Raw genomic sequence first — 115,343 nt, 5'->3', positions numbered from 1 at the left:
GTACGCGTCGATGGTGGCCTCGATGGCGTCGTGCATGGCGTAGACGGCGAACTGGTCGACGCCGAGCGAGCGGAGCTCCGCCAACCGGGCCCGGTGCGCCTCCGCCGGGCCGATCAGGCAGAAGCGGTCGATGATCTCGTCCGGGACGAAGGCCGTGTCCGGGTTCCCGGCCCGCCCGTGGTGGCTGTAGTCGTAGCCCTGCCGGTCCTTGATGTAGTCGGTGAGCGCCTCCGGCACCAGGTCGGAGTGCTCGCCGTAGTGGCTGACCAGGTCGGCCACGTGGTTGCCCACCATCCCGCCGAACCAGCGGCACTGCTCCCGGGCGTGGGCGAGCGCCTCGGGCGAGTCGTCGGCGGTGACGTAGGCCGGGGCGGCGACGCAGACGGTGACCGAGTCCGGATCCCGGCCGGCCTCGACGGCGGCGGCCCGTACCGCCTTGATCATGAACTCGGTCAGGTAAGGATCGGCCAGCTGCAGGATGAAACCATCGGCCTGACGACCCGTCAGGTTCAGTGCCTTCGGACCGTACGCCCCCATCCAGATCGGCAGCGACGCTCCGGAGCGGACCCACGGCAGGTGCATCTCGGTGCCGTCCACCTCGGCGGTGCGCCCCTCGGCCAACTCCTTGATGGCGTGCATGGCTTCGGAGAGCCGGGCGAGGGTGGCGGGGCGTCGTCCGGCGACCCGCATGGCGGAGTCGCCGCGGCCGATGCCGCAGACGGTCCGGTTGCCGTACATGTCGTTGAGCGTGGCGAAGGTGGAGGCGGTCACCTCCCAGGTGCGGGTTCCGGGGTTGGTGACCATCGGGCCGACGGTCATCCGCTCGGTCTCGGCGAGGATCCGGCTGTAGATGACGAAGGGCTCCTGCCACAGCACGCAGGAGTCGAAGGTCCAGCCGTGGCTGAAACCGGCCTGCTCGGCGCGGATCATCCGGTCGATGAGCAGCCGGGCGGGCGGGTCGGTCTGAAGGACGAGGCCGATGTCCATGGAGGGCTCCAGGTAAGGGTTCTGCCCGCCGCCGACCGGCCACCGACCGGATCGGAGCGGCGGGCGGACGGCGGTCGGACGGCGAGCGGTGGAACGGCGAGCAGGCGGCGCCAGGTGACGCCGAACGGCGGAAGGGGCGGGAAGCGGGAGAGGGCTCAGACCAGGTACTGGCAGGTGTCCCGGCGCAGGAAGGCGCCGTGGCCGGCCCGGCCGAGCCAGGCGCCGTCGTCCAGCACGACGGTGCCGCGCGACATCACCGTCCTTGCCCGGCCGGTGAGTCGGCGGCCCTCGTAGGCCGAGTAGTCCACGTTCATGTGGTGGGTCGCGGCGGAGACGGTCTGCACCGCGGTGGGGTCGTAGACCACCAGGTCGGCGTCGGCGCCCGGGGCGATCGTGCCCTTGCGCGGGTGCAGGCCGAACATCCGGGCCGGGGTGGTGCAGGCGATCTCGACCCAGCGGCGCCGGCTGATGTGCCCGTCCACCACGGCCTGGTGGAGCAGGTCCATCCGGTTCTCGACGCCGGGCAGGCCGTTGGGGATCTTCGAGAAGTCGCCCCGGCCCAGCTCCTTCTGCCCGACGAAGCAGAACGGGCAGTGGTCGGTGGAGACCACCTGGAGGTCGTTGGTGCGCAGCCCGCGCCAGAGCGCCTCCTGGTGCTCGCGCGGCCTGAGCGGCGTGCTGCACACGTACTTGGCGCCCTCGAAGCCGTCGGCGCCCTCCTCGGCGAGGTTGTCGGTGGAGAGGAAGAGGTACTGCGGGCAGGTCTCGCCGAAGACGTTGAGGCCGGTGTCCCTGGCCTGGGCGATTTCGGCGAGCGCGGCGGCGGCGGAGACGTGCACCACGTAGAGCGGGCTGCCGGCCACCTGGGCGAGCTTGATCGCCCGGTGGGTGGCCTCCGCCTCCAGCAGTTCGCGGCGGACCTCGCCGTGGTAGCGGGGGGCGGTCCTCCCGGCGGCGAGCGCCTGCTCGACCAGGACGTCGATGGCGATGCCGTTCTCCGCGTGCATCATGATCAGCCCGCCGTTGGCGGCGCCGCGCTGCATGGCGCGCAGGATGCGGCCGTCATCGCTGTAGAAGACGCCGGGGTAGGCCATGAAGAGCTTGAAGGAGGTGGACTCTCCGGAGTCCACGAGGGCGTCCATCTCCTTCAGCACGGCGTCGTTGACGTCGGAGACGATGGTGTGGAAGGCGTAGTCGATCGCGCAGTTGCCCTCGGCCTTGGCGTGCCAGGCGTCCAGGCCCTCGCGCAGCGAGCCGCCGACCGGCTGGACGGCGAAGTCCACGATGGTGGTGGTGCCGCCCCAGGCGGCGGCCCGGGTGCCGGTCTCGAAGGTGTCGGAGGCCGCGGTGCCGCCGAACGGCAGTTCCATGTGGGTGTGGGCGTCGACGCCGCCCGGGATGACGTAGTGGCCGGTGGCGTCGATGACGGTGTCGGCGGTCCAGGCCCCGGCGGCGGAGCTGCCGGTGGCGGCGAGGGCGGCGATGCGCTCGCCCTCGATCAGGACGTCGGCGTGGACCTCCTCGGTCGCGGTGATGACGAGGCCGCCGCGGACGACGGTGCGCTGGTGCGGGTCGCGGGCGGCCCACACGTCGTTGGTGGTCATCGCGCTGCTCCTCACGCCTCGGCGAGCGGTCCGTAGGCGTCGGGCCTGCGGTCGCGGTAGAACGCCCACTGCTGGCGGACCTGCTCGATCAGGCCGAGGTCGAGGTCGCGGACGACGAGTTCCTCCTCCTTGTCGGAGGCGACGTCGCCGACGAACTGGCCGCGCGGGTCCACGAAGTAGGAGGTGCCGTAGAAGTCGTTGTCGCCGTACTCCTCGGTGCCGACGCGGTTGATCGCGGCGACGAAGTACTCGTTGGCGACGGCGGCGGCGGGCTGTTCGAGCTGCCAGAGGTAGGCGGACAGGCCGCGGCTGGTGGCCGAGGGGTTGTAGACGATCTGCGCGCCGGCCAGGCCCAGGGCGCGCCAGCCCTCGGGGAAGTGGCGGTCGTAGCAGATGTACACGCCGACCTTGCCGACGGCGGTGTCGAACACGGGCCAGCCGAGGTTGCCGGGCTTGAAGTAGTACTTCTCCCAGAAGCCCTTGACCTGCGGGATGTGGTGCTTGCGGTACTTGCCGAGGTAACTGCCGTCGGCGTCGATGACGGCGGCGGTGTTGTAGTAGACGCCGGGCTGCTCCTCCTCGTAGACCGGGACGACCATCACCAGCCCGAGTTCGCGGGCGAGTTCCCGCATCCGGCGCACGGTGGGACCGTCGGGAACGGTCTCGGCCCAGCGGTAGTGCTCGGCCTCCTGGACCTGACAGAAGTACGGGGAGTTGAAGACCTCCTGGAAGCCGATGATCTTCGCGCCCTGGGCGGCGGCCTCGCGGGCGTACCGCTCGTGGAGCGCGATCATGCTCTCCTGGTCGCCGGTCCAGCGGGTCTGGACGAGCGCGGCACGGACGATCTGCGACATGGGTACCTCCGCAACTCCGCGGTCCGGCCGTGCGGTCGGGCCCGCGGTCTGAGGGTTGACGGGGCGGGTCTGACCCGCGGTTCCGCTCGGGGAACCACAGGGTCTACGTGCGTAGAAAGCGATCTGTAGACGGTAGGCCCGGCCTCGGTGGCCTGACAATACGTTGACGGAAACGCGTCTGGGGAGATCTTGTTGCGCGGACACGCGGGTGGTCCCGGGTGCGATGAAAAGACGATCTACCCCGAGAGTCGCCTCCTTACTCGTTCGAGTGAAACCGAACGCCCGGGGTGCGCACATGGCGATGGCCGGGTAAGAGCCGCGTGAACTTCGCTGTGGATCACGATGGACCGTCAGTCCTCGCTGCTTTCATACAAGTTCGACGGCTCGGTCACGGGGGATCGAGGCGACCGAGCGGGGGCGACGATGACGGTGGTGCGGAATTCCGCGGCGGAAGCGGCGGAAGCGGCGGAAACTGCGGGAGCAGCAGGCACGGCGGGAGGCGAGGCGGGAGGCGCGGTTCCGGCCGGTACGACGGCGGGCGGAAGCCCCGCGGCGCGGCCGCCCGCGCTGCCCGCCTGGGCCGGCCTGCTGCTCGCCCTCGGCGCACTGGTCCCGGTCGTCCTCGGCGGGCTGCTGTTCCGGCACCGGGCACCGCACGTACGGGACGTCGCCCTCCAACTGGCCGGTTCCCGTGCGGCCGCCGAGGCGGTGGTCGGGGGGCGCGTCGCGGACCACCTGGCCGCACTGCGAGCCGACGGCTGGCTGATCGGCGGCTACGCGCTGACGCTGCTCGCCACCGCACTGCTCGGTGGGTACCTGCTCGGACCGGCACGCCGACGGCTGCCGGCGCTCGCGGTCGGCGGCGGCGGACTGCTGGCGGCCTGCTGCGATCTCGGCGAGGACGCGTTGCTGCGCGTGGGGCTCGACGACCTCCGCCCCGGCACGGGCGGCTCCGACACCCCCTCCGACACCCCCTTCGCCGCCGCCACCGCGCTCGCCACCGTCAAATGGCTCCTGCTCCTGCCCGCCGGGGCGGTCGCGGCAGGGCTCCTGGTGGTGACCGCCACCCGCGCCGTACGCGGGCTCCGGCCGGCGCGGGCGAGCGCGAAGGCCCACGGCACCGACTCCCCCGAGCGCCCGGCGCTGATCCCGCCCTGGCCGATCGCCACCCGGCACGGCGCCACACCGGCCGCCGCCGCGTCTCCGGACGCCCACGGCCCGCCGGGCGCCCGGGACACCCCGGTCCGGCATGCCCGCTGGCACGACGCCGCCCGGGTGCCGCCCGGCCGCGAACCCGCCGAACTCGGCTTCTGCGCCTCCGGCGGCGGCATCCGCTCGGCCTGCGTCACCCTCGGCGCGCTCCAGTCGCTGCGGCCCTGGCTGAAACGGGCCCGCTACCTCGTCTCCGTCTCGGGCGGCGGCTACACCGTCGGCGCGCTCCAGCTCGCGCTCAGCGACTCGGCGCCCGGCAGTCCGGTGCACGCCGTCTCGGGCCTGACGGCCGACACCGTGATGGAACCCGGCTCCCCCGAGGAGGACCACCTCCGCCGCCACGGCAAGTACGTCGCCGACGGCGCCGGCGAGTGGCTGGTCGCCCTCGGGACGCTGCTGCGTGGCGTCCTGTCCGCGCTCACCCTGCTGCTGGCCGCCGTCCTGACGCTCGGCCTCGGGCTCAGCCGCTGCTACCGGGCCGTACCGCTCACCGACCTGAGCCACCTGGCGGCCGCCGGGCTGCGCCACACCGACGCCGTACCGGGCCCGTTGGAGTTCCGGGTGCCCGCGCTCGCCGCCCTCGGCGTGCTGCTGGCCACGGCCGCCGGGTGCTGGCTGCTCTGGCTGCTGGCCTTCCCGTCGCTCGGCTGGCAGGCGCTGCTGCCGCGCGCCCTGCGCCGGGCCAACCTCGGCCTCCTCGGGCTGGCCGCCCTGCTGGCCGTCGGGGTGCTGGCGGTGCCGGAGCTGGCCTGGGGCGCGGTGCGGCTGCAGCAGGCGCTGGCGGCCGGGCCGCAGCTGACCGGCGCGGGTCTCGGCCTGACCGTGGCGCTCAGCTACCTGGCGCTGCTGCTCGGCATACTCTGGCGCGACCGCCGGTCGCCCGGCCGGGGTGCCACCCCACTGGGCCCGGCGGGCACGGCGGACGGCGGCACCGGTCACGGCGCGGGCCGTCCCCGCGGCGGTCGTGCCGCCGGCCTGCCCCAGACCCTCGTGGTGTGGTCCGCCCTCCTGGCGCTGACGGCCGGTGCGCTGCTGGCCCTCGGCTGGGCGGTCGCCACCGGGTACGCCTGGCCGACCGCCGTCCAGGTGCTGCTGCCGCTGCTGCTCGGCGCGGTCGGGCTGAACCTCGACCAGACCTGGATGAGCCTGCACCCGTTCTACCGGCTGCGACTGGCCTCGGCGTTCGCGGTCCGGCGCGCCACCGAGGGCGGCCGGTCGGTGGCCCGCCCGTACCACTTCTTCCGGGAGCAGACCTGGCTGAGCCACTACGGCGCCCGGCGCCCCGACTTCCCCCAGGTGATCTTCTCGGCGGCGGCCAACCTGTCGGGCAACTCCCGTACGCCGCCGGGCCGTCCGGCGGTCTCCTTCTCGCTCTCGTACGACTACGTGGGCGGTCCGGACATCGGGTACGCGCGCACCGACCTGCTGGAGCGGCGCACCCGTCCGCACATCGCCCGGGACCTCACCGTGCAGTCGGCGATGGCCGTGTCCGGCGCGGCCTTCTCCTCCGCGATGGGGCGGGAATCCCGGGTCCACCAGCGGCTCTTCGCGGTGACCAACGCCCGCCTCGGCACATGGCTGCCCAACCCGGCGGTGCTCGGCCCGGACTGGTCCGGCCCACCGGACTGGCGCCGCCCCGCGCAGCCGGCCGTCCGCCGCCTCCCGTACCAACTGCGGGAGCTGATCGGGCGGTTCCCGGCCGACGACCGCTTCCTGCTCACCACCGACGGCGGCCACTACGAGAACCTCGGGCTGGTCGAGCTGCTGCGGCACCGGGTGGGCACGGCGGTCTGCATCGACGCCAGCGGGGACGCGGGCTACGCCGTCAAGCTGGCCGCCGCGATCACCCTGGCCCGCGAGGAGCTGGGCGTCGTCATCACCCTGCACGAGCCCGAACTGCTGATTCCCGGCAGCGCCGCCGACCGGCCCACCGACCGGCCCACCGGGGGCGGCGGTGCGGACGACGGCGCGGACCATGGTGCGGACGACGGCGCGAAGGACCGCACGAACGACCGCGCGAGCCGTCGGCCACCCTTGCGCGGGCTCGCGGCGCAGCTGTCCGCCCGGCTCTCGGCCCGGGCGGTGATCACCGGGGACATCCACTACCCGGACCTGGACGAGGGGCCAGGGGCAGTCCGGCACGGCCGGCTGGTCGTCCTCCAGGCGGTACTGACCCCCGACATGCCGTACGAGCTGCACGCCTACGCGATGGCGAACCGGGCCTTCCCGAACGACCGCACCAGCGACCAGTGGTTCGACCACCAGCAGTTCGACGCCTACCAGACACTCGGCCGCCACCTGGGCGAGCAGGCCGCGCCCCTGGTCGAACAGGCACTGGCCGACCAGGCACTGGTAGGACCGGCGCCGGGCGCCGGCGGGTCGGTGCCCGCGCAGCCGACGGGCGACACCGCGTCGGCGCCGCCCGCCACGAGTCCAGCGGTTCCGCGCCACCTGGTCGAGGAGTAGAGGTCGAGGAGTGGACGAGGGACGGTCGAGAAGGACGGTCGAGGAGTGCTCGAAGGGCGGTCCGACCGGCGGCCGACGGGTCCGCCCGGCACCGGCAACGGGCGGCGGCGGGCCGTCGGCTCGGCTTGACTTCGTCCGGTTCGCTCGGGAAAGATCCGGCGCATGGACTCCGGCGCCACTCTGGTCTGCCGCCTGCACGTCGATCTGCGACGCCAGGCGAGTTCCATCTGTGCCTGTTGACCTTGCTCTCCCCCGCCGGTCCCGCCCTGTGACGTCCGCCAGGTCCCGCGCCGCGCACCCGCACCCGCAGTTCTGACTCCTGCCCCGCCCCGGCGCACCCGTTCGTGCCGAGCCGCTCCGTCGGCCCGCGCCCGTCCGACGCCGCCGGACGCCGGGCGCTTCCCGCCGACGTTCCCGCCGCACCCGAGGACGCCCCATGAGCCCGAGCCCGAGCATCAGCCGCCACACCCGCCCGGCCACCGGCCCCGAAGCCGACATCGACACCGGCACCGGCACCGCCACCGACGCCAGTGCCGGTGCCATCACCACCGCCGACACCATCGGCACAACCGCCGCCGCCGGCTCCGCGAGCCCGGCGAGCGCCCCCGAGCCACCACCGCCGCCGCCCGCCGGGGACACCCCCGCGCCGCTCACCCCCAGCACCCTGCGGACCATCGTCCGCGAGCTGGCCGAGCGGCCCGACGAGTGGATCCACCACGTCCGCCTCTCCACCGAGGAGCGCTGGTACCGCCGCCTGGCGGCCGACGAGGACCACGAGGTGTGGCTGATCAGTTGGCTGCCCGGCCAGTCCACCGGCTTCCACGACCACGGCGGCTCACGCGGCGCCTTCACCGTCGCCCTCGGCGAGTTGGAGGAGCTGTCCCTCGGCGGCCCGGAGCAGGGCCTGCTGATCCGGCGGATCCCGGCCGGCACCGCCCGCGCCTTCGGCCCCGAGTACGTGCACGACGTGCGCAACACCGCCGTCGGCCCTGCCGTCACCCTGCACGCCTACTCGCCGCCGCTGAGCTCGATGGCGCACTACGACCTGCGGGCCGGCGGGCTCGTCCGCACCTCCGAGGAAGGACCGGAACAATGGTGACCACGATCGACGACCTGGTGGAGCGGGCCCGGCAGGGCGTGCACCGGCCGCGCGCCCGCGAGGCCTACCAGGCCCAGTTGGACGGCGCGCTGCTGGTGGACATCCGTCCGGCGGCGCAGCGGGCGGCCGAGGGGGAGATCCCCGGCTCGCTGATCATCGAGCGCAATGTGCTGGAGTGGCGACTCGATCCGACGGGCAGTCACCGGATCCCCGAGGCCTCGGGCTACGACGTCGAGGTGATCGTGGTCTGCTCCGAGGGCTACGCCTCCAGCCTGGCCGCCGCTTCCCTGCGCGAGCTGGGGCTGCACCGGGCGACCGACCTGGACGGCGGTTTCGTGGGCTGGGCGGCCTCCGGTCTGCCGACCCGTCAGGGCGGCTGAGGTCGCAGTCCCACCGCGTGCCGGGCGGTAAATCAAGGACAGGAGATGATGCAGGTCATAGTCTGATCAGAGTTTCCGCCGGTCCAAAGCTGGGCAGCCACGCGGGCGGAAGTACGCCCGGGCGCTTGAAACCGCCGTCACCGAACGACCCGACCGAACGACCGAACGACCCAGGCGCCGCCTCCCCGGGGCGCCCTGACGAGGAAACTCCCACGTGATCAGATTCGAGGGCGCCGGAAAGCGCCACCCCGACGGCACCGTCGCGGTCGAGGGCCTGGACCTGGAGGTCCCGACCGGTCGGATAACCGTCCTGGTCGGCCCGTCCGGCTGCGGAAAGACCACCCTGCTGCGCATGGTCAACCGAATGGTCGAGCCCACCTCGGGCCGGGTCCTGCTGGACGACACGGACGTCGCGAAGCTGGAACCCGCCAAGCTGCGCCGTGGCATCGGGTACGTGATCCAGCAGGCCGGGCTCTTCCCGCACCGCAAGGTGATCGACAACATCGCCACCGTCCCCTACCTGCTCGGCTGGGACCGCAAGAAGGCCCGCGCCCGCGCCGCCGAACTGCTCGAACTGGTCGGACTCGCACCGGAGACCGCCAAGCGGTACCCGTTCCAGCTGTCCGGCGGCCAGCAGCAGCGGGTCGGCGTGGCGCGGGCGCTGGCCGCCGACCCGCCGGTGCTGCTGATGGACGAACCGTTCAGCGCGGTCGACCCGGTGGTGCGGGCGGGGCTCCAGGAGGAGCTGCTGCGGCTCCAGTCCGAGCTGCACAAGACGGTGCTGTTCGTCACCCATGACATCGAGGAGGCCGTCCGGCTCGGTGACCAGGTGGTGGTGCTCCGCGAGCGCGGCCGGGTCGCCCAGCTGGCCGACCCGCACACCCTGCTCACCACCCCCGCCGACGAGGGCGTAGCCGCCTTCCTCGGGCGCGACCGGGGCCTGCGCGGCCTCGGCCTGCGCCCCGCCCGGGCCGTCGAGCTCCGCCCAGTGGGCGACGGACTCCGCTACGGGGGCTGGGAGTTGGCCCTGGACGACGAGCGCCGCCCGATCGGCTGGATCGACCGCGACGCCGTCGTCGCCGAACTCCAGCCGACGGCCGGCTTCCACCCGGACACCGATACCCTGCGCACCGCGCTGGACGCCGCCGTCCTCTCCCCCGCCGGGGTCGCCGTGGCGCTGGACGCCGACGGCCGGGTCACCGGCACCGCGAGCCGCGAGGCCGTCCTCGCCGCGCTGCGGCCCGACGCCTCCGGTCCGCCGGCCGCCGATGCCCCCGTCCGCATCGACAAGTCCCCGATCGCCGGGAGCCACGCGGACGACGCGAGCGACACGGGCGGCACCGGCCGCACCGCCGGCACGAGCGGCACCGGCCTCACGGACGGCACGGACGGCACGGACGGAGCCGATGGTGGACGATGAACCGATCGTCCGCTGGTACTGGATCGGCGATCACCTCGGCTACCTCGGCCACCTGCTCGCCGACCACGCCGTGATCGCCCTCGTCCCCGTGCTCATCGGCCTGCTGCTGGCCGTCCCGCTCGGCCTGGCCTGCGCCCGCTACCCCCGGCTGTACCAGCCGCTGTCCGCCGTGTTCAACATCGTCTACGCGCTGCCCTCGCTGGCTGTGTTCGTGGTGCTGATCCCGTACACCGGCCTCGCCACCCAGGCGACCGTGATGATCCCGCTCACCTTCTACGCCCTCGCCGTGCTGCTGCCGACCACCGTGGACGGACTGCGCGCCGTCCCGGACGCCGTCCGGCAGGCCGCGACCGCGATGGGGTACGGGCCGTGGCACCGGCTGACCGCGGTCGAGCTGCCCGCCGCCGTGCCGTACCTGATCGCCGGACTGCGGGTCGCCGCGGTGTCCAGCATCTCGCTGGCGAGCGTGGGTGCGCTGGTCGGCCGCGGCGGGCTCGGCTACCTGTTCGTCGACGGCTTCCAGCGCACCTTCCCGACCCCGATCGTGGCCGGCATCGCGCTGATCGCCGTCCTGGCACTGGCCGTCGACCTGCTGCTGGTCACCGCCCGGCGGCTGCTCGCACCCTGGGCCGTCCGGGAGAAGGGAGCCGGCTCGTGAACTGGCTGAACTGGCTGGGCGACTTCTTCACCGCCCCGGACCACCTCAGCGGGCCGGACTCGATCGCGCACCGGGTCGCCGAGCACCTGCTGCTCTCCGGCGAGGCCCTGCTGTGCGCGACGCTGCTCGCCGTCCCGCTCGGGCTGTTGATCGGCTACACCGGGCGCGGCGTCACCGTGGTGACCGCGTTCGCGGGCGCCGCCCGCGCCCTGCCCACCCTCGGCCTGGTGACGCTGGCCGTGCTGCTCGCCGGGGTCGGCGACACCGCCGTACTGATCCCGCTGGTCGCCCTGGCCGCGCCGCCGTTACTGGTGGCCGCCGTCGAGGGGGTGCGCGGCACCGACCCGGACGTCCGGGACGCCGCCCGCGGCATCGGGCTGACCCACCCCCAGGTGCTGCGGCAGGTCTGCCTGCCCTCGGCCGCGCCGACCCTGCTGGCCGGCTTCCGCACGGCGACCGTGCAGGTGATCGCGACCGCCACGGTGGCTGCCTACGTCGGTCTGGGCGGCCTCGGCCGCTACGTCATCGACGGGCTGGCGACCCGCAAGTACGCCGTGACCGTGGGCGGCGCGCTGCTGGTGGTGCTGCTCGCGGTCGCCGCCCAGCTGTTCTTCGCCCTGCTCGCCCGGTTCGCGCTCCCGCCCGGGGTGCGCGCCCAGCAGCGGCCCCACTGACGTCCGTCTCCCCTCACCTCCCGTTCCGGAAGGACATTTGTCATCATGTCGACAATCAACCGAAGCCGTCGCGCCGTCGTCCTCGGCACCCTCGCCGCGCTCGCCCTCGGAGCCACCGCCTGCGGATCCTCCGGCGGGGACCCGCTCGGCGGGGGGTCGAGCGCCTCGGCCCCGGCAGGCGGCTCGGGCGGCTCAGGCGGCTCAGGCGGCTCGGGGTCGACGGTCGTGGTCGGCTCGGCCAACTTCCCGGAGAACGTCCTGCTCGGGTCGATCTACTCGCAGGCTCTCAAGGCCAAGGGCGTCAAGGTCCAGGAGAAGTTCAACATCGGCAGCCGCGAGGTGCTCTACGGACAGCTGCAGAGCGGCAACCTGACCGTCCTGCCGGAGTACAACGGCTCACTGCTCGCCTACCTGGACCCCAAGTCCACCGCCGCCACCACCCAGGACGTCAACGCGGCGCTCGCCACGACGCTGCCCGCCTCGCTGGGCCTCCTCGAATCGTCCCCGGCCGAGGACAAGGACTCGCTCAGCGTCACCCAGGAGACGGCCGACAAGGACAACCTCAAGAGCATCGCCGACCTCGCCGCCAAGGCCGGAGAGTTCACCATCGGCGGGCCGCCGGAGTTCAAGAACCGTCGCGAGCAGCAGCTCAAGGACGTCTACGGACTGACCTTCAAGGAGTGGAAGCCCACCGCCGACACCACCGCGAACGCGGTCAAGGACGGCAACATCCAGGTCGGCAACGTGTTCACCACCGACCCGAAGATCGCTCAGTACAAGCTCGTCCCGCTGGCCGATCCGAAGAACATCTTCGGCGCGCAGAACGTCACCCCGCTGGTCTACAAGGCGGGCGTGGACGCGACCGCGACAGCGGCGCTCAACGCGGTGTCGGCCAAGCTCGACACCGCCGGCCTGGTGGCTCTGATGAAGCGCGTTTCGGTGGACAAGGAGGACCCGTCGGCGGTCGCCAAGGACTGGCTGAAGTCCAACGGGCTCGGCTGACGGCGGTCCGGCGCGGACGCCCCCGGACGCCCGTGGATACCTGCGGACGCCCGCGGACGCCCGCGGATCATGAACGCGGCGGCCCGGAGGAGTTTCCTCCGGGCCGCCGCCCGCCGTTCCGGCGATCCTCCTGAGCCACCGGAGACACCTTCCCTTCCATGCCGCGAACATGACACTCTGGGCGCCATGCGCACTCGTCTCCTCGCCGCCACCCTCACGGCACTCGCCGCGGTGAGCCTCGCAGCCTGCTCCAGCTCCGGATCGGGCTCGGGCTCGGGCTCGGGCTCGGACAAGGCCACCTCCGCGGCCGGCTCCCCCACCGCCTCCGCCGCATCGACCCCCGCGCCCTCCGACGCCACCACCACACCCGCGGCCCCCGCGCCCGGCTCGGCCGCCCCCACGGCCGACGGCGCCACCGGCGCTCCCGCCCCCGACGCCGGCACCTCGGGAGCCCCCGCACCGGCCAAGCCCGCCCCGCCCACCGACGCCGGACTGCCCGCCAAGCCGGGCACCGACCTGGCGACCAAGCTGGTGTCCGCGCTGGACGCGATCGACCCGGCGATCGTCGGCGGCAAGCCGGACCAGGCCGTGGACCGGGCGCGCAACCAGTGCCAGTCGATGTACCAGTTCCCCAAGGACAAGCAGAAGCTGGTCGACCTGGCCAACCAGCGTTTCACCTCCGCCGACCACCCGCAGGGCTTCGGCCCGGACACCGCCGCGAAGATCAACGAGGCGCTGCTCTCCACGCTCTGCCCGCCGTCCCGCTGACTCCGGCCACCGATCCAGGCCACCAATCCGGGCCGACAGGTCCACGGATCCGCGACACCATGAACCGCCCGGTGTCCTGAGCGCCGGGCTGCCGTGGCCGCGCCCCTTTCCGGGGTGCGCGGCCACGGCCTTCTCGTTTCGGGGCCTCTCGCGTCACCGGCACCGACTCCAGCACCGGCACCGCCCCCCTCCCACCCCCTTTCACCACGCGGACCGTGTGCTGACGAACTGTTAGGTCTCTTGACAGACCAGTGGTCTAGTCCAAACATAAGCATGTCGATCCGACCGGGATGCACTGTGGGGGTGTGACCACCGGCGGCTGAGGCACTGCCCTGCCATGCTCCACTCCACCCCCGCTCCGTACGGCGCGCATGCGCCCGCCGCCCGCGTCCGCGCGAGCCGGTGGGCGTTCGCACGCCCGCACGCCCGTACTCCCGATATCCGCACCGGTCCCGGGATCGCGGCCGACCTCACTCGGCCGCCCCGCCCGGACCGACCGCACCTCCCCAACGTCCTGCCCCACCAAGTCTGTTGGAGAATCCATGCGCCTTCGCAGAACAGTCCAGGCCGTGTTGACGGCCTGCGCCACACTGGCCGCCTCGGCCGGCCTGGTCGCCGCCGGGACGAGCTCCGCCCAGGCCGCCACCCCGCTGCCCAGCCGGGTCTTCGCCCCCTACTTCGAGTCCTGGACCGGCCAGAGCCCGGCCCAGCTGGCCGCGCAGTCCGGCGCCAAGCACCTGACCATGGCGTTCCTCCAGGCCGCCACCAAGGGCTCCTGCACGCCGTACTGGAACGGCGACACCTCCAAGCCGGTGTCCTCCTCCACCTTCGGCGCCGACATCGCGACCATCCGCGCCAACGGCGGGGACGTGATCCCGTCCTTCGGCGGCTACACCGCCGACAACACCGGCACCGAGCTGGCCGACAGCTGCACCGACGTCAACCAGATCGCGGCCGCTTTCGAGAACGTGATCACCACCTACGACGTCAGCCGGATCGACCTCGACATCGAGGACAACTCGCTCACCAACAGCGGCGGGATCGACCGCCGCAACAAGGCGATCAAGCTCGTCCAGGACTGGGCGGCCACCAAGGGCCGGACCATCCAGTTCTCCTACACGCTGCCGACCACCCCCTCCGGACTGGCCGACAGCGGCCTCGCGGTGCTGCGGAACGCGGTCAGCAACAACGCGCGGATCGACGTCGTCAACATGATGACCTTCGACTACTACGACAACGCCACCCACGACATGGCGGCCGACACCCAGACCTCCGCGCAGGGCCTCTACAACCAGCTCGCCAAGCTCTACCCGTCCAAGACCCCCGCCCAGCTGTGGGGTTCGATCGGGATCATCGAGATGATCGGTGTCGACGACTTCGGCCCGGCCGAGACGTTCACCCTGGCCAACGCCAACACCGTGTACAACTGGGCGGTCTCCAAGGGCATCAACACGCTGTCCTTCTGGGCGCTCCAGCGCGACAACGGCGGCTGCCCTGGCACGGCCGGGAACGACAACTGCTCCGGGATCACCCAGAACACCTGGGACTTCAGCCACATCTTCGCGCCGTTCACCAGCGGCTCGACGGTGAACAACGACTTCTCGGTGTCGGTCAGCCCGAACTCCGCCACCGTCGCCGCCGGTTCGTCCACCTCGGCGACCGTCGCGACGGCCGTGACGGCGGGCTCGGCGCAGAGCGTCAACCTCACGGTCAGCGGGGCCCCGGCCGGCGTCACCGCCACCGTCACCCCCGGCAGCGTCACCGCCGGCAACAGCGCCACGCTCAACATCAGCACCATATCCGGTGTGACGCCCGGGAGTTACCCGATCACGGTGACCGGATCGGCGGCCTCCGGCAGCCACACCGGCACCTTCACCCTGAACGTCACCGGCACCCAGCCCGGCAACGACTTCTCGGTCGCCGTGAACCCGAACTCCGGTACGGTCGCAGTCGGTTCGTCCACCTCCGCCACCATCACGACGGCGACCACCGCGGGCTCGGCACAGACCGTCAACTTCTCGGTCATCAGCGTCCCGACCATCGGCATCAACGCCACCGTCACTCCTGGCAGCGTCACCACCGGCAACAGCGCGACGCTCAACATCAGCACCACCTCGGCCGCGACTCCGGGCACCTACCAGCTCGGCGTCACCGCCACCGGCCCCTCCGGCAGCCACACCGCGGCCTACACCCTGACCATCACCGGAACCGGCCCGACGACCGGCCTGGTCAACGGTGACCTGGAGAGCGGCAGCCTGACCCCGTGGACCTGCCAGAGCGGCGGCGCCGTGGTCTCCACCCCGGTCCACTCCGGCACCAAGGCGCTCCAGGCGGCGGCCACCGCCGGCCAGACCGGCGAGTGCTCACAGACCGTCACCCTGAAGCCCAACACCAGCTACACCCTGAGCGGCTGGGTGCAGGGCAACTACGCCTACGTCGGCGTCAGCGGCGGCGCCACCGCCAGCGCCTGGACCAGTTCCTCCGGCTGGACCAAGCTGTCCGTCCCCTTCACCACCGGCGCCAACGGCACCGTCACCGTGTATCTGCACGGCTGGTACGGCCAGGGCAACGTGTACGGGGATGACTTCTCCATCGCCTGAGTCCGCTTCGGGTGACGAATGACGGATGACAGCTGACAGATTTCATTTTCTGTCAGCTGTCATCCGTCCTCTGTTCCCTGTTATCTGTTCGCTGTTCTCTGTTCCCTGTCGTCCGTTCGTCGGCGTCCGTTCGCCGCTGTTCGCCCGTCAGCCGCCCGCCGCCCGCATCCGCTCCGGCCGGCACAGCGCCAGGTACGCCACCGTCGCCAGCACCCCGCAGACCAGGACCACCAGCGCCAGCAGCACGGCGGACGGCCGACCGCCCAGGCTGCTCAGCGGTGCGACCACCGCACCGCACAGGAAGTTGCCCGTCCCCAGCAGCGCCGACGCCGTGCCCGCCACCTGCGGCTCGACCAGGCCGAGCGCCTGGGCGGCGGTGTTCGGCAGCAGTACCCCGAGGCTGCCCATCATCACGAACAGCGGCGGGCAGAACCCGGCCAGCCCGAAGTCCCACACCGTCGTCAGCAGCACCAGCGCCGCCCCGGCGGCGACCGCCGCCGCGAGGCTGCCCAGCATCAGCGCCCGCTGGGTGAAGCGCGGCGCCAGCACCCGTCCGTTCACCTGGGTCATCACCACGATCGAGAACGAGTTCAGCCCGAACAGCAGGCTGTAGGTCTGCGGCGAGACCTGGTACACGTCCTGGAGGACCGTCGACGACCCGCTGATGTAGCCGAAGAGCGCCCCGAAGGCGAGGGAGCTGGTCAGCGCCAGCCCGAGGAACGGCAGGTTGCGCAGCAGCCTCCCCATCGTCCGCAGGGCCGCACCGACCCCGCCGCGGTCCCGGGTCTCCGGCGGCAGCGTCTCGCGCAGCACGCCGAACGAGACCAGGGTGAGCAGCAGTCCGAGGGCCGTGAGCACGCCGAAGGTGCCGCGCCACGAGGTGAACCGCATCAGCTGCGCACCGATGATCGGGGCGAGGATCGGCGCCAGCCCGGAGATCAGGGCGATCGAGGCGAGGAAGCGCAGCAGTGCGACGCCCTGGAAGCGGTCCCGGGAGACGGCGCGCCCGATCACCAGCCCGGCGGAGCCGGCCGCGCCCTGGACGAAGCGGCCGACGATCAGCACCGTCAGGTTCGGCGCGAACACGCACGCCACGCTGGCCAGGGTGTAGAGGACGAGCCCCGCGAGCAGCGGCCGACGGCGCCCGTAGCGGTCGCTGAGCGGCCCGAAGAGCAGCTGACCGGCCGCGACCCCGAGCATCGAGAAGGTCAGGGTGAGCTGGACGGCGGCCGGCTGGGCGACCAGGTCGTCGGCGATCGCGGGCAGGCCCGGGAGGTAGAGGTCGGTGGTGAGCGGGCCGAGCGCGGCGATCCCGCCGAGGGCGGCGATCACGGCCCAGCCGGGCCGGGCCTGGCCGGTGGCGGTGGCGGGGGCCGGGGCCGGGGCCGGGGCGGCAAGGGACGCGGGGTCGGGAGTGGTGGCGGGTGCGGGAGCGGCAGCGGTCGACGTGTCGTCGGTGGGGCCGACGGTCGGGCCGGGCATGGTTCTCCTTACGGACGGGTGACGCGGGGTTCGTTCGCGCTCCGTCCTATCGCAGCCCGGGCCGGTTCCGACAGCGGGGGTGCACGCTGTTCGGCCGTGGGGGTGCGTCCGGCGGTCGCCCCGCTGCCCGGCCCGGCCCGCACACGACGACGGCCCGCCCGCACCTTCCGGTGCCCGGCGGGCCGTTCCGTTCCGTTCCGCTCCCGGGCCGAAGTGGCCGGGAGGAGTCCTCGGCAGTGGTCGGGGGGGCCGTCGCCCGGCCGGCGGGCGCCCCCGGGGCCGGTCGCCGGACTCAGCGCTTGGCGACGTGCTCGGCGCGCAGCGCCGCCTGCACCGCGGCGCCGTCCTGCCAGGCGTAGAGCTGGTTGCCGGTCAGGGCCACGTTGTAGTGCCCGCAGGTGCCGGTGGCCTTGGTCGCGACGCTCTCGGGGAACCAGCCGGCCTTGAGCGCCTGCGGAACCGGGTGCGCGCTCTTGCCCGGCAGCCCGGCGGTGCAACCGGCGGGCAGCCGGCCCTCCGGGAGGGTGGCGCGCAGCAGGCGGTCGTCGCCCGTGGTGGACATCAGGTACTTCACCCCGGAGGCGTCGTCGGGCAGCCAGGTCGGCATCGACCGGCGGTCCGCCTTGGCCTGGGTGCCGGTCTCGTACGCGCCCTGCTGCTGGTGGTGCTCGTCGTACCAGTCGGACACCCGCGGGCCGATTGCCACAGCCGCCACGGCGACAGCCATGCCGGTACCCGCGACTCCCAGCGCGACCTTGCTCACGATGCCCTTCATGCCCGACTGCCCTCTCCGTGTCGTGACCGATGCGGCCGTTGCCGCTCGTGCCGTTGCCGCTCGTCTTCGCTGTCGGCGGCCGCTCAGGTCCGCGTCACCGACCCGGTCGGCGTGCTCCGCCGTCCGGTGCAACCATCGTGGCCCGTCCGGACCCGTCGGATCGTCACCACCAGGTCGCGAACTTGTCTCCGACCCACGGGGTACCTTCTCCACCTTCAGGCGTATGTCCTCCGGCAGGGACCCTGAGGCCCGCGGATTCCGGACCTGCGGATCCCGGCCCCACGGATCCCTGAGCCACAGGCCCCGGCACCGCCGGTCGCCGGGTCCGTGCCGCTCCGGCGCTCAGGTTGGCACGCCCGGGTCGAGAACGGCCCGAGCCCCGATCGAGCCTTGCTCAAGCCCGGAGCCGCCGCAGCCCGGCCTGCTGCAGCCGGGTCACCGGCCGCCGCCGCTTCGGACCACCACCGCTTCGGACCACCACCGCTTCGGGCGACGCGGTTTCAGACCGCCGCCGGTACCGGACGGGCGACCGGGAACGGGCGGCCGTCGAGGGTCCAGTGCGGGTCGATCGGACGCAGCAGCGAGGCGTACACCTGCGCGGCGACGTCCGGATGACGGATCTCGCCGGTGGGCGGGCCGGCCAGGATGTCGTGCCCGGCGCAGGCCACCCAGGCCGTCCGCTCCTCGGCCGTACGGCCACCGTGGCCGCCGGCGTCCACGTGCCCGTGGTCGGTGACGACGATGACCGTCCACTGCTCCTCGGCGTGGGTCGCCCGGCCCCGGACGGCGTCGAGGAGGCGGCCGAGGCGCTTGTCGGCGGTGCGCATGGACGCGCGGTACTCGTCGCCGCAGCCCAGGAAGTGGGCGGTCTCGTCGACGGCGCCGAGGTACACGAAGGACGCCTCGGGGTCGGCGGTGCCGAGGACGTGGACGGCCTCCCGGGTGACCTCCTCGTCCACCGCCTCCCAGGCCTCGGGGGTGTCCTCGGCGGGGGCCACGTAGGAGAGCCGGCCGGGGGCGCGGAACAGCGGGCCGCCGGACTCGTTGATCATCAGCGGGTCCCAGCCGGCCGCGACGAAGGTGCGGCGGCGGTCGCCCCGGGCGAGGCGGGTGGCGAAGTCGGGGAACACGTCGAGCCGGTTGCCGCCCAGGTGGTTGCCCCACACCCCGTGCTTGGCGGGCTCGACGCCGGTCACGATGGTGGCCCAGCACGGCCCGGACATGGTGGGCGTGCTGTCCGCGACGGTGACCGGCACCAGGAACCCGGCCTCGGCGACCTCCTGCAGGCGGGGCATCGGCACCTGCGCCAGGAAGTCGTGGCGGACGCCGTCGATCCCGACGACGAGCACGCGGGGGCGGGGCCACTGGGCAGCGGACATGGGGGTTCCTTTCGGTCGTGCGCACCCGGCCGCGCCCGCCGAGGGCGCCGCCGACCGCGCCATGGTTCACCGACCGCCGTACCGGTCGGCGTCCCACCGCCGAACGTCAGGTGTCCACGAAGTGTCGGACGGGCGCCGGACGGCCCGGCCCGGGTTCGGAGGTCCGACACTCCAGTCACCCGCCGTGTCCCTTCACGGCACCGTCTACCCTGCTTACGCGGAAGCCGGAGAGCCACGGCGAGAGACCGCAGGGGACCAGGATGCAGGGGGACGACAGTGGTGATGCGCGAGGTCATCTATTTGTCAGAGGGAAAGCTCAAGCAGTTCCTGCCGCAACCGAGCCGGTTCTCACGGACCGGCACGATGCAGGTGACCACACCGATCGGAGGCGTCAGCCTCGACGCACCGACCGGCGACAGCGGCCGGGGCGGGCACCGCGAGAGGGTCCTGAAGCAGCTGCGGAAGACGGCCAGACCGTTCACCGCCCCGGACCTGTCCCCCGGCCAATGGGTTCACTTCGAGATGCGGCTGAACTGCGTCACCCTTCGGGACGAGTATCCCGACCTCGTGCTCTTCACGGCCCCGGCCTCCGATGAACAGGAGCACCGGACGGGGTCCGAACCGGCACCGGCCGCACGGCTCCTGCTGCATGGCTCGGTACGTCACTTGCTGGGCAGCGAACCGCAGGTGGTCAACGGTCCCGAGCTGACAGGGTTCGACGGCGGTGCCAGTTACGGAAGGGTCTTCCTCACCTCTGCCGGCCAGGCCGTCTCCGCCCTCGCCGCCGGCCGGCGCACCTCGGGCGCGCCGCACGTCGATCCCGTGAGCCTCCCGGCCGAAGGTGTCCGTCGTCTGCTCAGCAGGATCGACATCGAGAGCGGTGGGCTCGACACGTCCGTACCGATGACCGGCTACGCCCGGGTCACGGTGTCGCTCCCGGGCACCGCAACGGTCCCCGGCTGTCTCGTCGCCTCCCCACTCATCGTTCAGTACTCGGCGTGAGCCGCTCGACCGGACCGTCCGACAACGGCACCGATCAGACCGAACAGGAGACCTCGATGGACTCAGAAGCTACGCCGGGGGAATCCACGTCGATCCAGGTCAGGGTGATCCAGCAGGCGCTGACCCAGGAGTTCGGGCCGTACATCGACTTCGGCGATCCGCGCTCCGGCACGGCGCACCACCGGTCCGCCTTCCACTCCCGGGCACTGGCGGCGAAGGCTGTCGCGCTGCTGACCGAGTGCGGTCCCGAGGAGGCCGCGAAGTCCCTCATCGACGGTCCCGATGACCACGGGATTGACGCCGTCGCGCTCTCCCCGGCCGGACAGGAGGTGTGGCTGGTTCAGGCCAAGTGGAGCGACCACGGCCGGGCCCTGCCGTCCGAGGAGAACGTCCTGAAGCTCCTATCCGGTCTCGAACTCATCGTCAACCGTGCGTACGGGAGGTTCAACGCGCGGTTCCAGCAACTGGCCGACCGTGTCGACGAGGTCCTCGCTTCACCGTACGGCCGGATCCACCTGGTCCTCGCGTTCACGGGGGAGGAACGACAGCTGGCGACGGCGAAGGAGCTCCTGTCGTCCGCGGTCGAGAGGTTCGGACTCCTCGGCGACGTCCTGGACATCCACACTCTGAATCTGGCCGACTTCCACATGGCGGCCCGGAACACCATCACCCCACCCATCACTCTGACCGTCACCCTCTCCGACCGGTGGCACCAGGCGGCCGGCGCCTACCCCGCGATCGCCGGCACCGTGGCCGCCGATGAGCTGGCGCGCTGGTACCAGGCCCATGGCCTGCGGCTGTTCGAGCGCAATCTTCGTGGCTACCTCGGAAGAACCGCCGTCAACCAGGCCATCGTCGACACGCTCGTCGAGACGCCGGAACACTTCATGTACTTCAACAACGGAGTGACGGTGCTCTGCGACGACATCCGCGCTTCGTACTTCGCCCGCCGTATCGAAGGCCACCCGGTGCAGCTGGAGTTGTCCGACGCCCAGGTCGTCAACGGCGCGCAGACCGTGGTCTCCGCGTTCCATGCCTTCGAGCAGAACCCCGATTCGGTCACCCAGGCCAACGTCATGGTCCGTGTGATCGGCCTCAGGAACGCGCCCGAGGGACTGGCGCGGCGGATCACCGAGTCGACCAACACCCAGAACCGGATGGAGCCGAGGGACTTCATCGCGCTCGATCCCCGTCAGTCCGTGATCCGGGACGACTTCGCGGCCTCGCTCGGGAAGTCCTACGTCTACCGGCGAGGTGACCTCATGCCGTCGCCTGCCGCCGGCTGCTCGGTGACCGAGGCCGCAACCGCCCTCGCCTGTGCCCACCCCGACGCCGGACTCGTCGCCCACCTCCGTCGCGACCACGACTACCTGTGGCGCGAGGCCCCGGAGGGCGCGTACACGCTGCTGTTCGGCGAGCGCCCGAGTGCCCAGCAGATCTGGCGGTCGGTGCTGCTGACGCGGGCAGTCGGCGAGGCGCTGGAGGATCTCGTCGCCAATGCGTCCGAGCGTGCGCGGGCCCTGGCGAGGTCCGGGAGGTTGCTGATCTCGCACATCGTCTTCCAACTGCTCGACGACGACATCGACGAGCTGGACGACGAATGGGAGGAGCGCTTGAGGACGGTGTTGCGCCGCCTGCCCGGTCTGCTCACCGTCCTGCTGGAGCTCTCGACCACGCACTTCGGCAGATCTGCGTTGATCTCGGTCACCATGAGCAGCGCGCAGCGGTGCCGATGGCTTGCGGAGACGGCGCTACGCAGGCTCAAGGACGGCACCGCCGTCCCCCCGCACCCCGACCTCTCCGCTCCGGCGCCCCGACGACCCCGCCGACCCAATTCGGTTCCCCTGCTGGTCGATCACCAGCGCATCCCGGATGGGGCTCAGCTCATCTACGTCCCGATCGGCGCCGAGGCACGCGCTGTCGAGGAGTGGTTGAACGATGACCCGTCCCGGTTCCTCGCCACCTGGGTCAACGACCGGCGCAAGCCTCTGGTCTGGGCGTTCGACGGAGAGCTCCACTCACCGACCGGCTTGGTCCACCGGATCTGGGAGGCCGCCGGATGGGCGCAGGCTCCCGTCGCTGTGCAGGGGACGAACCGTTGGCTCCTGCCGGGCGAGGGCACGCTCGCCGAACTCGCCGCCGAGATCCAGGCCACGGCCGAGGCTCGAACGACGGCCGAGGACAGGGCCGGGGCCGACGCGGATGATCACGACAGTGCGGACTGAGCCTCGACCGGGCGGCGGACGCTACGAGCGGCGCGGCCGGCTCGGAGCCGGCAGCATGGGCCAGGTCTGGCACGCCTACGACCACCAGGAACAACGGGACGTCGCACTCAAGATCATCCAGCCGCGGTACATCGCCCCCGTCACCGATCCCGCCGAACTCGCCGAGTGTCTCGAACGGTTCCGCCGCGAGGCCGAGATCCTCACCCGTCTGCACCATCCCGGGATCCCGACCTTCTACGACGCCGGACTCGATCCCGATACGGACGACCACTACGTGGCCATGGAACTTGTGCTCGGGGAGGACCTTTCCCGACGGAGTCGCCCCGCCCTCCCCATCGCCGAGATCGTCTCAATCGCCGTCCAGTTGTGCGACATCCTCGCCCACCTGCACTCCGTTCCCGTCATCCACCGCGACATCAAGCCCGCAAACATCATGCTCACCGACGACCGGAAGGTCATGCTGCTCGACCTCGGTGTGGCGCGGACCTTCGAGAAGGAGCGGTGGGGGCTCACCCAGCAGGGGCAGGTCCTGGGAACCTTCAGCTACCTGGCACCGGAACAGCAGCCTGACACCGGCCGTCCGATCAGCCCGCGTAGCGACCTCTATGCGCTGGCCTGCGTCCTGTACGAACTCCTCACCGGGGAGCCGCCGTTCACCGGAAGCATGTCCAAGCTCATTCACGACCACTGGCACACTGCGCCCGTACCGCCGCGCGACAGACGACCGGACACGCCACCACCCCTGGAAGACGTGATCCTGAAGTCCCTGGCCAAGCTCCAGTCCGCTCGCCCCTCCTCCGCACGTCAGATCCGCGAGTTGCTCGCCCCGCTACTCCAGGAGAACCCGGCCTCGCTCGCCCTCACGGGACACGTCGCACCTGGTGAGTCCGGCGAACCGGACAGCCCCTTCGGTGAAGCACCTCCACCCCCCGCCGAAGAACAACTCGTCCGGGCACGCGCGTTGTTCGACTCGGGCGAATACGGCCACGCTCGAACCGTGTTCACCGGCCTGGCGCGCCGATTCGCAACCATGGGCGCCCACGGCGTCGACCCGGCCGCCGAATGCCGGGCCGATGCCGCACACTGTGACATGTGGCTGGGGGAACACGCGCGAGCACGCGCCGAGTTCCGGGCTCTCGCCGAGGAGCTCGGTTCCCGACGGGAACCGCACGACAGTCTGCTCCTACGTGTCAGACGCCAGATCGCATCGACGTCCATGGCGTTGGGCGATCTGCCCTCCGCACTCATGGAGGCCGTCGACCTCCACGGCGTCATCAAGGCGGCGGGTTCACCCGGATCGTCCGAACTCTTCGAGGTGGAACGACTGCTGAAGGCCATCAGGGATGAACTGACCCGCAGGCCGCGACCGTGGCAGCCGTGACACCGACCGGCCGCCTCACGGCTGCGGGCGGAACTCGTGGACGACCTCGATGCGGCCGACGATGTGCCGGTTGAACTCGTCCAACTCCTCTGCGGGCACCCAGAGTTCGAGGATCGTCCGGCCGCCCGCCCGCTGAACGGGGTAGCGCGCGAGGAAGGCGGTGTCGACCTCGAAGCGGGTGACGTAGCCGACGCCCGAGGCGGGCACGTTCCAGTCCCGGGCGATCCGGATCGCGTAGTCCTCGTTGAGGACGGGGTAGAAGATCGGCTGCTCGGGGAGGCGGGGCGGCCAGGCGCGCCGGTCCGCGGCCTCGACCAGGGCGAGCCCCTCGGGGCCGGTGGGGCGCCAGAGGGTGGTGGTCGGGGGCTGCGTCGGGACGAACCGGCTGGTCATGGCAGGGACGGTAGCCGGGCCACGACGGGCCCGACCACCGGTTTTCCCGGGCCGCGAGGGACGACGAGATGCGGCGAGGGCGGACGGGCGGCCGTCAGCGGTAGGCGGACTCGCCGGTGATGGCCTCGCCGAGCACCAGGGTGTGGATCTCGCTGGTGCCCTCGTAGGTGAGCACCGATTCCAGGTTGTTGGCGTGCCGCAGCACCGGGTACTCGGTGGTGATGCCGTTGGCCCCGAGGACGGTCCGGGCACTGCGGGCGATCTCCAGGGCGGTGCGGACGTTGTTGAGCTTGCCGAAGCTGATGTGCGGCGGGCGGGCGGCGCCCTGCTCCTTGAGCCGCCCGATCCGCAGGGCGACCAGGTACGCCTTCTCGACCTCCAGCATCATCTCGACCAGCTTCTGCTGGGTCAGCTGGAAGCCCGCGATCGGACGGTCGAACTGGATCCGGATCTTGGCGTAGTCCAGGGCGGAGGTGTAGCAGTCGCGAGCGGCGCCGACGGTGCCCCAGAGGATCCCGTAGCGGGCCTCGTTGAGGGAGGAGAGCGGTCCGCGCAGGCCGACCACCCCGGGCAGCACGGCGTCGGCGGGCAGCACCACGTCGTCGAAGGCCAGCTCGCTGGTGACGGAGGCACGCAGCGAGAGCTTGCCGTGCACATCGGTGGCGGTCAGGCCGCGGGCGCCGCGCTCGACGAGGAAGCCGCGCACGCCCTCCTCGGTCTGCGCCCAGACCACGGCGACGTCGGCGATGCTGCCGTTGGTGATCCACATCTTGCTGCCGGACAGCACCCAGTCGCCGCCCTCACCGCCCTTGCGCACCGCCCGGGTACGCATGTTGGCCGGGTCCGAGCCGAAGTCCGGCTCGGTGAGGCCGAAGCAGCCGATCAGCTCACCGGCGGCCATGCCGGGCAGCCAGCGCTGCTTCTGCTCCTCGGAGCCGAAGGCGTGGATCGAGCGCATGGCGAGCGAGCCCTGGACGGAGACGAAGCTGCGCAGCCCGGAGTCGGCCGCCTCCAGCTCCATGCAGGCCACCCCGTACGCCACCGCGTCGGCGCCGGCGCAGCCGTAGCCGTCGAGGTGCATGCCGAGCACGCCCAGGGCGCCGAGCTCGGGGGCGAGTTCGCGGACCGGGAAGACCCCGCGCTCGAACCACTCGCCGATGTGCGGGCGGATGCGCTCCTCGGTGAACCGGCGGACGGTGTCGCGGATCAGCCGCTCCTCGTCGGAGAGCAGATCGCCGACGGCGAGCAGGTCGGACGGGTCGATCCGGGTCGGCTTCGTCACTGAAGCTCCTTGTACTCTCGGCGGGACACCGGCGGAATACCGGCGAGTATTCCGCACCCGGCCGGGTGGTGGGCGGGCGTGAACGAGTGAGGATGGCGACACGTCCGACGGCGCGCCCGAGGGCGCGTACGGCCGAGCGGAAGCGAACCGGAGGAGAAGGGGCGGGGCAGGACATGGCACGTTGGGCGCTGGTCGTCGAGGAGACCGTGGGCATGGGCCAGGATCGGATCTGGGGGAGCAAGGTGCTCGCCGAGGTCGAGGGGACCCGCGAGGAGGCCGTCGAGGAGCTGAGGCGGCTCGTCCCCTCCTACACCCCGGAGCACCCCTTCAACAGTCGACGGCGGACGCTGCTCCGCGACGGGGACACCTACCTGCTGATCGCCCAGGGGAGCATGCGCGACTACCACTGCGTGTTCAAGGTGTGGGAGCTGCTGTGGGACAGCAAGCGGCCGGAGGTGCAGGCGGAGCGACTGGTCGAGAGGCCCGGGGAAGGCCGCTGAGGGCGAACGGACGACAGCCGACGAGCACCGGTTCACAGATCACAGATCACAGCCGCCGGATCACAGCCGACAGCCGACAGCTAACGGATAACAGCTGACAGATTTCACACTCTGTCAGCTGTTATCCAACCCCACAGAGCCGCAGCAGCGCCGTGGTCGCCGCACCCGCGACGACCACCAGCGGGAACGGTGCCCGGCACAGCGCGAGCACTCCCGCGACCAGTACGCCCGCCGGGCGGGCCCACCCCGCGAAGCCGTGCCCCTGGGTCAGCGCGCCGGTCGTGACCAGGGCCACCAGCAGCACCGCCGCCGCGACGGCCAGCAGGTGCCGCAGCCGCTCCGAGAGGGCGAGCCGACCGGCGAGCAACGGCCCGGCCAGTCGGTAGGCGTACGTTCCGGCCGCGAGCAGCAGAACGGCGTACAGCGGCATCATCGGACCTTCGCCTTCTCCTCGTCCGCGGCATTCGGTCCGTCCGCCGCCTTCCGACCCGACTCCCCAGCCGCCGGCCGACCGGCGAACACCAGCCCGACCAGGGCGAGCAGCACCGGCAGCCCGGCGGGGACGAACGGGGTCGCCGCGACCGCGACCACCGCGCCCGCCACCGCCGCCGTACGGGTGCGGCGGTCCGCGAGCGAGGGCAGGACGAGCGCGAGCAGCACCGCGGGGAAGGCCGCGTCCAGGCCGAACGCGTCCGTGTCACCGATCAGCCCGCCCGCGAGGGCGCCGAGCAGCACCGAGACGTTCCAGACCACGAACAGGGCGACCCCGCAGAGCCAGTACACGGCCCGGCGCCGACGGGGATCGCTCTGCTGCAGGGCGAAGGCGACGGTCTCGTCGGTGAGCAGTTGCGCTCCCACCAGCCGCCGCCACCACGGGCCGTCGGGCACGTCGGCCACGGTGAAGCCGAAGGGCAGCAGCCGGGCGTTGAGCACCAGTCCGGTGGCGACCGCGGCGAGGGCGCCGCCGCCGGAGAGCACCACGCCGACCGCCGCGAACTGGGAGCCGCCGGCGAAGACCAGGACGGAGAGGGCGATCGGCACCCAGAGGGGCAGGCCCCCGGAGACGCTGATCGCGCCGAAGGACGCGCCGACCAGGGCATCGGCCAGGCAGACCAGGGCGACGTCCCGGAGGGTGGCACGCTCCAGTGTTCGAAGTAGCGAACGCATGTTCATTAGAGTGAACCGACTCGACGTCGTTCGTCAAGGCGAACACTCGGACCGATCGGGCGAACGGCGGCCGATGCGACCGGCCGTGGCAGCATGAACGGCGACATCGGCCGCACCGGCGGCCATGGAAGGGGCCAGGAGGAACCGTGAGTGGCGAGCATGAGTGACCAGAGCACCCCGGCCACGGACTCCGGCGGCTCCGGCGGCTCCGACGGTTTCGGCCGCTCCAGCAGCAGCGGCAGCGGCAGCGGCGCCAACGGCGGCGGCGAGCTGATCGGCCAGATCGCCGCCTCGATCAGGCGCGAACGCGAGCGCAGCGGGCTGTCGATGGCCGAGCTGGCCCGGCGCGCGGGCATCGCCAAGTCCACGCTATCCCAGCTGGAGTCCGGCGCCGGCAACCCCAGCGTGGAGACGCTCTGGGCGCTCGGCGTCGCACTGAACGTGCCGTTCAGCCGACTCGTCGACCCGCCGCGCCCGGCGGTCAAGGTGATCCGGGCCGGCGAGGGCCCGGTGACCCACTCCGAGCGCGCCGACTACGCCGCCACCATGCTCTCCTCCTGCCCGCCCAACGCCCGGCGCGACATCTACCGGATCGAGGCGCAGCCGGATGAGACCAGGGCCTCCGATCCGCACATGCCCGGCACCGTCGAGCACGTGCTGATCGGTGCCGGGCGGGCGCTGGTCGGGCCGACGGAGGCACCGGTGGAGCTGGGCCCGGGCGACTACGTGAGCTACCCGGGCGACACTCCGCACGTCTTCCGCGCCCTGGCTCCGGACACCCTCGCGGTAATCGTCATGGAGCACATATGACGACTCGTCGGGACTGACAGGAAGGGGCCTCCTACTTCAACAGCCCGTCCAGGAACGGGTTTCCGAAGACCCGGTGCGGGTCGTGGCGGTCCAGGACGGCGACCGCCTCGTCCCAGCCGGGCCCGCCGCCAGCCCGCAGACTGTCCGGAACGACCCGGCCGAGCAGGTCGGGGTCGGACCAGGCGGCGGCGTCGGTGTACGCCCAGCCCTTGGACCACTCGACCCGCAGGCCCGCCCGGGAGCCGTCGAAGGTGCGCAGCAGCCACTGCTCCAACTCCCGCGCGAAGCGCTCCAGTCCGGGGGTGCCGGGGAAGGCGAGGACGTCCAGCCAGACGGCCGTGTCCCACTCCGGGCGGTCGGCGCGCGGTCGCAGCGCGGACAGCAGCGGGGGCCGGGCGCCGGGGACGCCGCAGGAGGCCGGGTCGTCCAGGCCAGTGACCCGGATCTCCACCGCGCCGTTCACCGGGAACTCGCCCCGGGCCTGGTAGGAGGCGAGCAACTCCCGGTAGTAGGCGGCGAATTCACTCACCGCCCACTGGAGGTCGGCTCGCTTGAGGAGGATCGCGTAGCCGTTGGCGGTGACTCGCAGGGTGGTCGGGCGGACGTACTGGAGCAGGGTGCGCGAGGGTCCCCAGAGGTCGGACCGCAGTCCGCCCGCGAGCAGGTGGGTGAGCACCTCGCCGCTGAGCAGTCGGCGCAGCAGGGCGCCGGAGAGCAGGACTTCGGTGATGTCACCGGTGAGTCCCACCTTCGTGACCAGGTACTGGAGTTGGCCGAACAGCGGGGCCGAGGCCCAGGCGCCGGTGACGATCTCGCCGGCGAGCCGGGCGACCGGTTCCGGAAGGCTGTCCGAGAACGGGTAGTTGTACGGGTGGTCGACGGACAGGGAGGCGAGCGGCTTGCTCGGGGTGACGCTCCAGGTCTTGAGCCAGGGGTACTCGGTGTAGGCGAACCAGATCGCCTCTACCCGACCGTCGCGTTCCACGAAGTCGGCGAGGGTACGCGGGCCTCCTCCGCTCCCGAGGACACCGCCCAGCACTCCCCCGAGCACTCCGCCGAGCCCCCCGCCCCCGCCGGTACCCGCACCGGACCCGGTGCCGGCGCCTGTTCCGGTTCCCGTTCCGGCCCCGGGGCGGGCGAAGAGCTCGCTCGCCGGGATGTCGAGTCGGCTGACGCAGCGCAGCGGCCGGTCGGCGCCGGCCCGCAGCACCACCTCAGTCAGGAAGGCTCGGCCGAGGTGGACCAGGAAGGCGGCGCTGTCGGCCTCGGAGCGGTCGAAGGTCCGCAGCGTGTAGCGGCCGGTGGCCGGGTCGAGGACGACGGCGGTGAGCCGGACGACCTGGTTGCTGACCGATCCGTAGCCGTGCCCCTCCGGTCGCACCTCCCCTGCGGCCGGGACAGCGGTGCCGTGGCCGCCGATGGCGAGTACACCGCCTACGGTGATCTCGCCGGGGGCCGGGCAGGCGGTCAGGCCGAGACCGCGGTCGGCGAGGTGGGCGAGCAGGGCCTCCATGGTGGCGCCGGTCTGCACCCGGACGGTGTCGGGCGAGTCGGCGCCGATGGCGGTGAGGTGCCGACTGGTGTCCACCAGCAGCACCCTGGCGCTCTCCGGGGTCCCGGCGGCGACGGTGAGCGGTGCCCAGGTGTGCCGGTACCCGGTGGCGCGCAGCCGCCAGCCGTTGGCGTGCGCCCAGTCGGCGAGGGCCGGGACCTCCTCGGGGGTGCGGGGCGCGCAGGTCCACAGCTGGTCGGTGCGGATCTCGCCGGACCAGTTCTGGAAGACCCGCTGGTAGAGCTCGGTGCCGGGGGGCAGCGCGGGTGGTACGGGCGCGGCGGCCTCGGCGCTGTCCGGGCCGATGGTGCCGCGCAGCAGCCAGGCCGCACCGCCGAGCGCCGCCGACGCACCCAGCAGCTGCCGCCGGGTGAGACCGCCGGGGGCGGTCTTCGCCGAGGTCTTCGCCGGAGCGTCCGTCGCGGCGCCCACCGGGACATTCAGTGGGGTCGTCCCCTCCCGTGCCGCTCCGTCACCCGTTCCGCCCATCGGGCCGTGTCCTGTGGTCATCCGTCCGTCCGCCCCCTCGTCCTGGTCCCCCGGGCCGAGCTGCGCCGATCCGGGTCCGGCCGGAGTCCGCCCGGCCCGGTCTGGAGCGTATGAAGGGGCGCACGGCAGTTTGAAGCACCCGCCGGGGATCTCACTCCTTCGAGTGAGATCGGCCCGATCGGCCCCGGGAGCCCCGTCCACCTGCACCGCTCCTCGTCCCGGCTCCGTTGCCCACCTCCTCGGCGGGCGCATAGGTTGATCACGATCACGGTTGATCACGATCACCCCGCCCCGCCCCGCCCCGCCCCGCCCCGCCCCGCCCCGCCCCGCCAGCCGGAGGCTCCGCCATGCCCTCGTCCACGCCCTCACCCGAGTCCTCGCACGCCGACTCGCCCGCGGACTCGCGACCGGACTCGGCTACGGACTCGGCCTCCGCCCCGTCCGCGAACCCGCCCGCCCGCGGAGCCCTGACCGTCGCCGTCGCCCAGCCCGTCTGCGCCGCCGCCGGCCGTCCGGACACCGTGTCCGAGAACGTCGCCCTGCACGCCGAGGCGGTGCGGAAGGCGGGCACCCGGCTGGTGGTGTTCCCCGAGCTGTCGCTGACCGGCTACGACCTGACCGCACCGGCCGTCGACCCGGCGGACGCCCGGCTCGCGCCGCTGGTGGCCGCCTGCGCCGCGACCGGCGCCGTCGCCCTGGTCGGGGCGCCCGTCACCGAGGCCGACGGGCGCGAGTCCATCGCCACGCTGGTGGTCACCGGGCAGGGCGCCGAGGTCGCCTACCGGAAGATGCGCCTGCACGGCGCCGAGGTCGAGCGCTTCGCCCCCGGCGGGAAGCCCGTCGTCCTGGAGCTGGACGGCCTGCGACTCGGCCTCGCCGTCTGCGCGGACGCCGCCGACCCGGCGCACGCCGAGGAGACCGCCGCGCTCGGCATCGACGCCTACGTCGCCTCCACCCTCTACGGGCCCGGCACCGCCCAGGCGGAGCGGCGGGACGGCCACGTCCGCGACCGGGCCGCCGCCCACGGGGTGTGGTGCGTGCTCGCGACCTGTGCCGGGGCGACCGGCGAGTACCCGGACAGCTCGGGCGGCTCCGGCGTCTGGGCCCCGGGCGGCGAGCTCGTCGTCCAGGCCGGTACCGGCCCGGGCGAGCTGGTCCGCGCCGAGCTGCCCCGCCGGTAGGAGCCGAGCCGGGGCCGGAAACCGGGCCGCACCGGCCGCCGGCACCCGGCCCCGTACCGAAACGAAACGGAACGGAAGGGAACGGAACGGAACCGGATCACCCCGACCGGAAATACCCGGGCCTCGTTCGCGGCTGTGCTGACCGAAGATCCGTTCCGGGCCGGTCGGGCCCGTACAGGAGGTGCAGCGCGCGATGGGTGGCGAGCAGGAGAAGGCGCAGGAGTACCGGATCGAGCACGACTCGATGGGCGAGGTCCGGGTGCCGGCCGACGCGAAGTGGCAGGCGCAGACGCAGCGGGCGGTGGAGAACTTCCCGGTGTCCGGCCAGCGGCTGGAGCGGGCGCACATCGCCGCACTGGCCCGGATCAAGGCCGCCGCGGCCCGGGTGAACGCCCGGCTCGGGGTGCTGGACGAGGAGACGGCGGAGGCGATCGCGGCCGCCGCCGAGGAGGTCGCGGAGGGGCGCTGGGACGACCAGTTCCCGGTGGACGTGTTCCAGACCGGCTCGGGCACCTCGTCCAACATGAACACCAACGAGGTGATCGCCACCCTGGCCGGGGAGCGGTTGGGCCGACCGGTCCATCCGAACGACCACGTCAACGCCAGCCAGTCGTCCAACGACGTCTTCCCGTCCTCGATCCACATCGCCGCGACCGCCGCCGTCACCCATGACCTGGTCCCGGCGCTGGAGCACCTCGCGGAGTCGCTGGAGCGCAAGGCCGCCGAGTTCGCCCGGGTGGTCAAGTCGGGCCGCACCCACCTGATGGACGCCACGCCCGTCACGCTCGGCCAGGAGTTCGGAGGCTACGCGGCCCAGGTGCGGCACGGGCGGGAGCGACTGCTGGCCACCCTGCCCCGGGTGGCCGAACTCCCGCTCGGCGGGACGGCGGTGGGCACCGGCATCAACACCCCGCCCGGTTTCCCGGCGGCCGTCATCGCGGAGGTCGCCCGCGCCACCGACCTGCCGCTGACCGAGGCCAGGAACCACTTCGAGGCGCAGGGCGCGCGGGACGCCCTGGTCGAGTTGAGCGGTCAGCTGCGCACGGTGGCGGTGGGCTTCACGAAGATCGCGAACGACCTGCGGTGGATGGGCTCCGGGCCGCGCACCGGGCTCGGCGAGATCAACCTGCCGGACCTCCAGCCCGGTTCGTCGATCATGCCGGGCAAGGTGAACCCGGTGTTGCCCGAGGTGGTGCTGATGGTCGCCGCCCAGGTGGTGGGCAACGACGCGACGGTCACGCTGGCGGGCGCGAGCGGCAACTTCGAGCTGAACGTGATGCTCCCGGTGATCGCCCGCAACGTCCTGGAGTCGGTGCGGCTGCTCGCCAACAGTGCCCGGCTGCTGGCCGACCGGACGGTGGACGGAATCACCGCCAACGTGGACCGGGCCCGGGAGTACGCGGAGTCCTCGCCCTCGGTGGTGACCCCGCTGAACCGCTACATCGGATACGAGGAGGCCGCGAAGGTCGCCAAGCAGTCGCTGGCCGAACGCAAGACGATCCGTCAGGTGGTTCTGGAGCGCGGCTACGTCGAGCAGGGCAGGCTCACCGAGGAGCAGCTGGACGAGGCTCTGGACGTGCTGCGGATGACCCACCCCTAGCGGGTCGGAGCCGGGTCGGAGCCGGGTCGAAATCGGGCCGGAACGTGCCGGGCCCGCGCCCGGGTCACGCCTCGGGCGCGCCTTGGGTGTTCGCGCCTCGGGCTCGCGCCGGGGCGCGGGGGGCACTCGCGCCCTCCGCGCCCCGGTCACGGGCTGCGGGGAAGATCAGCCCTTCGCGCGGCCGGCCCGGCCGCGCCGCATCGACGCCCCGTTCGACGTCATGGTCGCCATCGAGATCGCCGCGAGGCCGAGCAGGAACATCACGGCGCCCACGATGATGCAGGTCACGATGTTCTTGCCGTGCGCGACGGACCCGGAGACGACCCACGGGGAGATGATCGTCCAGACACCGAGCGCAGCGGCCGCCCAGGCCCGGGCGTGGGTGCGTTCGTAGGCCGATCCGTAGCCGGCCATCAGGGCCGTGTAGGCCAGACCCACGATCAGGCAGGTCACGGTCAGGGTGCTGTACGCGGTGAAGCCGACGATCCATGGCGATGCCGCCAGGAAGAGACCGGCCAGGACGGCCAGGGCTTCGACGCCCTGGGCGCGGGGGGTCGAGGTGACCCGCTCGTAGCGTTCGCGGAGTTCGACGATGTCCGGATGGTGCTCCATGCCCGTCGTCGGGATATGGGTTGCCACCGATACCACCTCCTGTGGTCGGAACCGGTAAGGCGCTTGCCCCGTACCCATTCTGGCGCTTATCCAAGGTTTTGCACCCGATAGTCCGGAATGACCGATAACCATCCGGTCACGCCGGTGACCTGCGTCTCAACCGTCCGGGCCGCCATTGCCTATGCAACTCGTTGCATAGCAGGATGCGGGCCATGGCACTGGAGCACGCGATCCTCGTCTCGCTGCTGGAGCAGCCCGGCTCCGGCTACGAGCTGGCCCGGCGCTTCGACCGCTCGATCGGACGCTTCTGGACCGCCACCCACCAGCAGATCTACCGGGTGCTGCGGCGGATGGAGGCGGACGGCTGGGTGGCCGCGCAGGAGGTCCCCCAGGACGGGCGCCCGGACAAGAAGGTCTACTCGGCGGCCGGGGCCGGACGGGCCGCGCTGGCCGGCTGGCTGCGCGAACCGGTCGAGCCGGAGACCGTCCGGCACGAACTCGCGGTCAAGATCCGGGCCGCCGCCTTCGACGACCCGGCCGCGCTGGTCTCCGAGGTGGAACGGCACCGCGAGAGCCATGCCGCCCTGCTCGCCCGCTACCTGCACGGCGAGCAGCGCGACTTCCCCGACACCACCGCACTCGATGCGCACGAGCAGCTGCAGCACGTGGTGCTGCGCGGCGGCATCGAGTACGAGCGGATGACCCTCGCCTGGCTCGACGACGTGCTCGCCACCCTGCGCCGCCTCTCCGCCGACGGCGGACGGCGACCGACGGATGACGACTGACGACTGACAGATGACGGCCGACGACTGACAGATGACGGCCGACGGATGACAACTAACAGAGTTTGAAATCTGTCACCCGACTACTGTCGCCCGAACCCTGTCACCCGCCCTCTTCACACCCTCGACCCCCGGGAGCCCCTCGATGCTCTTCAACCCGCGCAACTACGACCCCGAACAGTTCGACGAGCCGACCCGCCGACTGCTGCGCGCGACGGTGGACTGGTTCGAGTCCCGCGGCAAGAAGGCGCTGATCGACACCTACATCGACCGCAGCTGGTACGCCGACTTCCTGGACTTCGCCGCGAAGGAGGGCCTCTTCGCGGAGTTCCTGACCCCCGCCGCGGCCGACCCCGACAAGCGCTGGGACACCGCGCGGATCGCCGAGCTGAACGAGATCCTCGGCTTCTACGGCCTCGGCTACTGGTACACCTGGCAGGTCACCATCCTGGGCCTCGGCCCGGTCTGGCAGAGCGAAAACGAGGCCGTCCGCGCCCGCGCCGCCCAGCTCCTCGCGGACGGCCACGTGATGGCCTTCGGCCTCTCCGAGCGCACCCACGGCGCCGACATCTACTCCACCGACATGATCCTCACCCCGGACGGCGAGGGCGGCTTCACCGCGACCGGCTCGAAGTACTACATCGGCAACGGCAACGTGGCCGGCCTGGTCTCGGTGTTCGGCCGCCGCTCGGACGTCGAGGGCCCGGAGGGCTACGTCTTCTTCGCCGCCGACAGTCGCCACGACGCGTACCACCTGGTCAAGAACGTGGTGAACGCGCAGATGTACGTCAGCGAGTTCCGCCTGGAGGACTACCCGGTGGGCGCCAAGGACGTGCTGCACACCGGCCAGGCCGCCTTCGACGCCGCGCTCAACACCGTCAACGTCGGCAAGTTCAACCTCTGCACCGCCTCGATCGGCATCTGCGAGCACGCGATGTACGAGGCCGTCACGCACGCCCACAACCGGGTGCTGTACGGCAAGCAGGTCACCGACTTCCCGCACGTCAAGCGGGAGTTGACCGACGCCTACGTCCGCCTGGTGGCGATGAAGCTGTTCAGTGCCCGGGCGGTGGACTACTTCCGCAGCGCCTCCCCCGAGGACCGCCGCTACCTGCTGTTCAACCCGATGACCAAGATGAAGGTCACCACCGAGGGCGAGAAGGTCATCGACCTGATGTGGGACGTCATCGCCGCCAAGGGCTTCGAGGCGGACACCTACTTCGACAAGGCCGCGAAGGACATCCGCGGCCTGCCGAAGCTGGAGGGCACCGTCCACGTCAACCTGGCGCTGATCCTCAAGTTCATGGGCAACTACCTGTTCGCCCCGGCCGACTACGCCCCGGTGCCGAGCCGCGTGGACGCCGCCGACGACGCCTTCCTGTTCCGGCAGGGCCCGGCCCGCGGCCTCGGCGCGATCCGCTTCCACGACTGGCGCACCGCCTACGACCGCCACGCCGAGCTGCCCAATGTCGCCCGCTTCCGCGAACAGGCCGACGGCTTCTGCGAGTTGCTGCTCCAGAACGCGCCGAGCAAGGAGCAGCAGGCCGACCTGGACTTCCTGCTGGAGATCGGCCAGCTGTTCGCGCTGATCGTCTACGGCCAGCTGGTGCTGGAGCAGGCCGAGCTGACCGGTCTGGCCGCCTCCGAGCACGGCGGCGACGTGCTGGACCGGGTCTTCGACGCGCTGGTCCGCGACTTCTCCGCGCACGCCACCGAGCTGCACGGCAAGGCCTCGGCCACCGAGCAGCAGGCCGCCTGGGCACTCGCGAACGTGCGTCGCCCGGTCGCCGACCCGGCGCGGGACGCGCGGGTGTGGACGCAGGTCGAGTCGCTCTCCGGCACGTACGAAATGCGGCCGTGAGCGGGATGCAGCCGTAGGGCGGGGACGGCAGGACTCCGGGGGTGCCGGTCGGCGGACCGGCACCCCCGGTTCACAGCTCCCCGCTCACGACACCCGGTTCACCTCTCCGGGGTGGCCCGGTCGTCGCCGAGACCCATGTCGCGGGCCCGGGCGACCGCCTCGGCGCGCGTCGCGACGTGCAGCTTCTCGAAGATGTGGGTGATGTGGTTGCGGACGGTCTTCTCCGCGACCACCAGCTCCCGGGCGATCCGCCGGTTGTCCAGCCCGCGCGCGACCAGGTCCAGCACCTCGGCCTCCCGGGCGGTGAGTTCGGGGAAGAGCTGTCCCGCCTCGCGCATCTTCGCCCCGGCCAGCAGGACGGTGATCCGTCCCGCCACCTCGCCGCCGAACACCGCGCCGCCCGCCGCGACCGTCCGCACCGCGTGCAGCACCTCCTCCCGCCCCGCTCCCTTGACCAGGTAGCCGCGCGCGCCGGCCTGGAGGGCCGCGAGCAGGTTTCCGTCGTCGTCCGACATGGTCAGCATCAGCACCGGCGGCGGCGCCTCCTGGGTGGCGAGCTGCCGGACGGCCTCCAGCCCGGAGCCGTCGGGCAGCGAGAGGTCCATGATCACCACGCTCGGGCGGTACCGGGCGACCGCCTCCGGGACATCGGCGACCCGCTCGGCCTCGGCGACCACGAGGACACCCTCGGCGCTCTCCAGTGCCGCCCTGAGCCCCTCCCGGAAGAGGGGGTGGTCGTCGACGATCAGCACACGGACGGCCGGAGTGCCACCCGGATCCACAGGCGCCAACGGCTGTTCTTCATCCACCCGGCCGACACTATCAGCGGCGATCACGTGACTTTCCGTGACGTGCTCGTGAAGTCCTCAGCGTGTCGGGGCGGGAACGGGCCGGGAAGGGCCGGGAAGGGCCGGGAAGGGCCGGGAAGGGCCGGGAAGGGCCGGGAGGAGCCGGGAGGAGCCGGGGCCCGACCGCTCCGGCTCACGTCGGGACGGGATTCGAGACCGGGCCCCGGCCGCCCGGGACACCGGGCCGTCGAAACCGGATCCTCACCCGGTACACGCCGCGGGCCGGCGTCCGCACGCGCGGACGCCGGCCCGTCGACCTTCCTTTCGCGTGACCGATCACGGTCGAGCGCTCCGGTCTCAACCCTGCGGACCGGTCTGCCCCGAGCGCACGGGCCGGCCGTCCCATTCCGGCCCCAGAGCGGCGCCGGGTGCGCCGACGCGGCCCAGCACGGCGGTGACCGGTCCACGCCGGCCGGCCCGCAGGCCGTACCGCTCCCCCGCCCGGACGTAGACCAAGTCGCCGGAGAGCAACAGGACTTCACCCAGCTCTCCGAGGAAGGCCGCGGCCCCGGTGAGAACCACCAGGAAGGCGTCGGCGGCCCGGTCCGTGTACGGTCCGCAGGTTCCGCACGGGTCGAGCCGCGCGGTGCCCACCTCCACCTGCCGCCGGCTCGCGGCGGGCGCGGAGTCCGACCGCTGGGCCGGGATGGCGGCCCGGGGCGGAACGGGCCTGACCGTGAGCACGGTGGTCGGCGTGCCTCGGACGGCGGAGATCCGGCAGGAGGTTCCGGGGCGGTGGTGCAGCGCCTCGCCCGGGGAGAGGATCCGGCCGGCCGCGAACAGCCGACCGGAGAGCACCACGGTCACCGACTCGACCGATTCGTACGGGAGTTGCTCGATCCGGACGCCCGGCGGCAGCGCCTCGACGGTGAGTCCGGCGCGGACGGCCGGCCGCTGCTCCGGATCGATCAGCCGCTGGAACGCGGGCGCGGTGCGGGGGACGGCAGCGGGGACGAGGATCACGAGTGGTCACCTCCGAGAGGAACTGGAGGACAGGCAGGATTGGCAGCGCCGGTCAGCGCCGGTCAGCGCCTGTCAGGGCCGACCAGCCCCGGTCAGGGCCGGTCGCGGCGGGCGGCACGGCGCCGGGCCAGGGCGGCCCGGGTGCCGGCGGTGTGTCGGGGAACGGCGAGTGTCAGGCAGAGCAGTTCCGTGCCGAGCGGCCCGGCTTCCAAGTGCAGGGCGCGGCCGCGGCGGGCCAGCAGCAGGTCTCCCTCGGAGGCCAAGTGATCCGGTTCGTCGGACAGTCGGCCGACGACGGCGGCGCCGCGCAGCACGTGCAGGACGGTCTCGGTGTCGGGCCGGCCCGGGAGGACGTGGTGGGCGCCCGGGCTCAGCCGCAGGTGGTCGAAGGCCTCGCAGGCAGTGGCGAGCATCGGGCTCCGGGCGAGGGAGCGGATCCGTACGCGCTCGCCGTTCGGGCCGATGACGACCATGGCCGCGCCGGTGTCGGTGGTGACGATCACCTGGGGTCACCTTCTTCGGGAGAGGCTTCGGAGCGGTGGACGGAGGGAGCGGGGACGGTGAGCAGGGCATGGAAGTACTCCAGCCCGGCCGTCCCGGCGGTCAGGACGGTCCGCGAACCGAGCGGCAGCACGACCGCGGTGCCCTCGACCAGCGGCAGGCCGGCGTCGGCGCGCTCCGGATGGTCCGGGTGCACGGCGCCCTCGGGCAGTTCGGCGAGCCCGGAGCCGGCGGTGACGTAGAGCGCGTGCTCGATGCCGTCGGCGGCCAGCTCGGTGCGGTGGCCCGGGTCGAGTCGTTGCAGGCCGACACCACGCAGCGGTCCGGCGAGCAGGCGGCCGGGGTCGACGGCGCCTCGGCGGCGCAGGTCGGTGATGACGGTGCCCGACATGACGGGCTCCTTCCGGTCGCGGGCGGGCTCTGCGGTCCGCCTCTGCGATCCACGGTGCGCCACCCGCTGTCCCGGCCACACGGGGGTGTCGTCCTGTCCGGCTCCCGGCCCGATCCCGGCCCGATCCCGACCTGATCCCGACCTGATCCCGACCTGATCCCGACCTGATCCCGCCCCGGTTCCCGGCCCGATCCCGGCCTGGATCCCGGTCCGATCCCGACACCGTCCCGGCCCGCCCCACCTGCGGTCCCCGCCCACCGTCCCGACCCGCGATTCCGTCCTGCTCCCGTTCTGCTCCCTCCTGGTCCGGACCGGTTCCCACCCCCGCGCGCCGCCCCGCGCGGTGACCTGCGCACGCACCCGGACGCCCCCTCCCGCGAACGCCCCGCGCCGACCGGAACGACGTACGGTGGAACCGGAGGCCGTGTCATGCACGTCACCGGAACCCACTTCACCCGCTTCGCCGACCGCACCGAGGCGGGCCGTCGGCTGGCCGCCCGCCTGGGCCACCTGGCCGGCCCCGACACCGTGATCGTGGCGCTGCCGAGGGGCGGCGTACCGGTGGCCGCCGAGGTCGCCGCAGTGCTCGGCGCGCCGCTGGACATCTGCGTGATCCGCAAGCTTGGCGTGCCCTACCAGCAGGAGCTCGGCATGGGGGCGATCGGCGAGGGCGGCGTCCGGGTGCTGAACGACCAGGTCATCCGGTTCTCCGCGGTCACCGACGAGCAACTGGCCGAGGTGGAGCGGCGCGAGCGCGCCGAGCTGGCGCGCCGGGCCCGCCGCTACCGGGGCGACCGGCCGCCCGCCGATCTGCGCGGACGCACGGTGGTCGTGGTGGACGACGGCATCGCCACCGGGTCCACCGCCCGGGCGGCCTGCCGGATCGTCCGGGAGCGGGGCGCCGCCCGGGTGGTGCTGGCGGTGCCGGTCGCGCCCGCGGACTGGGCCGAGCGGCTCGACGAGGTCGCCGACGAGATGGTCTGCGTCGACACGCCGTCCCCGTTCTACGCGATCGGCGAGTTCTACGCCGACTTCACGCAGACCGGGGACGAGGAGGTGCTGCGGCTGCTGACCGAGGCCGGCGGCGACCCGCCCGCGGCCTCCGCCGGGGTCGACCGCGAGCTGCCGCTGCCCGTCGCCGGGGTCCGCCTCGCGGGCCGGCTGACCGTCCCGGCCGGCGCGCGCGGGGTCGTCGTCTTCGCGCACGGCAGCGGCAGCGGCCGGCACAGCCCGCGCAACCGGCACGTCGCCGAGTACCTGAACCGCACCGGGCTGGCCACGCTGTTGTTCGACCTGCTCACCGAGGCCGAGGAGCCCGACCGGCGGAACGTGTTCGACGTGGCGCTGCTGGGCGGCCGGCTGACCGCCGTCGCCCGGCGGCTGGGCGCGGCACAGAGCGGCCCGGACGCCGCCGTGCCCGAGACGCTGGGCCTGCCGCTCGGGCTGTTCGGCGCGAGCACCGGCGCCGCGGCCGCGCTGCACACCGCCGCCGAGCTGGGCCCGGCGGTGCGCGCCGTGGTCTCCCGGGGCGGTCGCCCGGACCTCGCCGCGCCCGACACGCTGGCCCGGGTCCGAGCTCCGACGCTGCTCGTCGTCGGCTCCCTGGACCCCACCGTGCTCGACCTCAACCGGCGGGCCCGGAGCCGGCTGCGCTGCGAGACCGGGCTCGCGGTGGTGCCGCACGCGAGCCACCTGTTCGAGGAACCGGGGACGCTGGACCGGGTCGCCGAGCTGGCCTCGGACTGGTTCCTCCGCCACCTCCCCCGCCCCGTCGGCCCCGGAAGTACGTGACCGTCCCATTGCGCAGACTTCGGGCATCGTCCCCGGTCAGCAGCACATTTTGCGCAGCCGACAGCGGGATTTTCTGATCAGCTTGTACACATTGAGCAGTCAAAATCCGACCTGTTGCCCAACCACCCCGACAGGAGCAAGCTCTCCGCAACCACACCGCCCACCCGTACGCGGTGCGGTCGCGATCCAGCGGAAGCCTCGACGGCGAGGCCCGAAGTGGAGGAACGAGCGATGACCCCGCAGACCCACGCCCTTGAGCTGACCCCCGAGGAGCGCGAGGCCGGTCTTGACGCCGACCAGCTGCGCCGCCTCGTCGGCCTCGTCGAGCACGACGCCGCCGCCGACCCGTTCCCCGTGACGGCCCAGGACGCGGTCGTCTTCGTGGTCGGCAACGCCACCCAGACGGCCCATTTCTACCAGGTCGTCTTCGGCATGGAGCTGGTCGCCTACTCCGGCCCGGAGACCGGCCGTCGGGACCGCAAGGCGTACGTGCTCCGCTCCGGCTCCTGCCGCTTCGTGATCAAGGGCGGTGTCCAGCCGGGCAGCCCGCTGCTGGACCACCACCGCCGCCACGGCGACGGCGTCGTCGACCTCGCCCTGGAGGTCCCGGACGTGGACAAGTGCATCGAGCACGCCCGCGCGTCCGGCGCCACCGTGCTGGAGGAGCCGAACGACGTCTCGGACGAGAACGGCACCGTGCGCCGCGCGGCCATCGCCACCTACGGCGAGACCCGCCACACCCTGATCGACCGCTCCCGCTACCACGGCCCGTACCTGCCGGGCTACGTCGTCGCGGCGAGCAGGGTGACCCACCCCGAGGGCTCGCCCAAGCGCCTCTTCCAGGCCCTCGACCACGCCGTCGGCAACGTCGAGCTCGGCCGGATGGACGAATGGGTGTCGTTCTACAACCGCGTCATGGGCTTCGTGAACATGGCCGAGTTCGTCGGCGACGACATCGCCACCGAGTACTCCGCGCTGATGTCCAAGGTCGTCGCCAGCGGCAACCACCGGGTGAAGTTCCCGCTCAACGAGCCGGCCGTCGCCAAGAAGAAGTCCCAGATCGACGAGTACCTGGAGTTCTACACCGGCCCCGGCTGCCAGCACATGGCGCTCGCCACCAACGACATCCTCACCACCGTCGACGTGCTGCGCTCGCGTGGCGTGGAGTTCCTCAACACCCCCGACGCGTACTACGACGACCCGGAGCTGCGCGAGCGGATCGGCAAGGTGCGCGTGCCGATCGAGGAGCTGAAGAAGCGCGGCATCCTGGTCGACCGCGACGAGGACGGCTACCTGCTGCAGATCTTCACCAAGCCGGTCGGCGACCGCCCCACCGTCTTCTACGAGTTCATCGAGCGGCACGGTTCGCTCGGCTTCGGCAAGGGCAACTTCAAGGCGCTCTTCGAGTCCATCGAGCGCGAGCAGGACCGACGCGGCAACCTGTGAGCGTCCGACGGCTCCGACGAGCCGGTTCCCGGCGGGCCGGCCTCCGACGGGCCGGCCTCCGACGGGCCGGCTTCCGACCGGCTCCGACGAGCGGGCCTTCGGCGGGCTCCGACGAGCTCTGACGAACACGGGTCTCTGCCAGACGGTCGAGGAGGACCACGGAGATGGCGTACTACCGGCAGCTGGGCAGCATCCCGCCCAAGCGGCACACCCAGCACCGCACTCCCGAAGGCGGGCTGTACTACGAGGAGCTGATGGGCGAGGAGGGGTTCTCCTCGGATTCCTCGCTGCTCTACCACCGGGGCATCCCCTCGGCGGTGGTCAACGCGGTGCCCTGGGAGCTGCCGGACCAGTCCACGGTGCCCAACCACCCGCTCCTCCCCCGGCACCTCAAGCTGCACGAGCTGTTCGCGGACCAGGACTGGAAGTCCGCGGACGTCGTCGGCAGCCGCCGGCTGGTCCTCGGCAACGGCGACGTCCGGATCTCGTACGTCGCCGCCGGGGCCCCGAGCGAGCTCTACCGCAACGGGCTCGGCGACGAGTGCGTGTACGTGGAGTCCGGCTCCGGCACGGTCGAGACGGTGTTCGGCTCGATCGAGGTCGGCCAGGGCGACTACGTGATCATCCCGCGCGCCACCACCCACCGCTGGGTGCCGGCCGGGGACGAGCCGCTGCGCGCGTACTGCATCGAGGCGAACAGCCACATCACCCCGGTCAAGCGCTACCTGTCGAAGTACGGGCAGCTGCTGGAGCACGCGCCGTACTGCGAGCGGGACTTCCGCGGACCGGTCGGCCCGCTGGTCGTCGACGCCCCCGGGGACGTCGACGTGCTGGTCAAGCACCGTGGCCCGAACGGGGTCGCGGGCACCCGCTACACCGTGCCGCACCACCCCTTCGACGTGGTCGGCTGGGACGGCTGCCTGTACCCGTACGCCTTCAACATCAAGGACTTCGAGCCGATCACCGGCCGGATCCACCAGCCGCCGCCGGCCCACCAGGTCTTCGAGGGCAACGGCTTCGTGATCTGCAACTTCGTTCCGCGCAAGGTGGACTACCACCCGCTGGCGATCCCGGTGCCGTACTACCACGCCAACGTGGACAGCGACGAGGTCATGTTCTACTGCGGCGGCGACTACGCGGCCCGCAAGGGCTCCGGCATCGGCCAGGGCTCGATCTCGCTGCACCCGGGCGGGCACACCCACGGTCCGCAGCCCGGGGCGTACGAGCGCAGCATCGGCGCGGAGTTCTTCGACGAGCTGGCCGTCATGGTGGACACCTTTCGCCCCCTGGAGCTGGGCGAGGGCGGCCGGGCCAGTGAGGACGCGAACTACGCCTGGACCTGGGCCGGTCGGGGGCCCGGGCGATGAACACGCTGCCGCCGGGGGGCGTGATCCCCGAGCTGTTCCACGGACTGTTCGACGACGCGGCGGTGTTCCCGCCGGGGAACCTGCCGATCGTCGACGCGGTGCCCGCGCACCGGCTGCACCGCGCGGCCTGGTACGCCGAGGCGGTCGGCCCGCTCCTCTGCGGGGCGGGCCGACTGGGCGAGTTGGCCGCGGCGGTCGCGAACTCCCCGGAGACCGCCGCGGCCCAGAGGCGCGCAGCGGCCCAGAGGCGCGCAGCGGGGGCGGACGGCGCGGTGGCGGCGGACGGCCGGCCGCTCAAGGTCGGGCTGGTGCTGCCGGGGGGCAGCACCGAACTCGCCCCGGCGCTCGCCGCCGCCGCGCCGTTCGAGCTGGCCGGCGTCGAGCTGGCCACCCGGGACGCCGCCGAGGCGGTGGCCGCGCTGGACCGGCTGCTGCCACCGGACGTCCCGGCCGCCGTCGAGCTGCCGCGCGAACTCCTGCGCGGGGACGGACTGGACGCCGTCCTGGACGTGCTGGTGGACAGCCCGTACCGGGCGAAGTTCCGCACCGGCGGGCTGGTCGCCGAGGCGTTCCCGGACGAGGACGAGCTGGCCTCCTTCCTCACCGGCTGCGCGCGGCGCGGGCTGCCGTACAAGTGCACGGCCGGGCTGCACAACGCCGTCCGGCACACCGACCCGGAGACCGGGTTCGAGCACCACGGCTTCCTGAACGTGCTGCTGGCCGCGCAGGAGACCGACCGGACGGCGGCCGCGGCGGTGCTGTCGGAGCGCGACGGCGAGGTGCTGGCCAAGGCGGTGCGCGCACTGACGGATCGTCAGGTTACGGTGATCCGCAACTCGTTCACCGCGTTCGGCACCTGTAGCATCGCCGAACCCCTGGGCGACCTGGCCGCGCTCGGCCTGCTGTCGTCGCCCAGTCCACTGCACCAGGAGGACCGTTGAGCACCACCCCCAGCAGCCCCAGCAGCTGGCTCGCCAGCGCCCAGGACTCGCCGTTCGGCGTGCACAACCTGCCGTACGGCGTCTTCACCGCCGCCGACCGGCCCGGGCGGCGCCGGATCGGCGTGCGCGTCGGGGACTTCGTGCTGGACGCCGGGGCGTCCGCCCGCGCGGCCGGCGCGCCGTCGGTGCTGCTGGACGCGGACTCGCTCAACCCGCTGATGGCGGCGGGGCGTCCGGTCTGGACCCGGGTACGGGCGGACCTCACCACCTGGCTCACCGACGAGTCCTTCCGCGAGGCGCTGTCGCCGGCGCTGCTGCCGGCCCACGAGGTGGAGCTGCACCTGCCGTTCGAGGTCGCCGACTACGTCGACTTCTACGCCTCGGAGCACCACGCCACCAACCTGGGCCGGATCTTCCGCCCCGGCTCGGAGCCGCTCACCCCCAACTGGAAGCACCTGCCGATCGGTTACCACGGGCGGGCGGGCACGGTCGTGGTCTCCGGCACGCCGGTGGTGCGGCCGTTCGGGCAGCGCAAGGCGCCCGCAGACGCCGCGCCGACCTTCGGGCCGTCGCGCCGGCTCGACATCGAGGCCGAGGTCGGCTTCGTCGTCGGCGCACCGTCGGAGCTGGGCCGCCCGGTCGTGCTGGACGACTTCCGCGAGCACGTGTTCGGCGTCTGCCTGCTCAACGACTGGTCGGCGCGCGACATCCAGGCCTGGGAGTACGTGCCGCTCGGCCCGTTCCTCGGCAAGTCCTTCGCGACCTCGATCTCGCCGTGGATCGTCCCGCTGGAGGCCCTGGAGCACGCCCGGGTCACGCCGCCGGAGCGCGACGTCGAGCCGCTGGCGTACCTGGACGACCGGGGCGGCGAGCCGTGGGGCCTGGACCTGGCGATGGAGGTCCGGCTGAACGGGCACCCGGTCTCCCGGCCGCCGTTCGCCACCATGTACTGGACGGCGCAGCAGCAGCTGACCCACATGACCGTCAACGGTGCTTCGCTGCGCACCGGCGACCTGTTCGCCTCCGGCACGGTCAGCGGGCCGGAGCGGGACACCCGGGGCGCGCTGATCGAGCTGACCTGGAACGGCGAGGAGCCGCTGAAGCTCCCGGACGGGACGACCCGGACGTTCCTGGAGGACGGCGACGAGGTGACCATCACCGCCACCGCGCCCGGGCCGGACGGCACCGTGGTCGGGTTCGGCGAGGTCACCGGGCGGGTTCGGGGCTGAGGGCCCGGACCGGAGGCCGGGGAGCCACGCCGAACCCGACCACGGACAACAGATCACCGATGACGGATCACGGATGACGGATGACAGCTGACAGATTTCATCATCTGTCAGCTGTCATCCGTTTCCCGTTCGCCCACCTCCGTCTAGAGCCCGGCACCGCCCGTGGCGTCGACGATCCGCCCGGTCACCCAGCGAGCGTCGTCGGAGGCGAGGAAGGCGACGATGTCCGCGATGTCCTCCGGCTGCCCGACCCTGCCGAGCGCGGCCACCGAGGCCGCGTACGCCTCCGCCTCCGGGTTGCCCCGCAGCCAGCCGGCGTTGACGTCGGTGTCCACGATGCCGGGCGCGACCGAGTTCACGGTGATCCCGCGCGGGCCGAGCTGCTTGGCGAGGTTGAGGGTGAAGGTGTCCAGCGCCCCCTTGGTCGCGCCGTAGGCGATGATCTCGGGCATCGCCAACCGGGCGGCCCCGCTGGAGACGTTGATGATCCGGCCGCCGTCCCGCAGCCGCTTCAGTCCGTGCTGCACCACGAAGAACGGCGCCCGGACGTTGACCGCGAACACCTCGTCGAAGCCCTCCTCGGTCAGCGCTTCGAGGTCCGAACTGCGCCCGATCCCGGCGTTGTTCACGATGATGTCGACGCCGCCGTCCGGGGCGTGCGCTCCGATCCCGGCGTCGAAGGCCGCCCAGAGCGCGGCCGCGTCGCCGTGCCGGCCGAGTTCGGCGCGCAGCGCGAACGCCCGCCCGCCGTCGGCCCGGATGTCCGCCACCACCTCCTCCGCCGCGGCCCCGTCCCGGGCATAGCCGACGGCGACGGTGGCACCGTCCCGCCCCAGCCGCCGGGCGATGGCCCGGCCGATCCCCCTGCTGCCGCCCGTGACCAGCGCCACCTTGCCCTGAAGTCCGTACGTGCCCGCACCCATGGCCGAGTCCCCTCTCGCCGTATCCGATAATTATTGAGTCATCGCTCAAGAAAGACGCTAGCACACACTTCTTGAGCGACTGCTCTAAAATTTGGGGCATGAGCGAGGCACAGCAGACGACCGGGACACCCGCGAAGGCGGCACCCGCAGGCGCGGCACCCGACGCCCCACCCCGCCCCCGGCGCGGCCGCCCGCCGGCCTTCGACCGCGCCGAGGCCCTGGCCGCGGCCACCCGGCTGTTCTGGCAGCTCGGCTACGACGCCACCTCCGTCTCCGACCTCACCACCGCCATGGGCATCCGCCCCGGCAGCCTGTACGCGGCCTTCGGCGACAAGCGCTCACTGTTCGAGGAGGTGGTTCGCCAGTACGGCCGCTCGCCCGTCGGCGCGTTCGCGACCGTCGCGCTGGCCGAGGAGCCCACCGCGTACGGTGCCTTCGCCCGCATCCTGCGCGAGGCCGCCGCCATCTACCCCGACCCGTCCCATCCGGCCGGCTGCCTGGTGATCTCCGCCGCCACCAACGTCGCCCCGCAGGACGCCGGCGTCCAGGAGCGGCTGCGCGAGCTGCGCAACGCGAACCTGCGGACCTTCGAGGCCCGGCTGCACCAGGCCCGGCAGGACGGCGAACTGCCGCCCGACGCCGATCCGAAGGCGCTGGCGGGATACCTCGGCACGGTCCTCCAGGGCATGTCCCAGCAGGCCCGGGACGGCGCCACCGCCGCCGACCTGGCCCGCACCGCCGAACTCGCCCTGCGCGCCTGGCCCTGAACCCCGGCCCCCGGCCGCGCCCCGAACCTCCCGGCCCTCCCGAACCTCCCCGCCCACCCTTGTTCGCCCTTGCCCGGCCCGGCCCGGTGATCGGAACGCCTCCCGACCCCCGGTACGGTGGACGCCAGGATTCCGGCGGGAACGAACGGCGGACGACGGCAACGGACGCCGACGGGCGGGGCGCCGACGGGCCGCGACCGGGCCCGGCGGACACCGAACGGCGTCGACATCACCGAGGGACGGGAGCGGGCCCGATGAGCGCAGAGGTGACGGAGGTCCAGGCCTTCCTGGACGGCGGTGTCGGACGGCTCGTGCTGAACCGCCCGAGGGCGCTCAACTCGCTGACCCACGGCATGGTCACCGCCCTGCGCACCGCCCTGGACGACTGGGCCGGGGACGACCGGATACGCGCCGTCGTCCTGACCGGCGCGGGCGAGCGCGGACTGTGCGCGGGCGGCGACATCCGCGCGATGCACGACGACGCCAAGGCGGGCGGAGCAGGCACCCGGGCGTTCTTCCGCGACGAGTACCGGCTGAACGCCCTGATCGCCCGCTACCCGAAGCCGTACGTCGCGGTGATGGACGGCATCACCATGGGCGGCGGCGTCGGCGTCTCCGCCCACGGCGCGGTGCGGATCGTGACCGAGCGGTCCACCGTCGCGATGCCCGAGACCCGGATCGGCATCGCCCCGGATGTCGGCGGGAGCCGGCTGCTCGCCCACGCCCCGGGCGAGTTGGGCACCCACCTCGGGCTCACCGCCGCCTCGATGGGCCCGGGCGACGCCCTGCTCTGCGGATTCGCGGACCACTTCGTACCCTCGGCGCGCATCCCGGACCTGCTCGACGCCCTGAGCCGGGGCACCGCCGCGGCGAGCGGGAGCAGCAGCAGCGAGGTCGCCGCCCTCGTCGCCGCGCACGCCGAGCCCGCACCGCCCGCCGCACTGGCCGACCGGCGCACCTGGATCGACGCCTGCTACGCGGCCGACACGGTCGAGGAGATCGTCGACCGGCTGCTGAACTCCGGTGTCCCGGAGGCGAAGGAGGCCGCCGTCGCCCTCCTGGCGAACTCCCCCACCGCCGTCAAGACCACCCTGGCCGCGCTGCGTCGCGCCCGCACGCTCCCTTCGCTGGAGGCCGTGCTCGACCAGGAGTACCGGATCTCCTGCGCCGTACTGGAGGGCCACGACATGGTCGAGGGCATCCGCGCGCAGGTGGTCGACAAGGACCGCAACCCCCAGTGGAAGCCCGGCACGCTCGCCGAGGTGACGGAGGCGGACGTCGCCCGCTTCTTCGCCCCGCGCGAGGGCGACGAGCTGGGCCTGGCCTGAACCTCGCCCCTCCTCCACCTCCTCCACCGGCACGTCTGGAGCCCGTCATGAACCACCCGGTCCCGCCGCCGACCCCGGCCGGGGACACCGACCCGCTGTCCCGGGTGCCGCTGGGCGAGCAGGTGCGCGGGCTGCTGCTGGAGGGCCTGCTGAACGGCCGCTGGCAGCCCGGGGACCGGATCGTCGAGCGGCGCCTGGCCGCCGAGTTGAACGTCAGCCAGGCACCGGTCCGCGAGGCGCTGCGCGCACTCCAGACGCTCGGGCTGCTCGACGCCGAGCCCAACCGGGGCGTGCGGGTGCGCGAGATCGGCCCGGCCGAGCTTCGCGAGGTCTACCAGGTACGGGCCGCGCTGGAGCGGCTGGCCGCAGAGTCGGCGGTGGTCCGGCTGGCCGGGGACACCACCGCCCTGGAGCGGCACGCCGAGCGGATGGCGGCGGCCGCGGCGGCGGGCGACGCGCTCGGCCAGGCCCGGCACGGGGTGGCCTTCCACCGCGAGATCGTGGCCGCCTCGGGCAACGGGACGCTGCTGCGTACCTGGGAGGGCCTCGGGGTCGAGGTGTGGACGGTGCTGTCGCTGCACGAGGTCCGGCCGGAGCTGCAGGAGAACGCCGCCGACCACCGGCCGCTGATCGAGGCCTTCCGGCGGCAGGACCCGGCGGTCGGGCGGCTGCTGGCCGAGCACGTCCTGGAGTACGCCCGGCGCGAGGACGGTCGACCCGAGGACGGCCGACGCTCCGACTGAGCCCGCCCTCGTCAGGGTGCCGACTCATCGCGCTCACATAAAGTTCGTGCAGAGATGATCGATCATCGCTCAAACTACCCACCAGTAGCGGTTGACGCACCCCCCTCTCGCTCTCTACCGTCCAAGTAGTTCCATGGAGAGGAATACTATTCCGTATCACGGAATATGAGCCTCTGAAGCGCACCGACGAAGGGGGACCACCCGTGTCCCAGCTCGACCAGCTTCCCGACCAAGACCCCGAGGAGATGGCGGAGTGGCGCGCGTCCCTCGACGCCGCCCGCGACTTCGGCGGCCCGAACCGCGCCGCCCACCTGCTGCGCCGCCTCGTCGAGCACGCCGAACTGCAGCGGCTCGACGTCCCTCCGCTGCTGGACACCCCGTACGTCAACACCATCCCCACCGCCGCCGAACCGGAGTTCCCCGGCGACGAGGAGATGGAGCGCCGGATCACCGCCTGGAACCGCTGGAACGCCGCCGCCATGGTGACCAGGGGCAACCACCGCGGCGGCCTGGGCGGGCACATGGCCACCTACGCCTCCGCCGCCTGGCTGTACGAAGTCGGCTTCCAGCACTTCTTCCGCGGCAAGGATGCCGACGGCTCCGGCGACCAGCTGTACGTCCAGGGCCACGCCGCCCCCGGCGTCTACGCCCGCGCGTTCCTGGAGGGCCGGATCTCCGAGGCCCAGCTGGACCGATTCCGCCAGGAGGCCGCCGGCGACGGCCTGCCCTCCTACCCGCACCCGCGCAGGCTGCCCTGGTTCTGGGAGTTCCCGACCGTCTCGATGGGCCTCGGGCCGCTCTCGGCGATCCACCAGGCCCGGTTCAACCGGTACTTGGGCGCACGCGGGATCAAGGACACCTCCGGCTCGCACGTGTGGGCCTTCCTCGGCGACGGCGAGATGGACGAACCCGAGTCCACCGCCGCGCTCGCGCTGGCCGCCCGGGAGAACCTGGACAACCTCACCTTCGTGGTCAACTGCAACCTGCAGCGCCTGGACGGGCCGGTGCGTGGCAACGGCAAGATCGTGCAGGAGCTGGAGCGCCGGTTCCGCGCGGCCGGCTGGAACGTGGTCAAGTCGCTGTGGGGCGAGGCCTGGGACGAGCTGCTGGCCCGCGACACCACGGGCGCGCTGGTCCGCCGGCTGGGCGAGGTGCCGGACGGGCAGTTCCAGACCTATGCCGCCTCGGACGCCGGGTACGTCCGCGAGCACCTCTTCCACGGCTCGCCCGAACTGCGGCTGCTCGCCGACACCCTGGACGACCGGCGGCTGATCGAGACCGTCGCCACCTCCCGGGGCGGACACGAGCCGCGCAAGGTGTACGCGGCCTACCGCGCGGCGCTGGAGCACCGGGGCGCGCCCACGGTGGTGCTGGTGCAGACCGTCAAGGGCTGGACGCTCGGCCCCGGCTTCGAGTCCCGCAACGCCAACCACCAGATGAAGAAACTCTCCGGAGCGGAGTTCCGGGCCATGCGCGACCTGCTCGAACTCCCGATCCCGGACAGCGCGTTGGCCGACGAACTGCCCCCGTACGCCCATCCCGGCCCGAACTCGCCGGAGGCCCGCTACCTGCGCGGTCGCCGCGCCGCACTGGGCGGACCGGCACCCGCCCGCCGGGTGCGCTTCGCCCCGCTGCCCACCCCGCCCGCGAAGCCCTTCGAAACGCTGTTCAAGGGCTCCGGCAGCCAGGAGATCGCCACCACCATGGCCTTCGTCCGGCTGGTCAAGGACCTGATGCGGGACAAGGCGTCCGGCCACCGGTGGGTACCGATCGTCCCGGACGAGGCGCGCACCTTCGGCATGGAGTCACTCTTCCCGACCGCCGGGATCTACTCCCCGCTCGGGCAGACCTACGACCCGGTCGACCGCGACCAGTTGCTCCACTACAAGGAGTCGGCGACCGGCCAGATCCTCAACGAGGGCATCACCGAGGCCGGTTCGATGGCCTCGATGACCGCCGCCGCGACCGCGTACGCGACCCACGGCGAGCCGGTCGTCCCGTTCTACATCTTCTACTCGATGTTCGGCTGGCAGCGCACCGCCGACCAGATGTGGGCGCTGGCCGACCAGTTGGGCCGCGGCTTCCTGATCGGCGCCACCGCCGGACGCACCACCATGACCGGCGAAGGACTGCAACACGCCGACGGACAGTCCCAGTTGATCGCCTCCACCAACCCGGCCGCACTCTGCTACGACCCGGCGTTCGGCTACGAGGTGGCCGTGATCGTCCGCGAGGGCCTGCGCCGGATGTACGGCAGCAGCGCGCAACACCCCCATGGTGAGGACGTGTTCTACTACCTCACCGTCTACAACGAGCCGCTCCGGCAGCCCGCGCTCCCGGCCGGCGAGGAGGTCGCGAACGGCATCCTGCACGGCCTCTACCGCTACCGCACGGCGGACGCCGCCGCCCTGCCCGCCGACCCGCCGCGACTCCAACTGCTCGCCTCCGGCACCGCCGTGCGCTGGGCGCTGGCGGCGCAGCGGCTGCTCGGCGAGGAGTGGGGCGTGGCGGCCGACGTCTGGTCCGCCCCCTCCTGGACGGAACTGCGCCGGGAGGCGCTGGACTGCGACGCGGCCGACCTGGCGCGGGCGGCGGCCGGCACCGACGGGGCCACCCGCGTCCCCTATGTGACCCGGGCGCTGGCCGGGGCGCCCGGGCCGGTGCTGGCGGTCAGCGACTGGATGCGCGCGGTGCCGGACCAGATCAGCCCCTGGGTGGAACAGGACTGGACCTCGCTGGGCACCGACGGCTTCGGCCTCTCGGACAGCCGTACGGCGGCGCGGCGACACTTCGGGGTGGACGCCGAGTCGGTGACGGTCGCGGCGCTGGCCGCACTGGCCCGCCGGGGCGAGGTCGAGGCGGAGACCGTACGGCGGGCGGCGGAACGTTACGGCGTCCGCTTCTGACGGCTCGGCGTCCACCCGCTCCACCGCCTGGTGACCGGCGTCTCGCATACCAAGACTGGCGCGAGGCGGGGCGCGTCGTAGATCGTTGGGTGGTCAGGGCGCGCCCACGGGCGCCGAGCAGCGGAAATGGGAGTCGACGGCGATGACCGAGACCGAGACCTACGAGACGATCCTGGTCGAGCGCAAGGGCCGGGTGGGGCTGATCACGCTCAACCGGCCCAAGGCGCTCAACGCGCTGAACACCCGGCTCATGAACGAGGTGGTCGCCGCCGCGACCGCCTTCGACCGGGACCCGGAGATCGGCTGTCTGGTGATCACCGGCTCGGAGAAGGCCTTCGCGGCCGGCGCCGACATCAAGGAGATGCAGGGCAACCGGTTCCCGGACGTCTACCTGGACGACTGGCTGGGTCCGTGGGACCGGCTCGGCGCCGTGCGCAAGCCGGTGGTCGCGGCGGTGGCCGGGTTCGCACTGGGCGGCGGGTGCGAGCTGGCGATGCTGTGCGACATCCTGCTGGCGGCGGACACCGCGAAGTTCGGACAGCCGGAGATCAAGCTCGGGGTGATCCCCGGCATCGGCGGCTCGCAGCGGCTGACCCGGGCGGTCGGCAAGGCGAAGGCCATGGAGCTGTGCCTGACCGGGCGGATGATGGGCGCCGAGGAGGCCGAGCGGGCCGGACTGGTCTCCCGGATCGTCCCGGCGGACCAGCTGCTCGCCGAGGCGCTCGCCACCGCCGAGACGATCGCGGCGATGTCCACCCCGGCCGCGATCATGATGAAGGAGAGCGTCAACCGCGCCTTCGAGACGACCCTCGCCGAGGGCGTGCGCTTCGAGCGCCGGCTCTTCCACGCGGCCTTCGCCACGGCGGACCAGAAGGAGGGCATGGCGGCCTTCGCCGAGAAGCGCCCGCCGGAGTTCCAGAACCGCTGACACCGGAGGCCGTCCGGCAGGCGACAGCAGGCCGCGGACAGCGGACAGCGGACAGCGGACAGCGGACAGATTTCAGATGATGAAGTCTGTCCGCTGAACTCTGTCCACTGAAAGCCGTCCGCTGTCATCTGTCGGCTGTCATCCGTCCCCCGAAAGCCGCCGCCTGTTCGCCGAAGGCCGTTCGCGACCGGCCGCCGCGCTCAGTCCTCCTCCACCGCCACCGTGTTCAGCCGGGCGAGCCCACTGCGGGTGGCGGCGACCACGATCTCGTCGCCCGGGGCGAGCTGCCGGGTGCGGTCCGGGAAGTTCCACAGCAGCTGCCCGCCGTGGGCGAAGCGCACGGCGATCACCCGGACGCCGCCCGGGTCCTCCAGGTCGTGCCGGTTCAGCCCGATCAGCCCGCTGCCGTCCTCCACCTTCAGCTCGGCGATCAGCAGCACGTGCCGGAGCACCGACAGCGTCCCGCGCACCTCGCGCCCCATCAGCGCCGCCGCGAAGGCGGGCGCGGCCAGGTAGGACACCGACCGGGAGGCCGCGTTGTCCAGCGTCTTGTAGAAGTGACTGGCGAAGTCGTCCTCGAACAGCCGCACCACCACCCGGACGTCGGGATTGCCGTGGCGCGCCTCCAGGGCCGCCTCCAGGTTGGTGGCGTCGTCCCCGCTGACGGCGACCAGCGCCCGGCTGTGCTTCAGCCGGGCCCGGCGCAGCTGCTGCTCGAACGGACCGTCGCCCATCACCACCGGGATCCCCAGCGCCCGGACGGCGGCGATGCCGCGGGCCTGCGGGTCCCGCTCCATGCAGACCACCGGCACGCCCATGTCGTGCAGTTGGATCGCGACGCGGGTTCCGACATTGCCGAGGCCGACGACGATCACGTGGTCCCGGGTGCCCGCCCCGGGGTTGCGCGGCTGCCCGCGCCGCCCGGAGCCCAGGACCTCCACCGCGATCGCGGTGGCCACCGGCGCGAAGGTGATCCCGCAGATGGTGATCACCACCTGTGCGACCCGCTGCCAGAACCCGCCGGTGCCCGTCCCGGAGGAGATGTCGGAGAGCTGGTCCGGCTGGGCCGCGCCGGCCAGGTCGAGCAGCGCGATGTAGACGGTCCAGCCGAAGTTCCGGTTGAGGTACCAGAGCACCCCGAAGGCCAGCAGCACCGCCGCGAGGGCGGTGAGCAGCACCAGCCGCATCCGGGCGCTGGTGAAGAAGCGCATGGTGTCGAGCAGCCGCCAGCGCAGCCGTCGCTTCCAGTCGATCGGCTCCCGGGGTTCGATCCGCAGCACCTGGAGCGCCGCCCTGCCGCCCGGCTCCTCCTCCTGATCGGGTTCGGCCGCGGGCGCCGGTTCGCGCCGAACGCCTCCGGGTCGGATCGGCCCGTCGTCGCCGAACTCGCTGGCGAGCCGGACGAATTCGGCCGAGTCGCCCTGCTGCTCGGGCAGCAGTCGGATCCTGCCGAGGTCCTGCCGGTCGATCTGGTCGGCGACCACGCAGATCCGGTCGGAGGTGATGTCGTCGTCGAACGCGATGTGCAGGTAACGCCCCTCGATCTCCACCGAGTTGGGCCGTCCGAGCGCCGCGGAGGCGAAGGCCGGGGCGGCGGTGGCGGAACCGGAGAGCGCGGCACCGTTCTTGAGCAGCCGTTCGATGTTCTCGCCGAGCCGTTGGTTGAACATCCGGAACACGATGCGGATGTCCGGGTTGTGGTTCTGGGCGCTGAGCGCGGCGTGGATGTTCTCCTGGTCGCTCCCCTCGACCAGGGCGAGACCGCGCGCGGTGCCGATGGACACCGCGCGCAGCGCCTCCTCGGTGATGCCGGCGTACTCCACGACCGCCGCGACGCCGGACAGCTGCTCGATCTGCGGCGCGTGGTCGCGGGTCCGGTCGGCGACCAGGACGACGACCGGGACCTCGTAGTGCTCGACGAGTTCCAGGATCAGGCGATGGGCCAGCGCATTGCCCCCGCAGACGATGTAGTGCTGGCTGATCGGCTCGACCGGAGGGGTCCCCCACCCTTCAGAAGTCATACCGCCGGATGATATCGACGGGAAGTGTCCGGAGGGTGACGTTCCGGCGACCGCGGCGGATCCCCCGAACGGCCGTATCCGACGCGCGGTCCGGCCGTGGCGCGGAGATGCTGGGGTTCGTTCCCTGCCCGTCAGCCGGCCGACCCGACCTCACCCGTCCTGCGTCACACGACCAGGCAGGACACCGGTCACCCGTCGCCCGGCGTCAGCCCGAGGAGTACGCCACCGTGGCCCCTCCGATCATCACCCCCGACGGCAGCCCGGTCCAGGGCCCGCTCGGACTGCTCGCCAAGGCCGCCTGGCAGGTCCTGCTGGTCGCCGGACTCGCCTCGCTCGCCCTCGGGATCGTGGTCTTCGCCTGGCCCGAGGAGACGCTCCTGGTGGTGGGCGTGCTGTTCGGCCTCTACCTGCTGGTGATCGGCATCGTGCAGCTGATCGCCGCGTTCGGCACCCACTCCACCGCGGCGCTGCGGGTGCTGGCCTTCATCAGCGGTGCGATCTGCGTCCTGCTGGGGCTGCTCTGCTTCCGCAGCGCGGCGCAGTCGCTGCTGCTGCTCGCGATCTGGATCGGGATCGGCTGGCTGTTCCGCGGCATCACCCAGCTCGCCGCCGCGATCTCCGACCCGCTGATGCCCGCCCGCGGCTGGCAGGCCTTCGCGGGCGCGGCCAACACCCTGGCCGGCGTGCTGCTGATGGTGTGGCCGGTCGGGTCGATCACCGCGCTGGCCGTGCTGGCCGGGTGCTGGCTGGTGATCCTGGGCCTGGTCGAGATCGTGACGGCGATCCAGGTCCGCGGCCGGGCCAAGCAGATCCCCTCGGGGGTCTGACCTCCGTCCGGTGCCGTGAGGCCGTGTCCCGCCGGGGCACGGCCTCACGGCTGGACCGGGGCGCGAGCGCGGCAGGGCGCGTCACGGACGCGGGGTGTCACGGACGCGGGGGCGCCGGCGCGGGGTGTCACGGACGCGGGGCGTAGCCGATCCGGAAGGTGGCGGCGTCCAGCCGCTCCGGGGTGAGCCGGACGTCGGTCAGCCGCTCGGCGAGTGCGAACGCGGCCTCGGTGTGCTGCGCGTACTCCTCCGTCTCCAGGTCGAAGCCACAGGCGGTCAGCAGCTCGGGGATGCCGCGGGCTTCGGCGTCCGAGCCGTCCCGCTGACCGGGGAAGAGCGGCTCGAAGTGCAGTCTCCGGACGCCGTTTTCCCACCAGTGGAAGTGGTCCACGGCGTTGACGTTGCGGAAGTGCGAGACCAGCCGGGTGCCCTCGCCGAGCCGCGGGATCACCGTGTCCAGGACGCCGAGGTAGCCGTTCGGCTCGATCGCGAGGGCCCAGCCGTCGAGTTCGGTGACTGCGACGAGCAGCCGGTCCTCGGCGGGGTCGAACAGCGCCCCGTCCCCCTCGTCCCCGCCGGCCCCTTCCCCGTCCCCCTCGTCCCCGCCGGCCCCTTCCTCGTCCTCCTCGTCCTCCTCGTCGTCGTCCTCGTCCACTCCGTCCTGGTAGGCGTCCCAGCGGGCCATAACCGCCGTCAGGCCGACGGCGTCGCTCGCCGGCAGGGCGTCGAAGCGGCGCAGCAGCTCGTCGGCCGCGAGGCCCTGGACCTGGGTGAGGCAGTAGGCCTCGCCCAGGTCGGGGTAGCGGCCCTCGAACCAGGTGTAGTCGGTGGCGTGTGCGGTCATGACGGCGATGCTGTCAGACGCCTCGGACAGCGCTCGCCCGGGGCCGTCAGAGCCAGACCGGTTCGTCCGTCCCCCAGCGCCCCGGCGGGCGCGACCAGTCGGCGGGCGCCCCCTCGTACCCGATCGGCGGCAGGGCGTGGCGCAGCCGCCCGTACGCGGAGTCGGTCTCGACCAGCCACCGGGAGGGGTCGTACGGCTCGGGCGAGGCCCCCTGCGGGGTTTCCGGTTCGATGCCGTGCAGCAGCCAGGATGCCGTGCCGGCGAGGGAGAAGCGCAGGTGGCGGCCGCCGGGGCGGCGGGTGCGCTGGTCGGTGAGGGCGCGCAGGACGGCGGCGGCGATGAGGTAGCCGGTACCGTGGTCGAGGGCCTGGGCGGGCAGCACGCCGGGACGGCCACCAGGGGCGACCTCGTGCCCGGAGCCGGATGCTGAGTCCGAGTCCGAGGAGGAGTCCGAGTCCGAGTCCGAGGCAGAGGCAGAGGCGGAGGCGCAGGCGGACTCGTGGGCGGCGATGCCGACGCCCGCCTGGACCAGGCTGTCGAAGCCGCGCCGTCCGGCCCAGGGGCCGGTCCAGCCCCAGGCGCAGAGCTGGACGAGGATCAGGTCCGGGCGGCGGGCGAACAGCGCGTCGGGGCCGAGGCCGTGGGCGTCGAGGGCGCCGGGGCGGTAGGCCGTGACGACGACGTCGGCGGTGGTGAGCAGCTCCTCGAAGACCGCACGGTCGGCCGGCACGGCGAGGTCGAGCCGGGTGGAGCGCTTGCCGAAGCCGGTGTCGGCGTGGGCGTCGTCGGCCTCCGGCAGCCGGGGCGAGTCGACGCGCAGGACGTCGGCACCGAGCAGGGCGAGGGTGCGGGTGGCGACCGGCCCGGCGATCACCCGGGTGAGGTCGAGGACCCGGATCCCGGCGGCGGGCCGGTCCACGGGAGCCTCGCCGAGCGGGCGGACCGGCGCGGTCCTGGCGGCGGCACCGATGTCCCGGCGCTCCACGAGGGGGTGCACGGCCGGGCCCACCGGCGCGACGGCAACCGCGAGCGCTCCCGCCTCGTACGCGCGCTCCTGGATCCGCTCGGCCGGCAGTCCGCCGAGCGTCTTGGCGAGCTGCTCGGGCCCGGCATCGGCGGCGAGGCCGAGCGCGGAGAGCAGCCGGGTGCGGTGGTGCGGGTAGTTGGCGTGGGTGCGGACCCAGCCGTCGGCGGTGCGCCAGAAGCCGGAATGCGGGGCGAAGGTGACGGGCGTACGGCCGTCGACCGTCAGATGCCGCTCGCTGACGAAGGCGGTGGCGACCGCGCCCTGGTCGACCCGGACCGCGGGAACGGCCGGGACCGCCGCGCCGCCACGGTGGGCGGCGAGCTCGGCGGCGGCCAACGAGCAGACCGCCACGGTCGCACGGGCGAGCCGGCGGACCGGCAGGCCGGAGGGCAGGACATCGTCCGGCCCGTGGAAGGTCACCCGTTCCAGCAGTTCGGGCGGGCCGCCGAGAGCGTCCCAGGCATGGGCCGTGGGGCCGTCGACGGCACCGGGGGTTCCGGTGGGTCCCGTGGGTTCCGTGGGCCCTGTGGGTCTGGTAGATCCCATGGTTCCAGTGGTTCCGGTGGTTCCTGCTGGCAACGGACGATCGGTCATGCCCCGCATTGTGCTCCGGTTCTCAGGCGGTCGCTGTGACGCCCGCCACCAGCATCAGCAGGACCGCCGAGACCACGGTCATCCGGCGGGCCGCCTGCGGGGTGCCGCCGAACCGGCCGCCGAGCCGCCCGCTGGCGTGCGCGACCAGCCCGTACACCACCGCGCAGGCCAGCACGTTGAGCGAGCCGAGCGCGAGTACCTGCCCGCCGACCGGCAGTGCGGCGCCCGGATCGACGAACTGCGGCACCAGGGAGAGGTAGAGCAGCAGGCCCTTGGGGTTGAGCAGCGCGGTCAGCATGCTCTGGCGCAGCACCGTCGCGGTGGGCTGCGGCTTGGGCGCGGCCAGGGCGGCGGCGCCCCCGCCCTTGCGCAGCGCCAGCAGCATCATGACGGCCAGCACCAGCAGGTAAGCGGCGCCGGTGAGGCGCAGCACGGGCAGGGCGGCCGGGACGGCGCGCAGGGCGGCGGCCAGGCCGGCGCTGGAGAGCAGGGTGTGGACGGCGTACCCGGCGCAGACCCCGCCGACCGCGATCAGCGCGGCACGGCGTCCCTGGCCGAGGCCTCGGGCGGCGATGTAGAGCCAGTCGGGGCCCGGGGTGCAGACCAGCAGCAGGTCGACTCCGAGGAAGAGGAGGAGGGCGTGGGTGTCCATGGGCGTGGCGTGGCCTGTCGTGCTCGTCGCGGTGTGGGCCCGGCGGGTCGGCCGGGGTGTCCCGGCAGGTCGGCCGGGGTTGCTCCGGCGGTCGGCCGGAGGGTTCCCCTCGGTCTACCGGAGTGCGCCGTTGGTGGGCCGGGAAGGCCCGGCAGCCGGTGCGGTCACTGAAGGTAGCCGGACGGGGCTGGCACGCGATGGCGACTTCGCGCTGGTCGGAGCCGCGTTTTGGCAGAATGTTGCGCCATGGACCGAATCGACCGCAGAATCCTCCGCGAGCTCCAGCAGGACGGGCGCCTGACCAACACCGAGCTGGCCTCCCGGGTGGACCTCACCCCCTCCCCCTGCCTGCGCAGGGTGCGCCAACTGGAACAGGACGGCGTGATCCGCGGCTACCGGGCGGTGCTGGACGGCGCGGCGGTCGGACGCGGATTCCAGCCCTTCGTGACGATCACCATGCGTCACGAGGACCAGGTGACGGTCGCCGAGTTCGAGCGCCGGGTGGCCGAACTGCCGGAGGTGGTGGAGGCGCACCGGCTGTTCGGCGAGCCCGACTACCTGCTGCGGATCGCCGTGGCCGACATCGCCGCGTACGAGCGCTTCATCACCGACGTGCTCTCCGGTCTGCCGGGCATCGCGCAGGTCAACTCGCACCTGACGATGAAGCAGGTGAAGGCCGACCGGGGGCTGCCGGTCGGCGGGTAGGGTGCGAACCGGGGGCCCGTGCGACCGTCCGTACGGGGGCAGAGCGACGCACTGCGACATGGGGGCTGAATTGCGCGTGATCCGCCGTCTCGACCTGGGCTACATCGTCCGGCCGGCCGCCGAGGCGGGCGGCCCGGAGCCGCGCGTGGAGCCGGTGCTCGCGTACCTGGTCCGGCGTCCGGAGGGGCTGCTGCTGTTCGACACCGGGATCGGTGGCGGCGAGCCGGAGACCGAGGCGCACTACCGCCCGGTCCGCCGCCCGCTGCCGGAGGCGCTCGCCGCGGCCGGGGTCGCCGTCGACGACATCGACCTGGTAGTCAACTGCCACCTGCACTTCGACCACTGCGGCGGCAACCCGCTGTTCGCCGGCACCCCCGTCCTGGTCCAGGCGGAGGAGCTGGCCACCGCCCGGCGCGGCGGGTACACCATCGACGCACTGGTCGACTTCCCCGGCGCCGAGTACCGCGAGCTCGACGGCGAGGCCGAGGTCTGGCCGGGCGTGCGGGTGCTGCCCACGCCCGGCCACACCGGGGGCCACCAGTCACTGCTGATCGACCGCCCGGGCGGCGGCCCGGTCCTGCTGGCCGGGCAGGCGTACGACTTCGCCTCCCAGTACGGGCAGGCGGTGCTCGCCCGGCGGGCGGCGCGCGAGGGCCTGGCCGCACCGCTGCCCGAGTACCGGGCCTGGCTCGACCGGATGGCGGAGCACGAGCCGCACCGCGTGCTGTTCGCGCACGACCACGCGGTCTGGGAGGCGACCGATTAGCCGGGTGCGGGAGCGCCGGCCGCTCCAGGGGGTCGGATCGATCGGAGGGTTCGGGTCGGCCCGAAGGTCCAGGTCGGCCCGAAGGTCCAGGCCGACCTGACGGACGGGTCGGGGTCGCCCGGGGCTCAGAAGGTGAAGCGCAGCGAGCGGACCCGGTGGTCGAAGCTGGACGGCACGAGCTGCGGCTCGCCGACCGACCGCACCTCGGGCAGGCGGGTGAACAGCTCCCGGAACAGCGCCGTCATCTCCTGCCGGGCCAGGTGCGCGCCGAGGCAGTAGTGCGGACCGCCGCCGCCGAAGCCGAGGTGGGGGTTGGGCGTGCGGGTGATGTCGAAGGCGTCCGGGTCGGGGAAGACCTCCTCGTCGCGGTTGGCCGAGCCGTAGAACAGCGCGACCTTCTCGCCCGCGCGCAGCAACGATCCGCCGGGTCCGCCCAGTTCGTGGTCGACGGCGAGGGTCCGGTTGAACTGGATGATCGGCGTGGAGTGGCGGACCATCTCGTCCACCGCGCCGCCGAGCAGCCCGTCGAGGTCGGCGAGCAGCAGGGCGCGCTGCTCGGGATGGACGGTCAGCAGGTGCAGGCCGTGGGCCAGCGCGTTGCGGGTGGTCTCGACCCCGGCGACCAGCAGCAGGCTGAAGAAGGCGCCGAGCTCGCGCCCGGTGAGCCGACGGCCGTCCACGTCGGCGGTGACCAGCGCGGAGATCAGGTCCTCCTCCGGCCGGCGTCGGCGCCGGCGGCCGATCCCGGCGACGATGCCCTGCATCCGGGCGAGCGCCCGCAGCCCGCGCCCGGGCACCCGCAGGCGGCGGCGCAGCGGTCGGGCCACCCCGATGTCCTCGGAGGTGCGGTTGACCAGGTCGAGGATGGTGCGGCGCGGCCGCTCCGGGATGCCCATCATGGTGCAGATCACCTGGAACGGGAGCTCGGCGGCGACCGCGGTCACGAAGTCCTCCGGCCGCTCCCGCTCGATCCGGTCGACCAGCTCGGTGCTGATCCGCCGGACGTCCTCCTCGACCCGGTCGAGCAGCCGCGGCGTGAACGCCCGCGAGACGATCCGGCGCAGCTGGGCGTGACGGGGATCGTCCAGGTTGACCATCGAGTCGCCGAACAGCAGCCGGACCCAGCGTGCCGGGACGGGGGTGGTCACGCCGGGACCGCTGAGGAAGACGGCGGGGGTGCGACTGGCCTCGACCACGTCGGCGTGGCGGACCAGGGCGTGGAAGCCCCGGCCGGAGGCGCGGTCGCCGAAGAACACCGGGGCGGGGCGGCTGCGCAGCTCGGCGAAGGCGGCGGCGCGGTCGGGGGCCGGCAACTGCCAGAAGCGGGCGTCGGCGAGGTCTGTGGACCCGGGCGCGGCAAGGGCCTCGGCCAGGGTGGGGGACTCGGCCGCGTCTGCGGAGCCGGGCGGAGTGGAGGGCTCGGCCGAGTCGGCGGGGGCGGACGCGTCGGCGGGGGCAGCGGCCTCCGGCGAGTCGGTTTGCTCGGCGGGTTCGGCGGGTTCGGCGGGTTCGGCGGGTTCGGCCGGTTCGGCGGCCTCGTTCTGCTCGGCGGCCTCGGCGCGCTCGGCAGGTTCGGTCGCCTCGGCGGGTGCGGCGGATTCAGCAGGTTCGGCGGTTGCGGCCGGCTCGGCGGCTTCGGCCCGCTCAGCGGGTTCCTCGGCTTCGGCCGGAGCCGCCTCGGTCGGCGCCGCCCCTCTCGGGGCCGTCGCCTGCTGCGGGACGGTCGGCTCCGTGGGGGCAGCGGACTCGGCACTGTCGGCAATGGGCGCCGAGGTATCCGTCGGGGTCTCCAAGGCCGGACCTCCCTGCTTCTGAACGACGTCGTCCCGATACGCACCGTACTGGGTGCTGCACATTAAGTGAGTATGGAATGCGCGCTGTCAAACCGCCCCGATGGTCGTACGAGTGATGGCTCGGTTCGGCGCGCCGGGCCGATGGGCCGGGCCGGGCAGCGGTCCGGGCAGCGGTCCGGCGGGCCACGGGGCGAGCGGCCGGGCATGGTCTCACGGCACAGAACCGGCCATGACCGGAGGGTGCGGTACGGGCCGGGCAGGGTGGGTGCGACGATGAGTGCCATCGTGATGACCGACCGGATCCGCCTGCTGCGCGCCGTGGTCTTCGCCGCGCTGTGCGTAGCGATGGCCGCCACCGCGCACGTCGCCATGGCCGGGCCCGGGGTCTCGCCGAGGGTGCTGGCCGGTGGGTTCGGGGCGGTCCTCGGGCTGACCTGGCTGCTCGCCGGAAAGCGGCGCGGACTCGGGGTGATCAGCCTCTGGATGGTCGTGGCGCAGACCGCGCTGCACCAGCTGTTCGAACAGGCCGGGGCGCTCTCCCGAGGGGGCGGCGGCCTCGGCCGACTCGCCGCCACGGACTGGGCCGCCCTCCTGCTCTGCAACCCGGACCGGGCGCCCGGCGGGCTCTCCCCGGTCGAGCTGGCACGGATGGCCGGCATCGACCCGGACGTCCCGCCGCTCACCGGCAGCCTGCGGCCGACGGCGGGAACGCACCACGGGGCGCCGGGCCCGACGGCCGTGCACCCCGACCTGTCCGGGACGACCGGGATGGCAGGCACGACCGGCATGCCCACGGGGCCGCACACGATGCCGGACGGAACGTTCCACGGTGACGGGTCGTACGACGCGGCGCAGGTTCTGGTCGGCGGGTCGACGCAGGGACCGGCGCACGACATGGCGCACGGGATGTCCCACGGCATGTCGCCGGGGATGACCGCCGCCCACGTGCTCGCTGCGCTGGCGTGTGCGCTCCTGCTCTGGCGCGGCGACGCGGCACTGGTCCGGCTCTTCGAACTGCTCGGCGCGCTCGGCTCGGTGGTCGCGGGGGCCCTGCTGCTCCCGCTGCTGGCGCTGTTCGCGCGCCCCTTCGGCCACCGGGCCCCGGCACCGCCCCGCCCGGTCGACGACCGGGCCCGGCCGCCCCGGTCGGTGCTGCTCACGCATGCTGTGGTCCGGCGTGGGCCGCCGGCGTTCGCCCTCGCCTGCTGACGCGCCCGCCGCACCCTTCTCACCCCGGCCGCCTCCCGGCCATCGGGACTCTCGCGACGGGCAGGTCGCCCTGCCGTACGGCCAAGCCTTTGTGTCGTCGTGCCGCCAGGGCGCGGGCCCGCGTCCGCCGCCGTGCCCCCTCAGGGCCGGCATGCCGCGCGGCTGCCCCCGGACGCCGACGGTGCCGCGCTGCGCGGTGCCACCCCCGCCTTCCCCTCGGGACCTTCCCATGCCTCACTTCGACGGCGCACCGGCTCCGGCCGGCGCCCCCGTCCCGCCGTTCCCGCCCCTCCGGGCGCCGTGGCCGCGTCTACCTCTCGACGGCCTGCGGACCGTTCGGAGCACGATCTCCCGGCCGGTCCTCGCCGAGGCCGGCCAGCAGCCGGGCCGACCACTCGGGCGAGGGCCCGTCGGCAGCGCCCGCCCGCACCCGAGCGCGCAGCTGTTCGGCCCGGGCCAGCCACTCCCGGCAGCCGTGGCAGCGCGCGACGTGCTTGTCCAGCCGGGCCTCCGGCATACCGCTCGGTTCGCCGTCGAGCCGGGCGGACAGAGCTGTCCGAAACTGCGCGCATCTCATATGACCATCGTCCCGCACGGCTGTGATGCCGGGACCGGCCGGGTGGGGGGCCACCGTGGATGACGAACAGCTCACCGCACTGGCACTGACCGCCCGCTCCGGACGGGCGGCCGACGTCGAGGCCTTCGTCCGGGCGACCCAGCGGGACGTCTGGCGCTTCGTCGCCCACCTGACCGACGTGCAGTCCGCCGACGACCTCGCTCAGGAGACCTTCCTGCGCGCCCTGCGCGGCCTGCCCGCGTTCGCGGGGCGCTCCTCGGCCCGGACCTGGCTGCTGTCGATCGCCCGGCGCGCGGTGATCGACCGGTACCGGATGGCCGCCGCCCGGCCCCGCTGCGCGGCACTGCCGGACTGGCAGGAGGCGGCGGAGCGGCAGAGTGGCACACCGACGGCCGGGTTCGAGGACGGCATCGCGCTCGGCGATCTGCTCGACCGGGTGCCCGCCCAGCGGCGGGAGGCCTTCGTGCTGACCCAGGTGGTCGGCCTGAGCTATGCCGAGGCGGCCGAGGTCGCCGGCTGCCCCGTCGGAACGGTCCGCTCCCGGGTCGCCCGCGCCCGGGAGGAACTGGTGGCCCGCCTGCGCGCCGCCGAGGCCGGGGAACTCGCGACCGCCTGCTGAGCGGTGGGAGGACGACGGGCCGTCGGCGGGCGGGCTGCGAACGATCGGCAGCCGACGGCGAACAACCGACAGCGGACAGATGACAGATTTCGAAATCTGTCATCTGTCCGCTGAAAGTTGTCACCCGTCGGCCGTCCGCACCACACTCCCGCAAGAAATCCCCCAGGTGTTCGGAACCGGATCCCCTGCGCCACCGACTGCTGTACCGGACCCCGCCGCCGAGGCGGCGTCCGGTCCGGCAGCACGGGAGACGGAGGGACTTCATGACAGTGCAACCACCCCCGACCACCCAAAATCTGACGAACGATCAGCGCGAGCCGGTGGACCGCTGGAGCCTGGTGGTGGCCGCCGGCCTGCTGTCCTTCGTCGCGATGCTCGACATGAACGTGGTCAACCTCGCGCTCACCGACATCTCAGCCGGCCTGCACGTCTCCCCCGGGGTCGCCCAGTGGGCCGCCCTTGGGTACCAACTCCCGCTCGTCGCGCTGCTGTTGCCCGCCGGGCGATGGCTGGACCAGGTCGGCACCCGCTCGGCCCTGCTGCTCGCCGTCGGCTGCTTCGCCCTGTGCAGCGTGCTGGCGGCCTGCGCCCCGTGGGCCGGGTGGCTGATCGCGGCACGGCTGTTCCAGGGCGCCTTCGGAGCCGTGCTCTTCGTCCTGATGCCGGTGCTCGCCGCCACCTCCGTCCGGCCCGAGCTGCGCGGCCGGGCGATGAGCGTGCCCGCGACGCTCGGTCCGCTCGGCGCCGTCACCGGGCCGGTGCTCGGCGGGCTGCTGCTCGACCACCTGGGCTGGCGGGCGATCTTCCTCGTCAAGCTGCCGGTCTGCCTGGCCGCCGTCCTGATCGTGCGGCGCCACGCCCCGCACCGCGGCGGGCTGCGACCGCCCGACCGGTCCTCGCTCGGCGACGCCGCGCTGATCGGCGCCGCCGTGGCCGCCACCCTGCTCGGGCTCACCCTGGCCCCACGGACGCCACTGTGGCTGCTACTGGCCCTGCCCGCCGTACCGCTGGTGCTGCTCTGGCTGCGCCGCCCGGGCGGCCGGCCGGTGGCCGAGGTACTTCGGGCCGCCGGGACCGCCGGGGCCAACGCCTCGGTGCTGGCCCTCGCCGCCGGCTTCGCGGCCTGCCACTACCTGCTCGCCCAGCACCTGCGTGGCCCCCGGGGCGAGAGCGCCACCGCCACCGCACTCACCATGCTGGCGTTCCCGCTCGGCATGGTGCTGGCCGGCCGGGTCGGCGGCCGGCTGGCCGACCGCTGGGGCGCCCGCCCGACCGCGCTCACCGGTGCCGCCGTCACCGCCCTCGGCCTGGCCCTGCTCGCCCCGCTGGACCCGAGCTGGTCCGCCCTCGACATCGCCGCGCGACTCGCCCTCGCCGGCGCCGGGATGGGCCTCAACGGCGGCCCCACCCAGGCCCTGGTGATGTCCTCCTCCCCGCCCGGGAAGCTCGCCACCGCCGGCTCCGCCGTCCAACTCGCCCGCAGCCTCGGCTTCGCGCTCGGCCCGGCCCTCGGCACCGCCGCCGCTCTCCCCGCGCCCCACGACACCACCGGGACGCGCGCCGGGATCGCCCTGGCCGCCCTGGTCGCGGCCACCGCCGTCGCCCTGCTCGCCCTGCACCGCCGCCCCGAGGCCTGACCACCCCGCACGACACCGCCCCGCGTCGCCCGCACCCACGACACGCCACAACACACCGCATCGCCCCGCACCGCCCCGCATCGAAGGACCCCTCAGATGACCGACACGAGCCCCGACACGATCACCGAAACGTCCACCGCCCCGGCCGCCGACGACGACGCCCCGCGCTGCCCGTACGGGTACGACCGGCTCCCCTCCCCCGTCCCGCTGTACGGCCCGGTGTACAAGCGCGACCCGTACCCGCTCTACCGGCGGATGCGCGAGGCCGGGCCGGTGCACCGGGTGGAGTTCCCGAGCGGCATCCACGCCTGGCTGGTCACCGGCCACCGGGCCGCCCACGCGGCCCTCAACGACCCCCGCCTGGGCAAGAACCACAGCCTGGGCAACGACAATTGGCGCCGCCTCGCGTCGATCATGCCCAAGCCGCAGCACTCGCAGCTCCAGGTCCATCTGCTCCACCAGGACCCGCCCAAGCACACCTCGATGCGCCGGCTCGTGCTCGACGCCTTCGCCCCGCGCCGGGTGGAGTCGCTTCGACCCCGGTTCCAGGAGCTGGCCGACGCGCTGGTGGACGAACTGCCGCAGTCCGGCGGCGCGGACCTGGTGGCGGGCTTCGCGGCCCACTACCCCTTCCGGGTGCTCTCCGAAGTCATCGGCCTGCCGCCCGAGTTGGCCGAGCGCTTCGACCGGGACTGGGGCAAGGTGGTCCAGCCGGTCGGCCCGCAGGACCCCGGCCGACCGGCGTACGAGGCACGGCTGCGCGGCCTCCAGACGTACATCGCCGATGTCGTCGCCCGCAAGCGCGTCGACTTCCGGGAGCCCGGCTGGGTGGCCCGGGAGGACCTGCTGGGCCGGCTCGTCCACGCCCATGACGCGGGCGAGTTGAGCCGCGCGGAGCTCGACTCGATGGTCTTCCAGCTGCTGGTCGCCGGGCAGGAGCCGGTCACCAACCAGATCACCACCATGCTGGTCACCCTGCTGCGCCACCCCGAGCAGCTCGCCCGGCTGCGCGAGGGCGTCGACGAGCCCGGCCGACTCGCCCGGGCGATGGAGGAACTGCTGCGCCACGACGCCGCGTTCGAGCTCACCACCTGGCGGTTCTTCGCCGAGGACAGCGACCTGTTCGGCACCGTCGTCCCGGCCGGCGACTCCGTGATCATCTCGCTCTGCGCCGCCAACCGCGACGACGAGCAGTTCCCCGATCCCGACCGCCTCGACCTGGACCGCACCCCCAACGCCCACCTGGCCTTCGGCCACGGCATCCACTACTGCCCCGGCGCCGCACTCGCCCGGGCCGAGCTCCAGGTCGCCCTCGCCACCCTGCTCACCCGGCTGCCCGGCCTGCGCCCGGCCGAGGCGCCCGGCGACGGTCTGGCGGACCTGGCCTGGGTTCCCGCCGTCCTGGCGCGCGGAGTGAACCGGCTGCCGGTCGCCTACGACCACCGCCGCTGACCCCCGGGGCACATCGCACCCCCGATCACACGCCCCCGATCACACGCCCCCGCTCACGCACCCCGGCTCCGACCGCCCGGAGCCCGACACCTGACGCCCGAAGCCGTACCGCACCACCTTCCGTGGAGGACCCCCATGCCGCCCGTCGGCACCGCCCCTGCCGCCATCACCCCTGCCACCGCCGTCGCCACCGCCACCGACCCCGCGGACCGCCCCTCGGACCGCCCCTCGGCCGAGCGGCTCGCCACCCGCGTCCTCGGTCTGCTGCTGCCGCACCGCCGGGCCGCGGACCCGGAGTTCGACGCCCACCCGGAGCACTTCCCGCTCCAGCTGGCCCAGTTGGCGGACTTCATCACCGCCGGCGAACCGATCGTCCTGACCCTGCCCGGCTTCCCCTGCAAGTCGCCGAACCCCGCGAAGGTGCTCGGCCACCTGCCGGACGAGGGCGAACGGCTGTCACTGACCTTCCTCGACGGGCTGTGCGCCGAGATCGGCCGCCTGTACGCGCCCGGCGCCCGGATTCTGATCTGCTCGGACGGGCACATCTTCGGCGACCTGATCAACGTCCCGGACGACCACATAGACGCCTACTCGGACGCCCTGACCGCCATGATCGCCCGCGAGGGCCTGACCCGCCTCGACACCTTCGACCTGCGGGCCGTCCTCGGCGACCTCCCGTACGACGAGAAGCGCGCCCGGGTGCACGCCCGGTACGCGCCGAGCGTCGAGGAGTTGCGCGAACAGGTGCTGACCGAGGAGGAGACCCTGCGGCTCTACCGGGGCATCACCCGCTTCCTCACCGAGGACACCGTCGGCTTCACCGGCACCCGCTCCGCCCTCCAGCGGGAGTGCCGCCGCCGCGCCTACGGCGTGATCCAGCGCAGCCGCGCCTGGGGCGAGTTGATCGCCGAGCACCACCCGCGCGCCGTCCGGCTCTCCATCCACCCGCAGCCGTCCGGGGCGGCCAAGTTCGGCATCCGGCTGCTGGCGGCGGCCGACGCCTGGATCACGCCCTGGCACTCCGCGGTGCTCCACCGCACCGGCGGCGAGCGCGAGTTGCTGCGCAGCGCGGAGGCCGCGCGGCTCGGCCGACTGGTCCTGCGGGACGGTCGGCCGAGCCACTACGAGTGCCACTAGCAGGAGCGCCGCTATGGGCTACCGCCCCGGCACGGCCGCCTGCGCCGCTGCCGGGGACCGGTGGTCGAAGGCGATCAACGGATCGCCGGTGAGGGGGTGTTCGACCACCGCCGCCCGTACGCCGAAGACCTCGGCCAGCAGCTCGGCGGTCAGCACCTCACGCGGTGTCCCGGAGGCCACCAGGGCGCCGCCGTGCAGGACGTGCAGCCGGTCGCAGACCGAGGCGGCGGCGTTGAGGTCGTGCAGGGCGACCAGGGTGGTACGGCGCTGCTCCCTGAGCAGGGCGAGCAGTTCCACCTGGTGCCGGACGTCCAGGTGGTTGGTCGGCTCGTCCAGCACCAGGACGTCCGGCTGCTGGGCGAGCGCCCGGGCCAGCAGCACCCGTTGCCGTTCACCGCCGGAGAGCTGGGCGAACCGGCGGTCGACGGCCTCGGCCATGCCGACCCTGGTCAGTGCCTCGGAGGTGATCCGGTGGTCCTCGGCGTCGTCGGCCGCGAAGGCCCGCTTGTACGGGGTGCGGCCCATCGCGACCACCTCGCGGACACTCAACTCGAAGTCCCCGCCGCGCTCCTGGGGCAGCGCCCCGATGTGCCGGGCGGACTGCGCGGGCCGCAGCTCCGCGAGGTCCCGCCCGGCCAGCAGCACCCGGCCGGCGCTGGGCCGCAGGTGCCGGTAGACGGTGCGCAGCAGGCTGGACTTGCCACTGCCGTTGGGGCCGACCAGTCCGGCGATCTCCCCCTCCTCGGCGATCAGGTTGGCCCCGGCCAGCACCGTCCGGCCGGCCAGGGCGACGCTCAGGTCCTCGACGGCGATCCTCAACTGCGCTCCAGTCGTCGGTCCAGCAGGTAGAGCAGGGTGGGGGCGCCGAGGACGGCGGTGACCACGCCGATCGGCAGTTCCTGACCGTCCAGGGCGGTTCGGGCCACCGTGTCGACGACGACCAGCAGCAGCGCCCCGGTGAGCGCGGACAGCGGCAGCAGCCTCCGGTGGTCGCCGCCGACCAGCAGCCGGCACACGTGCGGCACCATCAGCCCGACGAAGCCGATCGCCCCGGAGACGGCGACCAGCACCCCGGTGAGCACACTGGTGACCACGAAGACCTCGCGGCGCAGCCGGGTGACGTCCACGCCGAGCCCGGCGGCCGTCTCGTCGCCCATCAGCATCGCGTTGAGCCCCCGGGCGCGGGCCTGGAGCAGGGCCAGTCCGAGCACCACGGCGACGGCAGGGACGGCGAGTTGGGCCCAGACGGCGCCGCCGAGGCTGCCCATCAGCCAGAACAGCACGCCCCTGGTCTGCTGCTCGTCGCGGGTCTGCAGGACCAGGTAGCTGGTGATGCCGCCGAGGAACTGGGCGATGCCGATGCCCGCGAGGACCAGCCGCAGCGGCGAGAAGCCGCCGCCGCGCCGGGCCATCAGCCAGACCAGCGAGAACGCGGCGAGCGCGCCGGCGAACGCCGCCAGGGAGACGGTGAGGCCGAGCGCGCTGCCGAAGGAGAGCTGGAGCCCGAGGGTGGTGCCGAGGACGATGGCGGCGACCGCGCCCAGCGAGGCACCGGAGGAGATGCCGAGCAGGTAGGGGTCGGCGAGCGGATTGCGGACCAGGGCCTGCACGGCGGTGCCGACCAGGCCGAGGCCGGCGCCCACCACGGCCGCCAACAGGGCGCGTGGGACGCGCAGTTGCCAGACGATGAGGTCGCGGGTGCCGGGTTCGGGGGCCCGACCGGTGAGCCGGCGGGCGACCACCGACCAGACCTCGCCGGGCGGGACGTCCACCGAGCCGAGCGAGACGGCGACGGTCAGCGCGAGCACCAGGGCGACGGCGAGGGCGACGGCCAGCGGCCCGGCCCGCAGGGTGCGGGCCGGGCGGGCTTCGCCGCGCTCGTTGCGAGCGATGGCCGACGTCACCGGCTACTGCCCGCTCTTGACGAGGTCCGGGTGGACGGTGGCGGCGATCTGCCGGACGGCCTCGGCGTTGCGCACCCCCGCGATGGTGGTCACCTCGGAGCCGAGCCGGACGAAGTGCCCCTCCTGGACGGCCTTCAGGCCCTGGGTCGCGGGGAAGCCCTTCAGGAAGGCCTCGGCCTCGTCGAAGGCCTTGCGGGTGGCCTCCTCGCTGCCCCGGTTGCGCACGGCCAGCTGGATCCAGTCCGGGTTCTTGGCGACCACGTCCTCCCAGGAGCCGGGCTTGAAGTCGGCGTCGCAGTCGGCGAACACGTTGCGCGCCCCGGCCTGGGTGATCACGGCGTTGGCGACCTGCCGGCCGCAGACCGCCACCGGCTGCTTGGTGCCGGCGTCGAAGTCGAAGACGAAGTAGCTCGGCCGCTGCCCCTCCGGCACGGCGGCGAGCGCGGTGCGGACCTCGCCGAGCTGCTTCTCCATCCCGGCGACCAGTTCCTCCGCCCGCGCGGCGGTGCCGGTGACGGCGCCCAGCCGGCGGACGTCGTCCTCGATCCCGGCGAGGTCGGTGCGCGGCGCCTTGGCGGCCTTCGGCGTCCCGGCGCAGGCGGTGGAGAGCAGGTACACGTGCTGAATGCCGGCCGCCGCGTATTCCTCCTCGCTCGGTCCGGTGGCGCCGCCGCCCATCATCGGCATCGCGCCGAAGGTGTCCACGTAGAGGTCGGCGCCGGAGCCGAGCAGCTTCTCCTTGGGTATGCCCTTGTCCCCGAGCACCGGCACCTTGGCGCCCTGCTCGGCGACGGCGGCGGGCAGGGTTCCCTTGCCGGGCGGGAAGCCGGTGCCGATCACCCGCTCGCCCGCGCCGAGTTGGAGCATCAGCTCCAGGCCGGCGGCATTGCTGGTGACGATCCTGGCGGGCGCCTTGGCGATGCTGGTCTCCTTGCCCGCGCAGTCGGCGACCTTGACGGGGAATCCACCGCCCGGGTCGTCCCGGACGGTGACGGAGGCGCTCGGCCCGCCCGCGGTCCCGCTTCCGCAGGCCGTGGCGAACAGGGCGACGGCGGCTGCGATTCCGCAGGCGACGCGAGGGCGCATGACAACTCTCTCCTGGTCGGTGACCGTGCTCGGTGACGGTGCTGGTGACCGCGTTGGTGACCGTGCTCGGTGCTTGTCGTGGCTGGGTCGTGGGTGGGTCGTGGCTGGTCGTGCCGAAGGCCCGTACTGCGGACCCGGACCAGGTAGTCGGGCGGCCGGGTCGATGGGTTCCCCGCGATTCGCGACCGGTCGTCGTCGGCGCGCCCTCGCCCCGGAGCCGGACGTAGGCTGGCCGGATGGCCGCCCCCACCGTCCCGCGCGACGATCTCGACCTCCCCGTCCGGCTCGGGCCGCGTCCGCCCCGCCGGGTGGTCTCGCTGGTGCCCTCGCTGACCGAGGCGGTCGCCGCCACCGCGCCCGGGCTGCTGGTCGGCGCCACCGACTGGTGCAGCCACCCCGCCGACCTGTCCGTCACCCGGATCGGCGGCACCAAGAACCCGGACGTCCCGCGCATCGTCGCGCTCGCGCCGGACCTCGTCCTCGCCAACGACGAGGAGAACCGGCGCCCCGACCTGGACGCGCTACGGGCGGCCGGCGTCCCGGTCTGGGTCACCGACATCCGCACCCTGGACGACGCCCTCAGCTCCCTGCACCGGCTGCTGACCACCGCCTGCGGACTGCCCCGGCCGCCGTGGCTGGACGAGGCGGAGGCGGCCTGGGCCCCGGTCGGGAGCGGCGGCACTCCCGCGCTGGGCGACGGCCCGCGGACCGTCGTGCCGATCTGGCGCCGCCCGTGGATGGTCCTCGGCCGCGACACCTTCGCCGGGGACCTGCTGTGCCGCCTGGGCCTGCGGCTCGTCCACGCCGACCACCCCGAGCGCTACCCGGCCGTTCCGCTGCCCGAACTGCTCGCCTGCCGACCCGAGTTGGTGGTCCTGCCGGACGAGCCGTACCGCTTCACCGCCGAGGACGGCCCGGAGGCGTTCCCGGGCATGCCGGCGGCGCTGGTCAGCGGACGGCACCTGACCTGGTACGGCCCCTCGCTGGTGACCGCCCCCGCCGTGCTGCGGCGGGCCCTCGACCACCCGTACGGTCCGGGCGGCGGAACGGGCGCCTCGTAGGACGACCGCCACTCACCGACGGCCGCCGATGACACGGGGGGCACGAGGGTTGAGCGAGGGCGGGAGGGAAAGCACCGACTGAGGGCAGGTGCTCCGGAACGTGACAGGGCCCGGGACGCGTGTTCGCGTCCCGGGCCCTGTGCCCTGCGGCCGTGTGGCCTTGCCGGCTTGTGTCGTCAGCCGCGCGCGGCGGTGACGGCGGCGCCCAGCGCCTCCTTGATCCGGGGACCGAGGCGGGCGAAGCCCAGCTCCTTCATGGCCGCCCGCAGCAGTTCCTCGTCGGTCCGCTCGACGCCGTCGCCGTCCACCCACCGCACCACGGCGAGCAGCTCGTCGGCGGAGTAGGCGGTCACGGGGCGACCGGGCGTGAAGTCCGGCTTCACGGGACGGACCTCGGCCTCCGGCTCGGCAGCGGGGGCTTCGGCAACGGCGACAGGCTCGGGCTCGGCCACCGGCGCGACCTCGACGGTCGGCTCGGGCTCGGGCGCGACGGCAGGATCCTCGGCCTCGACCACCGACTCCGCCGCCTCCACGGCAACAGCCTCGGGCTCGGTCTCGGCGACGGGCTCCTCGACAGCGGGCTCGGGGTCGGTGGCCGGCTCGGGCTCGGCAGCCGCCTCGGCGACCACGGCCTCAGCCGTCTCGATCTCGACCTCGACCGCAACGGCAGGCTCGTCCACCTCCGCGGCCGGCTCGTCGACGGTGGGCTCCACCGCGACAGCCACCGGCTCGGCCTCGACCTCAGCCTCGGCCGCAACCTCGGCGGCAGTCTCGGCAGTCTCGATCGCCGGCGCATCGGTCTCGGCGGCGGGCTCCTCCACCGCGTTCACCTCAGCCTCAACGGCGTCGGTGACCTCGGCGGTCGGCTCCTCGACGGCGGGCTCCGTCACGACGGCCTCAGGCTCGGTCTCGGCCACTGGCACGACCTCGACCTCGACCTCGGTCTCAGCCTCGGCCGCAACCTCGGCGATCGGCTCCTCGACCACGACCTCGGCGGCGGGCTCCTCGACCTCAACGACCTCGGCGGCCGGGTCGGCCTCCGGTTCCGTCTCCGCCGGGGTCTCGTCCACGGCCTCATCCACGGCCTCGGCCAGGGCGGCGGTCGCGGCCGCCACCAGGTCGTCGGCCGCCGGGGAGGGCGCCGGGAGGGTGACCACCGCGGCCTGGGCCTCCTCGTCGGCCTGCTCCGTCGCCGGCTCGTCGTCCGCGACACCCGTGTTCGACGACATCTCCGCCTCGACCTCGGCGTCGGTCTCGACCTCAGGCGTGATCTCGGCCTCGGCCTCGGCCTCGGCCTCGGGCTCGGGCTCGGGCTCGGGCTTGACCTCGACCTCGACCTCAGCGGCCGCGGGCGCCGCGGCGGCCTCGTCGGCCTCCTCCGCCGGAGCGGTCACCGGAGCCGGGGCCTTCTCTCCCAGCCCGTCCCGCTGCCCACCGGCCAGCGCCTGCAGGGCAGCCGCCTCGGCGTCAGCCAGGTCCACCGACTCCTCGGTCCCGGCCTTATCGGCCACAACCTCCTCGGCACCGGCCTCGCCGTCGACCTCGGCAGCGACCTCGTCCGTCGCCTCGGCAGCGTCCTCGGCCTCGGGCTGCTCCTCGACCGCCGCATCCCCCGTGGCGGTGGCCTTCTCCCCGAGCCCGTCCCGCTGCCCGGCGACCAGCGCCTGGCGGGCCGTGTACGCGGCCTCGGCGGCGCGGCGGTCGGCCTTGGCTGCGGCGAGTTCGGCGAGCAGGTCGGCGAGGCCGGCCTCCTCCAGGCCGACCCGCAGGCCGCGGATGGTGGGCAGGCGGTAGAGGGTGCCCTCGTCGGCGGCGAGCCGCTCGACCAGGTCGATCAGCTCGGCGAAGGGCAGCCCGTCCAGGTCGTGGTCGGGAAGCAGGCGGGCGAGGCCGCGCAGGCCGGTGTTGATCGCCTCGAAGGCCTGGGCGGTGCGGTCGACCAGGGCGCCGGCGCCGGGCACTCGCGGAAGGGTGCCGGCCGGGGCGAGCGCGGCCCAGGCGCGGCGCTCGATCTCGGCGGAGGTGAGGGCCTCGTGCAGGTCCTCCCGGCGGATGCGGCGGTCGGTGGCGAGGGCGACGGCCTGCTTGCGCAGCGAGCGGCCGCGCAGCCAGGAGAGCTTGACGCCGTTCTCGCGGCGCCAGGTGCTGTCGGCGGTGGCGGCGGCGAGGGCGCCGAGGTCGGCGTCGTACGCGGCGGGGAAGAGGGCCGTGGAGGTGCGGTGCACCCGCTGGAGCATCTCGACCAACAGCACGGTCTTGGCGACGGTGTCGGGCTCGTCCAGCTTGACGTCGGCGGCGAGGGCGGTGACGGCCTCCCAGGTCTGCTGGAGGTCGCTGCCGCGCAGTTCGGCGAGGGCCGTGGAGGCGGCGCGGGCGTCCTCGGGGGTGGCGACGGTGTCGACGGCCGCGTACCAGGCGTGGGTCTCGGCGGTGAGCGTGAAGGCCCCGAGCTCGGCGTAGCGGCCGAGGTCCTCGCGGAGGTCGGGCTCCGCGGCGGCGTCCTGGGGGTCCTTGACGTCTGCGGCGTCGGCGACGTCCGCCGGGTCGGCTGCGTCGGCGTTGCGCGAGTGAAGCACTGTCATGTGAGGTCCGGTTCTGGGCGACGACGGCGGGGCTGGCGGCGAGGGGGCGGCGGACCGGTTGCGCGGGGTCGCCCCTGAGGCGGGGCTGGGGGGCGCGCGGGCGGGCTGCCGGTTGTGGACGCCCAGAATACGGGTGCCCGTTCGAGGCTTGCACGCACCCACCGCCCCGACGGGCGGGTGTCGTGTGCCATACCGCCCGCCTGGCCGCCACTCGGGCGGTCCGCCCGGGTGGTCGGGCGTTGGTCCGGACGGGTGTCTCCGCTGCTCACGGCTCCTCCTCACGGCTCCTCCTCGCGGAACCCACCGCGGCTGTTCACCACGGCTGTTCACCGCGGCTCCTCTCGACGGCCCTCGGCCCGACGGTAGCCCCGGCGGAACCGCTCCATCGGCACCTCCCGGACGCCACGTCCCCGTACCGGGCCCGGCCGGCCGGGCGGCGGCCGGTAGCCGGCCCGGCCGAGGGCCTGCAGATCGACCGGCGCGAGGTATTCGCTGAGCGCGGTGCGGTGCCACCACGCGCCGGTTTCCCGCAGTTCGCGCCAATCGGTGAACCGGTAGAGGTAGAGGGTCGCCCGGACGTGGGTCGGCGGGGCGTCCGGGAAGGGGTTGTGGCGCAGCAGGCGCAGAGTGGCCCGGTCGCCGGACAGCAGGCGGGCGACGAAGGGGAGGAACCAGGGGCGGGCGTAGGCGGAGGAGATGCCGGCGAACCACATCAGCCAGTCGAGCCGCAGGTGGTAGGGCGCGAACTGGCGCGGGCGGCGGCGCACGTCGCCGGGCTTGCCCTTGAAGCCGTACTCGCGCCAGACGGTGTGCGGGGTGAGCACCGTCTCGTCGGTGCCCTCGACCACCACCTCCTGGCGGAACCGGTTGACACTGCCGAAGGCACCGTAGGTGTTGACGAGGTGCAGGCGGTTGAAGGAGCGGTTCATGGCCTGGCCGCGGGAGATCATGTTGCGCACCGGCCAGTAGCTGAGCACCAGGACGGCGGCGGTCAGCGCGATCACCAGCACCTCGTACCAGACCGGGGTGCCGGGGTAGGCGCGGGCGTGGACGGGCAGGCCGAGGCGGGCCGGTTCGACGGCGGCGAGGGCGAGGGCGATGGTCAGCCAGTTGAGCCAGGCGAAGTTGCCGGACGCCACCAGCCAGAGCTGGGTGGCGATGACGGCGCAGGCCGCGCCGCTCGCGACCGGCTGCGGCAACAGCAGGCCGACCGGTACGACGAGTTGGACGATGTGATTGACGGCGGCCTCGACCCGGTGCAGCGGGGCGGGCAGGTGGTGGAAGAACCAGCTGAGCGGTCCGGGCATCGGCTGGGTCTCGTGGTGATACTGGAGGCAGGTCAGGTCGCGCCAGCAGCTGTCGCCGCGCAGCTTGATCAGTCCGGCGCCGAACTCGACCCGGAAGGCCAGCCAACGCATCAGCCACAGCACCAGGGTGGGCGGGGCGGTGTCGGCGTCGCCCAGGAAGGCGGCGAGGAAGCCTGCTTCGAGCAGCAGGGACTCCCAGCCGAAGGAGTACCAGGTCTGCCCGACGTTGACGATGGAGAGGTAGAGGGTCCAGAGCACCGCCCACAGCAGGATCGACGCCCAGAGCGGGACGGCGTCGCCGAGCCCGGCCGCGACGGCGGCGGCGAGCGCGGCGCCGCTCCAGGCGACGGCGGCGAAGAACCGGTCGCTGTAGTGGAGGTGGAACAGGCCGGGCGACCGGCGGAACGGGACCCGGGCGGTGAAGCGGGGCACCGGCAGCATCCCGTCGGCGCCGATGAGCGCGCGGAACTGCCCGGCGGCGGCCAGGAATCCGATCAGGTAGAGGGCGGCGAGCAGGCGTTGGACGAGCAGCCGGCTCAGCCAGTAGTCGGGGGCGGCGAACCAGTCCATGCGGCCCATGCCTACCATCCGGTGCCCCGGGCACGGGCCCGGTCGGGGCGGCGGAGCGGGGAGGGTTCACCCGCTCGGCCCGGGCGGCGGGCCTCCGGCAGTGCCCGGCGGACGCGGACAAGCACGGGAACGTCACCCCGCGGGCACCCGGCGGGCTCCCGGCGCCGGACGGCAGCGTGGCGGGGTCCTCTCCACGGGGGTGAGAGGCGCCCCGCCACGGTGGTGGACGGTCCGCACCCGGCCGGGGTTCAGGCGGGCAGGCCGGGTCCGGCCCCGCCGGCGACGGCGGAGCGGCCGGGCACGGAGGCGCCGCTCTGCTGGAGCCGGTCGACGAGCAGGGCGGCCAGCGTGCCGAGTTCCTCCTCGGTGCGGGACTGGGCGGTGATGTCCATGCCGACGGTGAGGACGCCGTTGATCCGTCCGGTGAGCGCGGCCCGCAGCGGGGTGCAGGTGAAGCTGAACACCTGCCGTCCGCGCTGCGCGTCGGGACGGGCGGAGTCGATCCGGACGTCGTCGAGGACGGCGGTGCGACCGGTGTGGTACGCCTCCACGACGGTCTGTTCGAGGCCCGCGGCGCCGAGCTGCGGGTAGGCGGCGCCGATCGTCCCGTAGGCCGTCGGCGCGCCGAAGGTGTCGGTGTGCTGGGCGTTGGCGTACCGGATCTCCTGGACCGGGCCCTCGGTGAGCATGATGGGGAACGGCGAGCCGTCGAAGGCGGCGAACATCTCCTGGCGCTGGGCGAGCAGGCTGTCGCGCAGCCGGATCTCGGAGAGCAGCGCCTCGGCGAGGTGCTGGATGTCGCGCAGCCGCTCGCGCCCCCACTGCCGGGGTTCCCGGTCGAGGACGCAGACGGTGCCGATGACGGTGTTGGTGTCGTCGACGAGCGGAGCGCCGAGGTAGGCGCGGACGCCGAGTTCGTCCACCACCGGGTTCCCGGCGAACCGGGGGTAGGCGAGGATGTCGTCGAGGGCGAGGGGGGAGCGCTGGGCGACGACGTGCGGGCAGAAGCCGTGGCTCAGCGGCATCTCGCGGGTGGGGAGGTCGAACGCGATGCCGCGGTCCGCCCAGGACGATCCGTCCTCGGCCCTGGCATCGGTCGAACTTGGCGGAATGTAGAGCCCGCGGAACATCTGGCGTTCGTCATTGATGAAGTTGACCATCGCGATGGGAGCGCGCGTGATACTGGCTGCGAGGTGGGCGAAGCGGTCGAAGGCCTCGTCCGCGGACGGGTCGTTGAGCCCGAGGCCGCGCAGCCTGCGGGTTCGCGCGGACTCGCCGGAGGCACCCGGGAACTGGCCTTGAGTGCTCATCACATCAGTCATGGCGCACATGTAACCAGACATCAGAACAGCCGGACCGTCCCGATCGACCGTTCCTCAGCCTTGCCGATGGCCAGTCAAAACTGCACGTGAACGACCAGTCGACGGACCGTCACGGAAGCGAAGATCGATTCCCGGCCGGGGCCGGGGCGAAACCCCTCCGGGCGGGGACGGGCCGAATCGCGCCAATCCAAGATCGACTCTGGGCTGCCCCGGCACCCCATACAACAATGAGCCCTGCCGAAGACACGGACGATGCCCGCCACCGGGACACCGCCCGGTGACGCATGCGCCGATCGCACCGGGGCGACCGGCCGGAACTCCCGCACACCCACCGCCCCCGCGGGGTTGCCGGAGCGGCATCGACGGCACGAACGGAGGCACGGCACCGCACACACCGAGAGGACCGGAGCATGGCGATGGACTACTTCACCGACGACCGTCACGAGGAGCTTCGCGCCGAGGTCCGTGACTTCGCGGAGAAGGAGGTGCGTCCGCGGGTGGCCGGGATGGAGGCCGAGCGGAAGATCGAGTTCGAGCTGGCCCGGCAGATCGCCCGCCAGGGCTGGATCGGCGTGACGATCCCGCGGGAGTTCGGCGGCCTCGGCCTGGGGCACGTCGCCAAGACCGTGATCATCGAGGAGCTGGCCCGGGTCAGCGGGGCCGCCGGCTCGATCGCGCAGGCCTCCCAGCTGGGCGTGGCCAAGGTCCTCCACTACGGCTCCCAGGCCCAACGCCGCAAGTGGCTGCCGAAGTTCGCCTCCGGGGAGTGCCTGCCGACCATCGCCGTCACCGAGCCGGAATCCGGCGGGCACGTGCTCGGGATGACCGGAACGGCGGTGCGCGACGGCGACGAGTACGTGCTCAACGGCCGCAAGTGCTTCGTCGGCAACTCCCACATCGGGGACGTGCACGGCGTGGTCCTGCGCACCGGCCAGGGCAGCCGGGGCCTGTCCGCCTTCCTGGTCGAGAGCGACCGACCCGGGTTCCGCACCGGCTCCCCCGGGTCGCAGAGCGGGCTGCACGGCTTCAGCTTCGGTGAGATCCTCCTGGAGGACTGCCGCGTCCCGGCCGGCAACCGGCTCGGCCGGGAGGGGCAGGGGCTGGACGTCGCCTACTCCTCCTCCACGCTCTACGGCCGGATCAACCTCGCCGCCGTGGCGCTCGGCATCCACACCGCGATCGTCGAGGACACCGTCCGGTTCGCCGGGGGACGCGTCCTGTACGGCCAGCCGCTCAGCCAACTCCCGAACATCATGCTCAAGCTGGGCGAGATGCAGTCCCGGCTGATGACCGCCAGGCTCGCCGCCTACCACGCCTCCCACCTGCTCGACCACGGCCGCGCCTGCGACGCCGAGTTGATGAACGCCAAGCTCATCAACACCGAGTACGCGCTGGACTCCGCGCGCAACGCCATGGAGATCCACGCCGCCCGCGGCCTCCAGCCCGAGTTCGGCATCGAGCGCTACCTGCGGGACGCCACCCACGTCTACCCGCCGGCCGGCACCTCGGACGTCCAGCGGCTGCGGCTCGGGCAGTTCGCCTCGGGCACGTACGGCAAGCAGTGGTCGGCGGAGCTGTCCGACCTGACCAGCTGGGCCTGGAGCGAGCTCGCCGCCCAGCGGGAGGCCTCGGTGGAGAAGCCGCCGGGGAGGGGCGGACGGGTGCTGCCGATGCCACTGGCGGGCTGAGGCCCCGCCCGCCACAGCGGCACTTGACCTGTTCCTGGCGAATTCCTCGGGGGGGTTGTCCCCGCCCTCCGGGAACCGTCGGCACCATCGGGGCGAGGGCCGCGAGCTGCGGCGATGCACCGGAGGACCCTCCGGCCCGAACCTCGCTCCGACGCCATCAGCCCATCAGGACGGGCCAGTTGATATTGCGTCGACGCCGCCCGGGGCTGATAGCGTTCCGTGCCGTCGACGGCCGCGCTGCACCGCGCCGGAGCAGTGACAGCACGTCACCGGCTCCGGCACCCCCGGCCCCGACTCCCTGAAGCCCGGCCGCGCCGTACGGGATCGACCCCGCCGCTCGGACCCACCGGTCCGGACCGGCGTCCCGGTCCCGCGACTCGGCCCTGCAGCAAGGAACATCGGCCCTGCAGCAAGGAATCAGATGCCAGGCATACCGGCCCCCCGCACGGGCCACCGCGCCGGCCGGTCCGGCTCGCTCCGCGGCCCGCTCCTCTCCCTCGTACTGGTCCCCAGCCTGGGCCTCGCCGCCGCCTGGGGCTACGCCGTCCACCTGCTGCGCGACTCCGGACAGCGCACCGCACTGCTGGCCGGCAGCGCGGCCGTCGCCCTGGTGCTGCTGATCAGCCTGGTCCGTGGCGTCCGGACCGCCTGGGCCCTGTCCGCGCGGCTGTCCGGACTGCGGGCCGACACCTTCGCGCTCGCCCAGCAGGAGATCCCCGAGGTGGTCGGACGGCTGCGCGCCGGGGAGCAGGTGCCCGCCCCGGCCGTCTGGGCACCGTCCCGGCGGGCCGGCGACGACGTCCAGCAGACCTCGGAGGGCCTCGCCGCCGTCCGCCAGGCCGCGATCGCCGCCATCGTCCACCAGGCCCAGGGGCGCGAAGGGACGAAGAAGGTCTTCCTCAACATCGCCCGGCGCACCCAGATCCTGATCCACCGGCAGATCAGCATGCTGGACGCGCTCGAACGCGAGCACGAGGACCCGGAACTGCTGCGCGAACTGTTCGCGGTCGACCACCTGGCCACCCGGATGCGGCGCAACGCCGAGAACCTGGTCATTCTCGGCGGCGCCCTGCCCGCCCGGCGCTGGCGCAACGCCGTGCCCATGGTCAACGTGCTGCGCAGCGCCGTCTCGGAGACCGAGAGCTACTCCCGGGTCGTCGTCCAGGGCGTGCCGCGCGTCTCGCTCGACGGACAGGCCGTCGCCGACGTCATCCACCTGGTCGCCGAGCTGATCGAGAACGGCACCACCTTCTCCCCGCCGTACACCCAGGTGCAGGTCTCGGCTCAGGAGGTCGGGGAGGGCCTGGCGGTCGAGGTCGAGGACCGCGGGCTCGGCATGACCGAGCAGGAGTACCAGCGGTTCAACGCGTACCTGGCCAACCCGCCCGAGCTGGACGTCTCCGCGCTCGGCGACGACCTGCGGCTCGGTCTGTTCGTCGTCGCGCGCCTCGCCTCCCGGCACGAGGTCCGGGTCTCGCTGCGGCCGTCCCCGTACGGCGGCACCCGGGCGGTGGTGCTGGTGCCCTCGGCCCTGCTGGAGCAGGCCGGACACCCGGCCGCGGTGCCCGGACTGCCGTCGGGGGCCCGGATCACCCGGGCTCCGGTGTCCGAGGGGCAGGCGGGGCAGGCGGGGCAGGCGGGGCAGGTGGGGCAGGCGGGGGCCGAGGACGGCCCGGGTTCCGGCTCCGGTTCCGGCTCCGACGGCCAGTCCGGCTCCGGTTCAGGTCCCGCGCCCGACGGCCTCGGACCGGGACCGTCGGACGCGGCGGCAGAGGGGCTCGGCGGGCCGCTGGGTGGGGTCCAGCAGGCTCCGGGGCCCTTCGGCCTCCCCGGGGCTCCCCCTGTCCCCTACGCCACGGACGGCCCCCGCACGGGCGCCGCAGGGCTCGGCGATGTCGCCGGTGTTGCTGGTGCCCCCGGGGTCGCGGGTGTCGCCGGTGCCGTCCGCGCCGATGCGCCGCCCGCCAACGGGGGCTTGGCAGTCGGCGCCGAGATCCCCGGGCTGCCCGGCGCCGTGGTCGTGCCCCGGCCCGTACTGCCGCGCATGTACGACCTGTCGGGCAGCCCCACGGGGGGACACACGGCCGGACTGCCCGCCGTCAGCCGCGCCGACGGCCCGGGGACCGACCCGAAGGACGACACGGGCGATGGCCCGGACCGGGGACCGCGCACGCCCCGGGTCCTGCCGCGGCGGGCCCTCGACGCCGGGCCGGACGTGCCCCGGGGCGAACAGTGACGACGCGGCGCATCGGACCCCTGCACGATCACCACCGGACGCCGAGTGGTCCCGCCGCCCTCCGGCTCACCCCGCTCCCGCGCAGGAGACCCGAAGCCGCCGGACGGCGGCGAGGCCCCGGCCCATCTGGCCCGCCGGCCCGGCAGCCTGAGCGGGCCGACTCGGCCTCAGGCCTTGGTGTGGACCGGGTGGAGCTCGGCGAGCGACCCGACCAGCGGGGCCAGCTCGGGGACCTCGGTCGCCTCGGCCAGCGTCGCCTCCAGGGCGGCGTCGTGCACCGGACGGGCGGCCGTCAGCAGGTCACGGCCCTCGGCCGTCAGCTCGGTGTAGATGCCGCGCCGGTCGTCCGAGCAGAGGAAGCGGCTGAGCAGGCCCCGGTCCTCCAGACGGCTCACCAGCCGGGTCGTCGCGCTGCTGCTCAGCGCCGCCGCGCGGGCCAGCTGCTGCATCCGCATGTGCCAGCCGTCCTGGCGGGAGAGCGCGTCCAGCACCGTGTACTCGACCACCGAGAGCTTGAACTCGGCCTGGAGCGCCTTCTCCAGTGCGGTGTCGATCATCCCGTGCAGCGCGGCGAGCGTCCGCCAGCCGCCGGCCCGGACCTCGGCCGCATCGTCGCGGATTCCCATGGCTCGCCCACCCTTCCGTCGCGCTGCTCGTGCCGTGTGCCGGACGAGGCCCCGTGCGAGGTCTCGTACCGGCTCTGGTACGAGGTCTCGTCCTGTTGTCTTCCTACGACAAGTATGCCAGTTGGCGCGGAATACCGGTCTGTGCAAATAGTTCGACTTATACCCCGGCGGCCCCTCCCCCGCCGGCCTGCCGTGGAAGTCCCCTCACCCCTCCCCGGACCAGGCCGCCGCGCACAGCGCCGTGGCCAGCTCCTCGGTGTAGGAGGCCGCCGCCAGCCAGGCGGCGGCGAAGGCCTCGTGGTCGTCCGTGACGATCCGGCCGAAGACGTCGCGCTGACGGTTAGCAGCGGTGGCCCGCAGAGCGTCGAGGAGCTCGGCGGCCGTGGCCAGCCCGGCGGCACGCAGCAGCGCGCGGTCGGCCACCGCCGAGGCCTCGCTCGGGGCGAGGGCGTGCCGGCCGGTGGTGACCGTCTGCTCGACCCGGCGCCCGAGCACGTGGACGGGCGGGCCGTACGGCGCCGGGGCCGTCGGCCCGTCCGCCGGCCCACCGACCGGGCCGGGCCCCGCGAGGTCGGCGGTCTGGAGGCGTTCGAGGCCGAGGTTGACCCGGCCCGCCCGGGCCGCGGGCAGGGCGAGTCGGTCCGGCGTGCCCGGGGGCGTGCCGATCGCGAGCAGGCGCAGCTCCGGACGGTCCGCGCGCTCCAGCCGGCCGATCACCCGCAGCCGCAGGCCGGGCGCGGTGGCGAGCAGCGCCAGGTTCGCCCGGAACGGCAGGTCGGGGTGTTCGTGCGCGGGGCGCAGGGCGATCACCGGACCGCCCGAGCCTCCCGGACCGTCCTCCGCCGGGCCGCCCGCGGCGCCCCCCGCCGTGTCTCCCGCCGTGCAGCGCGCCAGCAGCTGCGGCGTCCCGCCCGGGCCGGTGGGGGCGGTGCCCAGCAGGGTGACGTCCAGGAACAGCAGGTCGCTCCCCGCCGGGCGGCTCTCGTACGGCCGTTCCTGCGCCGCGAGCGCCCGGGCCACCTGTGCCGGAGCCGGTTCGGACCAGAGCCGGGCGGCCGGCTCCGCCGTCCACGCCGTGCCCGCCGCACGCACCGCCCGGACCGAGGCGCCGGCGCCCAGTCGGCCGCCGGTGGACCTGGTCGCGCCCTGGACGGCCAGCCCGGCCCGGCTCAACTCGCGGTGGCTGAGCGCGGCGTCACCCAGCCGGACCGTCCGGTTGCCCGCCCCGACCGCCTGCGGGGCGGCGGCCGCCGCGTCGTCGTGCGGCGTCACCTCGGCGATCGTGCTCAGGCGCCCGTTGGCATCCACCGCCCAGCTGACCGCGCCCGCGTGCGTCGCCGTCAGCACCGGCTCGGCGAACAGGCCGTAGAGCCGCAGACCCCCCTCTTCCCGGTAGGCCTGGCGCGCGGTGCCGCGCAGTTCGGCGACCGGGGCGGCGCCGGCGGCCAGCGCGGTGGTGAGGCCGAGCAGTTCGCGCAGGCCCGCCACCAGGTCCACCAGGCGGTGGTCCGGCGCGCCGGAACGCGCCGCCCGGACCCTCGTCGCGACGGTGACCGCCGCCGAGGCCGGGCGGTGCAGGCCCGCGAGGCGTGCCCGGTGGGCGGCGCGCAGCAGCTCGGCCTGGGAGACGGCGCCCGCCCCGCTCACCCCGGCGGCCAGGACGGCGGCCGCGGCCTCGTGGAGGTGGCGGACGGCGGCGAGTTCGACGGTGGTGAGCGGGGCGGGGGCCGTCCGGTCGGTCGGCGCACCGGGCGTCTCCGGGGCTCCTTCCCGGCCTTCCGCGGCCGCCGACCCGGTGCCGCCGTCGGGCGCGGGTCCGGACCTGGCCTCGGGCCCGGCCTCGGCCTCGGGGTCGGGCTCAGGCCCGGCCTCGGCGAGCGGGCAGAGGGTGACGGCGGCGGCCCGGTGCACGCAGGCCGGGGCCAGCAGGCAGCCGCAGCGGACGTCGGCCTCCACCACGACCACCCCACCCGGGGCGTGCAGCACCAGCAGCGTCTCCTCGTCCACCTCCACCCGCCACTCGTCGCCCTCCCGGGCCACCGGCCGCTCCGCCAGCTTCGCCGCCGCGCCGTCCAGCCGCTTCTGCAGCCGGGCGCTCAGCCCGGCCACCACCTCGGCGACCACCTCGGGCCGCACGCCCGGCCAGTCGCTCGTCCGTGCCGTCACGCTCATCGCACCTTCTCCCCCACCCAGCGGGCCAGTTCCAGCGGGCTCAACGCCGCCACGGGCATCCCGGCCGCGACCAGTTGGCCCGCGACCGCCTTCGAGTAGCGGGCCGTCCCGGTGTCGTCCAGCGCCGCGCAGCCGAGCAGGTGCACACCGGAGTCGACCAGCGCCCGGGTCTGGGCCAGCAGCCCGCCGATCGGCCCGCCCTCCTCGAAGTCGCTGATCACCGCGATCAGCGTGCGGGACGGCACCGTCACCAGCTCCCGCGCGTAGCGCAGCCCGCTCGCGATGCTGGTGCCGCCGCCGACCCTCACCTCCAGCAGCAGGCTCAGCGGGTCGTCCACCCGTGCCGTGAGGTCCAGGACCTCGGTGGAGAAGGCCACGAAGTGGGTGCTCAGCGAGGGCACCCCGGCCAGGATCGAGGCCGTCAGCGCGGCCCACACCGTGGAGGCCTCCATCGACCCGGAGACGTCCACGACCAGGATCAGCCGCCAGTCGTTGGCCTGCCGAGCCCTGGTCCGGAAGACCGGGCGCTCGGGCACGATCAGGGTGCCGCCGTCCGGCCCGGGCCGGGCGGTGGCGAGGTTGGCCCGGATGGTCCGGTCCAGGTCCAGCCCGCCGCCCGGGCGGCGGGACGGGCGCGGCACGGCGATCCCGGTCAGTGCCGGGCGCAGCCTGGTGGCCAGCTCCCGGTTCAGCTCGTCCACCAGCCGCCGCACCAGCGGGCGCAGCCGGGCCACCCGGGCCTCGGGCAGACCGCCCGCGTGGTCCAGCACGGTGCGCAGCAGCTCGACGGACGGGCGGACGGCGCCGGGGTCGATCGTCTCCAGGACGTCGGTACGGCCCTGGGCGACAGCGGCGGCCAGCACCTCCTCGCGCACGCCGGGGCCGAACAGCGACTCCAGCTCCTCGGCCCACTCCCGCACGCCGGGGTACGGGGCCTCGCGGCCTCCCCTGCCGCCCCGGCTGTCCAGGCCCGGGCCGGAGCCCTCGCCGTGGCCGGTGCCGTACAACTCGTCCAGGGCCGTGGCGAGTCGGGCACCGCGACCGGTCAGGCCGCCGTCGCCGGGGCGGCCGAGGAGCAGCCGCCAGCGCTCGGCGGGGGCGAGGGTGCGGGGCGCGGTGGTTGTAGTTGTAACGGTCGCGGCGGGGAGCCGGGTGGGAGGCCGCTCCGAGGCCGTGGCCGGCGGCGCGACCGCCGGGGTGTCGGCCGCCGCCGGGGGCAGGAGGCCGCGGTGGGCGAGGGCCGCCCGTGCCGCGAGGTCCGCCCGCACCCAGCCGGCGAGCACGGCCGGGCCGGCCTCCTCGGGCAGCGCGGCGAGCCGGGCGCCCAGGCTCTCCTCGACCAGGGCCAGCAGCCGGTCGCGGGCGGCCGGACTGAGCGTGTCGAACCCGCCGCGCAGGGCGGGCAACCGGTCCAGGAAGGCGTCGTCGGGCAGCGAGGTGACCCGCTCCAGCACCGGCTCCAGTGCCTGCGGCGCGGAGTCGAACAGCCCCTCCGCCGCCGTCAGCAGACCGACCAGCGCCCGCCCGAGCGCCTGTCGCGTCTCCGGACCGGTCGCACCGTCCACCCAGGAGGCGGCCCGGCCGCCCAGCACCTCGGCCGGCTCCTGCCCGAGCAGCACCCGGACCGCACCGGCCGCGCCCCGTACCAACGGGCTCCCCCGCTCGGCGAGTTCGGCCAGCGTGTACGCCAGCCGCACTCCGCCGAGCCGGTCCGCCCGCCGCACCAGCTCGACCAGCGCCCGCGCGTCCTGCGGATCGTCCGACCCGCCCACGCCCTCCAGTTGCCGCACGGCGGCAATGGTGAGCACCTCCCCGGCCGCGGCGAGCACGGGCCGACCCGCCGGAACGGCGGAGGCGGGGGCGGAGGCGGGGGCGGAGGCCTCCCCTCCGACCGGGGCGTAGCCGGGGAAGTGGCCCGCGGTCAGCCGGTCGACGAGCGCCAGGGCGTCGAGGAGGTCGGGCAGCGTGGCGGAGGTGGGGAGGACGGTGGTGAGTTGGGCGAGGCGGGTCTCGGCGAGGGCGGGGAGGGCGCAGGAGGCGGCGGCGGTGAGGCCGTCGATGATCTCGCGCGGGGTCGGCTGGTCGGTGAGGCGGGCGCGCAGGGCGCCTTCGGCGGCCTGCGCGGGGGTGACGCCGCGGGTGCCGGCGACGGTGAGCATGGCGGCGCTGGCGGGCGTCCAGTGCAGGCGCCAGCGGGTGCCGAGGGTTTCGGTGCCGCCGGCGCCGGTGGTGGCGACGGGCTCGGCGTAGGGGACCTCGCAGACGGTGAGCCGGTGCAGGAGGATCTCGCGGCGGCGGTCGAGGTCACTGCGCAGCGGGTCGAGGCGCAGGTCCCGCGGGCCGGGGTCGGCGGGGCCTGGCAGGCCGAGGCCGGCGAGGAGCGTCTCGACGGCGGGGGCGAGTCCGCTGCGCGGGGCGGCGGGGGTGGGGCGGCCGGTGCGGGTGCCGACCAGCACCTGTTCGAGGGCGCGGGCGACGGCCCGGCCGCGGCCCAGGGGTTCGCCCTGGGCGAGGACGGTCTGCACCGCTTCGACGAGTTCGCCGCGGCCGGGGGCGGCGTGGCCGCGCAGCCGGGCGAGGTCGCCGGCCAGGCGGACGATCTCGCGGGCGTCGGCCGGGCCGCTGGGGTGGTCCTGGCTGCGCAGGGCGGCGCAGATCCGGACGGCGGTGGTGGTGAGCGCCTCGGCGAGGCGTTCCGGGTCGCCGCCGGCGTCCAGGACGGTGTGCTGCCACTCCGGGTCGCGGATGCCCGCCGGGTAGCCGGAGCGGGCGTCGAGCAGCGGGTAGGTGTACGGGATCAGGGACAGGACGTGCCCGGGGTCGTCCGGGTGCGGCGGCTCCTCGGCGGCGAGGGGGCCGTCCAGCAGGGCGGGGGCGTGGAAGGCGCCGATCACGGCGGCGACCCGGCGCCCGCCGGCCGAGGCGTCCTGGATGCGGGCCCTCATCCAGGCCTCGCGGCGCAGGTCGTACGGGTCGACGCCGGGGCCGCGCTCGGCGTCCCGGCGCAGCGCCCAGCCGACCAGCAGGGCGGCGCGCCGGACGGCTTCCGGGGAGGAACCCGGGGCGGCCGTCTCGACCAGACGGTCCCACAGGTCCTCGTCGGCGTCCCGGCCGGTGAGGCGGCGGCGCAGCGCGTCGGCGACGCCGGGTGCTTCCGGGCCCCCGTCGGTGCGCCTCGACTCCCCCGCCCGCTCCCCAGTCCGCTCCACGGCGCGCTCGCCGCCCCGCGCGGCGGCGCGGTGGGCGAGCGGGAGGTCGCAGGCGATGGCCTCCACCCCGTTGCGCCGGGCCCAGCGCAGGGCGGCGAGTTCCGGGGAGAAGTCGGCGAACGGGTAGAAGGCGGGCCCGGCCGCCTCGTCGGGCCCGGCCGGGGCCGCCGCGAGGGCGACCGGGGCCAGGGTGGCCTCGTCGGCGAGCCGGCCGAGCCAGGGCTGGAACTCGGCGGGCAGCTCGACCAGGACGGCGTCCGGCCGGGCGGCGTCGAGCAGCGCGGGGACGACCGCGCTGAGGGACGGCGCGTGGTGGCGCACGCCGATCAGGTGGGGCCCGGGGCGGCCGGTGCCGGAGGCGGCCAGCCGGTCGGCCTCGGCCCGGACCGTCCGGTCCGCGTCGTCCGGGCGGGGGATCTCCGCGCTGCTCATCGGATCAGGCCTCCAGTGCCGAGCGGAGGTCCCACAGGGTGCGCCAGGTGGCGGCGCCCTGTTCGGCGCGGCGGCGGACCGGGCCGTCCCAGTAGCCGAGCAGCCGGGCCGCGTCGGCCGGCTCGTCCTTGCGGACCACACCGAGGAGCTGGCCGGGCAGCCGGCCGAGCAGGTCCCCGCCGTCGGGCAGGTAGGCGGCGCTGACCCCGAGCGAGGTGGCGACGGAGACCGCCTCGGCGGTGCTCATCACGGTGGACGGGCGTTCGACGTCCCAGCCCTCGGTGGAGCGGCCGGTGCGCAGGTCGCGGAACGCGGTGACCAGGGCCTCCAGGACGGCGTCGTCCACGGCGTAGGCGGCGCCGGCCCGGGCCACGGCGGTGGTGGACTGGCGGCGGACCAGGTCGACCTCGGCGGCGAGGCTGCCGATCGGGCCGACCGTCTCGAAGTTGAAGCGCCGCTTGAGCGCCGCGGACATCTCGCTGACGCCCTTGTCCCGCAGGTTGGCGGTGGCGATCAGGGTGAAGCCGGCCGCGGCGTGCAGCTGCCCGTCCGGGGTGCCGGCCAGTTCGGGGACGGCGATGCGCCGTTCCGAGAGCAGCGAGACCAGGGCGTCCTGCACCTCGGGCAGGCAGCGGGTGACCTCCTCGACCCGGGCGACCGCGCCGGCGGTCATCGCGGTGAGCACCGGCGAGGGGACGAGGGCCTCGCGGCTTGGCCCCTTGGCGAGCAGCAGGGCGTAGTTCCAGCCGTACTTGAGCTGGTCCTCGGTGGTGCCGGCGGTGCCCTGGACGGTGAGCGCGCTGGTGCCGCAGACGGCGGCGGCGAGCAACTCGGAGAGCATGGACTTGGCGGTGCCGGGCTCGCCGACGAGCAGCAGGCCGCGCTCCCCGGCGAGGGTGACGACGCAGCGCTCGACCAGGGCGCGCTCGCCGACGAACTTCGGCTCGATGACCAGGCCCTTGCGCCCGGCCTTGAGCTTCTCGCCGCCGCTGCCCCTCACGAAGGTGACCACGGCGCGCGGGGTCAGCCGCCAGCCGGGCGGGCGCGGGCCGCTGTCGTGGGCGGCCAGGAACTCCAGTTCGGCGGCGTACTTCTCCTCGGGCGGGACGGTCTGCCGGTCCGCGGCGGCGACGGTGGCGGTCGCGCCGGGGGTGGTCTCGGTGGCGGTCATCGGCGGGCCTTCCTGCGCTTGCTGGTCTGGAGCTCTTCGTAACCGGGGGCGTCGCCGTCGACGGTCCGCTGCCAGGCCCGGGCGAACAGCTCGGGGACGGGCAGGGGGACCAGCGCGGGCCGGTGGGTGTGCAGTTCGTACAGGGCGGCCTTCCAGGTCTCGGCCGGCAGCGCCGGCGCCTTGGCCTCCAGCCAGCCGCCGGGCAGGAAGAGGCCGCGGCCGGCCCGGGCCCGCTTGGCCTCCAGCACCAGGCCGGTGGCGGCGAGTTCGGCGCGGGCCTTCTTCAGCCGGGCGGGCTTCCAGCCCGTCCAGCGGGCGGTGTTGCGGTCGGTCGGGTCGGGCAGGGCGAGCAGTTGGAGGTAGAGCGTGGCGGCGTCCTCGCCCAGGTCGTGGGTGCGGGACACCTCGGCGACCAGTGCGGGAACGGACTGCTGCGGGTTCTGCAGCCAGGCGGGGCCCTCGCCGGGGGCCGGGACGGTGGTGGTGGCGGCAGCAGCAGCGGTGGCGGTGGCGACCAGCTGCTCCGGCTCGCCCCGGAGCACGGCTTCGACGGCCGACCGCTCGGTGCGGTACCAGTGGCTGTCGGCGAGCCCGCCGATCAGTTCGAGCAGTGGGTCGTCGGGGCCGGTGAGGGCGGCCGGGCGCAGCCAGATCCGCTCGTACTTCTCGTGGTGGGGCATCAGGACGAGCGCCGGGCCGCAGCGGACCATGCCGTCCGGGTCGGTGCCGCCCTCGGCGGGCAGGCCGAAGTGGGTGCGCAGGACGGCGGCCAGCGGCTTGCCCTTGACGGTGCTGGTCACGTGGAGGTCGAGCAGCAGCTCCGGGTCGGCCAGGCGCTCGCGCAGCGCGGTGGCGGCGGCGGGCAGCAGCGGGCGCAGCGGGCTGTCGGCGGGCAGGTGGTAGGCGAGCCAGCGCAGTGCGGCGACGGTGGAGGCGAGTGCGCCGACGTCCGGCACGGCGGAGCCGTCCTCGGGGACCAGCCGGGGGCCGGAGCCGTCCTGGCTGACGACCCGGAAGGGGGTGCGGCGGGTCAGCCACGGGGTGCTGGAGAGGTTGAGCACGGCCTCGACGGTGTCGATGGACACGCCCTGGACGGTGGCCAACGCCTCCTCGGGGAGGGTGACGAGGCGTCCGAAGCGCCGGATCCACTCCTCGGCCCCGGCGGCGAGGTCGGGGCCGTCGGTCCACAGGGTCTTCGGGTCCGCGGGCAGCAGGGCGCCCCAGACGGCGGCGAGGCCGGTGTGGTCGTGTCCGCGCAGCCATGTCCGGGCGGCCTTGAAATCGGCGGCCTTGAGCGCGAGTTCGGCGGGCACGGCGATGTCGTTCCAGTACAGCAGGCCGGACGGCGGGCTGAGCAGCAGGGCGGAGCGGGCGGTGCCGATGCCGGTGAGCTCGCTGAACGCCTCGGCCCTGGCCGCGTCCCAGGGGACGGCGCAGCGCAGCGCGGCGACCTTCGAGAACTCGGCGACCCAGGCGGCGTCGACCAGTTCCCCGGTGTCGCGCTCCTCGACCGTGGTGAAGTGCGCGACGGGCCCGAACTCCCCGCTCGGGTCGTGGTCGACGGCGAGCCAGTGCACGATGCCGTCGGCGTACTGCCGCTGGTGGCCGAGGATGACGACGGTGCGCCCGCCGTGCCGCAGCACCTCGCCCTGGCGCTGGGCGACCGGCCGGCCGCCGGTGGCGTTCACGGCCGTCGGCACCTGTTCGGCGAGGACGATCTCGCGCAGGGTGGTGCCACGGTCGGCCAGCGGGCCCTTGGTCAGCTCGCCGAGCAGCAGGACCAGCGAGGAGCGGTGGGCGGGCTCGGTGAACGGCGAGGCCACCGCGTGGGCCAGCGCGTGGACCCGGCCGAGCAGGTGCAGCCAGCCGTGGCTGACGTCGCCGTTGCGCAGGCTGAGGGTGGCGGGGCTGCTCCAGCCCTCGCCGTCGGCGGCGGGCGGGGCGGCCAGCACCCCGGTGACGGCACGCAGGTTGTTGAGCACCCACCAGTGCGCGGCGGATCCCCAGTTGTTGCCGAAGCCACCGATCTCGGGCAGCACGGCGCGCACGGCGTCGCGCAGTTCGTGGTCGCGCCCGTGCTCGGGCTGCCACTCGGTGTTCTGCTTCGTGCTCGGGCGCTCGGCCTCCGGCTGCGGGGCGAACCGGGCGATCCGGTCCAGCAGGTCGGCGGCGAGGCGGGCGAGGCCGGCGACGCCGGCCAGCAGCCGCTGGTCCGCGATGCCGGGCAGGATCGCGCCGACCTCCGGGACGGGCAGGGTGCGCGGGGTGCGCCGGGCGAGCGGACGGCGCACGCCCTGGACGGTGAGCCAGCACTGCTCGTCCTCGGGGACCGGCTCGGTGTCGGTCGGCCAGGCGGCGTCGATCAGCCGGGCGGCCTGCTCGGAGGAGACGCCGCGCAGCACCGTGGAGCCGGCCTCGTCACGCGGGCGCAGGGCGTGCCAGTGCGGGAACGGCGGAACGAGCGGGGTGCCGGCGGCGGAGAGCTCACCGGCGCGGCAGGGGTGCAGGTCGACGGTGCGGTCGGCGCGGCCGGTAAGGTCGGGCAGGTTGAGCGAGACGTGCTCGCCGGAGGTGTGGCTGACCACCGGGGCGGCCGCGCCCGGCAGGGCGAGCCGGCCGACCGGGACGGTGTCCGACCGGTATCCGGTCAGCGGCAGCACGATGCGCTGCCCGTCGGCCGTGAAGGTGGTGACGGCCTTGTGGGGCTCGACCCTGGCCCAGCTGCCGAGCACGGTGCCGTCGGTGCCGAGCGGGGTCCGCTCCAGGCCGGGCTGCAGCGGCAGCAGCCAGGTGCTCTTCCGGACGAGCCGGCCGGCCTGGGCGGTGGCGGCGATCACCGGCGGTTCGGCGGCGCGGCCCAGGGCGCCGGTGGCCGGGTCGAGTTCGCGCAGGACGGCCTCGCCGTCGGAGGCGTGGCGCACCGTCCAGTAGCCGGTGCCGTCGCCGAGGACGGGGTGCTCGTCGGGCATCCGGGTGTCGCCGGCGTGCAGCGGGCGCTCGCCGGTGGTGCGGCCGCCACCGGGCAGCTGGAGCGAGGGCAGCTCGGGCTGGCGGTCGCCGTAGTAGTAGCCGGCGATGGTCTCGCCCTCCAGCTCGAACCGCTCGTCCGGGCGGCTCGACCAGTAGGCGAGCTGCTTGCCCTCGTGGGACCAGACGACCAGCAGTTCGCCGTCGACCAGGCGCAGCCGGATCCGGTTGCGCTGGTGCAGCTCCTCGGGCAGCCGGAGGGTGTGCTCCAGCACGATGCCCTCCGGGCCGACGACGACGGCCCGGTCGAGGCGGGCGAGGATCAGGTGCGGCCAGGCGTCCTCGACGACCAGGCCGCTCAGGCCCGCGCCGCCCAGGCTGGGGACGGGGTGCTGCGGGGCGTCGTCGGCGGGCGGGTCGGCGATCTTGCCGAGTGCCTCCTCCAGGGCGGGCCAGCCGAGTTCGTCCAGGATGCCGGCCCGGAGGGCGTCGGTGAGCAGCGCGGCGACGTCGAGGGCGGCGACCCGGTCGGCGACGGCCGGCGCGACCGTCCGGACGGCGGTGCGGTGCTGGGCGAACGCGCGGACCAGGTCGGCGGCGGCGGCCAGGCCGCGGGCGGCGAACAGCTCCTCGGAGCGCTCCTCGGCCCACTCGGCGAACAGCTCGTTCAGCAGCGGCAGGGCGGGCACCTCGCGCTCGGCGGCCGTCTTCCAGGCGGCCGGGGCGGCTCGGCGCAGCAGCGGCCGGTAGCGCTCGTCGGCGCCGACGGCGGCGAGGGCGGGACTGTCGGGGCCGCACTCCGAGACCCAGTCGTGCAGCTCGATGCCGAGGCCGTCCGGCGGACCGGCCACCGGCACGCCCGCGGTGAGCAGCAGGTCCAGCAGGTCGATCCTGGTCCGGCTGGCGCGGATGCCGGTGTGGAGGTCCACCGGGACGGCGTCGGCCTTGAGCCGCTCGACCATCCGGCGGGCCAGCGCGAGGGTGTCCGGGCAGCTGGGCCGGCTGCGCCAGCCGCGGCCGTGGTGGTTGCACCAGCGCTGCAGCCAGGCGGCGGCCGGTTCGGCGCCCTCGGGGCGGGGGCCGGTGAGCAGGTCCTCGGCGCCGGTCTCGGCGAGCAGCGCCAGCCAGGCGGTGTCGTGCGCGGCCGGTTCGGAGGAGGACGGGTCGGGCAGCAGTTCCAGCAGGCGGGCGCGGACCGCCGCGTCGCTGCGGCCGAGCTCGACCAGCGCGCCGTGCCAGGACTTCCAGAACGCGGCGGGCGCCCGCGTGACCGCCGGGGAGTCCAGCAGCTCGGCGAGCAGCGCGCGTTCGTGCTCGGCGCGGTCCAGCCCGGCGGCCTTGATCAGCGCGCGGGCGTCCTCGGCGACCCCGGCGTACGGGGCCATGCCGGCCGCGGAGCGCTCGGTGCACAGCTGGCGGAAGCGCTGCCAGGCGGTCAGCGGGTCGAGCCGCTGGGCGAGTTCCTTGACGTACTGGCGCAGGGACTTGACGGTGAGCGCGCCGGCCAGGGCGAACTCCAGGAAGACGGCGCGCAGCCGCTCCTCGTCCACCGGCAGGCCGTGGGTGCGCTCGGCCTCGCGGGCCTTGCCGAACCAGGCGGCGGCGTAGGTCCGGTTCTCGTGGCGCAGGAAGATCCGGCCGACCTCCTCGCAGAAGGTGGGCAGGAAGTGCGGGACGGCCCGGCCGAGGCGGACGGCCAGCTCGTCGAAGCCGTCCTTGGCGGCGCCGGGCTTGGAGGCGGCCTGGCGGGCGAGCCGCTCCAGCTCCTTGACCAGGGCGAGCGCGTGGTGGCCGTTGGCCGGGTCGTGGACCAGGGCCCAGGCGGGGAAGCCGAGCGCCTCCTGGCGGACCTGGCCGACCTCGGCGGGCGCGGCCTCCGGCGCCAGGCCGAGGAAGTCGAGGGCGAGGTCCTCGGCCGGGCCGAGCGCCCCGGGGACGAGCCGGACGATCCGGCGCCCGTCGAGCGCGGGGTGGGTGTAGCCGCGGGCGGTGAGGACGTCGGCGGCACTGTCGGGGCGGCCGGCCCCGGGCAGGGTGCCGGGCGGGAGCACGGCCCCGGCGTCGAGCAGTTCCTCGGGCGTCGCGGTGGTCGGGTGCGCGGTGGTCGGGTGCGCGGTGGCGGTCATGCGGCTTCCTCCCCCTGGATCGTGCGGCCGGCGTACAGGGCGGCGGCCATCCGCATGCCCTCGGACCAGGCGACCGGTCCGACCTCGGTGAGCGGCAGGGCACGGCCGTCGGGGCCGGCCCAGCTGAGCGCGCCGGTCTCGCACGCGTCGTACTCGTAGTAGTCGCCGACCCAGACCCGGGCCTCGACGGTGCGCCCGCCCTCGGTGACCGGCTGGACGGCGGAGCCGCCGCGGACCCGGCAGCCGAGCCGGTTGCAGCGCCCGACCAGCTCGCGCAGCTCCCGGTAGCGGCCACCGGCGTAGGTGGTGACCTCGGTGCCCGCCGGCAGCTCCGCGGGCCGGTGCCAGACCTCGCGGTAGAGCTGCTGGACACGCTGGGAGACGCCGAGTTCGACGGCGAACTCGCGCAGCTCGTCGAGGTCCTGGAGCAGGACGGGGTGCGGTATCAGCACCTCGCCGTCGGTGAGGCGCACGGTGTCCCCGTCCAGGTCGACCAGGCCGAGGCCGCGCTCGGCGTCGACGCCGCGCAGGAAGCCGGCCACGGAGCCGTCCGTGGTGGTGACCACGAGGTCCTTCAGGACGCCCTGCCAGGCCTCGTCCGGCCACACGGCGGTGAGCACGGCGGCGGGCACCGGCAGCGAGCGGACCATCCAGCGCTCGACGTCCTCCAGGCAGCCGCGCTCGTGCGCGGCCAGCCACTCGGCGAGCTGCTTGAGCTGGATGACCACGCGGTCGTCACCGAGCTTCGCCGGCAGGGACTTGAGGTCGCGCCCCGCCGCGTTGCGGCACGCCACCCTGCCCTCCCCGTCGAGCGCGACGCGGTACCCTCCCGCGTCCGTCTCCACCCATGCCACGGCCGTACTCCTCCCACCGGGAAACACTTGTCGATCGCCTGCTGACCAGCGATGCGAGGAACGTAGCGAGGCCCACTGACAACGCGACGGGCGGGGTGAACTCGGGCCGTGACATGCAAAGTTCAAACCACTCGAACGAGTGATCGAGGAGGCGAAAAAAGCGGGGCGGCCGCCCGAAAGCAGCCGCCCCGCCCGTCCCTCCGCCCCGCCCGTCCATCCGCCCCGCCGGTCCCTCCGCCCCGCCCGTCCATCCGCCCCGTCAGACCGACGGCGCCCGGGGCACGATCACCGGTGCACCGTCGCCCGGCGCCGCCAGCACATGGCTGTCGATGTCGTACAGCGCCCGCACCAGCGGCGCGTCCACCACCTCGCGCGGCGGCCCGCAGGCCACCACCGCACCGTCCCGCAGCGCGACCAGCAGGTCCGCGTAGCGGGCGGCCGCCGCGAGGTCGTGCAGCACCATGACCACCGTCCGCCCGCCCGCCGCGACCCGGCGGACCAGCTCCAGCACCTCCACCGCGTGCCCGAGGTCGAGCGCGCTGGTCGGCTCGTCGAGCAGGACCACCGGGGTGTCCTGGGCGAGCACCATGGCGAGCCAGCAGCGCTGGCGCTGGCCGCCGGAGAGCCGGTCGAGGCGACGGTCGGCGAGGTCCTCCACGCCGGTGGCGCGCAGGGCCTCGGCGGTCAGCCGCTCGTCCTCCGCCGACCACTGGCGGAACAGCCCCTGGTGCGGATGGCGGCCGTAGCGGACCAGCCCGGCGACGGTGACCGCCTCCGGGGCCTGCGGGCCCTGCGGCAGCAGCGCGACCCGGTGGGCGGCCTGGCGCGGGCGCAGCCGCCACACGTCCTCGCCGCCGACCAGGACCCGCCCGCCGTCCGGCCGGTGCAGCCTCGCGACGGACCGCAGCAGGGTGGACTTCCCGCAGCCGTTCGGGCCGACCACCGCCACCACCCGTCCGGCCGGCACGGTGAGGTCGACGCCGCCGAGCACCGGGCGCCCCGGCCCGTAGCCGGCGCTGAGCCCTTGGATGGTCAACTCCATGGCAGCTCCCCCTGGTTCGACGTACGCTCAGTTGCCGCCGAGTGCCTTGGCGAAGTCGCCGATGACCACGTCGGCGGCGAGCGGGCCGCCCCGGGTGGACCAGACCGAGCCGTCCACGGTGACGGCGTGGTTGTTCTTCACCGCGCCGAGCTCCTGGTAGGCGGGCTTGGACTGGACGTCCTTGAGCGCGGCCTTGCCGTCGTCGGTCAGGGTGGACAGGAACAGCCAGTCGCCGTCGATCTCGTTGAGCTTCTCCAGGCTGAGCGCCGGGCTGTGCGCGTTGCCGTCCTTGTCCTGCGCGGCCGGGCGGGTCAGGCCCATGTCCAGGGCGACGCCGCCGGCGAACTGCTTCTTCTCCATCCAGCTCGGGCCGGTGGGGTTCCATCGCACGATGGAGACGGCGGCGCCCTTGTTCCTGGTGAGCTCGGCGCCCGCCTTGGCGGCCTTGGCGTCGTAGTCGCCGATCACCTTGTTGGCCTGGTCGAGCTTGTTGACGGCGTTGCCGATGCCGCGGAAGGCGAGCTTCCAGTCGTCGGTGGGCGCCATGGTGACCAGCGTGGCGGGGGTGATCTCGCGCAGTTGCTTGAGCACCTGCTCGTCCTGCATGTCGCCGGCCAGGATCAGGTCGGGCTTGGCGGCGATCACCTTGTCCATCACGGGCTGGAGCAGGTTCCCGACCACCGGGACGCCCTGCACCTTGTCCTTGAGGTACGCGGGCGGCTCGGCCAGCCCCTGGCCGTTGGTGATGCCGACCGGCTTGACGCCCAGGGCGAGCACCGCGTCCAGGTCCTCCTGGGTGAGGGTGACGATCCGCTTGGGCTCGGCGGGGACCTCGACGGCCTTGCCGGTGGCGTCCTTGACGGTCCGCTTGCCGCCGCCCGCCGCGTCCGCCGCCGGGGAGGCGGCCGTGGAGGAGCCCGAGGACGAGGAGGACGAGCCGGAGGAGCCGCAGCCGGTGAGCAGGAGCGCGGCCGCCCCGGAGACGGCCAGCGCCTGGGCCGCACGGCGGCGGACGGGGCTGAGCGGGCGACGGGCGAACGGCATGGGTGCCTCCGGGCAACGGTGGTACGGAAGTTGAGCGGCGTCCGAGAAGTTCGACGGGACGGGGGTGCCCCACGGGACGGACTCGGCCATTAGGTTAGCCTTACCTTATGACATTCTCGCAAGCCGGCGTCCGCGCGGCGCCCCCCGCCACCGCGCCGGATTCGCCGCCACCGGGCCGGCGGAGCCGTCGGCCCGAGGGTGCCCGCCCCACCTGGCCGGCCGTCACGGCGGCGGTGGTCCTCCTGCTCGCCCTGGCCGCGCTCTCGCTGTCGGTCGGCGCCGGCGAGGTCGGCCCCGGGCGGGTGCTGGACTACCTGCTGAACCACGACGGCGCCCGCGCCGACGGCCGGCTCGCCCTCGTCGTCGGCGACCTGCGGCTGCCGCGCACCCTCACCGCCCTGCTGGTCGGCGCCGCGCTCGGCGTCGCCGGGGCGCAACTGCAGTCCGTCACCCGCAACCCGCTGGCCGAGACCGGCCTGCTCGGCGTCAACGCCGGCGCCTCGCTGGGCGTCGTGCTCGGCATCGCCGTGCTCGGCGTGCAGACCTCCTTCGGCTACCTCGCCTTCGCCTTCGGCGGCGCGGTGCTCGCCAGCACCGTGGTGCTGCTGGTCGCCAGCAGCCGGGGCGGCGGATCGCCGATGCGGCTGGTGCTCGCCGGCTCCGCCGTCGCGGCGATCTTCCGCGGGCTCACCGACGTGCTGATCGTCAACTCCCCCGAGGCGTACGAGCGGTACCGAGTGTGGGTGCTCGGCTCGCTGGCCGGGGTGGAAGGCTGGACGACCCTGCGCCAGCTCGCCCCGGTGCTCGGCGCCGGATTCCTGCTCGCCGCCCTCACCACCCGTCCGCTGACCGCGCTCGCCCTCGGCGACGACCTCGCCCGCGGCCTCGGCCACCGACCCGGCGCCACCCGGGCCGCCGTCGCCGTCGCCGTCACCCTGCTGACCGCCTCGGCGGTCGCGCTGGCCGGGCCGATCGCCTTCCTCGGGCTGCTCTCCGGCTTCCTCGCCCGCACCGTCGCCGGCCCCCGGATCGGCCGACTCACCCTGCTCGCCGCGCTGTTCGGCGCCACCGTGCTGACCGGCGCGGACGTGCTCGCCCGGGTGGTGGCCCGGCCCTTCGAGGCGCCGGTGTCGGTGATCGTCGCGCTGATCGGCGCCCCGGCCCTGATCGCGATCGTCCGCTCCCGGCACTCCACCGCCCTGGCCATGGCCGACCCCGCCGAGTCCACGCCGGCCGCGCGACGCGGCGAACCGGCGCCGCCCAAGCCGGACTTGACCCTGCGGCACGGCACATGGTCGCTGCTGCTGCCGCGCCGGGCACTGCTGGCCTCGCTCGGCCTGGCCGCCGCCCTGCTGGCCGCCGTCGTGGTCTCGGCGCACGCCGGACAGAGCGAACTCGACCTCGCCCGCACCTTCCAGGCCGTGTTCGGCTACGGCGACCGGCTGGACGTCCTGCTGGTACAGAAGTTCCGACTCGGCCGGATCGTCGCCGGACTCGCCGCCGGCGCCGCCCTCGGCCTGGCCGGCTGCCTCACCCAGACCCTCGCCCGCAACCGCCTGGCCACCCCCGAACTCCTCGGCGTCAACGACGGCGCGACCGCCGCCGTACTCATCTCCGCCAGCACCGCGGGCACCTTCGGCGCCTGGTGGGCCGGACCGCTCGGCGCGCTGGTCGCCGTCCTGGTCGTCACCCTGGCCTCCGGCGGACTCGGCGCGCGCGGCTACCGGGTCCTGGTGGTCGGGCTCGCCATGTCGGCGCTCGCCTCGGCCGTCATCCAGGTCGCGATGGCCCGGCGCTCCCTCAACTCGGCCGGATCGCTGTACATCTGGACCAACGGCAGCCTCAACGGACGCGACCTCGCCGTCGCCACGCCCGTCCTGATCGGACTGGCGGCACTGGTGCCGATCGCGCTGGCGGTGGCCCGGCGGCTGGCGGTGCTGCGCTTCGACGACAGCGTCGCCTCCGCACTCGGCGTCGACCCGGGCCGGGTCCGGCTCGCCTGCCTGCTGCTGGCCGTCGCCCTGGCCGGGCTGGCGGTCGGCGTCTGCGGGCCGGTCGGCTTCGTGGCCCTGGCCGCGCCGGTGATCGCCGGACGGCTGGCCGGGCCCGCGCGGGTGCCCGTGCTCGGCTCCGCCCTGACCGGCGCCCTGCTCGTCGTGCTCGCCGACACACTGGGCCGGGTTCTGTTCGCCGGAGTGGAGATCCCCGTCGGCATCGTCACCACCGTCCTCGGCGGTCCCTTCCTGCTCTGGGTGCTGCTCGGCCGCAAGGGCAGCCCCGCCTAAGCCTTTTGGAGTCACTGCTGTGGAAACCCCGCTCGTCGCCCTCTGCCCCGACGATCCCGCCTACCGCCTGGTCACCTTCACCCATCACGACGGCGACTGCGACGGCGTGCTCGCGCTGCTGCACACCGTCACCGACAAGGACCGCCATGCCGGGGACCTGACACCGCATCTGATGCAGCGCCAGGACGATGGGGCATGGTCGATCACCTACCGGCTGCGCGCCGACCACCGCGCCTCGTACCAGCTGTACCCGTTCCGCGGCGAGGCCCCCGGCACCGCCCGGCCCGACTGGCTGCGCGTCCTCGACCAGGCCCGCCCCGACCCGTACGACACCGAGCCCCGGCTGCCCGCCCGCGACGGCCGCCACCCCGCCTCGGTGCTCAGTCTGCCCGCCGCCCCCGCACAACCGTACGTGGCGCGGCGCGACGGCGTGCCGCGCGGACGGACGCTCGCCCACACGGTGGCCGGCCGGCGGGTCGACGTCCACCTCCCCGCCGGACACCGGCCGGACGGTGGCCCGTACCCGGTCGCGGTGCTGCTGGACGGCGAGATGTGGGGCGAGGTGCTCTCCGCCGGCGACACCCTCGACAACCTGACGGCCGACGGCGCCATCCCGCCCACCGTCACCCTGCTGGTGCACACCATGGGGCCGAAGCGCCCGGACGACCTGAGCTGCAACCCGGCCTTCATCGACCTCCTCGCCGACCGCCTGCTGCCCTGGGCCACAAAGGAGTTCGGCGCGAGCGGCGACCCGACCGCCACCGTGATCGCGGGCCAGAGCGCGGGCGGCCTCACCGCCGCCTACGCCGCCTACCGCCGCCCGGAACGCTTCGGCAACGCGCTCTCCCAGTCCGGCTCCTTCTGGTGGCCCGACGAGACCGAGTTCGACGCGGGCAGCGAATGGCTGACCCGGCGTCTCGCCGCCGAGGAACGACGGCAGGCCCGCTTCTGGATCGAGGTCGGGCTCCAGGAGTGGATGCTCCTCGCCCAGAACCGCCACCTGCGCGACGTCCTCACGGCCCGCGGCTACGACCTCGCCTACCACGAGTTCAACGGCGGCCACGACTACGCCTGCTGGCGCGGCGGCCTGGCCGACGGGCTCGCGCACCTGCTCGGGTCACCCGAGGGGATGGTTTCGGGCTGATTCGCATACCTCCAGGCCATCAGGCGTCTAGCGTCGAACTTCGCACCGATCGGCCTGGAGGTACCCCATGAACGCGCCCTCGTCCGCCGCGCCGCCGCCGATGTCGTGGAAGTACTGCGGCAACCAGATCAAGCTGTGGCGGACCCGCGCGGGTGTCAGCCGCGAGGACCTGGCCACCGAGGCCGGATACGGCATCGAGAGCCTGCGGTCGATGGAGGCGGGGCGGCGCAAGCCCTCGATGCACCTGCTGCAGGTGGCGGACGACATGTGCGACGCGAAGGGGATCCTGGTGGCGGGGGCGCAGTTCCTGCTACCCGAGAAGTATCCGTACTTCGCTGAGGAGTACATGCGTTACGAAGCCGAGGCCGTCGTCATCCACTGGTTCGAAACACTGCTGATTCCAGGGCTCCTCCAGACCGAGGAAACAGCTCGAACGCTCCTCAACGCGCACTGGCCTCCGCTCGATGACAACACCATCGATGAGCGCGTTGCGGCGCGACTCGCACGCCAGACCGTACTCGCGACCCAAACGAAGTCGTTCAACTTCCTGATCGGTGAAACGCCGCTGCGGAACGCCCTCAGCAGCGGAGAAGCCCACAAGCGCCAACTCCTTCACCTGCTGGCCGTCGGCAAAGCACGCCACATCATCATTCAGGTCGTACCGGGCTCGGGTTCGCACCCGGGGTTGAACGGCCCCTTCATCCTGCTCGACAGCCCGGAGCACCAGCGGCTGGCGTACGAGGAAGGACAGGCGATGGGCCTGCTCCACTCAGAGCCGGAGAAGGTCAGCCTGCTGAGCCAACGCCATGCAATGATCCTTCAACGAGCCCTCAACCCCGAGGCCTCGACAGGATTCATTGCCAAGTTGGCGGAGGAGCTATGAACACCGAACTGGCCTGGTTCAAGTCCAGCCACAGTGGGACCGAAGGCGGCGCTTGCGTCGAGGTCGCTTCCACTCCGGGCACCGTTCATGTCCGCGACTCCAAGGACAAGAGCGGCCCCCGGCTTGCCTTCGCCGCCGAAGCCTGGGCCGACTTCATCAACAAGCTCGCGAAGGAAATGTGAACACCGAACTGGCCTGGTTCAAGTCCAGTCACAGCGGGAGCGAGGGTGGCGCCTGCATCGAGGTCGCCCTCGCCCCGGGCACCGTCCGCGTCCGCGATTCCAAGGACAAGACCGGGCCCCAGCTCGCCTTCACCGCCGAGGCCTGGACCGACTTCGTTCAGCTCGCCCGAGGCCTCGCTTCTCCGGACCACTGAAGCCGCTGCCAAGGCCCCCGTGCTAGCGTCCCCGGGGCGGTGCAGCGGCACCGGCCCCGGACGAGACGTGCGCCGTACCCGGCCTGCCAAGACGACGCACTCTGGAGGCGTCATGGCCGCTGCCGGTGCACCGATCGCCCGTCCACTGGACGTGCGGTGGATCCACGGTTCCCCGTCCGCGAAGCACAACACGGATCCGGACATCCAGGTCCACGAGTACGACGAGCACACCGTCATCCTGCGGCAGAACAAGGCGATCAACTACGAGGCCCCGTTCCTGTTCCTGCTCTTCGGGACGGAGCGGGCGGTGCTGATCGACACCGGGGCGACGGCCGAGGCCGCGTACTTCCCGCTGCGCGCGACGGTCGACGGGCTGGTGGAGGCGTGGCTCGCCCGCAACCCCCGGGACGGCTACGGGCTGCTGGTACTGCACACCCACCCGCACGGCGACCACGTCGCGGGCGACGGCCAGTTCACCGACCGGCCCGCGACCACCCTGGTCGGTGCCGATCTGCCCACCGCCTGGCCGTACTTCGGCTTCGACCGGGACGAGGAGGCCGTGGCCCTGGTCGACCTCGGCGGCGGGCGGGTGCTGAAGTGCCTGGCCACGCCGGGACACCACGAGGCGGCGGTCACCTTCTACGACCCGTGGACGGGCTTCCTGCTCACCGGCGACACCGTCTATCCGGGGCGGCTGTACATCGACGACTGGCCGGCCTTCCGGCGCACCGTCGAGCGGCTGGCCGCGTTCGCCGGGAGCCACCCGGTGACGCACGTGCTCGGCTGCCACATCGAGATGACCCGCGAGCCGGGCGTCGACTACCCGATCCGCACCACCTACCAGCCCGACGAACCTCCACTCCAGCTCACCCCCGCCCACCTGGACCGCATCCGGGCGGCCGTCGCCGAACTCGGCGACCGGCCGCGCCGGTACCCGCTGGACGACCTGATCCTCTGGCCGAGCGAGTGAACTCCCCCGGTCCCGCGGCCGATCAGTCCCGGTAGGGCACCAGCCGGGTCAGGTCCAGCTCGAAGTCGAAGGGCGCGGGGATGCGAAGCTTCTCCCCGAACTCCCGCTCCGTCCTGGTGTGGTAGCGGTCGCGGTTGGGTTCGGAGAACAGGGTCACCGTCTTCTGCCGGGGGTCCACGATCAGGTAGAGCGGGAAGCCCATCCGCGGGTAGTCGCGGACCTTCCCGCTCCAGTCGTTGTCGGGGTTGGACGGCGAGACGATCTCGACCGCGATCAGCGCCAGGTCGGCGGGGATCTCGCGGCCCAGCTCGATGACGTCCTCGGGCAGGTAGGTGAGGTCGGGGTTGCGAACGGTGCCGAACTCGGGCGAGGAGAGGTCACTGTTCCCCGTCGGGAAGTAGCCGGGAGGACAGTGCGCCTCGAACTGGCGCTGGACGATCGCCAGGTTGAGCTGGTGAATCGATGACGGTGACGTCTGCATGACGATGACGTCACCGGACAGCTCGACCTTGTAGCCGTCCGGCAGGCTGCGGCAGGCCTCTTCAAGCAGACGGTAGTGCTGAGGGTTCATGGGCTCTCCTCCGGTGCTCCGACCACCGTAGGGCAGTCGGAGCACCGGAGGACCACGGACCGCACCGGCGTCATTCCTCCGGGGGTGGGCCCGGAGCTTCGGTGGGGAGGCGAAGGGCCAACAGGGTGCCGGCGGCGACCAGGGCGGCGGTGAGGAGGAGGGCGAGGCGGTAGGGGGTGGCGTCGGTGCCGTCGGCGAGGGCGCCGATGAGGGCCGCGGTGGCGGCGATGCCGAGGGCGCCGCCGAGGGTGCGCAGGATGGTGAACAGGCCCATCGCGCGGCCCATCGCGGGGCCGGGGACGTCGGCGAAGCCGGCGATCTGGACGGTGAGGACGGCGGTGCCCAGGATCAGGCCGACGCAGAACATCAACACCCGTACGGCCCACGGGTTCTCGGCGAAACCGAGGGAGGCGAGGACGACCGCCGCCAGCAGCAGGCCTGGCAGGGCGAGCCGGCGCGGACCGAGCCGGGGCAGCAGGCGGTCGACCACCTGCGAGGCGGCCATCAGGCCGATCGCCTCCGGGAAGACGCTCAGCCCGGCGTCCAGGGCGGTGGCGCCGCGCGCCGCCTGGTAGAGCAGCGGCAGCACGAACAGCGCGCCCATCAGCCCGGCCGAGGTCAGCAGGGCGAGCCAGCTCGCCGCGCCGAAGGTGCGGTCGGCGAGCAGCCGCAGGTCCACCAGCGGTTCGGGGGAGCGGAGTTGGTGCCGTACGGCCGCCCCCAGCAGGGCCAGGCCGAGCAGTCCGCCGAGGGCCACGCCCGGGGAGGTCCAGCCGTGCGCCGGGCCGAAGCCGAGGGCGTAGGTCAGCAGGCCGAGGCCGGGCGTGGCGAGCAGGAAGCCGGTGGTGTCGAAGCGGCCGGCCGGGGGCTCCTGTTCGCCGCGCAGGCCGATCAGCCCGATGATCACGGCGGCGACCCCGATCGGCACGTTGACCAGGAACAGCCAGTGCCAGGAGAGGTGTTCGGTGAGGAAGCCGCCGAGCGGCGGCCCGAGGGCGGGCATCAGCGCGGTCGGGACGATCAGGATGCGGCCCAGGCCCGCCCGCTCGTGCGGGGCGAAGGCCCGGAACAGCAGGGTCATCCCGACCGGGGTGAGCAGCCCGCCCGCCACGCCCTGAACCGCCCGGGCCGCCGACAGCGTACCCAGACCGGGTGCCGCCGCGCAGAGCGCGGAGGCGAGCGTGAAGGCGGCGAGCGCGCCGAGGAAGACCCGCTTGACGCCGTACCGGTCGCCGAGCCAGCCGGCCACCGGCAGGCCGAGGGCGAGGCCGACCAGGAAGGCGGTCTCCACGGCGTTGGCCGCCGAGACGGGCCGGCCGAAGTCCTCGGCGATGTTGAACAGCGCCGGGTTGACGATCGTCGAGTCCAGGCCGTTCATGCACATCGCGGCCGTGTAGGCGACCACCACCGCGGCGCGCCCCGCGAGCAGGGGGCGCGCCGGGGCCTCGGCGCCGGGGGTGGCGGGAGGGGTCACAGGGTGGTCCAGTTCGCGGTGATCCACTCCAGGGCGGCCGGGCGCTCGCACGGGCCGTGGGCGATGCTCCAGCCGGCCGGGACGGCGGCGAAGGCGGGCCACAGGGAGTGCTGTCCCCCGGGGTTGACGAGCGCGAGGAACTCGCCGTCGGCGTCGAAGGGGTTGGCGGGGGCGTCACTCATCGGTGGTCTTCTCCATCGTCGGTCTGCTTCGGGAGGTCGGCGAGGTGGTCGGCGATCACGCTCGCGATGTGCGCGATCGGGGCGGGCAGGGTCATGTCCTTGTGGGAGCAGGCCACGTTCGTGTTGGCGATCCGGCCGGACACGTACGGCTCCCAGAGCTCGGGCACCAGGGTGTCGTCGATGGTGTCGACGGTGGCGCGGAAGAACAGCACGTCGCCGTCGAAGCGGCGGTGGTCGTAGCCGCGCACCAGGTGGTTGGTGTTGAGGTAGATCTCGTTCAGCGCGGCCACGGTGGCCTCGTCGAGCCCGGCGAGGGGGCTGCCCTCGCGGCGCAACAGCTCGGTGACGGGGCCGAGTTCGAGCGGACGGCCGTCGAGGTCGGCGGGCCCGAAGGCGCCCATGGTGAGCAGTGCCTCCAGCGCCTCGGCCCGGTCCGGGACGGGCAGCTCGCGGAAGCCCTCGGCGGGGTAGGCGTCCAGGATCGCGAGCAGTTCCACGTCCTGGCCGAGTTCCTGGAGGCGGACGGCCACCGCGTGCGCGATGATCCCGCCGGTGGACCAGCCGAGCAGCCGGTACGGGCCCTCGGGCTGGACCTCGCGCAGCCGGTCGGCGTAGTGCGCGGCCAGCTCCTCCAGGGTGCCGGGCAGCGGCTCGGCAGCGGTGGCGGCGCCGACGCCCTGGGCCTGGAGGCCGTAGATCGGCACCTCGCCGGGCAGGTTGCGGATCAGTCCGGTGTAGCACCAGCCGAGGCCGCCGGCCGGGTGGACGGCGAACAGCGGGCGCTGCCGGCCGGGGGCGACGGGCCGCAGCGGGAGCAGCACGTCCAGGGCGTCGGTGTCCGGTGCGCCCGCCGCGAGGGCGGCGTCCAGGGCGGCCACGGTGGACGCCTGGAACAGGGCGCCGATGCCGACCTCCAGTCCGAGCACCTCGCGGATCCGCCCGGCGAGGCGCACGACCAGCAGCGAGTGCCCGCCGAGCGCGAAGAAGTCGTCCTCGACGCCGACCGAGGCCACGCCCAGCACCTCGGCGAACAGTTCGCACAGCTGCTGCTCGCGCGGGGTGCGCGGCGGGCGGCCGGCGCCCGAGGCGGGGGCCTCGGGGGCGGGCAGGGCGCGGCGGTCGAGCTTGCCGTTGGCGGTCAGCGGGAGGCGGTCGAGCAGGACGACGGCGGAGGGCACCATGTGGACGGGCAGTTCGGCGGCGGCGTGGGCGCGCAGCTCGTCCGGGGCGGCGCCGTCGGCCACCGCGTAGCCGACCAGCCGCTTGTCCCCCGGCACGTCCTCCCGGACCACCACGGCGGCGTCGGCGACGGCCGAGTGCGCGGCCAGCACGGCCTCGATCTCGCCGAGTTCGATCCGGAAGCCGCGCAGCTTGACCTGCTGGTCGGCGCGGCCGAAGTACTCCAGCACGCCGTCGGCGCGGCGCCGGGCGAGGTCCCCGGAGCGGTACATCCTGGTGCCGCGCTCGCCGAACAGCTCGGCGTACGGGTCGGCGACGAAGCGGGTCGCGGTCAGCTCGGGGCGGCCGAGGTAGCCGCGGGCCAGGCCCGCCCCGGCCACGTACATCTCACCCGTGACGCCGGGCGGGACGGGCTGGAGGTGCTGGTCGAGGACGTAGACCCGGAGGTCGGGGATGTTGACGCCGATGGTGCTGCTGCTCCCGGCGGCGGCGCTCGCCCGGTCGAGGGCGATGTACGAGACGTGCACGGTGGTCTCGGTGATGCCGTACATGTTGACCAGCACGGGGGCGTCCTCGGCGTGCCGGTCGTACCAGTCGTCCAGCCGGGCGAGTTCGAGCGCCTCGCCGCCGAACACCACGTAGCGCAGGGCGAGTTCGCTGCCGGGACGGTCCCGGTCGGCAGCACTGAGCTGGTAGAAGGCAGACGGCGTCTGGTTGAGCACGGTGACCCGCTCGCGGGCGAGCAGCTCCAGGAAGGCCGCCGGGTCGCGGCTGACCAGGTGCGGGACGACGACCAGCCGGCCGCCGTGCAGCAGGGCGCCCCACAGCTCCCAGACCGAGAAGTCGAAGGCGTAGGAGTGGAACAGCGTCCACACGTCCTCGGCTCCGAAGCCGAACCAGTGGTCGGTGGCGCCGAACAGCCGGACCACGTTGCGGTGGGTGACGGGCACGCCCTTGGGCCGGCCGGTGGAGCCGGAGGTGTAGATGACGTAGGCGGTGTCCTCGGCGCGCAGCGGGCGGGTGCGCTCGTGCTGGGCCAGCGGGACGGCCGGGTGGCGCTCGGACTCCGGGCCGTCGACCAGGAGTTGGCGCACCTCGTGGGCGGGCAGCCGGGGCGCGGTGGCCCGGTCGGTGAGCAGGGCGGCGGGGGTGGCGTCGGCCAGCATGTAGGCGAGCCGGTCGGCCGGGTAGTCGGGGTCGAGCGGCAGGTACGCGGCGCCGGACTTGGCCACCGCCAGCAGGGCGACGACCAGTTCGAGCGAGCGCGGCAGGGCGAGCGCGACGATGGTGCCGGGGCCGATTCCCTCGGCGGCCAGCAGCCGGGCCAGCCGGTCGGCGCGGGCCCCGAGTTCGGTGTAGTCGAGCTGCTCGCCCTGGTGACCGACCGCGACGGCGTGGGGGTTGGCGGCGGCGGCCGCCTCGAACAGCTCGGGCAGGGTGGCGTCCGAAGCCGTCGCCACCGACGGGCCGTTCCACTCGATCAGGGCACGCCGCCGTTCCTCCTCGCCGATCAGCGGAAGCCGGCCGATCGGGGTGTCGGGGGCGCTCGCGGCGGCGGTGAGCAGCCTGGTCAGGCGCTCCGCGAGCGCGGCCGCGGTGGCGGCGTCGAAGAGGTCGGTGCGGTACTCCAGGAAGCCGCCGATGCCGCCGCCGGGCAGTTCGCCGGCGTTGAGGGTGAGGTCGAACTTGGCCGTACCGCTGGGGATCGCGGCGATGTCGGCGGTGAGGCCACCCCCCAGGGCGATCCGCTCGTCCGGGCGGCTCTGCCAGGCGAGCATCACCTGGAACAGCGGGTGGCGGGCGAGCGAGCGGGCCGGGTTGAGCTCCTCGACCAGCCGGTCGAAGGGCAGTTCGGCGTGCTCGTGCGCGGCGAGCACGGTGGCGCGGACCCGGGCGAGCAGCTCCCGGAAGGTGGGGTCGCCGGACGTGTCGGTGCGCAGCACCAGCGAGTTGACGAAGTAGCCGACCAGTGCGGCGGTCTGCTCGTCGTCGCGGCCGGCCACCGGGGTGCCGACCGGGATGTCCGTGCCGGCGCCGTGCCGGGTGAGCAGAGCGGCGAGACCGGCCTGGACGGCCATGAAGACGGTGCTGCCGGCGGCCCGGGCGAGCCCGGCCAGGGCGCTGTGCGCCTCGGCGCCGAGCACGAAGGGAACGGTGGAGCCCCGGTGGCCCGCCACGGCCGGGCGGGGGCGGTCGAGGGGCAGCTCCAGCTGGTCGGGCAGTCCGGCGAGCGCGGCACGCCAGTGCTCCGCCTGCCGGACGGCGAGCGCGCTGGGCGCCTCGGTGGTGCCGATCCGCTCCCGCTGCCAGGCCGCGTGGTCGGCGTACTGGACGGTGAGCCGCGGCAGTTCGGGGTCCAGTCCGGCGATCCTGGCGGTGTAGGCGGCGGCCAGGTCGCGGAGCAGCGGGGTGGTGGAGGCGCCGTCGCCCGCGATGTGGTGGAGCAGCAGGAGCAGGGTGTGCTGGTCCGCACCGCCGGTGGGCCGGGTGGATCCGCCGGCCGCGGCGGGCCCGGTGAACAATGTGGCGCGCAGCGGGGGTTCGGCGGTCAGGTCGAAGGCATACCGGACGGCCTCGACCAAGTCGCCGGTGCCGTCGTGGAGTTCGGTGCCCGCAGCGGGCAGGATGCGCTGGTACGGGCTGCCGTCCGCCTCCTCCCCGTAGACGGTGCGCAGGACTTCGTGCCGGGCGACGAGGTCGCCGAGGGCGAGGGTGAGGGCGTGCCGGTCGAGCGGGCCGGTGAGGGTGAGCGCCAGCGGGATGTTGTACGTCGGGCTGGGGCCTTCGAGGCGGTGCAGGAACCAGAGGCCGCGCTGGGCGGGCGAGAGCGGCATCCGCTCGGTGCGCGGCACGGGCACCGGGACGGAACGCCGCTCCTCGGGCTCCGAGGCCGGGCCGGCCGCCCCGCCGAGCAGGGCCGCGAGGCCGGCCGGGGTGGACTGCCGGAACACGTCGGCGAACCCGACCGGGGCGGCGAAGGTGTCGCGCAGCCGGGCGGCCAGGCGGCCGGCGAGCAGCGAGTGGCCGCCGAGGTCGAAGAAGGAGGCGTCCCGGCCGGGCGCCTGCGGCAGACCGAGGACCTCGGCGAACAGGCCGCAGACCAGTTCCTCCTGGGGTGTGGCCGCCGCCGTGCCCTCGGTGGTGACGGCCGGCTCGGGCAGGGCGCGGTGGTCGAGCTTGTCGTGGGCGGTGCGCGGCAGTTCGTCCAGCAGCAGGACGGCCACCGGGACCATGTGCGCGGGCAGCCGGGCGGCGAGCGCGGCGCGCAGCCCGTCCGGGTCGGGCCTGCTGCCGCTCTCCGGGACGGCGTAGCCGAGCAGCCGCTTGCCCTGCGGTCCGGGGCGGGCGATCACCACGGCCTGGGCGACGCCGGGCAGTTCGGCGAGGACGGCGGCGATCTCGCCGGGTTCGATCCGGAAGCCGCGGATCTTCACCTGGTCGTCGGCCCGGCCGAGGAACTCCAGGGTGCCGTCGGGGCGGCGCCGGGCGAGGTCGCCGGTGCGGTACATCCGGCCGCCGGGCGGGCCGAACGGGTCGGCGAGGAAGCGTTCGGCGGTGAGGTCGGGGCGGCCGAGGTAGCCGCGGGCCAGGCAGGCGCCGGCCACGTACAGCTCGCCGGTGACGCCGTCGGGAGCGGGGCGCAGCGAGCCGTCCAGGACGTAGGCGCGCGAGCCGCGCACCACCCGGCCGCGCGGGGCGCCGTCCGGGCCCGGGGTCCAGGCGTAGGCGTCGACGGTGGTCTCGGTCGGTCCGTAGAGGTCGACCGGGTGCAGGCCGGGGACGGCGGTGAGGCGCTGCCAGAGGGCGGGCGGGGTGGCCTCGCCGCCGACCACGAGGACGGACGGGCGGTGCCGCCCCTCGTCCAGGATGCCTTCGGCGAGCAGGACTTCGAGGTAGGAGGGGGTGAGGTCGAGGTAGTCGATGCGCTCCCGGTCGAGGTGGGCGGCGAGCGCGGCCGGGTCGCGGTAGGTCGCGTCGTCCAGCAGGTGGAGCTCGTGGCCGTGGACCATCCAGAGCACCGGGTCCCAGGAGGCGTCGAAGGCGAAGGAGGCGCTGTGGGCGACGCGCAGCCGGTCCCGGCCGGTGCGGCGCACGGCGGGGGCGACGTGGTCCTCGCCGAGGCCGGCGTGCAGGTTGGCCAGCGAGGCGTGGGTGACCACCACGCCCTTGGGGCGGCCGGTGGAGCCCGAGGTGTGCAGCACGTAGGCGGGCTGGTCGAGTCGCGGGGCGGGCAGGGCGGTCACGGGCTCGCGGTCGGGCCCGGGTTCGCCGTCGGACCCGGGCTCACCGCTGGGCCCGGCGTCGGCGGCTTCCGGCCGGACGGTGGGCACGCCGGCGGGCAGGTCGAGCCCGGCGAGGGACTCGGCGGTGGCGACCGCGCAGACCGGGCGGGCGTCGGCCAGGACGGCGGCCAGGCGCTGCGCGGGGTGGGCGAGGTCGAGGGAGACGCAGGCACCGCCCGCCTTGAGGACGGCGAGCATCGCGACCAGGGTGTCGGTGCCGCGCGGCAGGGCGATCGCGACCGGCGCCCCGGCCCGGACGCCCAGGGCGGTCAGGCGGTGGGCGAGCCGGTCGGCGGCGGCGTCGAGCTGCCGGTAGGTCAGCGCGCTCGAACCGGAGCGGACGGCGACGGCGTCCGGGGTGCGGGCTGCCCGGGCGGCGAACAGCTCGGGCACAGTCCGCTCGGCCGGGGGCTCGGTGCGGCCCTCGGTGGCGCGGCGCAGGCCGTCCGGGTCGAGCAGGTCGATCCGGGCGATCGGCGTCCGCGGGTCGGTGAGCAGCAGCTCGGCGAGGGCGTCGAGGTAGCGCAGCAGGCCGTCGCGGTGGGCGGCGAGCGAGGCGGGCCCGTAGCGGGCCGGGTCGGCGTCGATGACCAGGCGCAGCGCGCCGTCCGGGCCGGGCGAGACGTTCAGGGCGAGGTCGTCCACCGGGCCGGCGGCGAGGTTGCGGACGGTGCCGGGCAGGCCGGCCAGGTCGAGGTCGCTCTCGAAGGCCTTGATGTTGACCATCGGGCCGAACAGGGCGCGGCGGTCGCCGGTGCGGCCGAGGTCGCGGCGCAGTTCCTCCAGGGGGTAGCGCTGGTGGCGGCGGACGGCGCGCAGCTCGCGGACCACGGCGCGCAGCAGTGCCTCGGCGCTGTCGGCGGGGTGCACGGCAAGGCGCAGCGGGAGCACGTTGGCGGCGGCCACGGCGGTGCGCAGGGCGGCCGGACCGCGCCGGTTGGCGAGCGGCAGGCCGAGGACCACGTCCTGGGCGCCGGTCAGGCGGTGCAGGTATCCGGCGGCGGCGGCGAGGAGCAGTTCGGCCCACGTGGCGCGGACGGCGTCGGCGGCGCGTTCCAGGCGGTCGCGGGTGCCGGCGGGCAGGTCGGCGGCGAGGCGGACCGCCTCGCCGGGCACGGCGTCCCGGTCGCCGGCCGCGGGTTCGGCGGGTTCACCGGGCCGGGCGGGTTCGGGGGTTCCCGGGAGGGCGGCCGGGGTGTCGGCGCCGGCCATCCGGGCGGACCAGTGGACGCGGTCGGCCTCGTACTGCGCGCTCCCCCGGTACGCGGCCTCCTCGGCGGCGGCCTCGGCGAGTCCGGCGAAGGGGTTCGGGGCGGGTTCGGCTCCGGTGACGCGGGCGGCGTAGAGGGCGGCGATCCGCTCGCCGAGGAGGGTCAACGCGTAGGCGTCGACGGCGAGGTGGTGGATGCGGCGGTACCAGATCCGGCGGTCCTCGGCGAGGCGGATCAGCGCGTGGGTGAACAGCGGGCCCTCGGCGAGGTCGGCCGGGCGGGCGAGGTCGGCGCGCATCCAGGCCTCGGCCTCGGCGGCCGGGTCGGCGGCGGCGCGCAGGTCGAGGCGGTGCAGCGGCCAGCGGCGGCCGGGGCGCAGCCGCTGGCGCGGCGTGCCGTCCGGGCCGGTGACGACGACGGCGCTCAGTGCCTGGGCCTCGTCCACCGCCTGCCGCAGCGCTTGTTCGAACCGGTCCTCGTCGAGCGGGCCGGTGATCTCGACCGCGTCGCCGGTGTTGTAGACCGGGCTCGCGGGGTCGAGGGCCTGGGCGTACCAGATCGCGGCCTGGGCGGCGAGCAGGGGGACGTCGGCGGTCTGGCTGTCGGCGATCTGGGTTTCGACGGCAGGCATGGGGTGGAGAGCTCCTCGGGGATCCGGAACGCCTTACTTAGGTTAGCCTAATCTAACTTCATATGATCTGGTCAACGGCCCCGCACGGACGGGCCCCTGACAACCCGGAGACGCCACCCATGCCCCTGACCGAGCCGCCGACCAGTCCCCCCGCCGAGGCCAAGCAGGCCGTGCGCGACCGCGTCCACGCCCACCGGGCCGAGCTGCTCGCACTCAGCCGCCGCATCCACGCCCACCCCGAGACCGCCTTCGAGGAGCACCTCGCGACCGCCTGGTGCGCCGAACTGCTGCGCGCACACGGCTACTCGGTCACCGCACCCGCCCACGGCCTGGCCACCGCGTTCGACGCGCGCCTCGGCAGCGGACCGGTCACCGTCGCGCTGGTCTGCGAGTACGACGCACTGCCCGACCTCGGCCACGCCTGCGGGCACAACCTGATCGCCGCCGCCGGGATCGGCGCCGCGCTCGGGCTCGCCCCGCACGCGGACCGGCTCGGGCTCACCGTCCGGGTGATCGGCGCTCCGGCCGAGGAACGCGGGGCCGGCAAGGCGCTGCTGCTGGAGGCCGGGGCGTTCGACGGGGTGGACGCCGCGATGATGGTCCACCCCTGCCCCGTCGAGATCGCCGACTTCCACTCCTTCGCGCTCGGCACACTGTCCGTCCGCTACACCGGGCGGGCCGCCCACCCGAGCCTCGACCCCCACCGGGGGCGCAACGCCGCCGACGCGCTCACCGTCGCCCAGGTCGCCATCGGACTGCTGCGCCAGCAACTCCCGCCGCAGTGGCGGGTGCACGGCATCACCACGGCGGCCGGGACGGCGCCGAACCTGATCCCGGACAGCGCGAGCGCCGAGTACGAGATCCGGGCCTCGGCGGCGGAGGACCTCGCCGAGCTGCGCTCCCGGGTCGAGGACTGCTTCCGCGCCGGGGCGCTCGCCACCGGCTGCGAGGTGGAACTGACCCGACCCGAGCCGGACTACCTGGACATGCGCTCCGACGCCCGGTTGCTGGCACTGTGGCGGGCCAACGCGGCGGCGCTCGGCCGGCCGGAACCGGTCGAGAGCGGACCCTTCGCCTGTACGGACATGGGGAACGTGTCGCACGCGGTGCCGTCCATCCATCCGGTGCTGGACATCACCGGCGGCGCCTGCGCCCCCCACGAGGCGGCCTTCGCCGAGGCGGCGCTGGGCGTGGAGGCGGAGCGGGCGGTGCTGGACGGCGCGGTGGCGATGGCGTGGACGGCGGTGGACCTGGCGGTGGACCAGGCGGTGGACCAGGCAGCGCGTTCGGCGACCGAGGCCGCGGCGGGTGGGCCGCGCTGACCGACGGGGGGCGGCCGACAACTTTCAGCGAACAGATGATGAAATCTGTCATCTGAACTCTGTTCGCTGAAAGTCGTCACCCGAAGTCCGTCCGCGTCCGCACTCTGTAGCGCCCGGCCGCCCGCCCTCACCCGCCGAGCAGCACCCCCGGCGCCGCCCGCACCGCCGTCACGCCCAGCTTCCGCACCAGCTCCCCGACCTCGCCCCCCTGCCACGGGTCGGCGAGCACCACGGCGGCACCCGTCCGCAGCGGCCACAGGTACTCCCAGAGCGGCAGGCCCAGGTGGAGCACCCGGTCGCCCGG

The 115,343-nt window shown here is 73.9% G+C and carries 88 protein-coding genes, 1 pseudogene and 1 riboswitch (2 of these 90 only partly in view); of the genes and pseudogenes, 47 read left to right on the top strand and 42 right to left on the bottom strand.

Annotated features, from left to right (window positions below; genetic code table 11):
* The 3 genes from ACZ6EM_RS04995 to ACZ6EM_RS04985 form a co-directional block, all read right to left on the bottom strand.
* Nucleotides 1-987: the 5' portion of a TIGR03842 family LLM class F420-dependent oxidoreductase gene (locus ACZ6EM_RS04995; RefSeq protein ID WP_465771700.1), read on the bottom strand. 27 nt of this gene lie to the left of the window's left edge; 987 of the gene's 1,014 nt are visible here — the first part of the coding sequence; its start codon is at nt 985-987; its stop codon lies beyond the left edge, outside the window.
* A gap of 155 nt (nt 988-1,142) precedes the next feature.
* Nucleotides 1,143-2,591, bottom strand: coding sequence for a dihydropyrimidinase (gene hydA / locus ACZ6EM_RS04990; protein WP_465771699.1), 1,449 nt, complete (start codon nt 2,589-2,591; stop codon nt 1,143-1,145).
* Between the two features lie 11 nt (nt 2,592-2,602).
* Nucleotides 2,603-3,445: a nitrilase-related carbon-nitrogen hydrolase gene (locus tag ACZ6EM_RS04985; protein ID WP_401046712.1), complete on the bottom strand. Its 843-nt coding sequence runs from the start codon at nt 3,443-3,445 to the stop codon at nt 2,603-2,605.
* Nucleotides 3,446-3,877: 432 nt separating this feature from the next.
* Here ACZ6EM_RS04985 and ACZ6EM_RS04980 point away from each other — a divergent pair, with 432 nt between their 5' ends.
* The 10 genes from ACZ6EM_RS04980 (at nt 3,878) to ACZ6EM_RS04935 (ending at nt 15,724) form a co-directional block, all read left to right on the top strand.
* Nucleotides 3,878-7,123: a hypothetical protein gene (locus ACZ6EM_RS04980; RefSeq protein ID WP_465771698.1), complete on the top strand. Its 3,246-nt coding sequence runs from the start codon at nt 3,878-3,880 to the stop codon at nt 7,121-7,123.
* Nucleotides 7,124-7,285: 162 nt separating this feature from the next.
* Nucleotides 7,286-7,363 (top strand): putative leader peptide, encoded by a 78-nt coding sequence (locus ACZ6EM_RS04975; protein WP_107086570.1) that lies wholly within the window; start codon nt 7,286-7,288, stop codon nt 7,361-7,363.
* A 196-nt stretch (nt 7,364-7,559) separates the two neighbouring features.
* Entirely contained in the window at nt 7,560-8,222 is a 663-nt protein-coding gene (locus ACZ6EM_RS04970) for a cysteine dioxygenase (RefSeq protein WP_465771697.1), read from the top strand.
* Nucleotides 8,216-8,602, top strand: a complete 387-nt coding sequence (locus ACZ6EM_RS04965; RefSeq protein WP_359900474.1) for a rhodanese-like domain-containing protein — start codon at nt 8,216-8,218, stop codon at nt 8,600-8,602. Before ACZ6EM_RS04970 ends, ACZ6EM_RS04965 begins: the two co-directional genes overlap by 7 nt.
* Before the next feature lie 214 nt (nt 8,603-8,816).
* Nucleotides 8,817-10,022, top strand: coding sequence for an ABC transporter ATP-binding protein (locus ACZ6EM_RS04960; protein ID WP_465771696.1), 1,206 nt, complete (start codon nt 8,817-8,819; stop codon nt 10,020-10,022).
* Nucleotides 10,009-10,680, top strand: a complete 672-nt coding sequence (locus tag ACZ6EM_RS04955; RefSeq protein WP_401045860.1) for an ABC transporter permease — start codon at nt 10,009-10,011, stop codon at nt 10,678-10,680. Before ACZ6EM_RS04960 ends, ACZ6EM_RS04955 begins: the two co-directional genes overlap by 14 nt.
* A complete protein-coding gene (locus ACZ6EM_RS04950) occupies nt 10,677-11,354 on the top strand; it encodes an ABC transporter permease (protein ID WP_401045863.1) in 678 nt (225 codons plus the stop codon). The genes ACZ6EM_RS04955 and ACZ6EM_RS04950 overlap by 4 nt, the downstream gene beginning before the upstream one ends.
* Nucleotides 11,355-11,399: 45 nt before the next feature.
* A complete protein-coding gene (locus tag ACZ6EM_RS04945; RefSeq protein WP_465771695.1) occupies nt 11,400-12,356 on the top strand; it encodes an ABC transporter substrate-binding protein in 957 nt (318 codons plus the stop codon).
* A 186-nt stretch (nt 12,357-12,542) separates the two neighbouring features.
* Entirely contained in the window at nt 12,543-13,124 is a 582-nt protein-coding gene (locus tag ACZ6EM_RS04940; RefSeq protein ID WP_465771694.1) for a hypothetical protein, read from the top strand.
* Nucleotides 13,125-13,666: 542 nt separating this feature from the next.
* The gene (locus tag ACZ6EM_RS04935) at nt 13,667-15,724 is read left to right on the top strand and encodes a glycosyl hydrolase family 18 protein (protein WP_465771693.1); all 2,058 of its coding nucleotides are present in this window, start codon (nt 13,667-13,669) and stop codon (nt 15,722-15,724) included.
* A gap of 147 nt (nt 15,725-15,871) precedes the next feature.
* On the opposite strand, the gene ACZ6EM_RS04930 is transcribed toward ACZ6EM_RS04935, so the two are convergent.
* From ACZ6EM_RS04930 to ACZ6EM_RS04920, 3 genes are all read right to left on the bottom strand, one after another.
* A complete protein-coding gene (locus tag ACZ6EM_RS04930) occupies nt 15,872-17,206 on the bottom strand; it encodes a multidrug effflux MFS transporter (protein ID WP_465771692.1) in 1,335 nt (444 codons plus the stop codon).
* A 292-nt stretch (nt 17,207-17,498) separates the two neighbouring features.
* Nucleotides 17,499-17,981 carry a hypothetical protein gene (locus tag ACZ6EM_RS04925; protein WP_359900458.1) on the bottom strand — a complete coding sequence of 161 codons (483 nt, stop codon included), beginning with the start codon at nt 17,979-17,981 and terminating at the stop codon, nt 17,499-17,501.
* A gap of 500 nt (nt 17,982-18,481) precedes the next feature.
* Nucleotides 18,482-19,360, bottom strand: coding sequence for an alkaline phosphatase family protein (locus ACZ6EM_RS04920; protein WP_465771691.1), 879 nt, complete (start codon nt 19,358-19,360; stop codon nt 18,482-18,484).
* A gap of 282 nt (nt 19,361-19,642) precedes the next feature.
* Between ACZ6EM_RS04920 and ACZ6EM_RS04915 the strand changes: the two genes are divergently transcribed.
* From ACZ6EM_RS04915 to ACZ6EM_RS04905, 3 genes are read left to right on the top strand one after another with little or no spacing between them, the layout of a single operon-like run.
* On the top strand, nt 19,643-20,362 hold the full coding sequence (locus ACZ6EM_RS04915; protein WP_401049910.1) for an SAVMC3_10250 family protein: 720 nt from the start codon (nt 19,643-19,645) through the stop codon (nt 20,360-20,362).
* Nucleotides 20,359-22,587, top strand: a complete 2,229-nt coding sequence (locus ACZ6EM_RS04910; protein WP_452179879.1) for an AIPR family protein — start codon at nt 20,359-20,361, stop codon at nt 22,585-22,587. The genes ACZ6EM_RS04915 and ACZ6EM_RS04910 overlap by 4 nt, the downstream gene beginning before the upstream one ends.
* Complete coding sequence (locus ACZ6EM_RS04905; protein ID WP_465771690.1) at nt 22,565-23,968, top strand: serine/threonine-protein kinase; 1,404 nt, start codon at nt 22,565-22,567, stop codon at nt 23,966-23,968. The genes ACZ6EM_RS04910 and ACZ6EM_RS04905 overlap by 23 nt, the downstream gene beginning before the upstream one ends.
* Before the next feature lie 15 nt (nt 23,969-23,983).
* Here the strand turns inward: ACZ6EM_RS04905 and ACZ6EM_RS04900 are convergent, their stop codons facing one another.
* On the bottom strand, nt 23,984-24,361 hold the full coding sequence (locus ACZ6EM_RS04900; protein ID WP_401049919.1) for an ADP-ribosylation/crystallin J1: 378 nt from the start codon (nt 24,359-24,361) through the stop codon (nt 23,984-23,986).
* A gap of 94 nt (nt 24,362-24,455) precedes the next feature.
* Entirely contained in the window at nt 24,456-25,643 is a 1,188-nt protein-coding gene (locus ACZ6EM_RS04895) for an acyl-CoA dehydrogenase family protein (RefSeq protein ID WP_465771689.1), read from the bottom strand.
* A 173-nt stretch (nt 25,644-25,816) separates the two neighbouring features.
* On the opposite strand from ACZ6EM_RS04895, the gene ACZ6EM_RS04890 reads away from it, so the two are divergent.
* Nucleotides 25,817-26,143 carry a hypothetical protein gene (locus tag ACZ6EM_RS04890; RefSeq protein WP_452179877.1) on the top strand — a complete coding sequence of 109 codons (327 nt, stop codon included), beginning with the start codon at nt 25,817-25,819 and terminating at the stop codon, nt 26,141-26,143.
* A gap of 121 nt (nt 26,144-26,264) precedes the next feature.
* On the opposite strand, the gene ACZ6EM_RS04885 is transcribed toward ACZ6EM_RS04890, so the two are convergent.
* The gene (locus tag ACZ6EM_RS04885; RefSeq protein WP_401054627.1) at nt 26,265-26,573 is read right to left on the bottom strand and encodes an AzlD domain-containing protein; all 309 of its coding nucleotides are present in this window, start codon (nt 26,571-26,573) and stop codon (nt 26,265-26,267) included.
* On the bottom strand, nt 26,573-27,310 hold the full coding sequence (locus tag ACZ6EM_RS04880; protein WP_401054625.1) for an AzlC family ABC transporter permease: 738 nt from the start codon (nt 27,308-27,310) through the stop codon (nt 26,573-26,575). Before ACZ6EM_RS04880 ends, ACZ6EM_RS04885 begins: the two co-directional genes overlap by 1 nt.
* A gap of 327 nt (nt 27,311-27,637) precedes the next feature.
* Between ACZ6EM_RS04880 and ACZ6EM_RS04875 the strand changes: the two genes are divergently transcribed.
* Entirely contained in the window at nt 27,638-28,120 is a 483-nt protein-coding gene (locus ACZ6EM_RS04875) for a helix-turn-helix domain-containing protein (protein ID WP_452179884.1), read from the top strand.
* Nucleotides 28,121-28,151: 31 nt separating this feature from the next.
* On the opposite strand, the gene ACZ6EM_RS04870 is transcribed toward ACZ6EM_RS04875, so the two are convergent.
* Nucleotides 28,152-30,104 (bottom strand): cholesterol oxidase substrate-binding domain-containing protein, encoded by a 1,953-nt coding sequence (locus ACZ6EM_RS04870; protein ID WP_465771688.1) that lies wholly within the window; start codon nt 30,102-30,104, stop codon nt 28,152-28,154.
* Between the two features lie 404 nt (nt 30,105-30,508).
* Here ACZ6EM_RS04870 and ACZ6EM_RS04865 point away from each other — a divergent pair, with 404 nt between their 5' ends.
* Together ACZ6EM_RS04865 and ACZ6EM_RS04860 are read left to right on the top strand one after the other, a co-directional pair.
* On the top strand, nt 30,509-31,342 hold the full coding sequence (locus ACZ6EM_RS04865) for a carbon-nitrogen hydrolase family protein (RefSeq protein ID WP_452179875.1): 834 nt from the start codon (nt 30,509-30,511) through the stop codon (nt 31,340-31,342).
* Nucleotides 31,343-31,535: 193 nt separating this feature from the next.
* Entirely contained in the window at nt 31,536-32,942 is a 1,407-nt protein-coding gene (locus ACZ6EM_RS04860; RefSeq protein ID WP_359900439.1) for a class II fumarate hydratase, read from the top strand.
* Between the two features lie 165 nt (nt 32,943-33,107).
* Here ACZ6EM_RS04860 and ACZ6EM_RS04855 read toward each other — a convergent pair whose 3' ends face one another.
* The gene (locus ACZ6EM_RS04855; RefSeq protein WP_359900437.1) at nt 33,108-33,581 is read right to left on the bottom strand and encodes an SPW repeat protein; all 474 of its coding nucleotides are present in this window, start codon (nt 33,579-33,581) and stop codon (nt 33,108-33,110) included.
* Between the two features lie 185 nt (nt 33,582-33,766).
* On the opposite strand from ACZ6EM_RS04855, the gene ACZ6EM_RS04850 reads away from it, so the two are divergent.
* Complete coding sequence (locus ACZ6EM_RS04850) at nt 33,767-34,339, top strand: PadR family transcriptional regulator (RefSeq protein ID WP_380348343.1); 573 nt, start codon at nt 33,767-33,769, stop codon at nt 34,337-34,339.
* A gap of 142 nt (nt 34,340-34,481) precedes the next feature.
* Entirely contained in the window at nt 34,482-36,197 is a 1,716-nt protein-coding gene (locus ACZ6EM_RS04845) for an acyl-CoA dehydrogenase family protein (protein WP_465771687.1), read from the top strand.
* Between the two features lie 98 nt (nt 36,198-36,295).
* On the opposite strand, the gene ACZ6EM_RS04840 is transcribed toward ACZ6EM_RS04845, so the two are convergent.
* The 4 genes from ACZ6EM_RS04840 to ACZ6EM_RS04825 form a co-directional block, all read right to left on the bottom strand.
* A complete protein-coding gene (locus ACZ6EM_RS04840) occupies nt 36,296-37,006 on the bottom strand; it encodes a response regulator (RefSeq protein WP_465771686.1) in 711 nt (236 codons plus the stop codon).
* 336 nt (nt 37,007-37,342) lie between these two features.
* Complete coding sequence (locus tag ACZ6EM_RS04835) at nt 37,343-38,008, bottom strand: hypothetical protein (protein ID WP_401046468.1); 666 nt, start codon at nt 38,006-38,008, stop codon at nt 37,343-37,345.
* A gap of 92 nt (nt 38,009-38,100) precedes the next feature.
* Complete coding sequence (locus ACZ6EM_RS04830) at nt 38,101-38,511, bottom strand: hypothetical protein (RefSeq protein WP_465771685.1); 411 nt, start codon at nt 38,509-38,511, stop codon at nt 38,101-38,103.
* On the bottom strand, nt 38,508-38,900 hold the full coding sequence (locus ACZ6EM_RS04825; protein WP_359900425.1) for a hypothetical protein: 393 nt from the start codon (nt 38,898-38,900) through the stop codon (nt 38,508-38,510). The genes ACZ6EM_RS04830 and ACZ6EM_RS04825 overlap by 4 nt, the downstream gene beginning before the upstream one ends.
* A gap of 429 nt (nt 38,901-39,329) precedes the next feature.
* On the opposite strand from ACZ6EM_RS04825, the gene ACZ6EM_RS04820 reads away from it, so the two are divergent.
* From ACZ6EM_RS04820 to fahA, 5 genes are all read left to right on the top strand, one after another.
* Nucleotides 39,330-40,691, top strand: a complete 1,362-nt coding sequence (locus ACZ6EM_RS04820) for a phosphoribosyltransferase family protein (protein WP_465771682.1) — start codon at nt 39,330-39,332, stop codon at nt 40,689-40,691.
* A gap of 231 nt (nt 40,692-40,922) precedes the next feature.
* On the top strand, nt 40,923-42,137 hold the full coding sequence (gene hppD, locus ACZ6EM_RS04815) for a 4-hydroxyphenylpyruvate dioxygenase (RefSeq protein ID WP_359900421.1): 1,215 nt from the start codon (nt 40,923-40,925) through the stop codon (nt 42,135-42,137).
* Nucleotides 42,138-42,301: 164 nt separating this feature from the next.
* Nucleotides 42,302-43,504, top strand: a complete 1,203-nt coding sequence (locus ACZ6EM_RS04810) for a homogentisate 1,2-dioxygenase (RefSeq protein WP_359900419.1) — start codon at nt 42,302-42,304, stop codon at nt 43,502-43,504.
* Complete coding sequence (locus ACZ6EM_RS04805; protein WP_465771680.1) at nt 43,501-44,445, top strand: hypothetical protein; 945 nt, start codon at nt 43,501-43,503, stop codon at nt 44,443-44,445. Before ACZ6EM_RS04810 ends, ACZ6EM_RS04805 begins: the two co-directional genes overlap by 4 nt.
* Nucleotides 44,442-45,674, top strand: coding sequence for a fumarylacetoacetase (fahA, locus tag ACZ6EM_RS04800; RefSeq protein WP_465771678.1), 1,233 nt, complete (start codon nt 44,442-44,444; stop codon nt 45,672-45,674). The genes ACZ6EM_RS04805 and fahA overlap by 4 nt, the downstream gene beginning before the upstream one ends.
* A 143-nt stretch (nt 45,675-45,817) precedes the next feature.
* On the opposite strand, the gene ACZ6EM_RS04795 is transcribed toward fahA, so the two are convergent.
* Complete coding sequence (locus tag ACZ6EM_RS04795; protein ID WP_452177696.1) at nt 45,818-46,597, bottom strand: SDR family oxidoreductase; 780 nt, start codon at nt 46,595-46,597, stop codon at nt 45,818-45,820.
* Nucleotides 46,598-46,695: 98 nt separating this feature from the next.
* Here ACZ6EM_RS04795 and ACZ6EM_RS04790 point away from each other — a divergent pair, with 98 nt between their 5' ends.
* From ACZ6EM_RS04790 to ACZ6EM_RS04770, 5 genes are all read left to right on the top strand, one after another.
* Nucleotides 46,696-47,364 (top strand): TetR/AcrR family transcriptional regulator, encoded by a 669-nt coding sequence (locus ACZ6EM_RS04790; RefSeq protein WP_401046455.1) that lies wholly within the window; start codon nt 46,696-46,698, stop codon nt 47,362-47,364.
* 266 nt (nt 47,365-47,630) lie between these two features.
* Nucleotides 47,631-48,692 (top strand): enoyl-CoA hydratase/isomerase family protein, encoded by a 1,062-nt coding sequence (locus tag ACZ6EM_RS04785; protein WP_401046470.1) that lies wholly within the window; start codon nt 47,631-47,633, stop codon nt 48,690-48,692.
* A gap of 47 nt (nt 48,693-48,739) precedes the next feature.
* Entirely contained in the window at nt 48,740-49,435 is a 696-nt protein-coding gene (locus tag ACZ6EM_RS04780; protein ID WP_465771677.1) for a GntR family transcriptional regulator, read from the top strand.
* 245 nt (nt 49,436-49,680) lie between these two features.
* Nucleotides 49,681-52,341 carry a pyruvate dehydrogenase (acetyl-transferring), homodimeric type gene (gene aceE / locus ACZ6EM_RS04775; RefSeq protein ID WP_465771784.1) on the top strand — a complete coding sequence of 887 codons (2,661 nt, stop codon included), beginning with the start codon at nt 49,681-49,683 and terminating at the stop codon, nt 52,339-52,341.
* Between the two features lie 142 nt (nt 52,342-52,483).
* A complete protein-coding gene (locus ACZ6EM_RS04770) occupies nt 52,484-53,269 on the top strand; it encodes an enoyl-CoA hydratase (protein WP_359900403.1) in 786 nt (261 codons plus the stop codon).
* A 200-nt stretch (nt 53,270-53,469) separates the two neighbouring features.
* Here ACZ6EM_RS04770 and ACZ6EM_RS04765 read toward each other — a convergent pair whose 3' ends face one another.
* Nucleotides 53,470-55,290: an NAD-binding protein gene (locus ACZ6EM_RS04765; RefSeq protein ID WP_452177699.1), complete on the bottom strand. Its 1,821-nt coding sequence runs from the start codon at nt 55,288-55,290 to the stop codon at nt 53,470-53,472.
* Between the two features lie 227 nt (nt 55,291-55,517).
* On the opposite strand from ACZ6EM_RS04765, the gene ACZ6EM_RS04760 reads away from it, so the two are divergent.
* Nucleotides 55,518-56,117 (top strand): HdeD family acid-resistance protein, encoded by a 600-nt coding sequence (locus ACZ6EM_RS04760; RefSeq protein ID WP_359900400.1) that lies wholly within the window; start codon nt 55,518-55,520, stop codon nt 56,115-56,117.
* A gap of 127 nt (nt 56,118-56,244) precedes the next feature.
* On the opposite strand, the gene ACZ6EM_RS04755 is transcribed toward ACZ6EM_RS04760, so the two are convergent.
* From ACZ6EM_RS04755 to ACZ6EM_RS04745, 3 genes are all read right to left on the bottom strand, one after another.
* Complete coding sequence (locus tag ACZ6EM_RS04755) at nt 56,245-56,961, bottom strand: DUF6461 domain-containing protein (protein ID WP_465771676.1); 717 nt, start codon at nt 56,959-56,961, stop codon at nt 56,245-56,247.
* A gap of 46 nt (nt 56,962-57,007) precedes the next feature.
* The gene (locus ACZ6EM_RS04750; RefSeq protein WP_465771675.1) at nt 57,008-58,534 is read right to left on the bottom strand and encodes a CoA transferase; all 1,527 of its coding nucleotides are present in this window, start codon (nt 58,532-58,534) and stop codon (nt 57,008-57,010) included.
* Between the two features lie 70 nt (nt 58,535-58,604).
* Nucleotides 58,605-59,234, bottom strand: a complete 630-nt coding sequence (locus ACZ6EM_RS04745) for a LysE family translocator (protein ID WP_359900394.1) — start codon at nt 59,232-59,234, stop codon at nt 58,605-58,607.
* A gap of 246 nt (nt 59,235-59,480) precedes the next feature.
* Here ACZ6EM_RS04745 and ACZ6EM_RS04740 point away from each other — a divergent pair, with 246 nt between their 5' ends.
* Both ACZ6EM_RS04740 and ACZ6EM_RS04735 read left to right on the top strand, forming a co-directional pair.
* The gene (locus ACZ6EM_RS04740; RefSeq protein ID WP_316524654.1) at nt 59,481-59,939 is read left to right on the top strand and encodes an Lrp/AsnC family transcriptional regulator; all 459 of its coding nucleotides are present in this window, start codon (nt 59,481-59,483) and stop codon (nt 59,937-59,939) included.
* A 58-nt stretch (nt 59,940-59,997) separates the two neighbouring features.
* Complete coding sequence (locus ACZ6EM_RS04735; protein WP_452177702.1) at nt 59,998-60,705, top strand: N-acyl homoserine lactonase family protein; 708 nt, start codon at nt 59,998-60,000, stop codon at nt 60,703-60,705.
* Between the two features lie 125 nt (nt 60,706-60,830).
* Here ACZ6EM_RS04735 and ACZ6EM_RS04730 read toward each other — a convergent pair whose 3' ends face one another.
* The gene (locus ACZ6EM_RS04730) at nt 60,831-62,078 is read right to left on the bottom strand and encodes a cytochrome P450 (protein ID WP_401049219.1); all 1,248 of its coding nucleotides are present in this window, start codon (nt 62,076-62,078) and stop codon (nt 60,831-60,833) included.
* Nucleotides 62,079-62,771: 693 nt separating this feature from the next.
* Between ACZ6EM_RS04730 and ACZ6EM_RS04725 the strand changes: the two genes are divergently transcribed.
* Complete coding sequence (locus ACZ6EM_RS04725; RefSeq protein ID WP_401049211.1) at nt 62,772-63,707, top strand: hypothetical protein; 936 nt, start codon at nt 62,772-62,774, stop codon at nt 63,705-63,707.
* A gap of 310 nt (nt 63,708-64,017) precedes the next feature.
* Here ACZ6EM_RS04725 and ACZ6EM_RS04720 read toward each other — a convergent pair whose 3' ends face one another.
* On the bottom strand, nt 64,018-64,284 hold the full coding sequence (locus ACZ6EM_RS04720) for a zf-HC2 domain-containing protein (RefSeq protein WP_452177703.1): 267 nt from the start codon (nt 64,282-64,284) through the stop codon (nt 64,018-64,020).
* A gap of 25 nt (nt 64,285-64,309) precedes the next feature.
* Between ACZ6EM_RS04720 and ACZ6EM_RS04715 the strand changes: the two genes are divergently transcribed.
* The 4 genes from ACZ6EM_RS04715 (at nt 64,310) to ACZ6EM_RS04700 (ending at nt 69,129) form a co-directional block, all read left to right on the top strand.
* Nucleotides 64,310-64,903, top strand: a complete 594-nt coding sequence (locus tag ACZ6EM_RS04715; RefSeq protein WP_452177704.1) for a sigma-70 family RNA polymerase sigma factor — start codon at nt 64,310-64,312, stop codon at nt 64,901-64,903.
* A 263-nt stretch (nt 64,904-65,166) separates the two neighbouring features.
* Nucleotides 65,167-66,540: an MFS transporter gene (locus ACZ6EM_RS04710; RefSeq protein ID WP_465771673.1), complete on the top strand. Its 1,374-nt coding sequence runs from the start codon at nt 65,167-65,169 to the stop codon at nt 66,538-66,540.
* Nucleotides 66,541-66,636: 96 nt separating this feature from the next.
* Nucleotides 66,637-67,992: a cytochrome P450 family protein gene (locus tag ACZ6EM_RS04705; RefSeq protein ID WP_465771672.1), complete on the top strand. Its 1,356-nt coding sequence runs from the start codon at nt 66,637-66,639 to the stop codon at nt 67,990-67,992.
* 135 nt (nt 67,993-68,127) lie between these two features.
* On the top strand, nt 68,128-69,129 hold the full coding sequence (locus tag ACZ6EM_RS04700) for an L-tyrosine/L-tryptophan isonitrile synthase family protein (protein ID WP_401056636.1): 1,002 nt from the start codon (nt 68,128-68,130) through the stop codon (nt 69,127-69,129).
* An 18-nt stretch (nt 69,130-69,147) separates the two neighbouring features.
* Here ACZ6EM_RS04700 and ACZ6EM_RS04695 read toward each other — a convergent pair whose 3' ends face one another.
* From ACZ6EM_RS04695 to ACZ6EM_RS04685, 3 genes are read right to left on the bottom strand one after another with little or no spacing between them, the layout of a single operon-like run.
* Nucleotides 69,148-69,948, bottom strand: a complete 801-nt coding sequence (locus ACZ6EM_RS04695; protein ID WP_359900381.1) for an ABC transporter ATP-binding protein — start codon at nt 69,946-69,948, stop codon at nt 69,148-69,150.
* The gene (locus ACZ6EM_RS04690; RefSeq protein ID WP_452177705.1) at nt 69,945-71,033 is read right to left on the bottom strand and encodes a FecCD family ABC transporter permease; all 1,089 of its coding nucleotides are present in this window, start codon (nt 71,031-71,033) and stop codon (nt 69,945-69,947) included. The genes ACZ6EM_RS04695 and ACZ6EM_RS04690 overlap by 4 nt, the downstream gene beginning before the upstream one ends.
* Before the next feature lie 3 nt (nt 71,034-71,036).
* Nucleotides 71,037-72,119: an ABC transporter substrate-binding protein gene (locus ACZ6EM_RS04685; RefSeq protein ID WP_452177706.1), complete on the bottom strand. Its 1,083-nt coding sequence runs from the start codon at nt 72,117-72,119 to the stop codon at nt 71,037-71,039.
* Between the two features lie 236 nt (nt 72,120-72,355).
* On the opposite strand from ACZ6EM_RS04685, the gene ACZ6EM_RS04680 reads away from it, so the two are divergent.
* Nucleotides 72,356-73,180 carry a helical backbone metal receptor gene (locus ACZ6EM_RS04680; protein WP_452177707.1) on the top strand — a complete coding sequence of 275 codons (825 nt, stop codon included), beginning with the start codon at nt 72,356-72,358 and terminating at the stop codon, nt 73,178-73,180.
* Nucleotides 73,181-73,356: 176 nt separating this feature from the next.
* Here ACZ6EM_RS04680 and ACZ6EM_RS04675 read toward each other — a convergent pair whose 3' ends face one another.
* From ACZ6EM_RS04675 to ACZ6EM_RS04665, 3 genes are all read right to left on the bottom strand, one after another.
* Entirely contained in the window at nt 73,357-75,762 is a 2,406-nt protein-coding gene (locus ACZ6EM_RS04675) for a hypothetical protein (protein ID WP_452177708.1), read from the bottom strand.
* A 326-nt stretch (nt 75,763-76,088) separates the two neighbouring features.
* Entirely contained in the window at nt 76,089-77,639 is a 1,551-nt protein-coding gene (locus tag ACZ6EM_RS04670) for a lipase maturation factor family protein (protein WP_452177709.1), read from the bottom strand.
* 248 nt (nt 77,640-77,887) lie between these two features.
* Nucleotides 77,888-78,961, bottom strand: a complete 1,074-nt coding sequence (locus ACZ6EM_RS04665; RefSeq protein WP_401051326.1) for a GAF domain-containing protein — start codon at nt 78,959-78,961, stop codon at nt 77,888-77,890.
* A gap of 410 nt (nt 78,962-79,371) precedes the next feature.
* Between ACZ6EM_RS04665 and ACZ6EM_RS04660 the strand changes: the two genes are divergently transcribed.
* Nucleotides 79,372-80,649: an acyl-CoA dehydrogenase family protein gene (locus ACZ6EM_RS04660; RefSeq protein WP_401051329.1), complete on the top strand. Its 1,278-nt coding sequence runs from the start codon at nt 79,372-79,374 to the stop codon at nt 80,647-80,649.
* Nucleotides 80,650-81,070: 421 nt separating this feature from the next.
* Entirely contained in the window at nt 81,071-82,885 is a 1,815-nt protein-coding gene (locus ACZ6EM_RS04655; protein ID WP_465771671.1) for a sensor histidine kinase, read from the top strand.
* Between the two features lie 167 nt (nt 82,886-83,052).
* On the opposite strand, the gene ACZ6EM_RS04650 is transcribed toward ACZ6EM_RS04655, so the two are convergent.
* The 8 genes from ACZ6EM_RS04650 to ACZ6EM_RS04615 all read right to left on the bottom strand — a co-directional run bounded on the left by ACZ6EM_RS04650 (nt 83,053) and on the right by ACZ6EM_RS04615 (nt 98,528).
* Nucleotides 83,053-83,511 carry a MarR family winged helix-turn-helix transcriptional regulator gene (locus tag ACZ6EM_RS04650; protein ID WP_401043256.1) on the bottom strand — a complete coding sequence of 153 codons (459 nt, stop codon included), beginning with the start codon at nt 83,509-83,511 and terminating at the stop codon, nt 83,053-83,055.
* A 204-nt stretch (nt 83,512-83,715) separates the two neighbouring features.
* Nucleotides 83,716-85,677, bottom strand: a complete 1,962-nt coding sequence (locus ACZ6EM_RS04645) for a hypothetical protein (protein ID WP_465771670.1) — start codon at nt 85,675-85,677, stop codon at nt 83,716-83,718.
* A gap of 2 nt (nt 85,678-85,679) precedes the next feature.
* The gene (locus ACZ6EM_RS04640; RefSeq protein ID WP_465771669.1) at nt 85,680-89,324 is read right to left on the bottom strand and encodes a vWA domain-containing protein; all 3,645 of its coding nucleotides are present in this window, start codon (nt 89,322-89,324) and stop codon (nt 85,680-85,682) included.
* Nucleotides 89,325-89,328: 4 nt separating this feature from the next.
* Nucleotides 89,329-90,495: an ATP-binding protein gene (locus ACZ6EM_RS04635; RefSeq protein WP_452177713.1), complete on the bottom strand. Its 1,167-nt coding sequence runs from the start codon at nt 90,493-90,495 to the stop codon at nt 89,329-89,331.
* Nucleotides 90,492-95,588 carry a hypothetical protein gene (locus ACZ6EM_RS04630; protein WP_465771668.1) on the bottom strand — a complete coding sequence of 1,699 codons (5,097 nt, stop codon included), beginning with the start codon at nt 95,586-95,588 and terminating at the stop codon, nt 90,492-90,494. Before ACZ6EM_RS04630 ends, ACZ6EM_RS04635 begins: the two co-directional genes overlap by 4 nt.
* Nucleotides 95,585-96,442 carry a DUF4132 domain-containing protein gene (locus ACZ6EM_RS04625; RefSeq protein WP_452177715.1) on the bottom strand — a complete coding sequence of 286 codons (858 nt, stop codon included), beginning with the start codon at nt 96,440-96,442 and terminating at the stop codon, nt 95,585-95,587. Before ACZ6EM_RS04625 ends, ACZ6EM_RS04630 begins: the two co-directional genes overlap by 4 nt.
* Before the next feature lie 259 nt (nt 96,443-96,701).
* Complete coding sequence (locus ACZ6EM_RS04620; protein ID WP_465771667.1) at nt 96,702-97,484, bottom strand: ABC transporter ATP-binding protein; 783 nt, start codon at nt 97,482-97,484, stop codon at nt 96,702-96,704.
* 27 nt (nt 97,485-97,511) lie between these two features.
* Nucleotides 97,512-98,528 carry an ABC transporter substrate-binding protein gene (locus tag ACZ6EM_RS04615; RefSeq protein WP_401043267.1) on the bottom strand — a complete coding sequence of 339 codons (1,017 nt, stop codon included), beginning with the start codon at nt 98,526-98,528 and terminating at the stop codon, nt 97,512-97,514.
* 107 nt (nt 98,529-98,635) lie between these two features.
* Here ACZ6EM_RS04615 and fhuB point away from each other — a divergent pair, with 107 nt between their 5' ends.
* The 6 genes and pseudogenes from fhuB (at nt 98,636) to ACZ6EM_RS04585 (ending at nt 104,186) form a co-directional block, all read left to right on the top strand.
* Nucleotides 98,636-100,813, top strand: a complete 2,178-nt coding sequence (fhuB, locus tag ACZ6EM_RS04610; RefSeq protein WP_401043269.1) for a Fe(3+)-hydroxamate ABC transporter permease FhuB — start codon at nt 98,636-98,638, stop codon at nt 100,811-100,813.
* Between the two features lie 10 nt (nt 100,814-100,823).
* A pseudogene (fes, locus tag ACZ6EM_RS04605) lies at nt 100,824-101,957 on the top strand (enterochelin esterase); the annotation flags it as partial.
* Between the two features lie 67 nt (nt 101,958-102,024).
* Nucleotides 102,025-102,840 (top strand): helix-turn-helix domain-containing protein, encoded by an 816-nt coding sequence (locus tag ACZ6EM_RS04600; RefSeq protein WP_465771666.1) that lies wholly within the window; start codon nt 102,025-102,027, stop codon nt 102,838-102,840.
* Nucleotides 102,837-103,022 carry a DUF397 domain-containing protein gene (locus ACZ6EM_RS04595; RefSeq protein WP_465771665.1) on the top strand — a complete coding sequence of 62 codons (186 nt, stop codon included), beginning with the start codon at nt 102,837-102,839 and terminating at the stop codon, nt 103,020-103,022. Before ACZ6EM_RS04600 ends, ACZ6EM_RS04595 begins: the two co-directional genes overlap by 4 nt.
* Nucleotides 103,019-103,216, top strand: a complete 198-nt coding sequence (locus ACZ6EM_RS04590) for a DUF397 domain-containing protein (protein WP_465771664.1) — start codon at nt 103,019-103,021, stop codon at nt 103,214-103,216. Before ACZ6EM_RS04595 ends, ACZ6EM_RS04590 begins: the two co-directional genes overlap by 4 nt.
* Nucleotides 103,217-103,249: 33 nt before the next feature.
* A riboswitch (guanidine-III (ykkC-III) riboswitch) is annotated at nt 103,250-103,317 on the top strand.
* An 11-nt stretch (nt 103,318-103,328) separates the two neighbouring features.
* Complete coding sequence (locus ACZ6EM_RS04585; RefSeq protein ID WP_465771663.1) at nt 103,329-104,186, top strand: MBL fold metallo-hydrolase; 858 nt, start codon at nt 103,329-103,331, stop codon at nt 104,184-104,186.
* 22 nt (nt 104,187-104,208) lie between these two features.
* Here ACZ6EM_RS04585 and ACZ6EM_RS04580 read toward each other — a convergent pair whose 3' ends face one another.
* The 4 genes from ACZ6EM_RS04580 to ACZ6EM_RS04565 form a co-directional block, all read right to left on the bottom strand.
* Nucleotides 104,209-104,757, bottom strand: coding sequence for a Uma2 family endonuclease (locus tag ACZ6EM_RS04580; protein WP_401043279.1), 549 nt, complete (start codon nt 104,755-104,757; stop codon nt 104,209-104,211).
* A 70-nt stretch (nt 104,758-104,827) separates the two neighbouring features.
* Entirely contained in the window at nt 104,828-106,231 is a 1,404-nt protein-coding gene (locus tag ACZ6EM_RS04575; RefSeq protein ID WP_465771662.1) for a DHA2 family efflux MFS transporter permease subunit, read from the bottom strand.
* Nucleotides 106,228-106,413 carry an MbtH family protein gene (locus ACZ6EM_RS04570; RefSeq protein WP_401046573.1) on the bottom strand — a complete coding sequence of 62 codons (186 nt, stop codon included), beginning with the start codon at nt 106,411-106,413 and terminating at the stop codon, nt 106,228-106,230. The genes ACZ6EM_RS04575 and ACZ6EM_RS04570 overlap by 4 nt, the downstream gene beginning before the upstream one ends.
* Complete coding sequence (locus tag ACZ6EM_RS04565) at nt 106,410-113,717, bottom strand: amino acid adenylation domain-containing protein (protein WP_465771661.1); 7,308 nt, start codon at nt 113,715-113,717, stop codon at nt 106,410-106,412. Before ACZ6EM_RS04565 ends, ACZ6EM_RS04570 begins: the two co-directional genes overlap by 4 nt.
* A 119-nt stretch (nt 113,718-113,836) precedes the next feature.
* Between ACZ6EM_RS04565 and ACZ6EM_RS04560 the strand changes: the two genes are divergently transcribed.
* Complete coding sequence (locus ACZ6EM_RS04560) at nt 113,837-115,039, top strand: M20 family metallopeptidase (protein ID WP_465771660.1); 1,203 nt, start codon at nt 113,837-113,839, stop codon at nt 115,037-115,039.
* Nucleotides 115,040-115,166: 127 nt separating this feature from the next.
* Here the strand turns inward: ACZ6EM_RS04560 and ACZ6EM_RS04555 are convergent, their stop codons facing one another.
* Nucleotides 115,167-115,343, bottom strand: partial view of an AMP-binding protein gene (locus ACZ6EM_RS04555; protein ID WP_465771783.1) — the end only. The gene runs 654 nt beyond the window's last position; 177 of the gene's 831 nt are visible here — the last part of the coding sequence; its start codon lies off the right edge, out of view; its stop codon occupies nt 115,167-115,169.

The sequence above is a fragment of the Kitasatospora sp. NPDC041917 genome (assembly GCF_055589745.1).
This window is presented reverse-complemented; position numbering and strand designations above follow the sequence as displayed.

Coding starts and splice junctions, on each gene's coding strand:
- hydA (WP_465771699.1), bottom strand. CDS start 2,591: ATGACCACCAACGACGTGTGGGCCGCCCGCGACCCGCACCAGCGCACC.
- ACZ6EM_RS04985 (WP_401046712.1), bottom strand. CDS start 3,445: ATGTCGCAGATCGTCCGTGCCGCGCTCGTCCAGACCCGCTGGACCGGC.
- ACZ6EM_RS04975 (WP_107086570.1), top strand. CDS start 7,286: ATGGACTCCGGCGCCACTCTGGTCTGCCGCCTGCACGTCGATCTGCGA.
- ACZ6EM_RS04970 (WP_465771697.1), top strand. CDS start 7,560: ATGAGCCCGAGCCCGAGCATCAGCCGCCACACCCGCCCGGCCACCGGC.
- ACZ6EM_RS04965 (WP_359900474.1), top strand. CDS start 8,216: ATGGTGACCACGATCGACGACCTGGTGGAGCGGGCCCGGCAGGGCGTG.
- ACZ6EM_RS04955 (WP_401045860.1), top strand. CDS start 10,009: ATGGTGGACGATGAACCGATCGTCCGCTGGTACTGGATCGGCGATCAC.
- ACZ6EM_RS04945 (WP_465771695.1), top strand. CDS start 11,400: ATGTCGACAATCAACCGAAGCCGTCGCGCCGTCGTCCTCGGCACCCTC.
- ACZ6EM_RS04940 (WP_465771694.1), top strand. CDS start 12,543: ATGCGCACTCGTCTCCTCGCCGCCACCCTCACGGCACTCGCCGCGGTG.
- ACZ6EM_RS04935 (WP_465771693.1), top strand. CDS start 13,667: ATGCGCCTTCGCAGAACAGTCCAGGCCGTGTTGACGGCCTGCGCCACA.
- ACZ6EM_RS04930 (WP_465771692.1), bottom strand. CDS start 17,206: ATGCCCGGCCCGACCGTCGGCCCCACCGACGACACGTCGACCGCTGCC.
- ACZ6EM_RS04925 (WP_359900458.1), bottom strand. CDS start 17,981: ATGAAGGGCATCGTGAGCAAGGTCGCGCTGGGAGTCGCGGGTACCGGC.
- ACZ6EM_RS04920 (WP_465771691.1), bottom strand. CDS start 19,360: ATGTCCGCTGCCCAGTGGCCCCGCCCCCGCGTGCTCGTCGTCGGGATC.
- ACZ6EM_RS04915 (WP_401049910.1), top strand. CDS start 19,643: ATGCGCGAGGTCATCTATTTGTCAGAGGGAAAGCTCAAGCAGTTCCTG.
- ACZ6EM_RS04905 (WP_465771690.1), top strand. CDS start 22,565: ATGATCACGACAGTGCGGACTGAGCCTCGACCGGGCGGCGGACGCTAC.
- ACZ6EM_RS04900 (WP_401049919.1), bottom strand. CDS start 24,361: ATGACCAGCCGGTTCGTCCCGACGCAGCCCCCGACCACCACCCTCTGG.
- ACZ6EM_RS04890 (WP_452179877.1), top strand. CDS start 25,817: ATGGCACGTTGGGCGCTGGTCGTCGAGGAGACCGTGGGCATGGGCCAG.
- ACZ6EM_RS04885 (WP_401054627.1), bottom strand. CDS start 26,573: ATGCCGCTGTACGCCGTTCTGCTGCTCGCGGCCGGAACGTACGCCTAC.
- ACZ6EM_RS04880 (WP_401054625.1), bottom strand. CDS start 27,310: ATGCGTTCGCTACTTCGAACACTGGAGCGTGCCACCCTCCGGGACGTC.
- ACZ6EM_RS04875 (WP_452179884.1), top strand. CDS start 27,638: ATGGCCGAGCTGGCCCGGCGCGCGGGCATCGCCAAGTCCACGCTATCC.
- ACZ6EM_RS04865 (WP_452179875.1), top strand. CDS start 30,509: ATGCCCTCGTCCACGCCCTCACCCGAGTCCTCGCACGCCGACTCGCCC.
- ACZ6EM_RS04860 (WP_359900439.1), top strand. CDS start 31,536: ATGGGTGGCGAGCAGGAGAAGGCGCAGGAGTACCGGATCGAGCACGAC.
- ACZ6EM_RS04850 (WP_380348343.1), top strand. CDS start 33,767: ATGGCACTGGAGCACGCGATCCTCGTCTCGCTGCTGGAGCAGCCCGGC.
- ACZ6EM_RS04845 (WP_465771687.1), top strand. CDS start 34,482: ATGCTCTTCAACCCGCGCAACTACGACCCCGAACAGTTCGACGAGCCG.
- ACZ6EM_RS04825 (WP_359900425.1), bottom strand. CDS start 38,900: ATGTCGGGCACCGTCATCACCGACCTGCGCCGCCGAGGCGCCGTCGAC.
- ACZ6EM_RS04820 (WP_465771682.1), top strand. CDS start 39,330: ATGCACGTCACCGGAACCCACTTCACCCGCTTCGCCGACCGCACCGAG.
- hppD (WP_359900421.1), top strand. CDS start 40,923: ATGACCCCGCAGACCCACGCCCTTGAGCTGACCCCCGAGGAGCGCGAG.
- ACZ6EM_RS04810 (WP_359900419.1), top strand. CDS start 42,302: ATGGCGTACTACCGGCAGCTGGGCAGCATCCCGCCCAAGCGGCACACC.
- ACZ6EM_RS04805 (WP_465771680.1), top strand. CDS start 43,501: ATGAACACGCTGCCGCCGGGGGGCGTGATCCCCGAGCTGTTCCACGGA.
- ACZ6EM_RS04795 (WP_452177696.1), bottom strand. CDS start 46,597: ATGGGTGCGGGCACGTACGGACTTCAGGGCAAGGTGGCGCTGGTCACG.
- ACZ6EM_RS04790 (WP_401046455.1), top strand. CDS start 46,696: ATGAGCGAGGCACAGCAGACGACCGGGACACCCGCGAAGGCGGCACCC.
- ACZ6EM_RS04780 (WP_465771677.1), top strand. CDS start 48,740: ATGAACCACCCGGTCCCGCCGCCGACCCCGGCCGGGGACACCGACCCG.
- aceE (WP_465771784.1), top strand. CDS start 49,681: ATGGCGGAGTGGCGCGCGTCCCTCGACGCCGCCCGCGACTTCGGCGGC.
- ACZ6EM_RS04770 (WP_359900403.1), top strand. CDS start 52,484: ATGACCGAGACCGAGACCTACGAGACGATCCTGGTCGAGCGCAAGGGC.
- ACZ6EM_RS04765 (WP_452177699.1), bottom strand. CDS start 55,290: ATGACTTCTGAAGGGTGGGGGACCCCTCCGGTCGAGCCGATCAGCCAG.
- ACZ6EM_RS04755 (WP_465771676.1), bottom strand. CDS start 56,961: ATGACCGCACACGCCACCGACTACACCTGGTTCGAGGGCCGCTACCCC.
- ACZ6EM_RS04750 (WP_465771675.1), bottom strand. CDS start 58,534: ATGGGATCTACCAGACCCACAGGGCCCACGGAACCCACGGGACCCACC.
- ACZ6EM_RS04745 (WP_359900394.1), bottom strand. CDS start 59,234: ATGGACACCCACGCCCTCCTCCTCTTCCTCGGAGTCGACCTGCTGCTG.
- ACZ6EM_RS04740 (WP_316524654.1), top strand. CDS start 59,481: ATGGACCGAATCGACCGCAGAATCCTCCGCGAGCTCCAGCAGGACGGG.
- ACZ6EM_RS04735 (WP_452177702.1), top strand. CDS start 59,998: ATGGGGGCTGAATTGCGCGTGATCCGCCGTCTCGACCTGGGCTACATC.
- ACZ6EM_RS04725 (WP_401049211.1), top strand. CDS start 62,772: ATGAGTGCCATCGTGATGACCGACCGGATCCGCCTGCTGCGCGCCGTG.
- ACZ6EM_RS04720 (WP_452177703.1), bottom strand. CDS start 64,284: ATGAGATGCGCGCAGTTTCGGACAGCTCTGTCCGCCCGGCTCGACGGC.
- ACZ6EM_RS04715 (WP_452177704.1), top strand. CDS start 64,310: ATGCCGGGACCGGCCGGGTGGGGGGCCACCGTGGATGACGAACAGCTC.
- ACZ6EM_RS04710 (WP_465771673.1), top strand. CDS start 65,167: ATGACAGTGCAACCACCCCCGACCACCCAAAATCTGACGAACGATCAG.
- ACZ6EM_RS04705 (WP_465771672.1), top strand. CDS start 66,637: ATGACCGACACGAGCCCCGACACGATCACCGAAACGTCCACCGCCCCG.
- ACZ6EM_RS04700 (WP_401056636.1), top strand. CDS start 68,128: ATGCCGCCCGTCGGCACCGCCCCTGCCGCCATCACCCCTGCCACCGCC.
- ACZ6EM_RS04685 (WP_452177706.1), bottom strand. CDS start 72,119: ATGCGCCCTCGCGTCGCCTGCGGAATCGCAGCCGCCGTCGCCCTGTTC.
- ACZ6EM_RS04680 (WP_452177707.1), top strand. CDS start 72,356: ATGGCCGCCCCCACCGTCCCGCGCGACGATCTCGACCTCCCCGTCCGG.
- ACZ6EM_RS04675 (WP_452177708.1), bottom strand. CDS start 75,762: ATGACAGTGCTTCACTCGCGCAACGCCGACGCAGCCGACCCGGCGGAC.
- ACZ6EM_RS04670 (WP_452177709.1), bottom strand. CDS start 77,639: ATGGACTGGTTCGCCGCCCCCGACTACTGGCTGAGCCGGCTGCTCGTC.
- ACZ6EM_RS04665 (WP_401051326.1), bottom strand. CDS start 78,961: ATGACTGATGTGATGAGCACTCAAGGCCAGTTCCCGGGTGCCTCCGGC.
- ACZ6EM_RS04660 (WP_401051329.1), top strand. CDS start 79,372: ATGGCGATGGACTACTTCACCGACGACCGTCACGAGGAGCTTCGCGCC.
- ACZ6EM_RS04655 (WP_465771671.1), top strand. CDS start 81,071: ATGCCAGGCATACCGGCCCCCCGCACGGGCCACCGCGCCGGCCGGTCC.
- ACZ6EM_RS04650 (WP_401043256.1), bottom strand. CDS start 83,511: ATGGGAATCCGCGACGATGCGGCCGAGGTCCGGGCCGGCGGCTGGCGG.
- ACZ6EM_RS04640 (WP_465771669.1), bottom strand. CDS start 89,324: ATGAGCAGCGCGGAGATCCCCCGCCCGGACGACGCGGACCGGACGGTC.
- ACZ6EM_RS04635 (WP_452177713.1), bottom strand. CDS start 90,495: ATGACCGCCACCGAGACCACCCCCGGCGCGACCGCCACCGTCGCCGCC.
- ACZ6EM_RS04630 (WP_465771668.1), bottom strand. CDS start 95,588: ATGACCGCCACCGCGCACCCGACCACCGCGCACCCGACCACCGCGACG.
- ACZ6EM_RS04620 (WP_465771667.1), bottom strand. CDS start 97,484: ATGGAGTTGACCATCCAAGGGCTCAGCGCCGGCTACGGGCCGGGGCGC.
- ACZ6EM_RS04615 (WP_401043267.1), bottom strand. CDS start 98,528: ATGCCGTTCGCCCGTCGCCCGCTCAGCCCCGTCCGCCGCCGTGCGGCC.
- fhuB (WP_401043269.1), top strand. CDS start 98,636: ATGACATTCTCGCAAGCCGGCGTCCGCGCGGCGCCCCCCGCCACCGCG.
- ACZ6EM_RS04600 (WP_465771666.1), top strand. CDS start 102,025: ATGAACGCGCCCTCGTCCGCCGCGCCGCCGCCGATGTCGTGGAAGTAC.
- ACZ6EM_RS04595 (WP_465771665.1), top strand. CDS start 102,837: ATGAACACCGAACTGGCCTGGTTCAAGTCCAGCCACAGTGGGACCGAA.
- ACZ6EM_RS04585 (WP_465771663.1), top strand. CDS start 103,329: ATGGCCGCTGCCGGTGCACCGATCGCCCGTCCACTGGACGTGCGGTGG.
- ACZ6EM_RS04580 (WP_401043279.1), bottom strand. CDS start 104,757: ATGAACCCTCAGCACTACCGTCTGCTTGAAGAGGCCTGCCGCAGCCTG.
- ACZ6EM_RS04570 (WP_401046573.1), bottom strand. CDS start 106,413: ATGAGTGACGCCCCCGCCAACCCCTTCGACGCCGACGGCGAGTTCCTC.
- ACZ6EM_RS04565 (WP_465771661.1), bottom strand. CDS start 113,717: ATGCCTGCCGTCGAAACCCAGATCGCCGACAGCCAGACCGCCGACGTC.
- ACZ6EM_RS04560 (WP_465771660.1), top strand. CDS start 113,837: ATGCCCCTGACCGAGCCGCCGACCAGTCCCCCCGCCGAGGCCAAGCAG.